Source organism: Vibrio sp. A11, assembly GCF_013048705.1.
Lineage (GTDB): Bacteria > Pseudomonadota > Gammaproteobacteria > Enterobacterales > Vibrionaceae > Vibrio > Vibrio metschnikovii.
The window spans coordinates 57,672-173,014 of sequence record NZ_VHSI01000008.1; the positions used below are offsets into that span (position 1 = coordinate 57,672).

The following is a 115,343-nucleotide window of genomic DNA, read 5'->3' on the forward strand; positions in this document are numbered from 1 at the left end:
AATGTCTTCGGATCGAGCGCTGCAGGAGACTGCTCTGCTAAGGTATTGGTTAAAATTTGGTAAGACTGCCCTTCTTTCCAAGCCAATTCCTGACCTTCTTTTGATAGTACCCAGTCAACAAAGCGCTTAGCATTGTCAAGATTACGTGCGCCTTTAATAATACTCACACCGCCAATCTCATAGCCTGTACCTTCACACGGTGCAATCAGTTCTAATGGAGCACCTTTATCTTTCTCTAGTGAATAATCATGTAAAAAGCCAATACCAATCGCAATTTCTCCACGAGCAGCATTACGAGATGGAGCAATACCAGACTTAGTATATTGCGATACGTTTTTATCCAACGCAGTGAGGTAATTAAACGCCTTATCCTCATCCCATAATTGAATAAATGTCGCTAACGCGGTGTAGGCGGTCCCCGAGCTTTGTGGATCGGCCATTTGAATTTCGCCTTTATATTCAGGTTTGGTCAGATCAGCCCAACATCGAGGGATCTCTAGCCCTTTTTGTTGTAAACGCTCCGTATTGACACCAAAGCCTAAAATTCCCATATACACAGCAGAGGAATAATTCCCTTTACGTTTAGCCGGATCTCGAAATTGCTCCATAATATTAACCAGCTCTGGTGACTGATAAGGAGTGAGGAGATCCATCTCTCCCGCCTGAGATTGAGGATCAAGCGTTCCACCGTACCAAACATCAGCACGAGGGTTGTTTTTTTCCGCTTCAATTTTAGCAAAGGTACTTCCCGAGCCGTTGCGAACCACGGAAGTGCGTACATTGTATTTTTCAGAAAACGCTTTGGTTTCAGCCTCACACATTGCATTAGTAGCGCTACAATAAACCACCAAACGACCCGCAGCACTCGCCTGTAAAGGGGAAAGTAAAGCGCCCGCTACGCACAATCCAAGCAAGCTACGTTTTATATCAACTTTCATCGTCCATTCCTTATTATTATCTTCCGTTAAGTATCCTCAACGGTAGGTTTCACGTTATCGTCAAGGTCATAATTCATCCTGACGAGGATGCTCTGAAGCAGTTCGACAAACAGATAACCGATGATTTGGATGAGCTCATCAAACTGGTAAGAGTCACTTTTATTCCATTTGCTGTGCTTTAATAAAAGGCAGTAAATGTAAGCTGATTAACGCAGCGCACACCGTGAGTAGACAAAAGAAGCCTTCCCACCCCCACGCTTCAATCAGCAATGATAATGGGTAACCCGTTAAAGCCGCACCAAGATAACTAAACAGGCCAATAAAACCCGTTGCTGTTCCTGCTAAATCTTTACGTGAACATTCAGCCGCAGCCATACCTATCATCATTTGAGGGCCAAAAACAAAAAAACCAATCGAAAAAAAACAACCTGATAAAAACCAAACATGATTAATAGGCGTTAACCATAACGCTGTTACTGAAATAAAAATTCCCAAGGCAAACAACAAATTCATTGGCGCTCGATTACCACGAAAATATTTATCGGACCCCCAGCCACCAAATAATGAACCTAGAAAACCGCCGACTTCAAATAAAGAGACAGAAAGGTTGGCTGTTAAAATATTATGTCCATGTCGTTCAACTAAATAGAGAGGCCCCCAATCATTGATTGCCATACGAACCATATAGACCAACAAATAAGATCCACATAACAACCATAAGTATCGATTGAATAATACATAACGCATCACTGCAGTTTTAAAGTTTAAAGTTTGTCCTTCTTTCTCATGAGCTAGCTCTAACTTATCTTGTCGCCATTGTCCGACGGAAGGAAGCCCTAATTCTATCGGTTTAGGTTGAATACGGTAACAAAGCCAAACCCCAACACAGACAGCAATACAGCCTGGAATAATAAAACCATAACGCCAACCAAAAGCGAGACTAATAGAACCAATGGCTATCGGAATCAACGCCCCACTTAAATTATGACAAGTATTCCAGATTGACCACCAAAAACCACGCTCACTTCTTGAATACCATGTGGTTAAAATTTTTGCACAGGCAGGCCAACCCCATCCTTGAAAAAAAGCATTACTCATCCACAACACAGAAAACAATAACAACGATGAGCTAAAACCAAATAAAATATTGATGATACCTGTTGCGATTAACCCTAACCCCATAAAATATCGAGAGCCTGAGTGATCGCTTAATAATCCTGATAAAAACTTTGAAATACCATAAGTCAGATAAAATAACGTGCCCAGAAAACCAATATCAGAATAGAGTAGGCCTAAATCATTGAGCATTTCTGGCATCGCAAAGTTCAGACTCTTGCGAGTGAGATAAAATACACCATAACCTAAATACATCGACACCATTAAATGCCAGCGCCAATAACGGTAACGTATTGCTACCTCACTATCATGAGTCTGCGCTGTACTTATCATCTGGTCGCCCATCCTCGCGCTTGACCTTGCCTCATCCTAGACAATGAAACGACAAAAAACATGAGACCTCACTTTAATTGACTAGGAATAATTCCTATTTTTGGATAACCAATGACTATTTTGTGGGCAAGTTAACAACAATATGCATGCCTTGACCGCTTCGTTGACTGGTTAACACAGAAAAATCGCCACCTAGCGCACTCACACGTTCGCGAATACCAATCAAACCATGCCCTCTTATGGACCAGTCATCAGGCAAACCAATACCGTTATCTTTGACTTCTAAAGTCAAATCACTACCAGGAAAGAGGGTAATTTGCACTTCGCTTGCTTGAGCATGCTTAGCAATGTTGTTGAGTAATTCTTGTAACATTCGAAACAGCGTCACTGACGTCATATCATCGAGTTTATGGCTGTCTAAGCCAATATTGAGCAACACGTGAATTCCATGTTCGGCAAAACGCATATCTTGAATAAGCTGTCGTATCGCAGATTCAAGTCCTAGCTCATCTAATAGATGAGGCCTTAACCGTTTTAGTAATTGACGGGTGGCTTGATGGATATTCATCGCGATGTGATGAATTTGGCTAGCGCTCTGCCTCACTGGGTCTGTCGACGCCAAACGCTCGGTTAACCTTGCTTGGATCTGAATTGCAGTAATATTTTGTCCAATATCATCATGCAGTTCACGAGCAACCGATTTACGGACTTCTTCCTCGACGGTGATCAACTGCCTCGCGAGACGCTGTTTATCCATTAGCTGAGTCGCTAAACGCTGATTGGCTTGCTGTAACGCCTTCGCCAAACTATGTTGACGGCTGATAGCGATCCCTAATCCCAACCCCACTAAGGATTGAGAGGCCATAAAGATCAAGAGCTCCTGCTCAGACGAAAATGAGCCACTCACCTGTCTCGCTGCAGCCAGTAAAATGGAATTCATGACACTGGCAAGTACACCACCCTGCCAACCAAACCGATACGCCAAGAAAATATTTGGCAAAATAATGATCAGTAGAGCTAATGGCTTCATCTGCTCAAGCAAAACCAGCTCGGCCAATAGCCCCAAGCTAAAAAATAATAGACTCCACACCAATACCCAAGGACTTAAACGAACATCTTGGTGAATGAGGCTTGGAGTGAGAGGTAGCCAAATTTGATGTTTTAAATAATCAGATAATAAATAAAGAAATGGCGTCACCACCACAGCGCCAGTTAAGGTCACCACAGAAGCGTTGATCATATCAATGAAAGAAAGAGCTAATGGTTTGGATAACAAAAAAAAGACGATACCAACGAAGAGGGCATGGCTAATCATCAATCCCATCAGTAGTAAAAGTTTCTGCCAATAATGAAGTAAAGCCGCTTTATATAAACCGAAGATAGCCGCAAGACTAAAACTCAAGATTGGAAAAATAAACATAAAATAGGTCACAGGCGTGGCAGATAATAACCATAAAATCACCCCAGCGAGTAACAAATCTGTCCCTAAGCAAACCCAACGCACGAAGTTAGGGGCTAATAATCCTACTGCAAGCCTCAAACCAGACGGAAAGAGTAAATATGCCATCAGATGATCCGTCGTCAGATAACGACTGATATTCCATAAACAAAACTGACTTATCCCATAAAGAAGAAAAGCAAAAACGCCATGAAATAAATAATGACTATTTTTCATTACGAATCTTGAGCAAGTAAACGATGTTGTATCGCGAAACGAATCAAATCGACAATATTACTTAAACCAAGTTTGTTCAAAATATTGGCTCGATGAACATGGACAGTTTTATAACTCAGAAATAGCACTTGTCCAATTTCCTTAGCATCTTTGCCTTGGATCAATAAGAAAAAAATCTCACGCTCTCGTTTGGTTAACTCCATCAGCACATTTTTTTCTTGAGGATTACTCAAATTAAACAACGCATCAGCACACAAATAACGGTGTCCACGTGCCACCATACGAATCGCATCAACTAATTCACTAGGACCACATCGCTTCGATAAATAACCACTCGCTCCACTATCGATCGCTTTACTCACAAAAGAAGCTGAGTCATAAATACTTAAAATAATCGCTTTGAAATGAGGGTGCAGCGTTTTCAGACGAGCCAAGAGACTTAAGCCACTTTCATCAGGCATCGAGATATCCATAATCACAACATCTACTGGTTTTTTTGAAAGCGCTAAAAATGCAGCTTGTGCATCACCGTATTCACCAACCACTTGAATATCATCTTCTACATTAAGCAATTGAGCAAAGCCAGAACGAACCACTGCATGGTCATCCACTAACGCAACCGTAATCATTACTGACCTCAACAGACCTCTTTTCCTGTGAGAGTTATCATTACAGTGATGCATGATAACTGCAAATAAAGTCGGTCAAGCTGTGATTTCGGTTAACTAAATACTTCTCTTATCACTTTCTCACCAAGCGTGACCTCATTCACGCTTTGTACAACACCTTGCCGTTTCTAAGACTTTTTCTTAGTTGATCTAAGACCTCCTCTCATGCTCAGCCAGCCAACAAGCCATACACTTTGCGACAACGCTTAAATACCCCTTTTATTTATACGGCAAAGAGAACGTATTATGTTGAAATTTCTAGAGCAGGTCAGAAAACCGACGTTAGATCTTCCACTCGAAGTCAGACGGAAAATGTGGTTTAAACCCTTTATCCAATCTTATTTGGTGGTCTTTATTGGCTATATGGCAATGTATTTGGTGCGTAAAAACTTCAATATTGCCCAAAATGATTTGATTTCGACTTACGGCTTATCAATGACGGAGCTGGGCTTAATTGGCCTTGGTTTCTCAATTACTTACGGCATCGGTAAAACGGTGGTGTCTTACTATGCCGATGGCAAAAATACCAAACAATTTCTGCCTTTTATGCTGATCCTCTCCGGTATCGCCATGCTGGGCTTCAGTTTCAGTCTGGGCGGCGGTAGCGTCAGTCTGTTTTTGATGATCGCCTTTTACTCTTTAAGCGGCCTATTCCAAAGTACTGGTGGACCATCGAGTTATTCAACCATCACCAAATGGACCCCGCGCAATAAACGTGGCTCTTATTTGGGCCTGTGGAATATGTCACACAACGTGGGAGGTGCTGGCGCAGCGGGGGTCGCTTTGTTTGGCGCTAACTACTTATTTGATGGCCATGTGATCGGCATGTTCGTTTTCCCTTCACTACTGGCGATTGTCATCGGTTTTATTGGCCTACGTTACGGTAGTGACTCACCAGAAGCCTATGGTTTAGGTAAAGTAGAAGAACTGTTTAATGAGGCCATCAGCGAAGAAGATACCGCCGCCGAAGAAAACCAGATGACACAATGGCAAATCTTTGTTGAATATATACTAAAAAACAAAGTCATTTGGTTGCTCTGTTTTGCCAACATCTTTCTCTACGTGGTACGTATTGGTATCGACCAATGGTCCACGGTTTATGCCTTCCAAGAGCTGGGACTATCAAAAGAAGTCGCGATTTCCGGCTTTACCATGTTTGAAGTCGGTGCGCTGGTCGGAACCTTAATGTGGGGATACTTATCCGATTTAGCGAATGGTCGCCGGGCCTTAGTTGCCTGTGTATCGCTTGCGTTGATCATCATGACCTTAGAGTTTTATCAACACGCCACCAGCGAATTGATGTACCTTTCTTCACTCTTTGCCTTAGGCTTTTTAGTGTTTGGCCCTCAGTTGTTGATCGGTGTTGCTGCGGTCGGTTTCGTGCCGAAAAAAGCCATCTCAGTGGCCGATGGCGTCAAAGGCACCTTTGCTTATCTGATTGGTGATAGCTTTGCAAAATTAGGCTTAGGGATGATCGCTGATGGCACGCCGATTTTTGGCTTAACCGGTTGGAAAGGCACCTTTGCCGCGCTCGATACCTCGGCTTTCCTCTGCATTGGTTTGCTGGCGTTTGTCGCGATTGCCGAAGAGAAGAAAATCCGTAAAGAGAAAAAACGCTTATTATCTCTCGCAAGCTCACAAGCTTAACCTCTTCACAACTCTCCCTATGACATCCATCCACGATGTGATGGGGAGAAGCTCAATAACTACCGATTGCCAGTCCGCCTATTTAGCGTTAATTTACCCTCTTGGTTACAGAGTGATTCAATTTTATGCACAACGTGGTACTCGTCGATGATCATGTCATCGTCCGCTCAGGCTTTGCCCAACTGCTCAATTTAGACCCAGATATTCAAGTTGTCGGCTCTTTTGGTTCCCTTGATGACGCTCGGCGAGGTCTACCAAGCTGCCATGCCGATGTAGTGATATTGGATATTTCAATGGCTAATGAAAGTGGCTTTAGTTTATTGGCGGACCTGCCCTCCGGACTGGCGGCGATTATGCTCAGCGTTCACGATTCTCCCGCCATGGTAGAAAAAGCGTTGGAGCTCGGTGCTAAAGGCTATCTGAGTAAACGCTGTAGCCCTGATGAATTAATCCAAGCCGTTAAGACCTGCGCGAGTGGAGGCTGTTATCTAACCGCCGATATTGCCAGCCGTTTAGTGACACCGAAACATCCCGTTTCACCGCTATCATCACTGACTCCACGCGAGCGAGAAGTGTGTCAATTGCTCGCCGATGGTATCGACGTAAAAACGATCGCCCAACAATTAGGGCTGAGTCCAAAAACCGTTCATGTCCATCGAGCGAACGGCATGGAAAAACTCGGCGTGAGTAACACCGTTGCTTTGGCGAACCTCATTCATCACAACTTAACCTAATGCGCTTACATCCTTTTACCGCCGTATGTAGCTTTTGCCTCATCGCTTGCACTTGGTTTTGCTTATGGGTGATTGGTTTTTACTTTGTCAACGATCCTGAATTAGCGATCCTATTTTTCCCTTTTGCTTTGCGATTAGGAATTGCGCTCCATTGTTCCCATCGCTATTGGCCGATTCTGTATTTCACCGAGTGGGCGCTGACCATCAGTTTAGCGCTGCTCTTGGCACAACCGCAGTGGCTAACAATTTTGATTGCCAGTGGATTGAGTATCCCGATCACCGCTTTTGCTCAGCGCTATTATCATGGCGAACAATGGCGACGCTTAACGGTGATCTGTTTGACCATTGCGCTATGCGCCACCCTCAATACCGCTTCAGTAAGCTTCCATGTCCCTTCAATCTATCTCACTTGGTTAGTCAGTTTAACCGGTGGATTAATGCTTGTGCCAACCTGCTACTTACTATGGAATTATCTGTTTCAAACACGTTGGTTACCACTTTCCGTACAACTGATCCGCCGAAAACCCAGCTTTAATGTCAAAGCGGTTTTGCTGTGTAGTCTCTTATTTACGGTCAGTATTATTCTACAAACCAGCCTACCAGAAGAGCTACGCCGCTTTGCCCCTTTTTGTCTTGCTATCCCGATCATCGTGTTGGCTTTTCGCTACGGTTGGCAAGGCGCGTTATTAGCAACCCTACTCAATAGCGTCGCTTTAATCGCGACGCGAAATGATGTCTCTAACTTAGCCACCACCGATTTACTGCTGTCGATTTCCGCACAAAGCCTGACGGGCATTTTCCTTGGCGTCGCCGTACAAAGACTGCAAGATCTCAATCGCCAACTGAGTAAAGAGTTATACCGCAATCAGTCGCTCTCTCAACAATTGGTCAGAGCTGAAGAATCGGTCAGAAAAGAAGTCGCGCGTGAATTACACGATGAAATTGGCCAAAGCATCACCGCCATTCGTACTCAAGCGAGCATTATCAAACGCACCGAACAAGCCCAGATGCGTGAAGACAGTGCCAATACTATCGAGTCTTTATCGCTTAACGTTTATGACACCACCAAACGACTGCTGAGTAAACTTAGGCCGCAATCATTGGATGATTTGCAGCTATTAGAAGCGATTGGGCAGCTCATTCGTGAAATGGAATTTGCTCACAATGGCATTGAGGTTCGTTTAACTAGCCAAGGGCCAACGGAGCAACTGAGCGATACTTTGCAAGTCACCGTATTTCGACTCTGCCAAGAAGCGCTTAATAATGCCCGCAAATACGCTCATGCGCGCCATATTGAGATTGACTTAACCATCGACAAACAGGTGTCTTTGACGATTAAAGATGATGGTGTCGGGATCAGTAAAATCGACCCACTCAAGGGAATGGGAATTAAAGGCATGCAAGAGCGCGTACAAGCGCTCGGCGGACACTTTAAGCTACAATCGCAACCAATACTTCCTAGCGGAACCCATTTGCACATTCAATTGCCTAGGGTATGACATCGCTTATGTTTCGTTTTCTTTATCACTCAACCACGCCACCAGCGCTGACTAATCCGCATACCATCAAAGCCACGTACGATCATTGGCGATTGCATATCATGATCGGCATGTATTTGGGCTACGCTGGCTTTTATTTTACTCGGCGCACACTCAATTACGCCGCGCCGAGTTTGCTGACTGATTTAGGATTGGATAAAGGCGATTTAGGACTGCTCGGGACACTTTTTTATATCACCTATGGCTGTTCAAAGTTTCTCTCTGGCACTATCTCAGATCGGGCCAATCCTCGCTACTTTATGGGGCTGGGCTTAATCGCCACCGGATTGATTAACATTGCTTTTGGTTTTTCCAGTTCGCTCAGCGCCTTTATTTTGCTCTGGGTCTTGAACGCTTGGTTTCAGGGTTGGGGATGGCCAGCTTGCTCAAAGCTGTTAACCACCTGGTATTCACGATCTGAACGAGGCTGGTATTGGGCCATTTGGAATACGGCGCATAATGTTGGCGGCGCATTGATCCCTATTTTAGTCGGATTTTTAACCCTGCATTTTGGCTGGCGACACGGCTTTATTTGGCCGGGAGTGATTGGCGTGCTGATCGGCATCGTACTGTGCTGGCGACTTAGGGATAAACCCGTCTCATTAGGCTTACCAAGTATCGGCCGCTGGCGCAAAGATACCCTTGAACTTGCGCAAGAAAATGAAGGCAAGGCCCTGAGCTATCGAGAGATTTTAGCGCAATATGTCTTTAGTAATCCCTATATCTGGTTACTTGCCGCGAGTTATATCTTGGTGTATATCGTGCGCACCGCGATCAATGATTGGGGTAATTTGTATTTAACCGAGCAGCATCATTACAGCCTGATTAATGCCAATGCCGCGTTATCACTGTTTGAAGTGGGTGGGTTTGTTGGTTCTCTTGTCGCAGGCTGGGGGTCGGACAAGCTTTTTTCTGGCAATCGTGGACCAATGAATCTATTGTTCGCCAGCGGTATTTTCCTTTCTGTGGCTGCATTATGGTTAATGCCAATGACCCATTTTATCTTTCAATCCGCCGCACTATTTTGTATTGGCTTTTTTGTGTTTGGCCCACAAATGTTGATTGGCATGGCCGCCGCAGAGTGTTCACATAAAGATTCAGCAGGTGCTGCAACCGGATTTGTCGGCTTATTTGCCTACATGGGCGCAGCCCTCGCCGGTTATCCATTAGCGATGATTCTAGAAACTTATCATTGGAACGGCTTTTTCATCGCCATTTCTCTTTGTGCCAGCGTAATTGGTTTATTGTTACTGCCTTTTTTATTAGCGCAGTTACCGAAGGCTGAGTGAAACATTGAGATTAAATACAAACAGAAAGTCGAAGTTCTGATCAATAAAGAAGATTAAAATGGTATCACCATACCGAGCTTAAGATTCAATATTGTTGCTTGTTGATAATCCAGTTGATCACTTTGAACACCAAAAGTAAACCATCGCCATTGACCTTCCACTCCAATGGCTCTGGTTTGCCAATTATAACTCAAACGGGAACGGAGATTGTCTCGCCATTGAGTTGACCATTCCAAGTCGGTTAACCAGAGTCGATCGACATAAACGTTTTTGATGCTGTAAGCATGTTGTCCAGAAAGATAACCGAATCGAGCATGATACTTAACGGGGAGAAGCTGAGTATAATCGCGAAATCCTTCGACCCCATTCACTAAAGGCTTAATCGAAACAAAACCATTTTCATCGGTCTCCGCCGTTGCCGTATTAGCGGTAGCAACCGTATAAGGCATATCACGCCAATAAATGCTACTGTAGAAATCTTGCGCTAGTAAGGAGAGGAATGCTCGCTCGTGGAACTGCCAATGAATGCCGATATCACTGGTATAACCAAAGTAACTGGAGGGCGCTTGTACCTTGCGTTTTAATAATACATCTTCACTGTAGACATAATCTAACTCGAGTAGGCCATCATAATCATTCTTTCCCGTTTGCCCTACTTGCCCATGTAACCGGCCACTCATCATGTCTTGAGCTTGTAAAAAACTTGCGGAAACATGCCAGATAAAAGACTGAGAGGGATCCGATGTCCACGCCAGTTTAATGCCTTGGCTGATTAAATGCTCAACACGTAAGTCAACATCATAACGTTTACCCGCTTGCATATCTTGTCGATTGACCGATTCGCCATACAGCAACATGGTATCGGGACTAAAGCGCAAGTACCACTCATAACGAGCGAGTAAAGAAAAAGAAAACTGCTGATAACGGACCCCCATTTCCGCTTGGTTTAAAGTAAACGCATGTTTGGCCGGTGTATAGGCCATTTTATCGCCCTTCACCAACGGATAAATACCATTCTCTTGTGAATAACCAAAAGCCTGAGCCTGGCTAAATAGCTGCCATTCGGTATTCGGTTCGGATAATGGAAACAGACTTAAGCTTGGCAATAACAAAAAAGCACTCGACATAATGACATCTCAAACGTTCAAGAGCCCTGTATAGGGCTCTTGAGTATAGCCACACCTAATTAGAATAATGATTCAAACTGGCCATTGATATAACGAACGACACTGACAGAATTACGTGGTGCATCAATACTAGCCACTTGTTTATTGCCAACTCTGATCGTTCCTACCACTTGTCCCTTATCATCTTCACGTAAATGAGCAATTGCTTGACCATTAGAGAGTTCAACGTTTAATGGCTCATCTTTCTCAGTATTGATTTGAGTTTTTAACGTCAATGATTGCTCGTTATAAACAATGGTGCCATTCAGATTCAACAAATCAAACGCTGGGCGAGAGGCTTGTAAGCTAACTTTCGCGAGTTGTGGGTTATCTGGATTAACTTTACTCTCTAAACTCACTAATAAAGAACCACGCAGGAACTGCGTTGGCGTCTCTGGCTTAATGTCATCCAAGCTTGAACCCGGTAGCGCAAGATCACTTCCTTTGCTAACGTCATAGTTATAACCCTCACCCCATTGCCATGCTTCACGCATACTGGTGAAATAAACCACACCGTTTGGATTATCGAGAGCAATACTTAAAGAAGCCTCTAATGTTTGATCTTGATAGTCTAAACGAACCCCTAAGTTAAAATCGAGGCTACGCGCGCTGAAGGTTTCTTCATCAAAGTTCTCCGACTGGCCTTGCTGTCCCGTCGATGTGTATGAAGAAGAGTGCTTACCTTTTATTTCAGGTTGGTTAGCGGTAAATGCAATACTACCAGTTAATAACAAAGGATTTTCTTCATTATCCTTGGCTTTAAGGCTGATTTCATTCAACGTAAAATGCAATTTTTCAGCTTTAAGCATCCATGTTTCGCTAAAGTCATGATCGCCCTCTGAAGCTTCGTGCTCCCAACTCTCTTGCGAGACAAACGACACCACCTCAGCTTTACCACTGGCAGCTTCCAGTTCAACCGAGCCCTCTTTTATCCACAGTTCAGAAATAGTCAGATTAATAGCAGCACTGTCATTCATCGAACCGCCTTGTTCGGTTTCTTGCTCATCCAAAACAAGGCTGGCTGAACCAGAAACGACCAGCTTCACCGTCTCTGTATTAATCGTATAGGTATCGCCTTGCTGAGTGACTTGCCAATCACCCGCCTCTTCAACCAATTGATCATCGATTTTATGGGCGATAGACATGAGCGCAGAAGTCAATGTTTCAAAAGTGGCTGTCACATCATCTTGTAATAAATCAGGGATCGGATCTAAGCTGTCACCTAAACGAATAAATCCTTCTCGCAGCGCCCCCTCCTCTTGAGTGGCGTCGTACACAGTGCGAACTTGCTGAACTAACGCTTTAGCTGTAGTAATCTCATCCGTTTCAGCAGGCGGGGTAATATTGGGTTTGGACGCTTTGGCTTCGTCAATTTTTTGTACGACATCATCTAACTTAAGATCGACACTTTCATCTTTAGAAAGTTCATTAACCACGGTATTAATGACTGAAGAAGCACCGTTTAGTAAAGCTTTACGCTCATCTTCCCAAGTGTTGGTCTCATCATCATCTACTGAGTTAATCAGATTATCAGCCAGGGTAAATAGATTATCTAAATTCGGTTTTGTATCTGCAAATGCTGCAGACAGCGCGGCAACTTTGAGAGACTCAACATCACCAGCATCCGCGGCAGCTTGTATCGCCGCCGCGTCCGTTAAATCGACAGCACCTAACGACATCACTTTTTGTGCATCAAGCCCAAATAATTGAGCCATCACACTGCGGCTACTATTAATCACGGCAAGGTTGACTTCTTCACTGCCGCGTGAGGCACGAATAGTGTGTTTAGCGATCGCATCAGTAATACTGGTCATGTGCGCAGTTATTGAGTCTGCATCAGAGGCGAGAATCGAGATGAGTTTAAAATCATCATCAACATTCATCCACTCACCGAGGGTTTTACCCTCATCAAGACAAGCCTGAAAGTCACACTTCATTTGCGTGATAATGTCAGGATCATCATGTGAGGTCAGCACAAACAGTAGCGCTCTATTTTGAGGTAAGCCACTGAAAGTATATTGACCACGCTCATCGGTTTTAGTGCTACCTAGCACTTCTCCATTCGGACACTGCTGTTCAGTAACATTTGCTGCACTAGCCACACAAACTTTCACTAAACCATCGCGAACTAAACCTTTATTCACCACACCAGATACTTTTGATTGACTCTCAGGAGTCACTTTGGAACTGCTACTTCCACCACCACAGCCAACCAAGGCAATGGAAGTAAGAATAGCCGTTGCTAATAACGTTCTGTTCATTCCATGTATTCCTATATTATGAGGTTATCCATAGAACAGACCACCCGCCTGCTCAGTCACAAACCCTTACCATTAGTTACAGGTATGCTCAATGTTAAACTATAGGCCACATGAATAAATCAGAACAATTTAATTGTGAATTTAGTATGAAATGAAAGTTGAAACGAAACATAAAGGACCGAAGGATCTAGGTTCTATGATAAACGAAAACCTAGAACCAATAATGAAGATCATTACATAGACTCAAAAAATCAGCGACCAAGATCTGAATACCGTGTACAACAGAATAGTAAACGAAATCTACGACACCTAGGCCCCTAGGATCCGGAAGCTTGTGTACCCCACACTCCAATGTTATATCTAAATTCTAACCTCTCCCCTATAACCGATAATTTCCAACGCTTTAGCAAAACCTTGCTTAGCTGAACGTTCACCGTGAATCAAATGTATTTCCTTTGGTGGCTGGTCGATGCCTTTAATAAACGCGAGTAATTCAGATTGATCCGCGTGAGCGGAATAGCCCGACATTACATGAATACTGGCTTTCACATCAATCTCTTCCCCATCAATACAAATCGATTTTTCGCCTTGGGCAATGGCTCGACCTAGGGTTCCCTCCGCTTGAAAGCCTGCAAAAATCACATCGGTACGCTCATCCCCAAGCAAGGCTTTTAAATATTCAACGATTCGTCCGCCTTGGCACATCCCCGATGCGGCAACCACAATCGCGGGCGCACCGGTTGAGGCGAGACGATTGACTAGCGCCTGATGAGTACGATAATCACTAATTTGTATGCACTGTTCGAAAGCCAGCGGATGACGATGCATCTCTAAACGCTGCTTGGCCTCTTCTCCCCATAGTGTTTTGAAGCGGCGATACGATTGGGTGACTTGTTGAGCCATCGGTGAATCAAGAATAATCGGCAGATCGGCATCAATTTTGTGCTCAAAAATCAAGCGTTCAATATCAAACAATAGCTCTTGGGTACGGCCAACACTGAAGGCGGGAATCAAAATCGTGCCGCCATTTTCTAATGAGCGTTGGATGATTTCGCGTAACTTCTCAGCGCGACCAGCCACATCGTCATGATTACGGTTACCATACGTTGTCTCAATGACAAGATAATCGGCGCGCTGTGGTGATTGGGGATCAGGTAATAACGGAGTATTGCTTGGTCCTAAATCGCCTGAAAACACCACCACTTCACCGTTAGCTAAACGAAGCTCAACATAAGCGGAACCGAGAATATGTCCAGCGGGTTGAAAGCGAAGTTGCAGTGACGCCTGAGCCTGATGACGGGCAGAAATGGTTAACCACTCGCCATAACAAAGAGGACGTAACCGTTGTTTTATGGCTTGCAAAACTTGCTGAATTTGCTCACGATTCAGGCCCAATTGCAATTTAAGCCCATCTTCTAACATTAATGGAATCAGCTCTGCACTGGCTGGCGTACAATAAATCGGCCCGGTAAAACCGGCAGCAAGCAACCACGGTATACGGCCAATATGATCAATATGAGCATGAGTCACAATCAGTGCATCGATATGCTCCACCGGAAAATCCAACTCAATGTCTGTCGCATCTTTACCTTGAAACAGCCCACAATCGATCAGTACCGCTACACCATCGACGCGCAACTCGTGACAAGAACCGGTGACAGTATGTTTACCGCCATGATGAAGTATTTGCATATCCTTTGCCTTATTCACAAACCTAATAAGCAAACACTAGCATAATGAATAAAAAAACAAGATGGAGAGAAAAAGAAAATTCGAGGCAGTTGGCAGGAAAAGATAGTAACAGAGTGGGATTTTCTAAAAACTAATTTAGCCTTCATTATTTTTGATAATAAATAAAACTCAAATGTAAAGGCATAAAAACAAAAAGCAAACGATAACTCTCTCAAAAAATAAACATCGTTAAAAATAATTACAATTAATGTTTAATTAGTGATCATCCATATATATAAACTGATTAACCATTTTTAAATATTATAAGTCCAACACTAATCACAATGATAATTTTAGTATCGTTTAAAATAGTGATATAAATTGCAGCTTATAGATATGAGTTTATGATGAATAAAGTAAATATAGTCGCACTTGCAATAATGTGCGCATTACCAGCCCATAGCCAAATAATCATTTCAGAAACAACTGAAGGTTCAGGAAACAACAAAGCGATAGAACTCACTAATATTAGTCAAGAAAATATCAATCTTGAACAATACACGCTAAGAATTGCCCATAATGGTGCACAGGACTGGAGCAGTAGTACACTCAGTCTTCCTATTACCGTTATGCAGCCTTCACAAACCTATGTAATTGCTCATTCTCAAGCAGATCCAGAATTATTAGCACTGGCCGATCTACAAGATACTCGCGTAACAACCTTTAATGGCGACGATATTGTTGGCTTATTTCATCAACAGCAACTGATTGATATTGTTGGAACACTCGGTATTCGTGAAGACTTTAATAAAGATACATCATTACGAAGAATTAACGTTCAATCCTCGACCACCTTTAACCCTGAACATTGGCACAGTACAGGAATCATCAACGATTGGAGTCATATCGGCACTCCACCGGAACTGGATAATCAAGAGATACCACCAACGATCCCACCAATCACCGCTATAGATACAACTATCATGGATCTACAAGGGGACGGTTGGGCCTCACCTTATACGGATCCTGCTAATGGTAAACTTGAATCTGATGAAGTTTTTCGAGTTAATGGCGTGATTACCCATATTCAAACTAATAGCGACCTTGGAAAGGATCTACCAATTGGATTTTTTATACAAGATGAATTTGGTGACAATAACCCGCTGACTTCTGACGCTATTTTCGTTCAGGGCCTCGTACAAGGCTATTCGATTGGCGATAAAGTGACTGTTACAGGAAAAGTGATTGAGCAATTTGGTTCAACCCAGTTAGTCCCTACTGGTAATATCACAAAAGTATCGTCCGGCCATAATATCGAACCGACAACCGTGACCAGATTACCATCTGATCGCTATTACGCCGAAACCCTTGAGCGCCACGAAGGGATGTTGGTGCGCTTTACCGATGATTCAAATATGTACGTTTCACGTAGCTTTGCTTTCGATACTGGCCCTCAGCGCTATAATATGGTGCTAGCTTATCAACAACCTAACATTCATCCTCATCAAAATCATTTACCCGGCAGTAATGAAGCGATCCGTCAAGCCGATTGTAACCTAGACCAACGATTGGTTGTCGAGGCGACCCAAACAGGAAGCAAACATCAACCGATAGTTTGGTATCCCGATTTTGCAAAAAACACTAACGGTATTGAGCAGAATTTGATCTCAATTGGCGATCGAGCCTCGAACATTGAGGGGATCATTGGTTACTCTCATTCTGATTATCGTTTATATGTCACTAAACAAGCCAATTCAGAGTCATTCACTCGACAGACAAATAGCTCTGATCCCGTCATTAATGAAGGTAATATAAAAATTGTCACCTTCAATACCGAAGGATTGTTTATTTCCCACCTTCACGGTAATAACAATCCAGCGGTCGATAATCATAGTCAAACTGGATTTGTGACTGGTGGAGCCAAAGATCAAGCCGATCTTGACTTACAAATTAAAAAATTAACGGCTGCCATTCACACTATGAATGCCGATCTAATTGCACTCTTACAAGTCGAAAATAACGGTTTTGAACAGGGCTCCGCTATTGATTATTTACTAACGGAAATCAATAAAGGCCAAGAGAACAAACAGCATTATCAAGTCGCTAAATGGAACGCCAGCAATCAAGATCACTACGTAGGGAATAATCCAACCGCAAGTTATATTCTTTATCGGCCCTCTGTTTTCAAGTTAAATGATCTTGAATTATTAACAATGCCCAGCGATGACAAGCAAAGCATCTCCATGAACGAGACTGTTATCGCAACATTAAACATTCACTCTAAAGAAAACCCCATAGAGCTAGTTGTGGCCGCTGTTGACCTAGTCAATCGCGATCAAAACTGTCATGGTGACACGACTCAACAAACGACTCCTTGTGACCAATTACGCCAACAAGCCAGCCAAGCAATTATTGAAGCGATGAGTAAGAAAACTGACCACCAGTTAATTCTGGGTAGCCTACACGCTTATCCAAAAGAAAAAGCAGCTCTCGTTTTTAGCCCAACGGAGTTAAATTCATACGTCGATGCTGTTGCGATCCGAGATAGAAACTCTGAACGGTATTCTATTGAACGCAACGCTGAATCAGGTCGAGTGGACTATATTTTCATGTCAACTTCGCTGAGAGATAAATTCGTCGATTCTGCACCTTGGTCCATTAACTCAGCTCAATCTGCACTGTTAAATTATCAATCTGGGATGACATTTGACGAAACCAATTGGTACCGCTCATCTTCCCACGATCCGATCCTTTTGACGCTAAACCTAGCGCTTAGCTCAAACAATGATCTTGGTGATGATTCAGAGACAGGTACACAACCTGATGCTGCAGAAAATAGTAGCAGTGGTGGTGGCCTTGGTTTGTTCAGTTTTTTACTGTTATTGCCATTGTTACGCCGCATACGCAATCAACAAGCCTAATGCCGTTTAAACTCCATCAGAATCAGAATAAGAGATACAAATAATGAAAAAGCTATTGTGCATCGCCTTAATGGTTAGCTTTAATGCCAGTGCCAAGTATATTGAAGCTCATCACCCTCATGTGATGCAGCCATTTTCTTCGACTTGCATCATCAATGCTACACCGACGCCTCCTGAAAATTCGGATATTTTTAATCCTAATGGCTACTATAATGCGGCCTTGGAAAAAACGGGCGATGAATTAAAGCACGCCTTGAATACAATCGTCTCCGCCGGTCATATTCGTCTGCAATATACGGATAATAGTAATCTTCAAACACCAGATGTTTGGCGAGCATTAATGATCACCGATGAAGACCCTTATAATTCAGACAATGTCATTTTACTTTATACTGGTCGTTCACAATCAAAAGAGCAACGCTCAGGCAAAGGCAATTTAGGGCGAAATAACTGGAACCGAGAACATGTCTGGCCAAGGTCAAAAGGAGGATGGAACACCAGTTCATCCTACGCTGACACTGATATTCATCACCTTCGTCCCGCAGATGAGGGAATAAACAATGAACGAGGTAATTTTGAGTTTTATGAAGGTGGTGTCGCGACCAATGAATCACCCAATGTCGGTAATAAAAAAGATACCAGTAAGAAAACTTTTGAGCCACGTGATGAGGTGAAAGGTGATATTGCGCGAATGATGTTTTATATGGCGACACGTTATCAAGGCAATGACCATGATGGTCTGACTTTAACACTCTCACCGGGTTATAACACGCCAATCGAACAACTTGGTGATTTATGCACCCTACTCAGATGGCATCAGCAAGATCCGGTTGATGAATTTGAACGTAACCGTCACGAGAAAATTTATGACATACAAAATAACCGTAACCCGTTTATCGACAACCCAAGCTGGGTCGATGAGATATTCTATCATTCAGACTGTCGTTAGAAATTTTCCAGCGGTTATTTGGTCTGATCTGAACATAACTTAAAACTTGGTTATGGAGTACAGAGACAACAACATAAGTCCCTGTATTCCATAATCGATAATCAGAACTAAAAAGCACGATGATATAACCCTTCCTAGGATCTTAGTTTAAAACCTACTCCGTTAGGCTGTGGACATCAAACAGCAAGCTGCACATTATGATTAATGCTATCAATGACTAACGTTTTAAATAATGTTTGTAAGAGTAAGTCTTCGGCTTACTGACGATCTCAGTGTATTCAAACAGCTGACCGTCCGTTAATTTTCCTACTGAAATTAACTTCAATAATGGTGTTTGTTCACTAACCGTTAAACATTGAGCCATATGTTCATTGGGTAAAATGGCTTCAAAATCTTGAATCGCACCATCAATCTTCAACCCTAAGATCTGTTCTAGATAGTAGTACTTAGAGCCTCTCAAATGATTCAGGCTAAGATCTGGAAATAAGCGCACTGGCATATAAGAATCTTCGTAAATCGACAACACCTCATTAATGTACATAAAGCGTCGAATAAAAAAGACTTTTTCATTGCGATCGATCATTAAAGCCTGAGCGACATGATCGGGTGGCGTTATCAAGGAAAACTGATCAACTTCATAACTCAGTTTTCCTCCCGATTCAGCAAGGTATTCTCGATTACTACGCAGATTAGACATCGAGCCTGTCATACTTTGACCAATTACCGTTGTTCCAGCCCCTTGGCGTTTTTCGACCATCGCCATTTTCACTAATTCATCAATGGCCTTACGCACGGTAATTCGACTAACAGCGTACTCTTCAACCAATTTGGTTTCGGTCGGTAAATTATCACCGATTTGAAACTCTCCTGAATCAATACGCTGCTTTAGCGCCAACATGACTTTTTTATATAACATCATCTATTTCTCCCACGAGCAAACATCTTACACCAAAAAGTAACAAATTAAATACCTATTGACTCATATATTTTACTTTCATAGCGTACTAATGCACAACGGCCAGAAAATACATCATATACTTGTACCTAAATCACAGCGCAAGATAACCTTTCTGCATTTTTATTACTAGGATCACAATAAATACATCTTATATTTGTACTATACATGTCATGTGGGTACATTAAATCTGTCTTAAGGCAATTTACCATTATCTCCCAAGAAGTTGGGGACACATAAATCAATACACTAGAGGGATTTTCCAATGTTAAGTGCAATACAACGCTTAGGTGGGGCAATGTTTACCCCCGTACTGCTCTTTCCTTTTGTTGGGATTATGGTTGGCCTGACGATCGTACTCAAAAACCCAATTTTTGTCGGAGATTTAGCGAATCCAGACGGACTGTATTATCAGATACTGTTTATTATTGAAGAAGGAGCTTGGACACTTTTCCGCAATATGCCACTGCTATTTGCGGTTGGTCTGCCGATAGGATTAGCAAAAACGGCTCATGCTCGTGCTGTGTTGGTGGTCATGGTCTCCTACCTTACCTTTAACTATTTCGTTCATGCCATGGGCTTACAGTGGGGGGCATTCTTCGATGTAGACTTTTCACAATCGATTGGTGGGGTATCCGGACTGACTGATATCGCCGGAATAAAAACCTTAGATACCGGTATCTTCGGAGCGATCATTATTTCAGCCATCGTCACTGGGTTACACAACCGTTTTTTTGATAAACCCTTACCGGCGTATTTAGGTATTTTCCAAGGTACTGCTTTTGTAGCAATCATTGCTTTCTGCATGATGCTACCTGCCGCATGGTTAACCTTATACATCTGGCCTTCTATTCAACACAGTATCTTAGATTTACAAGGTTTTCTTGTAAATTCAGGGGCATTTGGAGTTTGGCTATATACTTTCCTAGAACGAATTTTAATTCCGACTGGCCTACATCACTTTATTTATGCGCCTTTTGTCTTCGGTAATATCGCAACCCCTAATGGAATTTATGTCGACTGGTTTGCTGGCTTAGAAACCTTTAATCAATCTAGCCAAGCGATTAAAGACCTTTTCCCTGCTGGCGGTTTCGCCTTACATGGTAACTCTAAAGTCTTCGGTTGCAGCGGTATAGCTCTTGCCATGTACCATACCGCTAAACCAGAAAATCGTAAAAAAGTAGCCGCGCTACTGATCCCTGCCACCTTAACCGCGGTGTTTGTTGGCATCACCGAGCCCTTAGAATTCACCTTCTTATTTATCGCACCTTGGCTATTCGCTGTTCATGCGTTATTGGCTGGAACCATGGCGATGGTGATGTATATGTTCGGTGTCGTTGGCAATATGGGAGGCGGACTGATCGAAATCGTCACTGGCAATTGGATTCCACTGCTTGGCAGCCATACTTATATGATGGTAACCCAAACCGCTATCGGACTGAGCTTCACTGTTATTTATTACTTAATTTTCAAATATTTAATCATTAAATTTAATGTACTGTTACCTGGCAGAGATGGCGCTGAACTCAAACTACGCACCAAACAAGACTTCAACCAAAAACACGGTATTGTCGACAACGGCTCTTCATCAGCCACACCACTACAAGTCCAAGCCATGCAAACCATTGAAGGGCTTGGAGGCATAGACAATATCACTGACTTAAGTAATTGCGCGACTCGCCTGCGTGTGACAGTCAAAGATCCACAACAAGTTGCTAACGCCACCTATTTTATGGAAAACGGTGCTGTGAACCTAGTCAAAAACGGCTGCGCCATTCAAGTGATTATTGGCTTACACGTTCCGCAACTCAGGGAGGCTTGTGAACAAATTATGCAGCAAAGACAAGAAATCACAGATTCAGTCGTCATTGCCGCAAGTTAGCTCAAAAGAGCAACAGTGAATACACCCATATACGACATAACCAATGAATAACATGATTTAAAGGAGCGCCGCAATGTGGCGATGCTCAACACAAACACAGACTAATTTAAAAGTGAGGTTTAACATGAAAAAACAATTCTCTATCGTTATTGCAGGTGGCGGCTCAACATTTACCCCAGGCATCGTGATGATGCTATTAGAAAACCAAGAACGTTTCCCTATTCGTAAATTAAAGTTCTATGATAACTTCGCCGAGCGTCAAGAAGTAGTGGCTAAAGCTTGTCAAATCTTGCTCAAAGAACGGGCTCCGCACATTGAGTTTTCTTACACCACGGATCCAAAAGAAGCCTTTACCGATGTTGATTTTTGTATGGCACACATTCGTGCTGGCTTATATGCCATGCGTGAACAGGATGAGAAGATCCCTCTCAAGCATGGTTGTGTAGGACAAGAAACTTGTGGTGCAGGCGGAATCGCTTATGGTCTACGCTCTATTCCAGCGGTCATTGAATTAATTGACTATATGGAAAAATATTCACCGAATGCTTGGATGCTGAATTACTCTAATCCAGCAGCGATTGTCGCTGAAGCTTGTCGAGTCATGCGTCCAAACTCAAAAGTATTGAATATTTGTGATATGCCAATTGGTATCGAAACCCGTATCGCGGAAATTCTTGGTTATCAAGACCGTAAACAGTTTGATGTCATGTATTACGGCTTAAACCACTTTGGTTGGTGGAAAGAGTTTAAAGATGGCAAAACAGGGGAAGATTTACTACCACGCATTAAACAATACATTAAAGAGCACGGCTATTTACCGCCAAGTGCCCTCAATGGTGCTCAACATACGGATGAATCTTGGAAAGAGACGTTTATTAAAGTACGGGATGTTTACGCCCTAGATCCTGAGACGATTCCAAACACCTATTTAAAATACTATTTATTCCCAGACTACGTGGTGGAACATTCAAATAAAGAATACACCCGAGCCAATGAAGTGATGGATGGCAGAGAAAAAGAAGTGTTCACCGAATGCCGCCGGATTATTGCACATGGTACCGCGATTGATACTACTATCGAAGTAGAAGAGCATGCTTCTTACATCGTCGACCTTGCGACAGCCATCGCCTTTAATACTAAAGAGCGCATGTTACTGATTGTTCCCAATAATGGTGCGATCAGCAACTTTGACCCAACGGCTATGGTAGAAATACCTTGTATTGTCGACAGTACTGGGGCAAAACCGCTGCAAATTGGCGCTATTCCCGAGTTCCAGAAAGGTATGATGAATCAACAAGTTTCAGTAGAAAAACTGGCCGTACAAGCTCATGTTGAAGGCTCTTACCAAAAACTATGGCAAGCACTAACACTGTCAGCCACCATTCCTAGTGCTTCAGTGGCTAAAGCCATTTTGGATGATTTATTGGAGGCAAATAAGGACTATTGGACTGAATTAAAATAATCCGTGGTAGGTAATGATTGCTCCTCACTTCCGTGAGGGGCAAGTTAAGTGACATTCATTAAGTGATTGATTAAACGCTCCCACTCACGTTCTTCATCCCCGCGCAGGCGGGGATCCATTCCGCCGAAAACGCCAAGTGACGAGCGCAGGTGCGAGACTACCCCTTAGCGCCATATAAATTTTCATAACAGTAATTGGTCGCTTCAATGTAGCCCTCAACACTGCCGCAATCAAAACGCTGGCCCTTAAACTTATAGGCCAATACACAACCGGATTTGGCTTGCTTTAACAGCGCATCAGTAATTTGAATCTCGCCACCTTTACCCGGCTCAGTTTGCTCGATCAGCTCAAAAATATCCGGCGTTAAAATATAACGGCCAATAATCGCTAGGTTACTTGGCGCCGTGCCTGGCTCAGGTTTCTCAACCATGGTATCAACTCGATAAATATCATCTTTGATCATTTCACCAGCAATCACGCCATACTTATGAGTTTCATCTTCAGGTACTTCTTGCACGGCAATGATTGAGCAACGAAACTGGTTATATAAAGCCACCATTTGCGCTAATACCCCTTGCTCAGGATTAACACATAAATCATCCGCTAACACCACCGCAAAAGGATTATCACCAATCAAAGGCTGGCCGGTTAAAATTGCATGACCTAAACCTTTCATTTCACGTTGGCGGATATAAGTAAAGTTGGCCGCATCAATCAGTGAGCGAATACCGGTTAAGAGATTCTCTTTGTTAGTGCCACTGATCTGATGTTCTAATTCATAGTTTTTATCAAAGTGATCCATTAAGACATTTTTTCCACGCCCAGTGACCACACACATATCGGTCATCCCCGCCTGAATGGCCTCATCAACGCCGTATTCAATTAAGGGCTTGTTGACAACCGGCATCATCTCTTTAGGCATAGATTTGGTGGCAGGTAAAAAGCGGGTGCCGTAGCCAGCGGCAGGAAATAAGCATTTTTTAATCATAATAATAACTTACTGGTTAATGGTTATAGGATCCTAGGTCCTAGGTCCTAGGAAAACACAATTCTCACCTTCGGCATGCATACTCACGTTTGGCATCCGCATTCATCAACGTCATCGGAGCTCAAATACAGCATCTGCACTTACGTTCGTCATCCCCGAGTAGGCGGGGATCCATTCTGCCACATACGCCAAATGGTTGGGTGAGCGATTTCTTCACCGCCGACTTTAGTTCAGTTATTTGTGATAACCACAGCGTTAACTGACACCCCGTATGGATTCCCGCCTGCGCGGGAATGACGGTGGTGGGTGTCGGGGATAGATACGTAAGTGAAATGTAATGACGCGGGGTTTAATTCCCTCTTGAGGGGAGTTTGGATCTGGATTTTGCTTTCCCTAGGACCTGCTTTTCCCTAGGACCTCATAGTTTATAAAACTCGCGATACCAATTAATAAACTCCGCCACACCCTCTTTGACACCAATACGTGGGCGATAACCTATAGCAGTAAATAAATCTTCGGTATCGGCGTAAGTTTGATACACATCCCCTGGTTGCATACCACGGAAGTTTTTCTTGGCTTCAATCCCTAGTTGGTCTTCAATCGCTTTGACAAATTCCATCAAATTAATTGGTGAGCCATGACCGATATTATAAATCGCGTAAGGAGCAGAGCTGGTCGCTGGCGTGCCAGATTCTACCGTCCAAGCCGCATTGCGAGCCGGAAGCACATCCGTAATGCGTACTACGCCCTCAACAATATCGTCAACATGGGTAAAATCACGCCACATATCACCATGGTTATTAATATCTATGCTTTCGCCGGCTAAAATCTTCTTAGTGAAGATAAACGGAGCCATATCCGGACGTCCCCAAGAACCATATACGGTAAAGAAGCGTAAACCCGTGGTCGGAATATCGTAAAGGTGCGAATAACTGTGCGCCATTAGCTCATTGGATTTTTTAGTGGCCGCATATAACGAGACGGGGTGATCGACCGAGTCAGAAGTAGCAAAAGGCACTTTCGCATTTAAGCCATACACAGAGCTGGATGAAGCGTAGACTAAATGGCCCACTTTATTTTGTCGGCAGCCTTCAAGAATATTCAGATGACCGACTAAATTTGAATCGGCGTAAGCATGAGGGTTTTCGAGTGAATAACGTACCCCGGCTTGCGCGGCAAGGTGAATCACTCGCTCAAACTTCTCTTGTTCGAAAAGCTGCGCCATGGCAGCACGATCAGCTATGTCTAGTTGAATAAAACGAAACAGCGGGTGGTCAATACGCGCCAGTCTGGCGTGTTTTAGATTAACATCGTAATAGTCGTTGATATTATCAATGCCAACCACATGATGGCCCTGGTCGGTCAATTTTTTAATGGTGGCGCTACCAATAAAGCCCGCGGCACCAGTGACTAGATATTTCATGTTTCAGTCTCGAAAAAAATTTATGGAAAGGATATAGGTGTTAAGTTATAGGATCCTAGGTCCTAGGAAAACACAATTCTCACCTTCGGCATACATACTCAAATACGTCATCCCAGCCAACTTTCACTCAGTTAGCGGTGACAAGCACAGCGTTGACTGACACCTCGCATGGATTCCCGCCTGCGCGGGAATGACGGAAAAAGGCGGAAGTTTGATTCTGGCTTTTGCTCTTCCCTAGGACCTGCTTTTCCTAGGACCTAGGACCTGCTTTTAACCTAGGCGCTGCTTTTACCTAATCACTACCAAACAAATCACGGGTGTAGACCTTATCCGCCACATCCGCTAGCTCTTCCACCATACGGTTAGAGACAATTACATCCGCGGTTTGTTTAAACTCGTTTAAATCTTTAATCACTCGTGAGTGGAAAAACTCCGGCTCATCCAATACTGGCTCATAAACCACCACTTCAATACCCTTGGCTTTAATCCGTTTCATGATGCCTTGAATACTCGATGCGCGGAAGTTATCTGAGCCGGCTTTCATGATCAAACGGTAAACCCCCACTACCTGTGGCTGGCGCTTGATAATTGAATCGGCAATAAAATCTTTTCGAGTGCGGTTAGCGTCAACAATGGCACCAATAATGTTATTCGGCACACTGCTGTAGTTGGCAAGTAGCTGCTTGGTATCTTTCGGTAAGCAATAACCACCATAACCAAACGAGGGGTTATTGTAGTGGTTGCCAATCCGTGGGTCTAAGCCGACCCCTTCAATGATCTGCCGTGCATCTAAGCCATTCGCTTCAGCGTAGGAATCCAGCTCATTAAAATAGGCAACCCGCATGGCTAAATAAGTATTCGAGAACAGTTTCACCGCTTCTGCTTCAGTAGAGTCAGTAAACAGCACTGACACGTCTTTCTTTTCCGCCCCTTCAAGCAGTAAATTGGCAAATACTTCTGCCCTTGCGCTACGCTCACCGACAATAATTCGCGATGGGTGCAGGTTATCGTACAGCGCTTTGCCTTCACGTAAAAACTCAGGGGAGAAGAGGATATTGTCGCAGTTAAGCTCTTGTTTGATGCGTGCGGTATAACCCACAGGGACGGTAGATTTAATCACCATCACCGCGTCAGGGTTAATCGCCATCACATCGCGGATCACCGCCTCAACTGAGCTGGTATTAAAGTAGTTGGTTTGTGGGTCGTAATCAGTAGGAGTGGCGATAATCACAAACTCGGCATCTTGATAGGCGTGCTGCTTATCTAAAGTGGCCACAAAATTAAGCGGCTTATTGGCAAGGAAGTGTTCAATTTCAGCATCGACAATCGGCGATTGCTTATGATTTAACATGGTGACTTTATGTTCAACGATATCAACCGCCACCACTTGATGATGCTGGGCTAATAACATCGCATTGGAAAGGCCAACATAGCCAGTACCTGCTACTGCAATTTTCATTGTTTGTTCCTGATTTGAATATTTGAGATTCTGATTTGAGGTTCTAGGTGCTTAATGCGTAATGATGACAAAGGTTATGGGGCTGGATACTCTAGGTCTTAGGAAAAACACCACTCTCACCATCGTCATCCCCGCGAAGGCGGGGATCCATTCTGCCACATGCGCCAATTGGTGAGGTGAGCGCCTAAGTTCTAACTGTCTAGATACAGACTCAGTTTAAGCCGTCTGGGTCGTTTTTAACTCTACAATATTAGACTGAGCCTGCTCTTTTTTTTGTTTTTCATTCCACACCAAATCACCGATACCATCAGTAGGATCAAAACCTGTAGGCGCATCTAATAGAATTTGGCGAATTGCTTCATGATCAAAGTGATGACAAGCTTTATCAAGGTTGTCGAGGATAATCGCAAACTCATTCAATGGTAAGAAACGCTCATTTGCTGTCATGATACGTTCATGTTCAGTGCCCTCAACGTTATCGCCGATCAAGAGTTCTTCATAGAGCTTCTCACCTGGGCGCAAACCGGTGAATTTAATTTCAATATCACCGTTCGGGTTTTCAACACTTTTCACTTCTAAGCCCGATAAACGAATCAAGTTTTTCGCTAAATCGACAATTTTAACTGGCTCACCCATGTCCAGAACAAACACATCTCCACCTTTACCCATTGCGCCAGCCTGAATCACCAACTGTGCTGCTTCAGGAATCGTCATAAAGTAGCGGATAATATCTGGATGAGTCACAGTGATCGGCTTACCTTCAGCTATTTGACGTTTAAATAAAGGGATAACCGAGCCTGAAGAGCCCAATACATTACCAAAGCGAACCATACAAAAACGCGTGCCACGGGCTTTTTGCGCTTCTTGCTGGGCTAAAGCTTGCAATGCTAATTCTGCCATACGTTTAGTGGTGCCCATTACATTCGTTGGCCGCACCGCTTTATCGGTTGAGATAAGGACAAAAGATTCAACTTTGGCTTCAATCGCGGCTCTGGCGCAATAATAAGTGCCAAACACATTATTACGTACCCCTTCAACCACATTGTACTCAACTAAAGGAACGTGCTTATAAGCCGCAGCATGATAAACCGTTTGTACATTAAAAGCCTTCATCACTGTAGATAAACGGTTAATACGTTGCACAGAACCCAGCAGTGGGATGATCTCCACCGCCAGCTGTTCAGCTTCAACAAACAGTGATAACTCTTTATCGATTTGATATAGAGCAAACTCTGATAGTTCAAATAAGATCAAGGTGTTAGGCTTTTGCATCACAATTTGACGACAAAGCTCAGAACCTATCGAGCCGCCAGCGCCAGTGACCATCACCACTTTGCCTTGAATATTTGACTGCATTAAATCCACATCGGGAGCAACCGGATCGCGACCTAATAAGTCTTCTATCGCGACATCTTTTAATTCATCAACAGTAGCGTGCCCCTCAACAATATCGGCAAAATCAGGTACGGTCAGCACTTCTACTGGTAAATGCAGTAACTCATCAAGAATCTGTTTCCTTTCTGCACGAGAGGTGCGAGGAATAGCCAATAAAATTTTATCTACCTGATATTTATCAACTAATCTTTCAGCCATCTGTGCAGGATAAACCGTTACACCTTGAATAATCGTATTGGCCAGCGTCAGATCATTATCTAAAAATGCTTTGATTTGGTAATGAGGTGAATTACGTAGTGCAATGGCGAGTTGCCGTCCGGTGCTACCAGCACCATAAATTAGCACTTGGGCGCGATCATTATTACGGCACTGGGTTTGTACTATCATTGAACGCACTAACATGCGCGCGCCACCACAAAGCAACACGAGAAAAGTTAAATAAATAACTGGCACGGTGCGAGGTATGGCAGCGTTAAAATAATAAGCAAAGGATGTTAATGCTAATGAAGACAGCAAGGCACCAGCGAAAATCACCACCAGCGCATGGAAGGTTAAAAAGCGCAGCACCGCGCGATAAAGCCCTAAACGAGTAAAGACTACTAAGGTGACAACCACAGTACCAAGTAAAGTCAATGTGGTTAAAGATGAAGGGGGTATAACTACCTCACCTAATCTCGCCCATAGCGCAGCAAAAAAAGACACGGTGATTAACAAGGTGTCAATTGCTAAGCTAATTAAACGTTTATAAGCTCTGGGTAAGGACCAAAGGTAAGCCAACTTGTCCATAAATACTGATCACTTTTATCGTAGATTAAGATTTTTTAACAGCGTCACCCGAACCGCTACCTGTTACTGTCATGATTATATACTTAAAGTAGTTTGTTATAGTTAAAGTATCAATCATTTCACGGTCTGTTTGTGCCAGTAGCGCTGGGGTGGACATATCGATATTTTGTACTTGTGCTAAGCCAGTAATACCAGGGAGTACATCATATACCCCAAGGGCATCACGCTCTTTAATTAATTCTTGTTGGTTAAAGAGATTGGGGCGCGGGCCCACTAAGCTCATTTCACCTTTCAGCACATTAATCAATTGTGGTAGCTCATCGATCTTGGTTTTGCGCAAAAACGCACCTAATTTAGTGATTGAAGCATTACTTGCTAGGTGTGAAGCCACTGACTGAGTATCTACTGACATGGTGCGGAATTTCACCAGTTTGAATGGTTTTTTATTTCGCCCAACACGCTCTTGCACGAAAATCGGCGAGCCAGTATCAAACAACCCAATGATGGTTACGACCAGTAAAACTGGCCATAAAAATAGCAAGCCAAAGAAAGCTGCTAAGAAATCTATTAGACGAATCATGATATTATTTATCCGAATCTTTTAATGAAGCCATGGCTTGTTCCATGGTGAATGGTGGAGTCCAACCCAAAACTTGTTGGATATTTGAAGAATCCACTTCTAAATTACCAAATAACTGTTCAATCATCGCTGATTTACCCGTTACTTTACCAATTAAATGCATTAGACCAACTGGGATTGGCAGTTGAACAACTTTCTTACCCAACCCTTTAGCCATGGCATTGGTAAATTCTTTAATAGAAACCGTTTCACCATCGGAAGCTAAAAAAGTATGTCCTGCTGCATTTGGATGGGTAGCACATGTTACCAGTAAATCAGCTAGGTTTTGCACTGCAATAAAATCACGACGATTATTCGCAAGCCCAAAAGGTAAAATAGGTAACTTACTTACCAACCGAGTAAGCATACCAAAGTTACCCGGCGCATTAGGGCCATAAACCAATGTAGGCCTAACAATAACTACCTCGAGCCCTGTTTCCTCGGCAATTTTTTTTAAGCCACGTTCGGCTTCGTATTTAGATTGTGCGTAAGGATTGTGCGGCTCAACTTTCGTATTCGAGGTGAAAGGTTTATCTTTGGTTGAGATGCCATTGACACCAATTGAACTGACAAAAACAAAGCGACGAACACCAGCCTCAGCAGCTTTTAAAGCAAGCCTCAAAGTTCCATTTGTATTTATAGACCGATATTCTGCATCAGTAAACACGTTATTGTGTGCAAGACCAGCAAGATGAATCACCGAATTAATATCATGAAAGCAATGACTCCAATCCGTTGATTCATCTAAAGAAGTAATGACATAATTATCTTTGAATGGATGCTTTTCACCAAAACGTACTACACTACGAAAATCTTGTTCTAAACTAGTAAGTTCTCTACCAACAAATCCTGTAGCTCCGGTTACTAGTATTGCCATAATTAAACTCTCACCAATTTTCTAGTCAATAAAGTGAACACTTTATAAGGCAATTTAAGTGCAACCATGATCATGTTCGTGTAAATACCATTTTCTCGACAAGCCCTAACGATTTCTAAATTTTGATGTATCCTCCACATTAAACCACTGGAGCTTATTCCACCTTCTCTCATTTTTACCGTAATCTTAGGTACTCGATTGAATTTGATACCTTTCGTTACACAACGAGCTATAAATTCAAAATCTGCTGCAACTCGGTAATTTAATTTATAGAGTCCACATTTATCATAAACGGACTTTTTTGCGTAAAATGTAGGGTGAGGTAGCATTAAACCAAATCTAATTAGTGACCGTTTGAAAATTTTAGAACTATAAAGTCTTGTCACTTTATCGGTATTCTCTGCTTGAACATAAATAAGATCAGAATAAACTGCATCAACATCTAATTGACTGAATCCAGACATCAAATCCGATACACTCGATCGAGAAACGAAAAAGTCATCCGAGTTTAATATGCCAATTACATCACCACTCGCCAGTTTAATCCCTTTATTCATTGCATCATATAAGCCCTCATCCTTCTCACTTAAGTAAACATCTACATGATTAGAATTTTTTTTCACAATATCCAGAGTACTATCAGTCGAACCTCCGTCTATGATTATATATTCAATATCATCATAATCTTGAGAAGCGACCGATCTAATGGTGTCCTCTATCGTTTTTTCAGAGTTATAACAAACCGTAATTATCGAAACTTTCATATTTGATTCTTATTACCTAGTTGTAAGTTCCAGCTACCTTCTACAACTGTTGCACTTTCGCAAGCACTTGATTGACGATAGCCTGCGCCTGATCATAACTCTGAGCCTCGGCATAGCAACGCAGTTCAGGGGCGTTGCCCGATGGTCGCAAATGGAAAATCGAGTTATCCGATAAAGTAATACGCAACCCATCAGTGATATCCACTGCCTGAACCGTAAGGCCAGTAAAGCCAACTTGCTCGCTAAGTGCTTGGGCGTTTTTTGCGCCTGCTTGCACAATCGCAACGCTCTTCTCAGTGGCAAAGTTTTGAATACGGTCGCTATGAGTGTAACGTTTAGGCAGGGCTTCTACTAATGCCGTAATACCCGACTCTTTCGCTGCAGACAGCAACATAATAAAGGGTAATACCGCGTCACGTGTTGGTAGCGCTTTCAGTGCTTTGCCATTGATTTGCACATCAGAACCTAGCAGATAACCGCCATTGGCTTCAAATCCGGAGATAGAATCATAATGCTTCGCCAACTCAGCAAATTCAGCAATGACATACGGTGAGCCAATACGAGTGCGCGATACCTGACTAAATTGTGGAATCGACTCGATCACCGTATTACAGCTGACTGGCACCGCCAGCGCTTGCATATTCATGGCCTGCGCACACAGCACGCCGAGAATGTCCCCACGCAGCCATTCACCATTTTCATCAGCCACTAATGGTCGATCGCCATCACCATCAGTAGAAAAAATCGCATCCAGTTGATACTGCTGTGACCACGCCTTAGCCTTCAACTTATCCGCTTCTGATACCGCTTCAGTATCAATAGGCACAAACTCATCACTGCGCTCAAGTGAAATCACTTCAGCACCTAGTGCTGTAAATAGGGGTTGATAAAGATCACGCCCTGCGCTGGAGTGCTCATAAATACCGATACGCTTGCCAGCCAGTAAATCTTGCTCAAACAAACTGGTGTAGCGCTCAATATAAAGTTCAGCAGCTTGTGGATTGACGACTAAAGCAGGGAGCGTTTCTGGCAAAGCAAATTCCACTTGCGCAGTTAAAATGGCTTGTTCGTCGGCTTTGGTAATTTCACCATCTGGGCGGTAAAACTTCAGGCCATTACGGTCAAAAGGAATGTGGCTACCGGTGACCATAATACAAGGGGTAGCTTGCTGCATTGCCACATAAGCCAGTGCGGGTGTTGGTACCACACCATAATAGACAACATCTAAGCCTTGTGATTCAATTGCTGCAATACACGCTTGGGCCATGGCTGGGCTACTTGGGCGATTATCAATCGCAATCGCTACCTGATTGAATGCAAAATGCCCTTGCAAGCTGGCTAAAAAAGTATGAGTAAAAGCGACGCACACCTGAGAAGTGAATTGAGTTACCAAGCCGCGTGCCCCACTGGTACCAAATTGGATGCCAGATTGTTCAATCACTTGCTTTGTATTTAACATCACCATAATTTAATACCCAACTCCATACTCTTCTAAACGGACAATATCGTCTTCTTGCAGATAACTACCCGAACGAACTTCAATTAAATGCAAATCAACTTTTCCTGGGTTTTCAATCCGATGTGCAGAGCCAAGGGGAATATAAGTGGATTGATTTTCACTGACTAAATAGCTTTTCTCTCCATTAGTGACTTTGGCCGTACCTTGTACAACAACCCAATGCTCAGCTCTATGATGATGCATTTGTAAAGCCGTTTTCTCACCCGGCTTGACTTTAAGATGTTTGACATGAAAACGATCACCTTCGGCAATTTCATCATGAGACCCCCAAGGGCGGTACACTTCACGATGCTGCTCACATTCACGGCGATTTTGTGCTTTTAATTGGTTAACAATATTTTTGACATCTTGTACTTTATCTTTATTGGCGACCAATACGGCATCTTTGGTTTCAATAATGACTAAATTATCAACCCCAACGGTAGAAACCAATTTGTTCTGCGCATACACATAACTGTTACGGGTTTGTTCAAGCATTACATCACCAACAACCGCGTTGCCTGCTGAATCTTTTTCAGATACTTCCCATAAAGCGTTGAACGAACCAACATCGCTCCAACCAGCATCCATCGGAACCACAAGTGCATCTTGGGTTTTTTCCATCACCGCATAATCAATCGATTCATCGGGGCATTCAGCAAATTGATCTTCTGCGACACGGATAAAATCAAGATCGGCTCTTGCGCCTTGCATGGCCAATTCACAGGCTTTTAAAATATCAGGGCGATGGGCTTTTAGCTCGGCTAAATAACGCGACGCTTTAAATAAGAACATGCCACTGTTCCAATAATATTCACCAGAACTAAGGTATTGCTTGGCAGTGGCAAGATTGGGTTTTTCGACAAATTGAGCAACGCGATAGGCTGATTCGCCAACTGGCTCACCTTGCTTAATATAACCATAACCGGTTTCTGGTGCAGTCGGGACAATACCAAAGGTGACTAACATGCCTTGCTCGGCAGAAGCAATCGCCGCTTCAACGGCTTGTGTGAAAGCAAGAGATTGTTGAATAACATGATCAGCGGCTAAAACGAGTAAAAGCGGGTCTTGACCCTCTTTAATCGCTTGCAGAGCAGCTAAAGCAATGGCAGGGGCAGTATTTCGCCCAACGGGCTCAAGAATAATACCACCATGTTGTAGACCTTGTTGGCGCAATTGTTCTGCAACAATAAAACGATGTTCTTGATTACAAATTAATAGCGGTGCTTGGTGCGCTAATCCTTCAAGCCGAAGAAGGGTGTCTTGTAACATGGTTTTATCGCTGGCTAAGCTGATAAATTGTTTAGGGTATAAACTGCGTGAGAGCGGCCAAAGGCGACTACCTGAGCCTCCCGCCATAATGACAGGTAATAACATAACCGTTACCTACTTTTTATTTATAGTTATCTGAAAAATACGCTTTAGTATTACGATGCACCAAATCAGAATTGATCAACTCTTGCTCATCCCACCACTGATAGTTTTGATGCTGTTCTACGGGTAGCGTTTGCAAATCAAGATCTAATTTAAGTTGGTAACCTAACACCACATAATGAGTAGAGAAATCGGTACCCGAAAAATTATCACTGTAGAGATGTTGGTAAGGTCCAAGAAAACTCGCTTCGTTGAGGGGAATCGGATAACCAAGCTCTAGTTGAGTTAAACGCAAGAAAGCATGTTCAAAGGTTTCATCTTTGCCAATCCGCCCTCCGGGAACAAACCAAAACCCTTGTGCAGGGCGGTTAGTTCTTAATCCTAATAAAACCTGATTACAGCTATTACGAATAATCAGGTCGATAGAAACCAGCGGCGTAGAGGCAACGATAGTTTTAAACGTTTCTTTATCTAATCGTTGCATTGATCCCTAGCCTATTTTCGGAAGCTATCTTGATTAGCCAAAAACCACTGATAGGTTTTCGTTAGGCCTTGTTCAAGGTTAACCTGATAACGCCAACCTAAAGCAGCCAAGCGTGATACATCCATTAATTTGCGTGGCGTGCCATCAGGTTTAGTGCTATCAAAGATCACTTGACCGTTAAACCCAACAACCTTGGCCATTGTTTCGGCCATTTCACGAATCGTGCAATCGACTCCCGTACCCACATTAATATGCGATAACATCGGTTCGGTATGGGCTTGATAAGTTTCATTATCTAGCTCCATAACATGCACTGACGCGGCGGCCATATCGTCCACATACAAGAACTCACGCATTGGCGTACCCGTTCCCCAAACGACAACCTCAGCATCACCGCGAAGTTTGGCTTCATGAAAGCGACGCATTAACGCAGGAATGACATGAGAGTTTTCAGGATGGAAGTTATCGTTTTCACCATACAAATTGGTTGGCATCACACTGCGATAATCACGACCATATTGACGGTTATACGACTCACACAGTTTAATACCAGCAATTTTAGCAATCGCATAAGGTTCATTAGTCGCTTCTAACGTACCAGTAAGCAAGGCGCTTTCTGTCATCGGTTGTTTTGCTAGTTTAGGGTAAATACATGAAGAGCCTAAAAACAACAGGTGCTGAACGTTATTCTGATATGCAGCATGGATAATATTGCACTCCATGAGAAGGTTTTCGTAAATGAACTCAGCAGGGTAAACATTATTGGCATGAATACCGCCTACTTTAGCCGCTGCTAGGTAAACTTGATCAATTCGCTCAGCAGCAAAAAATTGATTCACTGCAGCTTGATCGAGTAAATCTAACTCGCTACGTGAACGAGTAATAATCTCAACATCATCACGAGCTGAGAGTTGGCGTACAATTGCTGAGCCTACCATACCATTATGGCCAGCGACAAAAATTCGTTTTTTCACAATCAATACCGCTTAGTTTTCTAAAGAAATAGCCACATCAAAACCATGCGCTTTTAAAAGGGCATGTTGCTTGGCTTTATCAATATCTGCCGCAACCATTTCGGCGCACATTTCTTCAACCGTGATTTCAGGCACCCAGCCTAACTTGGCTTTGGCTTTACTTGGGTCACCCAACAGTGTTTCGACTTCTGCTGGGCGGAAGAATTTCGGACTAACGCGGACGATCACATCGCCTACCTTAACCGATGGTGCTTTATCCGCATCAACCGCAGTTACGGTGGCAATTTCATCGACACCTTCACCAGAGAAGGCTAGTTCAATCCCCGCTTCTTTGGCAGACATACGCACAAACTCACGAACTGAAATCTGTTTCCCGGTTGCAATGACAAAATCATCGGCCACGTCTTGTTGCAGCATCATCCATTGCATACGCACATAATCTTTCGCGTGGCCCCAATCGCGCAGTGCATCCATATTACCGAGATATAAACATTGCTCTAAACCTTGAGAAATATTAGCAATAGTACGAGTAATTTTACGCGTCACAAAAGTTTCACCGCGGCGTGGCGATTCATGATTAAACAAAATGCCATTACACGCATACATGCCGTAAGATTCACGATAGTTAACCGTTATCCAATAAGCATACATTTTTGCAACCGCATAAGGAGAGCGCGGGTGGAATGGCGTGGTTTCTTTTTGCGGGATTTCTTGCACTTCACCATAAAGCTCAGAAGTTGATGCTTGATAAAAACGGGTTTTCTTCTCTAAGCCGTTGATACGTATTGCTTCTAATAGGCGAATAGTGCCCATTGCATCGACATCTGCCGCATATTCTGGAGACTCAAAAGAGACGGCTACGTGCGACATTGCGCCTAAGTTATAGATCTCATCAGGCTGAATTTCTTTCACTAAACGGATTAGGTTAGATGAATCGGTTAAGTCACCGTAGTGAAGATGGATATTACTAGAGTTGGCAATCGTAGAGTCGATACGCTCGGTATTAAAAGAAGATGCACGGCGGATAATACCGTGAACTTCATAGCCTTTTTCTAATAAAAACTCTGCTAGGTATGAACCATCTTGGCCGGTGATGCCAGTAATTAGTGCTTTTTTCATTTTATTCTCTTAACCATTAAAGCTACTGAAAAGTTGAAGTGTATGACTACGTATCGTATTTGGGTCGAAGTTATCCCAAAACAGTTTAAATGAACGGTCTCTCAATGCTAGATATTCAGCTTCAGAAAACTCTTCCAGCCACTGAAGCCTTGATGTTAATGCCTCGTCCGTTAATTCTCGTACTAACCCGGGGTAATCTTCACCCAAGTAATCAGCGATATAGCCGACATCGAAGCAAATTACAGGAGTTCCTTGAGCTAGACTTTCTAGCAAAACTAATGGCATTCCTTCATTAAGGGACGGAAGTACAAGAGCTTTGGCCCCTCGAAGCTTTCGCTCTTTCTCATTACCATGAATAACATCATCCAAAGAACACAGATGCGCTGCATCTAATTGCACTAGCTTTTTCATATAATGTTCTGATGAAGCAACCCCATTAAACTTCACAGGATATAATAATTGATTCGAGATCTTTACTAAACTGTGAATTCTTTTCGTCTCAATATAGTTGCACAGGCAATACAAATACCGTTCTTTATCACAACTATCTGTTGCTTCTTTAGGGCGGTTAATTGGCTCGATTGTATTAAACAAAACACAAACACTCTCGGCATCAAATAAATCGTTCTCAATAATTTCGCGTTTAGATTTATTAGACAGCACTAATAAACGATGCACATAGTTTGAGAATTTCGAAAATAACGCTCGATTGTTACCATTGGCGATAAAGGCAAGGAAATCACCGCGATGAAGATGAGAAATAACCTGAGTTTTAGGAGAGACAAAGAGAACCAACCGTACCGCAAGATAAATCTTCCATAAACCTAATGTCGACATTGGTGTATTGATATAAAAGTAATTGCATTTTTTGGTGGCATAAAAGGTCAACATCAAAAGAGAGACGATCAAAGAGAAAATCTTACGAACCACCCCACCAAAGCTAGCTCGATCAATCACCTTAATTACTTGGTAATCCAACGACAAACTATCCAGAATGCGCTCATTACTCAAACTAATCCCGTGAACAGCTTCTGGTGGTAGTTCACCCCAAAACAATATTTTTTTCTTGTTATTCATAAATCAACGCAAGTATTTTCCAGCGACTTTTAAAATCTCATTAACTCTATCAGTCAATTGATAAGGCCCATTGATTACCTTGGCATAACCGGCCAATGCAATCGCCTCTCGCTCTTGTGGGTGATGAACTAGAAATGCCAATTTGTCTAGCGCTTCGGTATGGCTACTGAAATACACCGCTTCTTTATCTGGCACAAACATGCGAGCTTGATCTTCTGTATATTCTGCAAGCATCACCGTTCGGGTAGCGGGAATCTCCAGAGTACGGCGAGTATAAGTATCGTTGTTCAACTTTGACAGGAACGACAAACAAACCTTTGCCGAATTGAGGGCTTCATTGTAGTCATCGTATGCTGGAACAATTTCACCCAATGCAGATTTGAGCGCGGAGTAGTGTTGTGACTCGTTCCATCTCTGCCCTTTGAGCATGACCTTGAAGCCGCTTTGGATCATCTTAAGCAGCAATTCATCTCGGCCATCATCTTCATAATGGCCAACAAACGCGACATCAAATACTGGTGTACGTGATGCAATCGGAAAAATACGCTCAACATCAAACGTTGGCATAAAGACCGACGCATCCGTGCCCAGCCGTTCGATGGCCGCAATGTCGGAAGGGCGATAAACAAAAAAGTGATCGTAATAAGGAATCGATTGTTTCAATAAACGAAACAGCCACCACGGATGATGAACACTGAACGTCTGATCATTGTTATACCCAATCACAACCGCATGCTTTTTGATGCGTTGAATGGTAGATGGGTATAAATGAACGGCCCGCCAAAGAAAAACAATATCGTAATCCCCTCGCTCAACCTCATCGATCAGATCTTGATTCAACTGGCGAACAATAAAACCAAACTTATAACGATTCGCTAGCGTAAAACGAATTTTGTCCGCAATATTTTTATATTGATAGTTTGAAAAGTAGCGAGACCACTCAAATTTGGATACTTCGACCTTATCCCCTACTTCTGAAAAAGCTCTAAATAGAGATTTATCATAATAATCAAACCTAAAGTCTCCGACTTGTAAAAGATGCATTCATTTACCTGCGAAAAGTAAATCTATATTTAAAGAAAATAAAATACATGAAGAATATAAAAATTGAACCATATAAAAATCGAGTTAACCCTCTGATATTATATTGTATTGAAAGTAACATAAAAATAATAAATAATCCAGCAACAGCATAGTAAAGAATTGTTTTACCTTTAAGTCTACTTATAACATATGAAAACACAACGCCTGAGATAAGATAAAAAAACAAAACAGCCAAGATACCAAATTGACTTAATAATGATATTGCAGAAATAGGAGCTGTCGGTAACATCTCCTGCACATCAAGCATATGAGAAATATTTAAATATCGACTGGGAATAGGATTAATTCCTATTAAAAAACCTTGTAAATCAAATTGCAAATGTTCAATTACATAGGCAGTCCCCATCAAAGAAAAGCTAAATGCGTAATTTAGGCCAATAAACAAATAATCAACATCTATACCTTTACTAAATAAAGACGCTATGTTGGGCAATAGACCTTGCTGCGGATAGTACCTAATCTGAAGAACAAAAACCAATCCTAAAACAATCAAAACCATATTAACAAAAAAAATAGAAAACTTAAAATACCCATCTCTTAAATATGAACCAACAATATAAAGAAAAGGTAGCATAACAAGAAATCTCGATGAAGATGAGAATAATATAAAAAAGAAAAAAATGTATATAACTTTATTAACTATCGATCCTTTAACAAAAGGAACAAAAAGAAAGGCAATTGGAGCAATAAAATAAAATAATATTAATCCAGTTTTATTTCTATCGTGATATTCTGAAATATAACCATCTCTATATATTAATGGCTCAACACCATAACTAAAAATAAAAACAAAAAAAGCAAAAACACACAAAATTAATAATGACTTTTGATGTTTTATTTTAATTTTTGATTGAAAAAATAATTGCACACAATGCTTATCTTTAAAAACAGAGCTGCCAGCATAAAAAGAAACCGATGCCAAAATATAAAAAAGCGATGCTTTTAAAATATACAACTCAGACACTCGACCATAAAGATCAAAAGGGGTTTCTTTGGCGTAGTTTAAAAAAAACACCCCAGTAAGAACATAACTCACAGTAAAAAGATAGTATATTGGAAGTAAAAGCAAAATGCTGTTAGTTTTAAACATCCTATATATATAAAAGAAAAAAATAAAATAAGAAAACAATACTATAAGATTAGCCATTTTGGGGGGGAAATCTCCTTATTAATCCTTAGTTCAGAAGTAAACCATTTTATTGGTGCAACAACAACACCATCTCCTGCTAACCAAGCAGCCACGGAAAAATCATGAACATTCCCGTAAATAAAGGCTTCCCAATACCTTCAAAAGGTACTCTGGATCCATCGCGCACATCGCTCTTTTGTGTTTAATACTCGCTTTTAGTGTCGTTTCACTTTTTAGCATGTTTAAACACATTTGTCTGATCCTTGCGAAATTCTCTGCTCGTTCTTCCGCTCGTTTACGGCAAGCATCTTCACCAAATTCTGTATCCAACATCCAATGCATCGACTCCACTAACCAGTGCGAGCGTGAAGCATTTAACAATTCTTTAGCGCTGAGCGCTTTCGAACTAATATAATATCGAACCGTTACATCCGATTCTTGAGCCGCTGCTGATTCTTGACGAATCGATACCACAATTCCCATCGTTTTGAGCCCTGGCCAATCAAATTCAAGATCGCCCAAAACACTTAAATCTTCATTCACTAAGGCCAATCGTGTTTCTTGTCGGCCTCGCAATTTTTCTTGAGTACTGTAAGAATCACCGTCATGTTTTTGCAGCATGCTCATATTAAAATAATTGTTAAAAGCTTGCTCAAGTCGGCCTTGGTTTCCTTTCACCGCCAACAAGTAATCAGCGTTCTTTTCAAGGATTTTTTGCGCGATTTTCTTTTGGCAACCTATCGCATCAATCGTCACTAAACAACCAGATATATCAAGTAGTTGCAGCAATTCAGGAATAGCGGTTATCTCATTGGATTTCTCGTATACTTTATGTTGTCCGAGGCACACGCCATTCTCTGTAGCAAACGCATTAACCATATGAATCGCACCAAAACCACGGGAATCATCATAAGAGCCTCGAACGGTTTTACCGTCTATCGCTATCACTTCACCGTCAGTGAGTTCACAGCATGATTTCATCCATTCGATAAAACACTTTTGTAAGCGTGTCGCATTAATCATCCCCATCACTATAGCTATGGTAATGGCAGAGGGAACGCCATGACTAAAATCACCAAAGCGTTTGAGAAAATCTAACCACCTTGTGCCGTAAAGATGAATGGCTTTCCAATCATCCTGACCGGAAAGTACCGCACAGATTGTTAACAAAATGATATCCGTTAACTTGTGTTCGACTTTGCCTTGTTGGCGGTAATCTGGGATGACATCGAAATGCATAAATGGGTGCTGGTTACTCATTATTTGACCTCCAATTTGTCTATGGAGGTATTAGAAAACATTGAAAATGATCGTCAAATTGATCATCAGTTAATTGTTTATTGTGTAATAACGTTATCCGTCGGAACAAGAAAACTGTGAGCTATCTAGACCACAAACCCTTTAAACATGGGCATGTTCATGATTTTTCCCTGGATATGTTTGATTCATTAATGAAGTAATAGATTCTTTTATATAATCCTCTCCATTGTGAACACACAATATAATACTAACTTTATCTGAGATCATAATATATACCGTAAACGAAATAATATCTCTAAGATTAAGACATAGTTATCATCTATAATTTCCATATTAGTTATATCATTTAAAAGTGAATTAAATATTTAACCACATTATTTTAAATATTGATATAACCCATGAGATAAGATCAATCAATTTCTACCATAAAAACGCTTCTGTAGTACAACACTTTCAGAATAACTAAATAACTCCCTAGCTAAATGTTTATTTTTTTCACTTTTTACATGCTTATTACTATCACATAATGAAAATTCTCCCAAAGTAAAAACTTCAAATCCTAGTTTTTTTAAATAAAGATATGTGACACTATTTTCCAAACAGTATATTATAGTTCCATTTGAAATTAATTGGCGAATGTTCCCCATGCCTTGCTGATTATTATGGCCAAATAAGGCAACATCAATATTAGATAAAAAATCATTATAATCTTCAAGACGCATAAAATCATCCAATATATTTAATCTAAAAGATGGGAAATTTCCATAGATGTAAGCCTTAAGTTTTTCAGCATACTTGAAATCCCCGTATGACAATGGAATATGAAGTGCATAATTTTTATAATCCTGTTCGGAAATAATCCTTAATAATTCGTAATGATTATTTCTTTCTGATGCGGATACTCCAACCAATATATTGATGACATTATTATCTGGGAAGCACTCCTTATTGACCTTATTGTCCTTATTGTCCTTATTGTCCTTAATTAAATTCCCAAGATAGAATCCACCAAGATCTACTTGCTTAGCCTTAGGGTTTATATTTTTAACAATATAATCAACATCTTCAGATATATATGTTATATAATTACAAACCCCAAGTAAAAATTTATTCTCGAAATAGTATTTAATTTTGGTTTTTAATTTTTTAGCTTTAGGCCTGTGATAAATTTCTCCGCCCCAAAGCACTAGATATACCCGATTAAAGAGCGATATAATATTTGACAAAAATAACATATTATATTTAGATGGCAAGCTATGGAAAACGACTATATTAGCGTTCATCATAAATAACAAAACTCTAATGGCTGAAAAAAGATTATCTTTTAAAATAATCGCTGACTTATCTATTCCACTAGAATCACCTAAATAGATGAATCTATGTTCAACATTTCCAGAAAGCTCATTTTCAACAAAATTTTGATATGGTGGGACAAATTTATTTGGATATTTTTTAGAATTATTTGCAATATGAATGACAAGCATAAGAAAACCTAAACAACTTTATTTTAATGATTAATATTACTTAATTTTTTAATGTTGATTAATGTATTTTTCCAAGATATTTATAAAACTTAAAAGTAACATATTTAAACCTATTAAAATAAACTATAAAAACCAATAAAAATAAGAAAAGCCAATATAGTATGAAAAATTCAAATTTAGATTCCATTATAATCATGATTATGGTAGCGGATATATATAAAGTAGAAACAAAATAAATTTTAACTCTAGGAAAATGCCACCAAAGCTTTGCAGTTGCTTCTGTTCTTACAACAAAATAAGTAAAAAACGCTAGTAGTGTAGCAATGGCCGCACCAGATGATCCAAAATCAGGTATTAAAATATAATTTAATATTGCATTAACTACAAATGCCGATATAGAAGCAAGCATAGAAAAGGAAGAACGGCGAGTTATACCAATACCAACACCGGTTGTTTCTGATAACATCGTAAAGAGTGGCATAGCAATACAAGCGACAATTAAGTATTCAATAGCCGAATATTCTGGTGGTAAAAAATAAACCAAAACAAATGAGAACATTCCAACTAAAGACCAGATTAAAAACACTGCAAGCAGCATGCATTCGATTACGTTTAATACTTTTTGTTTATCAACGCCGTTTTTTACCCACTTGTAGAGAATCGGATGCCAAAGATTTGAAAATATTGTTGATATCACTGATACAGCTCCAGCAAGTGATACCGACAGTGCATAGACTCCTAACTCCTCAAAGCCTGAAAAACTGCGTAAAAAGAACCTATCCATGGTTGTTAAACCCCAGTAAGCCATACCACCAGCAACCAGTGGTAAACTAAAGGTTAACATTCTATGTAAGAGTTCACGATCAAGCGGTTTTAGTATAGCGGGTAACCACGTTGATCTGGTCCACCATGCAAAAATACTGACCGAACTTCCAACAGCAAGTACATTCATTAACATCAGTGTTTGAAATTCGGCGCATAAATTAAGAAAAAATATAAAGCCAATAAAAATAAGCAACAATAGTTTAGGGAGAATTTGGGTTGCCGAAAAAACTAAGCCCCTCTCTTCCATACGTACAACATGAGCAAAAAAATTAATAAAGTAGCTGCAGTAGACACCAATTATGAGTAACCAAGTAAGTAAACTTGAATCAATATCAAATAGTAATTTAGAGATAGACCACGGTGAAAAAATTAGAAACATTAAACATACTGTTAAAATAACCATGCCTGGTAATACTGCATGTTTAAATAATGCAGCTTTATCATCCTCTTCATGATACTCACGTACATAAGCTTGATGCATGGCTAGGCTAAATAATGACACGCTTAAACCAAGCGTTACTTGTAACATGGTTAACCGGCCAACATCTTCAACACTAAAAAACCATGCTACAAAAGGTAAGGTAATTAAGCTTAATGCGGCGGCTCCAATAGGTCCTATAGAGAAATGTATAATTTTTTTAATATTCAAAATACTAAACTCTTCATATACCCTTGATTAATAGAATCGCTCATACTTATAGAGTTTTAACAAATTTTGAAATCATATTACAAACATAATCAACCTGCTCATCAGTCAGCTCATAAAACAACGGCAACCTAACTAGTGTATCGGTAAATTTGTCAGAGTTTGGCAAATCACTTCCGCTATATTTAGCTTGATAATATTCACTTTGATGTAATGACAAATAGTGGAAAACGGCATATATACCATTATCTTTCAAAGATTCAATTAATGATGTACGTTGCTCAAGGTTTTCACAAACTAAATAAAACATATGCGCATTATTAGTCGAGTAATCTGCAACTGACGGTAACTCAATACCTGAACCAGTTAACACGTTATTCAGATTATCATAATACCGTTGCCAAATCGCTTTACGTCTTGCTTGAATATCATCAATATTCTCAAGCTGAGCATAGAGATACGCGGCAATAATATCGGAGGGTAAAAATGATGAACCAATATCTACCCAACCATATTTAGCAACTTCCCCACGGAAAAATGAAGATCGGTTAGTGCCTTTCTCACGAATAATTTCCGCACGCTGAATGTATTTTTGATCATTAATCGCGAGAAGACCACCTTCCCCTGCAATTATGTTTTTAGTTTCGTGGAATGAAAATGTACCAAACGTGCCAATACTACCAAGCGGACGTCCTTTGTAGTAACTATCAATCGCTTGCGCCGCATCTTCTACTACGGGAATGTCGTATTGCTTCGCTAAAGCCATAATCGAGTCCATATCACAAGCAACACCGGCATAATGAACAACAACAATCGCTTTGGTTTTTGGTGTAATCAGCTTCTCGATATGCTGAGGATCAATATTAGGATGATCAGCATAGCTATCAGCAAAAACTATTTTTGCACCGCGCAAGGCAAAGGCATTTACGGTAGAAACAAAAGTGTAAGATGGCGCAATGACCTCATCATCAGGCTGAATATCTAGCAAAATAGCTGCCATTTCTAAAGCATCAGTACACGACGTAGTCATTAGTACTTTTTTGAAATGATAACGTTGCTCAAAAAATTCATGACATTTGCTAGTAAACGCACCATCACCAGATATTTTGCCTGTAGCGACAGATTGAGCAATATTAACTAACTCTTTACCATGCAGATATGGTTTATTAAATGGAATCATTTGAGTCATTCTCTAAATATTGTTGTTCTAACTGGAGAAGATCTTTTTTACGATCTTTAATTTTTTTTGCAGGATTTCCTAAATATATTGACCAGCTATCTGTAGACTTTCTAATTAATGACATGGCTCCAACCGAAGTACCCTCATTTAAAATAACACCAGGCATTATTATGGAACCAGCACCTACTATAACGTGCCGTGAAATTACCACTTCTCGCTTTATTTCATTTTTAAATTCAGCAGGGACTGTTGGGTTCGTCAAAGTTAAACCACTGTAATCATCTGATTGGGTAAATACCTGAACTTGATAAGCTAAACCTGAGAAATCTTCTAATGTAATACCTTTTTCTCCACCAGCTAGCAGACAAAAAGGTGCAATATGTACATTTCTTCCAATTTTAACTTTTCCAGAAATGACACAGAAATCATCAATTCTTGAGTTATCATCGATTTCAATTAGCTCAGGATTATATATGCTTGCCTTATCACTGATTTTTATATTTTTCCCAAGTGATTTAAATCCAAACTGTTTGAGTTGTATATCTGTTAAATAGGCCATTGGTGATCCTTACTTAGCACACTAAAGAGAATAAATACTGTCCATACCCATTTTTAGCCATCAACTCTGCACGCGCTGCCACTTCTTGAGTAGACAACCACTGTTGGCTATACGCAATCTCTTCTAAACAAGCGACTTTATAGCCTTGGCGTTTTTCAATGGTTTCCACAAACTGCGCGGCTTCTAATAAACTCTCATGGGTGCCGGTATCAAGCCAAGCGTAGCCACGACCGAGTAATTCCACATTAAGTTGATTACGTTTTAAGTACATCTCATTAAGGCAGGTAATTTCTAGCTCACCACGCGCTGAAGGCTGCACCTCTTTGGCCAGTTTTACTACCTGATTATCGTAAAAATACAGCCCAGTAACGGCAAAGTTGCTTTTCGGTTGGCTGGGTTTTTCTTCAATGGAAATGGCACGTTTATTATCATCAAACTCGACCACACCAAAACGCTCAGGGTCTTTAACTTGATAGCCAAACACCGTTGCCCCTTGGCCATTATTTGCATTAGCAACCGCTTGTTGCAACTTAGAACGGAAACCTTGTCCCCAAAATATATTATCGCCCAGCACTAAACAGACTGAGGAATCGCCAATAAACGCTTCACCAATAATAAAAGCTTGCGCAAGGCCATCGGGTGACTCTTGCACTGCATATTCAAGAGCAATACCAAACTGGCTGCCATCGCCCAATAAACGTTGAAAACTGGCTTGATCTTCTGGGGTGGTGATGATCAAAATCTCACGAATACCCGCGAGCATTAATACTGACAACGGATAGTAGATCATCGGTTTATCGTAAACTGGTAGCAGCTGTTTAGAAACTCCCATGGTGATGGGATAAAGGCGAGTGCCGGAGCCGCCGGCCAACACAATCCCCTTGGTATTGTGTTGAGTGTTTAATGTTGATTGTTGAATGTTTAATTCCATGATTAATGCTTAATAATTTTAATGTTACTTGGTTAATATTGAATGGAATGAAATAGCTTGGTTTACTGCTTTTGAGTTTGCTGGGCGGTTTTAACAATGCTGGTAAGCATTTTTATCAGCTCTTCACTCTGAGTGAGTAAGGTTACAACATGTTCATCTTTCTGATTTAAGTAATCGGTTTGACACAACAGCTTTAACCAATAATGGGTTTCTCTGGCTTCTTTACTAGCAATCGACATTTTTGCAATAAAGTCTGCATGACTTTGTGCGGCTTGCGCTTCATTGATATTGGCACCAATTGATGTACCCGATCGTAATAGTTGTTTAGTCAGCACATATTCTTTATGTGTTTTAACTAAATATTGGTTTAGCTTGACGATTCGAACCGCAAATTGAAACGCTTTGTCCAACACCAGATTCGAGCTCATCCACTCCCCCAACATTCAGCATTATCAGCTAACCATTACCAATTAAACATTCACCATTAATCATTAACAACTACCGAGCCGTTCACGTTGATAGCTACCATCTTGCACATTTTGGCACCATTGTTGGTTATCTAGATACCATTGCACGGTTTTTAGCAGTCCGGTTTCAAACGTTTCAAGTGGCGTCCAACCAAGTTCTTTTTGCATTTTACTTGCATCAATCGCATAGCGTCTATCATGCCCAGGACGATCTTTAACATGAGTGATTAATGATGCATGTTGAGTGTTGACTGGGTAGCCACGCTGCTCCATCGGCACCAGTTGATCCATAATCGCACAAATGGTTTTTACCACTTCAATGTTCTGCTTCTCATTATGGCCGCCGATATTGTAGGTCTCACCCACTTTGCCTTCTGTTACCACTTTGTACAGTGCACGGGCATGGTCTTCGACATACAGCCAATCACGAATTTGATTACCCTGACCATAAACCGGTAATGGCTTACCTTCTAAGGCATTTAAGATCACCAGCGGAATCAGCTTCTCAGGGAAATGGTACGGGCCATAGTTATTTGAGCAGTTGGTAACTATGGTGGGTAAACCATAAGTACGTAGCCACGCGCGAACTAAATGATCAGAGGAAGCTTTAGAGGCTGAATACGGGCTTGATGGCGCATAAGCGGTAGTTTCAGTAAACAGAGGCAGATGTGGCAATGTTGAATTGTCTTGAGTTAATTCACCATTCACCATTAAACATTCATCATTATTCTCAACTTCATCTGGATGTGGCAAGTCACCATACACTTCATCAGTCGAGATATGATGAAAACGAAACGCGGCTTTGCACTCTTCTTCTAAGCCATTCCAATAACTACGGGTGGCTTCTAATAGCGTATAAGTACCAACAATATTAGTTTCAATGAAAGCAGCAGGACCATCAATAGAACGGTCAACATGAGACTCAGCAGCTAGGTGCATGACTGCATCCGGTTGATGCAAGGCAAAGACACGATCCAGTTCAGCGCGGTTACAAATATCGACTTGTTCGAAAGCATAGCGTTCACTGTCTGCAACTAACGCTAACGATTCTAGATTACCTGCGTAGGTCAACTTATCAAGGTTAACCACACTATCTTGGGTATTTTGAATAATATGGCGAATAACCGCGGAGCCAATAAAGCCCGCGCCACCGGTGACAAGAATTTTCATTATTAATCCTATAAGACTTAAGAGCGGGCTGCGCCCTGCTAGAGCGTCGCTACGCGACTTCGAGAAGCTAGACTCTATAAAGGCGTAAACTCAGCTCTAGATTCTATAAAAGCGTAAAACCCATTCTAGACTCTAGCAGGCCTTTAGGCCGCTCTAGCTTCTCGGCTCAAGCGCCTCAACTTCATCTTCTCTTCTAAACGCAAACCTTACTAATACAATCGCTACGCCAAGCATACCGCCGAGTAGCGTGCCTAACACAAAAATCAGCGCGCGTTTCGGGCCATCTTTTAGCTCTGGCACGACTGCTGGGTCAATCAGCTTAAATACAAACTCATCTTGCGCTTCCGCCAACATCAGGGTTTTGGTTTGCTCTTCAATCAGCGAATAAAAAGTCGCTTGCATGGCGGCAATGGAGGTGCGTTGCAGCTGTTCTTGCAGATAAGCGAGGTTTCTAGTGGCCTCAGTAATGGTGCGCTGACGCATCACTTGGTTAATATCATCCACCAATAAACTCACCCACTGCTGGGCAATATAAGGGGAAAGATGAGTAATACTTACCGTATATAAACCAGTATCGCGACTGGAATTGACGCTAAACATGTCTTTAAAGGCTTGAATAGCTTCTTGAGCAGTGGGCTTAGCGCCACGCAAGCCTTGCGGTTCACGTAACCAAGTTTGAGTTTGCGAGTCGTAAACTTCTTGATTAATCACTAGCTGGTTATTATCTGCATCCCATTCTTTGCTGGCCATTAACGGCACCCAGAGATTGTGCTTATCAATAAAGTATTCTAAAAACTGACGCGATTGCATCACTTGGGCAGCTAACTCAGTTTGCGTGATTTGTCCGCTACCCAAATTAACGCCCCCTAATGCGGCTAGGCCACCCAGTTGGCCTGCCATCCGCGAGAGACCGCCCCCTTCTCCGCTGTCTGCCGGAGCCAATAAAGCATCGGCTTTATAAGTATTAGGTTGGCTAAGGGCGTAAAACACCGCACCCACGGCAAAGATAAAGGTGGTGGCGATGATGATCCATTTGCCTTTCCAGAGGGCGATGAAGAGTTCGCGTAAGTCGATTTCGTCTTCGTGCCGCGGCAGCGGCGCGAATTGCGCATCTGGTTGGTATGGTGGGTTGTTTTGGGTCATTTGTGTGTTCATAGGTTCTTCAGGTTTAGGGTCTGGTGAAGAAAGAGCGGGCTGCGCCCTGCTAGAGCGTCGCTGCGCGACTGCGAGAAGCTAGATTCTAGCAGGCCGTTAGGCCGCTCTAGTAAGTTGCGTTAGCAACGCTCTCGTGTCTATTACTTCAACGCATTTACCGCTACACCGGTTTGATACAAGATTTGCGTTGCGGCGGTCCAAACATTAAGCGCGTCGCGGTAATCGGTATCCACTGGGACGACAATCGTATCACCTGGGTTTAACGTTTCATTGCGGCGACCGAACCAGAAACTGGTGTTGGGGGTAAAGACCGAGCCGTCAGCACGGACCACAAAAATACGCCCCTCATCCGCTTGCTTCTTAATACCACCGGCGCGGTTGATGTAATCTTTCACGGTTAAACTTGGGTCGAGTAAGTAGGTGATCCCCACTTGTACTTCACCCATGATCGAAATGGTATTACGGAACTTAGGCACGTATAAAAAGTCACCATCTTCGAGCATAAAATTGGCACTTGGCTGACCAGCAATCACTTCATCGAGTTGCACTACCATACGCCCTAGGGCACGACTTTTGGTCGCTTCTTCAATAAAGGCTAAGGTTTTATCTGGATTAGATATTACACTTGAAACACGACTATCGGCATTAAAGCTTTTTTTGGCGACTTCGCGGCGCATATCTGCCGCGTATTGAGTGAGCAGTTTTTGCTCTTGCAAACGCAATGCTTCACGGGTAAACACTGCACCTTGTGGGTGAGCAAACTCGGTTAAGCCACCAGCCCGCTCAATCACTTGCGCTAAGGTATCCCCAGGCAGCACGGTATAATTGCCCGGGAAGCGAACTTCACCTTGCAAAGTGATGGTATTTTGCTGGCGGACATCTGGTCGTTCAAATACGCTTAGCCTATCTCGTGGCTTAACGACCACTTGATAATCCCCATTAAGCACGGCGGTTAAGTTAACTTGCTCAATATTGGCTCGGTTATCCGCTTGGTTAATCGCTGCGCGGGTTAGCTCAGCACGGGCACTGTAAGCATTGGCGGTTAAGCCACCAGCAGCAGTAAGTAAGCTGTTTAAATCATGCTGTTGAGTTATCGGGTAACGACCTGGGTAACGTAGTTCACCCACTAGCTCAACAATTGGTGCTGGCTCGCCGTAACGTGCTTGTTGTTGTAAGCGAAACAGTACAGGGGCTAATAGCGCACGACGTGAATTGGTGGCTTGGTTACTATCTATAACTAACTGGGCACTGATCTCTTGTTTATCTTGACGAGCTTGACGCTGAGCTTGATCTAAAGATTGAATGGTTTCTTCTGTGGTGCCGTTATCGCGATCAACACCATTACGGCTAAAAATAATCAGTTGATCGCCATTATTAAGCGAGAGATTATTTGTTCCTGCAGGATTGAGTAACGCATCCGCTAGGCTAAATTGTAAAACTTTAATGTCACGTTGATGATTAATTTCTCTAACCACCAGCGCATAATCTAAATCAGCCGTTGGATTAAAAGCGCTGTCTTGAGATTGAAAGACGTCGCTAATAGTCATGCCATCACGCCACTCGAGCAATCCTGGATGACTGACATCCCCTATCACTTGTATTACATTAGTTAAAGGATTAGTGCGGGTGGCAACCGTAAGAATATCACCGCGACGAGCAGGTTGATTGAGTACACGGATATCGGTCAAATTGAGGTCAATCAGTTCGACACTTTCTCCTGACAATAAACGTTTAACTTGACTACGCTCAGCAAACGCATTGATACGCAATCCGCCTGCCATGGCGATTAAATCTTGATAGGTTTCTCCCGACTTGATCTCATATATAGCAGGACGTTGCACTTGTCCTTCAATGGTTACCACATCGGCTACCGGAGCAATCCAAACCACATCGCCCGGCAGTAGGCGGACATCACTGCTGGTATCGCCTTTCAGTAACAGATCGTACATATCTAAAATTTGCACGACTTGACCATCACGTTTAAGCTGAACGTTACGTAATGCACCACTGTTGTTAAAACCACCACTGTGATAAATCGCTTGTGATAGGGTAGTTAAAGCACTCACGGTATAAGCACCAGGTTTATGTGCTTCACCCATTACAAAGATCTGCATACTACGTAATTGGCCTAAAGTGATATCGCTACGCACACCGATCATTTGCTCTTGAACGCGTTGCGTAATGCTAGCTCTCACATCACTAAAAGCTAACCCTGCCACAGAGATAGGGCCTAAAGTAGGAAAATTGATCACCCCTTCTCGGTTAACCAACAACCGATGAGTAACATTCACTTTACCAAACAGTTGCACGACAATTTCATCTCCAGGGCCGACAGGATAATCACTGGGTACAGGGGAGTCATTCGTCGGAGCAAAGGTAGAAGGCGAAGAGGCAAATAAACCCAAGCCAAAGCGCTTTAAACCATTCGCTTTGCCATTATTTTCTTTGTTTTTATTCAGCTCATCATCTTCTGAGTCTCTTGGTTCTTGCGTTGCAGCCTCTTCTAGCTGACTAGGTGACTCGCTATTTGTCGCTTGTGCTTGTGCCTGCGATAAATCAACACCAAATTGATCCGCTAGCGCTTGTTGCTGACTGGCTGGAAGATTTTGAAACATGTTGATCTGTGCTGGCGTTGGACCTTGAGCAATAGCTTGGCTAGCTAATAAACAAAGTAATAGCGGCGCAAAAAGGGTAAAGCGTCCTTTAAACATGGCAGTTTCCGATGGTTGAATAGGTCTTTGTTTTGAGGTCTGAGTATTGAGATTCTAGTTTTTAGAACTTAAATTGAATACCCAGCTGAAGTGCGCTTAAACGAACGTCATCACCATGCAAATAGTTAATCCACTCACTGGTGATGGCACTGGTTGAGCTCAATGCATAGTGAACCCCCAAACCAAAACTTATGCTGTCGTCATAATGTGATTGATTGCGATAATCAGCACTCACATAGCTGTAACCGCCAAGGGCATAAACTGAAGTACGAGGAGTTACGGGGATATTAGCTTTGATAAAGGCACTTGATAGGCTGTCAATGGCTAAACCTGCATCACGCTTAACACTCGCCGCGTGGCGGGCTTCAATAGCAAGATAATCATTGAAAAAATAACCAATTTGCGCTTGTGCTAAAAGGGGAGAAGCTTCTTGCCAAGTGTGGCTACGAAACTCACTACTACTATAGAGGCCGTTAAAACCGAAGTAAGTATCAGCATGAGCAGATGCGCCAGCAAAACAGGTTGCAAGTGCTAAAAGAGGGGGAATGCATCGGCCTGACGTTAGGGCGCTAATGCCTGAAATATAGGTGTTTGCCATGATATTTAAATAACTCTTATTGGTAAATGAACCTTGTGGTTCTATACTTTATTATTGCTTGGCTTTGATTGCCAAGTCTGAGTTAGCAACAAAAGATGACTGAACATCATATTGCTTCATTTTTAGGCATGCTACCGCCCTACGCTGTCACACGCATTCCGGGCAATCATTGTAATTAGTTTGAAAACCTTGTTGCCAACCTTAAACAGAAAATGAAAGCCAGATTTACTGCTGCTAATTAAAGCATTAGGTTGGAACAATTAATTCAGCGCAGGATTACATCACAAACTGGCGTTGATAAGCAAACACTTCCCAACCAACAAAACGTGACAAACCTCACACTAAAAGCAATCATCAAGCTCATGAATGGTTATTTTATCAACTAAATTATCATTAACAGGTATTGTGTTTACAAATGCTTTTTTTTGTACTTACAATGGGCGCGGAATGCCTGTCATTTCATAACATCGATGTTATTTTAACCATTAAAGATCCATGGAGAAACTTATGAAAAAAACAGCAATGGTTTTGCTGGCAACATTTGCAATGGCACAAGGTGCAATTGCAGCTGAAACAGTAGGAGCCGTAGGCGGCACAACAGGGACAACCACAACAGCAACGACAGCAACCGCAGGCGCGGGTTCTGCAGGCGCAGCAGCTGGTAGCGCAGCAGCGGCTGGCGGCGTGGCAGCAAGCACGGCAGCAGCAGTAATGGCAGCAGCAGTAGCAGTCGCCGCTGTTGCAGCAAGCGATAACGATACTGTTACGACTACGTCTTTGGTTAAACCAAAATAACGAATTTAGTTCGTATAGCATCATTCAAAGCCGCTTGACGCGGCTTTTTTATACATAAATTCATTCAACTTTACTTAGATATGTATAAGCTATATGACTTTCCCTCTGATATTGTTGATTAACTCACCATATTATCGTTATTCTCTATCAACTTGCCTGTCTTAAGGATTGTGATATGCGCTTAGCCCATCACGGCTTGCTTATTGTTACGCTTGCGCTCAGCGGCTGTGCGCCGCAAACTCAACATATTTCAGAAACACTCTCAGTAGCCCTATTTGGGGTCAGTGATGAACGAGCTACCGTGGATTACGCCCAAACGCTGCCTTATGCGTCTTTATTTGCTAGCTTAGATAACGCGCCTCATGCTTTGTTAGTGTTAGCTTGGGATGAGCCCGGTCAACATAACGCGCTGGCTTTAAAATGGATTTCTGCTCAGCAAGAGCTCATTGTTACTGAAGCTGGGCGGATTACCAAAACGGTTAATGTGGTGGTCGGTAATATTCAGCACCTCTACGCCAATCAACCCGACCCACTGAGTCAAAATCTATTGCTCGATAGCACACCGAAAACTTGGCGTTATCAATTGAGCTGGCAAGATACTCAGCGCCATCAGCAACCCGCGGTTTCGACGTTTATTATTCATCCGCAACAAGAAAAAACCTTACCTAATGGCACTCAATCACTGATTTGGGTCGAGGAGCAAATTTCATTGCCACTGACCAAGCAACGCTATACCAATCACTATTGGCTCGACCCAACGAACGGCAAAGTGATTGCCAGTGAACAGCGTTTGGGACCAAACGGGTCTCAACTGGCCTTATCCATTGCTAAACCTTTTGCAGGAGAATAAACCATGCGCTTTGCGTTATTGTTCGTGCCATTCTGGCTTCTGGTTAGTCAATCTAGTTTGGCAAGCACACCGGTTTCTCATCCTATATCAGGCTCTCGTAGCAATGATTCAACCTTTAGCGCACAAGTGGCTATCTCAACCGCTCCACCGATGCTTAATTTGGTTGCTGAAGGTCCCGTACGTTTAGAGGCGATGATGATGGAGGCGCTGCACGCCCAGCAACCCATCTTAAGTACCTTACGGGTCGATTGGCAACGCGCTGCCCTATTTACGCTCAATGCGCCTTTTACTCATCAAGCGCAAGTATTAAAACAACTAGCCCTGCAACAAGACAATATCTCGGCGGATCAAGCCCGAGCTTGGGAGCAATTGCGCAGCCAATTACAACGCCGTGAATTTGCTCAGCGTGAGTTTATCCCTCTTGATCCAGATGTGATTCGTGTTGTTGATCGACATAATCCATTATTGAAGGGACATTTTGCTCTTCACTTACCGCTGCTCAGCGACCAAGCGAGTGTCTCGGTATGGGGAGCGATTAACGAGCCAACCCGTTTTGAGTGGCAAGCCAATTTCAGTGCTAAAGATTATGCCCAGCAAGCACAGTGGATAAACCCGAGATTAAGTACTGTAGTAGTGATTCAGCCGAACGGCGATGTGCAATCTCACCCGGTTGGCTATTGGCACTCGCAGTCTCTACCCGTTCAACCTGGTGCGATTATCTACGTTCCCTTCACACGCAGCCTGCTCGCTTCTCTGTCACGCTCAGAGTTAGATCAAACCAATCAGCAAGTGGTTGAATTGCTTCGCCACCTTTTGCCCAATGAGTAACCATGATGATGTTAACTAACGGTTTCTTTAAATATTTAAGCTACACCGGTGTCTTATTGCTGGCCCTCCCTGCCACCGCACATCAGTATACACAATCGAATTTTGGTGGCACTGGATTAATGCAAATGCCCAGCGCGCGCATGCAGCCGGAAGGGGAATTTAGCGTTGGCTTTAACCATAACGATGTCTATGATTTCTATACCGTTTCTGTCCAGCTTTTTCCATGGTTAGAAACCACCGCTCGTTACGCCCAAGCGCACGACCTGTTGTATAGCGAAGACCCCTCTTTTAGCGGCAATACCAAATACACCGATAAATCGTTTGATATGAAGGTGCGCCTGCTAGAAGAGAGCTATTGGCTACCTCAAATTTCCGTTGGCTTTCAAGATTTTGCAGGTACAGGACTGTTCGATGGTGAATACCTAGCAGCCAGTAAACGCTGGGGACCACTTGATTTCACTCTTGGGGTGGGCTGGGGCTATCTTGGTAATCGAGCGAATTTACGTGGCGATAAATCGTTATCTGTAGACTGTGGCCGAGACACTAACTATAAAGCGAATGGGGGCAGTTTTGATGTAGAACGCATGTTTACCGGCTGCATGGCTCTGTTTGGTGGCATTGAATATCAGACTCCTTATCAGCCGTTGACCTTAAAAATCGAATACGATGGTAATGATTATCGCAGTGATTTTCCGGTTGAAAGGGGCAAAATCTCAATGACCCAATCAACGCCATGGAATGTTGGGCTTAATTATGCGATGACCGATTGGGCCAGTGTGCGCCTTAGTTATGAGCGCGGTAATACGCTTAATCTAGGGGTGAGACTGCACAGTAATTTCTCTTATATCAAACCATTGTGGCTTGATGAACCTAAACCCGCTTATCAACCAAATCAACCTCGCACTCAGCTCAGCAATGAAGAGTGGCAAGCCTTGACCGAAGAAGTGGCTCAAGTTGCCGGTTATCAATCGGTAAGGCTCTACCAAAGTGATAACGCGGTGACAGTGGCAGGCGAGCAAAAGCGCTATCGAGATCGCCAAGAAGCTCATGAACGAGTGGCGCGCGTTGTGCTTAATAGTGGCATTGATACCGATGAACTGCGGATCATTGAAACGCGTAATCAACAGCCATTAACTGAAGTCGTCATTAACCGTGAGCAAGCTCATCAAGTGCTGAACCAAGCCTATATTGGTAGCCATATTGGTGATGCCAGCACACTGCAAGAGCCTTCGCCGATTGTCGGCGAACAACATACGCATCAAGATAAAGCATGGGACTTTGGACTCGCGCCAGTATTGCAACAATCGTTTGGTGGCTCTGAAAATTTTTATCTGTATGCGATTGGTGTGCGCGCCGATGCCAGTTGGCGCTTAAATGATCACTGGCTACTGTCTGGCAGCTTATACGGCAATATTTACGATAACTACGACAAATTTAACTATACCGTGCCACCCGATGGTACCGATTTAAAACGCGTTCGTACACTCGGTCGAGAGTATTTAGAAGACACGATACGAGTTAACCATGCTCAGTTAACTTACTTTGATAACTTAGGTCGTGGTGTGTATAACCAGTTCTATGGTGGTTATTTAGAAAACATGTTTGCTGGTGTCGGAACCGAATGGCTCTATCGACCACTTAATGACAACTGGGCATTTGGGGTTGATATTAACTACGTCGCACAGCGGGAAGCGGGATCCGCCTTTGGGATTTACCGTGATGAAACTCATTACGATAAAACATTTGACCGAGACTATCGAGTGCAAACCGGTACTGCCACTGGCCATGCCACATTATATTGGCAGCCGCAATTTTGGTCGTTACTGGATAACAGCTTATTAAAAATCAGTACTGGACGTTATTTGGCAGAAGATATTGGCGTGACCGTCGAGTTTTCTAAGCAGTTTGCCAGTGGCGTGATTGTCGGCGCTTTCGCGGCAAAAACCGACCTCTCTGCTGATGAATTTGGTGAAGGAAGCTTTACTAAAGGCTTTTATATCTCAGTCCCACTAGAGATGATGACCGCTAAACATAATACCAACCGCGCGGCGATCAGTTGGATGCCAATTCAACGCGATGGTGGGCAAATGCTCTCTCGCCAACATGGTTTATTTGGTATGACTGACGCAAGAAGCCCGTGGTATGAAAAGCCGGTGAGTCGATAGAAGGTTCTAGGTTCTAGGTTCTAGGTTCTAGGTTCTAGGTTCTAGGCTCTAGGTTCTAGGAGGCTATAAGCTCTAGGGTTGCTTTTCCTAGGACCTGCTCTTCCTAGAGCCTAGGTCCTAGGTCCTAAGATCTTTTCATGGCCCGATTTTTGCTTTATTTTCATCAATGAGATTCAGCAACGTCAATTGGCGACATTCAGAGACTTCATACAATGCAAAAACAAATTATAACCAGCGCTATCGCCCTTACTCTATTCGGCTGCGGCGGCGGAGAGAGCGGCAACTCTGGCAACCCAACGCCACCACCGGTAAAAAATTATACGATTAGTTTTTTGGGTACTGATTTTCAAGCTACTACGGGTAACTGCCAAATTTTTGGGTATGGCCCTGAAAAAGAAAATGGATCACGCGATAAAATTATTGCCTATCCCCTTGAACCCACAAAAGACTACAGCGTGATTATTCACAATCATGACGGAAGCGTACGGAAGATATTTGAAAATACAAATTTATCATCAAATAAGTTGAGTTTTGCCCAAAATGAAATTCCTAACGATGGTTACGTAAGCTTTGCTAAATTTAATACTAACGGTATTAGTCATGTCACAACTTTTGCAAAAGTCCTACTGCCTGATTCATTTTTTGTATATACCGATCAAGCTAAAAGACCAAGCGATCCATGCTTAGGTTCCAGCAATGCTAATCCAGTAAAACGTGAAGTCGCTGGATTTATCACACCAAAATCAGCTGGTATAAAGCATCAATATTCGGGATTTAATACGGTATATCAAGATCTAAACGCAGATTTAGCGGAAAATTATTTACAAGATAAGTCTGGTGAGGACGAAATAGAGTTTGTAAGCCAGCAGCTCCCCTTACTCGCTATCACTTATAAAACAACTGAATCAGGTAACCAACTTCTTCCACCAAGAAGCTTTAAATTTATCGATTTTAATCAAAGAGGTACCAAAGGCAACTCAATACGACTCGATAATCAAGAAAATCTCATAATCGACTATAATAATGATGCAACATTGACTAGTGATTTAGTTATTAAAAATGCCTTATTATTTGTCAACGGCAAGCAGCAATTAGCACGTGCTAATTATGCTTATTTATGGCAGCCACTAATCAAAGATGGCATTGTTATAAATGATAAATTTAGTTATGCAGAGAGAGTTGGTGATGACAATTACTATCTCTATTTAGAGGGGAAACAAGATCTCCCTAACGCTTTCACCTACTGGGGGGTAACACACGTTGTTCAAGGCACAGTCAATAAGGGGGCCAGCCTTGATGCAGATAAAGTGTTCGACCGGATACCAGAAGCAAATCGGCCTACACTCAATAAGTGTACTACTGACCCTCAGCGCCAATGCTTAACCATTAATACTGGGAGTTTATCAGCAGCAGAGGGCGCTCAGCGAGTATCATTAAGCGCAACACTTACTATAGACTCAACCAGATCCCTAAGGCAGGTACTTTATACACCTATTCAATCAACACTACCGATATTGAAGTTTAATAATACGGATATTGATGAGGGTTTAGAGCAAAAAGCTACAAGCGTCTCCTTTATGGTTAGTGAATCACCTGAAGTAAAAGAAGCCTTTTTATATCAACATCAGAACTTAGCAAAACCAAGTCTGTCAGATCTCTCGGTTGATTTTATTCCACTCCTCAAAAACATCGCTGCCCAGCAAGATCAACAAGACTTGCTTAAGCGCCAACCTTATACGTGGGTATGGTTAGAAGAATAAAAGAAATAGAGATCTAGAATCTAGAATCTAGAATCTAGGATCTAGGGCCTATGAACCTAGGTCCCAGATTCCTAAACCTTCCCCACCTCCCCCTTTCCTGCTACTATTTTGTGAGACTTTTTAGCATAAGGTAGAACAGGTTATGATCATCGTCACTGGCGGTGCTGGCATGATTGGCAGCAATATTATCAAGGCCCTGAATGAACGCGGCATTAGCGATATTTTAGTGGTAGACCATTTGAAAAATGGCCGCAAGTTCAAGAACTTAGTTGACTTAAACATTGCCGACTATATGGATCGTGATGATTTTCTGACCCAGATTATGGCTGGGGATGATTTTGGTCCGATTGATGCTGTATTTCATGAAGGTGCGTGCTCTGCGACGACCGAGTGGGATGGCAAATATGTGATGCTCAATAACTATGAATACTCTAAAGAGCTACTGCATTACTGCCTCGACCGTGAAATCCCATTCCTTTATGCTTCCTCGGCGGCAACCTATGGCGATACCGATACCTTTATTGAAGAGCCACAATATGAAGGTGCATTAAACGTTTACGGTTATTCCAAGCAGCAATTTGATAACTATGTCCGCCGCCTATGGCAAGACGCTGCCGAGCATAAAGAGAAGCTCTCGCAAATTACTGGCTTTCGTTACTTTAACGTCTACGGCCCACGTGAGCAGCACAAAGGTTCAATGGCCTCGGTCGCTTTTCACTTAAATAATCAAATGAACGCTGGGAAAAATCCAAAACTGTTTGCGGGTAGCGAACACTTTAAACGTGATTTTGTTTATGTTGGCGACGTTGCAGCGGTCAATTTATGGTTTATGGACAGTGGCGTATCAGGCATTTTTAACTGCGGTACCGGTCATGCTGAATCGTTCAACGAAGTCGCCAATGCCGTCATTAAGCATCACGGTAAAGGGCAAGTAGAAACCATTCCCTTCCCTGAACATCTAAAAGGCGCTTACCAAGAATATACGCAAGCAGATTTAACCAAATTACGCGCCGCGGGTTGTGATGTGACGTTCAAAACCGTTGCTGAAGGTGTCGCTGAGTATATGGCGATCATTAATCATTAATTTGTTGAGAGAGGATGATACTGTGAAAATAGCCGTTGCAGGAACAGGCTACGTGGGCTTATCAAACGCCATGTTACTCGCTCAACACAATCAGGTGGTTGCCGTTGATATCATTAAAGAAAAAGTCGCAATGCTTAACCAAAAGCAATCGCCCATTGTTGACCACGAAATTGAGGATTTTCTGCGTAACAAAAATCTTAATTTTGTTGCCACTCTTGATAAAGTCGAAGCTTATCAAGACGCTGATTTTGTGATTATTGCCACGCCAACAGATTATGACCCAACGACCAACTACTTCAATACCGCCTCTGTTGAAGCGGTGATTCGTGATGTGATGGCGATAAATCCTAATGCGGTGATGGTCATTAAATCTACCGTTCCGGTTGGTTATACAGAACAGGCTAAACAGCAGTTCCAATGTGAGAATATTCTCTTTTCACCTGAATTTTTGCGTGAAGGAAAAGCCTTATACGATAATTTGTATCCCTCTCGCATTATTGTCGGTGAGCAGAGTGAGCGGGCGCAGGTGTTTGCCAATCTATTATTGGCAGGAGCGATCAAAGATCAGGTTCCTGTACTGTTGACCAATTCTACTGAAGCCGAAGCGGTAAAATTGTTCTCCAATACCTATCTGGCGATGCGTGTGGCTTATTTTAATGAACTCGATACTTATGCTGAAGTGCATGGCTTAGATAGCCGACAAATTATTGAAGGGGTTGGATTGGATCCGCGAATTGGTAACCACTACAACAACCCTTCGTTTGGTTATGGCGGCTATTGTCTACCCAAAGATACCAAACAGCTCTTAGCCAATTATCAAGCGGTGCCGAATAATATTATTGGCGCGATTGTCGATGCCAACCGTACTCGCAAAGACTTTATTGCCGATTCAATACTAAAACGTAATCCCAAGGTGGTTGGTATCTATCGGCTGATCATGAAAACAGGATCGGATAATTTCCGCGCTTCAAGTATTCAAGGGATCATGAAACGCTTAAAAGCCAAAGGAATTGAAGTGATTGTCTATGAGCCGGTACTCAAAGAGAGTCATTTCTTCCATTCACAAGTGATCAACGATTTAAATGCGTTTAAGCAAGCGGCTGATGTGATTGTCTCTAACCGTATGACCGATGATCTTAAAGATTGTGCTAGTAAAGTGTATACCCGTGATTTGTTCGGAAGTGATTAGTCTCTAGTGCTATTTAGCCTCTACTTCTACTCTTGCATAGTCGTGGTGTAACAATTGCGCCGCGACCATCACGGCGCCTTTTATATCGTAACGTTATAGATAGCATTGCCTATCATTTTGTTAGATTGTTTCTGTTCCGTACTGTAGGGAGCTGCTATACTTTTCTGATAATTCAAACAATATTCTCGTTTTTATACTGGGTAGTTTATGTCTTTACCGCGCAATGACTTTGATCAATACGCCTATAATCCTAAGTTTCAATGGCGTTTTTTTCACCCTCGTTACTGGGGAACATGGCTAGCGATCCTCATCGCTTGTCTGATCAGTTTTCTACCTACCAGCTTTAAACGTACCATCGCCCACGGACTTGCTCGTTTGGCCGTTAACGTGAAAAGTAAAGCCAATAACCGCGCCAGAGTGAATTTGGCGATGTGCTTTCCAGATAAAACGGAGTCTGAACGTGAAGCTATTCTGAGCAAAATGTACGTCACTTCAACGATGTTTTTGATGAGTTTTGCTTCGACAACACTCAGAAGTAAACAGTGGCTAGAAAAACAAACGACCGTGCGTGGTTTGGAGCATGTTGAACAGGTACTAGCAAAGGGTGAGAACGTGATTCTTCTCGTTCCCCACACTTGGTCAATTGATATTCCGGCCATTTTGCTTGCTTCACGTGGATTACCAGTTTCAGCAATGGCAAAAAGCCAGAGCAATCTACTCTCCGATTGGTTGATGCATAAACAGCGTGTGCAATACGGTGGGCGAGTTTACGATCGTAGCGTCGGCATTAAGCCATTTATAAAATCGGTTCGTAAAGACGGTTATTTAGGCTACTACTTACCCGATGAAGATTTAGGCCGTGAGCACAGTGTGTTTGTCGATTTTTTTGCCACTCAAAAAGCGACCATTGCTGGGCTGGGCCGCATATCAAGCCTTAGTAAAGCGAAAATTGTTCCTCTTTTCGCGATGTTTAACACTGACACCGGGAGTTATGAACTGGATTTTTATCCCCCCCTGCCATTCCCAACAGGTGATGAACAACAAGACGCACGAATGATGAATGAGTGTATTGAAGCGTATGTCACCGAACGTCCAGAGCAATATATGTGGATTTTACGTTTGTTAAAAACACGCCCTGAGAGTGACATTAACCCATATAGTAAAGTATAATTATGTCTTCGAGATTAAAAAAAATAACAGACCTACTGGTACTTCTACCTTTTATTTATATATTTTCTATCATATCGATTACAGAAAGTTCAAGTAAGATACTAGTAACCACAGTCATTATTTCATTTATTTTTTATATATCTAAAGATATCGCAAGTTTAAAAAATCAGTTTTTAGAAAACATAAAGTCTCCTTTTTTCTGGGTTATAATTTCATTTACACTTTATATTGTTATATTGTATAAAAATCATGATGTAAGCAATCGTGAAATAAGAACCTTACTCTGTCTATCCTTTCTTGTTTTTTATTTCCCCTTTCACTTAATAAATAGGAAAATATTTACAGTTCTTTGCATTGTTGGGTCATCGATAATTTTCATTAATAGTATTTACTATCTCTTTCAATCAGGCTACATTCGCTGGGCCGGAGCACTAAACCCTATCCCTTACGCGACAATATGTGCAACATTTTTGTTACTAAACACTTATTTGCTTATTAATGAAAAAAATAAATTATTAAAATATATTTTATCACTTTCTATTTTATTTAGCCTTACTTCAATCCTTCTCACACAATCAAGAGGAGTATGGATTGCTATTATTTTTTCAATATTAGTATTATTAAAAGATGAAATACCTAAAGTATCAAAGAGGGCTTTGCTTATTATCTTAGGTATTATCATTCTTCTATTTTCAGCTAACGGTAATGTAATAAAAGAAAGAATGCAGCAAAGTGCTATAGAAATTGAAAGAATAAATAATGGCGATCTAAATTCATCTTTTGGCCTTAGAATACAAATGTGGAAAGCATCACCAAAATTAATCAAAGATAACATTTTTTTTGGATTGGGAAGACATCACTCAGAAAAAATGAGTGAATTGTATGAAAACAAAGAAATTTCTCAAACTCTATATAAATATAACACTGTACATTATCATAACCAGTTTATTGACATTATAGTTAGATATGGAATATTTGGATTTTTATTTATAATAGGGTTATTAGTTACTCCTATTGTTTTATCTAAGAGATATAAACCTATAGAGAAAAAAGCCATTTATTCTATTGTTTTATTATTTATTATATCAGGTTTAACTGACGTACCTTTTTTCCACAGTCAAAGTTTGTTAATTTATATTTCTTCAATTTTCTTCCTAGATAAAATCGGCAGAAGAGAAATTGGACACTAGAAAATGACAAACACTATTATTTGACATTTTAAAAAGTAAATAAAAATATAATTATTAAACCCACTTTTAGATAAAACTGGATAATCGTTCATGATAAGAAAACTTAAAAATATAAACAGGGCATTTAGAAACCTTAGAAAAAAAATAACCCTAAACTATTACTGTCTACAATATGATAAATTACCAAACCCAGTGATAAACCTAAAAGATGCTCGTTCTATTGCTTTACTTCGTTGGGATAATAAACTTGGTGATGCTATCATGAGTGGAATATTCATTAACGCATTAAAAATGACTCGCCCTGATATCGAAGTCTCAGTTATTACCCCACAATTTTGCGGTAACTGGTATAAAAAATCGATGCAATGTCATGTGATCTCGTGCGAAAAAAGAAGTATTAAAACGGCTCGTTCCTTTCGAAAACTAAAAGGGAGGTTTGATGTTGTCATTGACTTAGGAACTAGTTTTGATTTTAAAGAGTTATTAGCTATTCATGAACTAGGAGCCCAATATAACATTGGATATAATAAAGAGTCTCATCCTATATATAATGTTTGCTTACCTAAAAATAGTATTCATTTTAGGGATCGCTACCTCACGGCAGCAAAATTATTTGCCAATGAATTCGTAGAACCGTCAATACCATTAATCCCATTTTCTAAGAAAAATATTTTGATATCAAAAGATAGAGTCAATGTGGCACTCAATTTTTTTGGTTCAAGTAAGTACCGTCAATTTTCAAAAGTAGAAGCTATAAAATTCATTGCCCGCTGGCTAGAAGATTTCCCCAATGATGTTCTATATCTTATACCTGTACCTGATAAAATTTCGTTTTTACAAGACTTACTCAAAGAGTGTAATAGTGAACGAGTCATTCTTTTAACCGAATCAGCGTCACTCGAATTTTCATTACAACTACTCAGCCAAGTGGATCTTTGCGTGACTCCAGACACCTCTGTCGTTCATATGGCTAGTGCTCTGAATACACCAGTTTTAGCAATATACGCTGATAATCATCAAAATTTTCAAGAATGGCATCCACTATCAGAGCAATCTCAAGTGCTATTTAATCATCCGACTCATAACAAAAATGATCGAATATATGTCCACGAGTTCGACTGGTCTGACTTAAAAGCAAAACGAGAAGCAATGATCTTCAAATAAATAGAAACATCTTAAAAATCTAGATTAATCCTAAAATTAGGTTAATATTTATATGCTTAATAGCTTTTTCAAAAATGAAGTGTCGCATGAAAGTTCTCATAATAGGTCCATCATGGGTGGGCGACATGGTAATGTCACAATCCTTGTACATCACCATCAAACAACAACATCCGGATGCTTTAATCAGTGTGATGGCTCCGGCTTGGTGTAAACCCATTTTAGAGCGGATGCCAGAGGTACACCGCGCATTAACACTGCCTTTTGGACATGGTGAGTTTAACTTTTTTGCACGTCGAAAACTGGGACTCTCTTTACGTGGTCAATACGATCATGCCTATGTCTTGCCCAATTCAGCAAAGTCGGCTCTGATAGCTTGGTTTGCAGGTATCCCCGTCCGTACAGGTTGGAAAGGCGAAATGCGCTATGGTTTACTAAATGATTTGCGCTCTAATAAAAAAGCATTTCAGTATATGATTGAACGCTATGTAGCGTTAGCATACCCCAAGCTTAAGATGATAGGTTCAGAAGCATTGGGCGGAATCGATCAATTACCTAAGCCCCAGTTAACCATCTCAACAGAGCAGCAACAAGCTACAGCAAAAAAGTTTTCTTTATTATTGACTGAAACGATTGGCCTGTGTCCAGGTGCTGAGTTTGGCCCTGCGAAACAGTGGCCGCCAACTCACTATGCTCAAGTAGCTATACATCTGCTGCAACAAGGTAAGCAAGTCTGGCTCTTTGGCTCAGTGAAAGATCAAGTGACAACCCAAGCGATTGTAGCGCAAATTCCAAAATCTCTAAGGGGGAGCATACGTGATTTAGCAGGTCAAACTAGCCTGATTGAGGCGGTAGACTTACTTTCTTGTTGTCAAACGGTGGTCAGTAATGATTCTGGATTAATGCATGTCGCAGCAGCCGCAGGTTGTCAGGTTGTCGGTATTTATGGCTCGACCTCTCCACACTATACCCCGCCGCTGGCAAAAAAAAGGGCTATTGTTCATACCGATATTGAATGCCGCCCCTGCTTTCAGCGTGAATGCCCTTACGGACACTTAAAATGTTTAACTGAGCTTACCCCTCAACAAATCATCAAAGCTATAGAGGCTTTTGACACAGGTTTAGAGCAATGCTGATTCGTAGCTTATATACTTTTTTTTTGCTAATCGCCGCTCCTTTTATGCTATATGGTTTGTATAAAAAACGGGCCGGAAAACCCGCCTTTGGCGCACGTTGGAAAGAGCATTTTGGTGTAACCCCTAAATTAGATGATTCAACAAGTAGGCCACTATGGATTCACGCCGTTTCTGTTGGTGAAGCTATTGCAGCTACCCCGATTATTCAAGCAATAAAAGAACGTCAACCTAATTTGCCGATTGTGATCACCACTACAACCAGTACGGGTGCACAGCAGATCAAAAAGTTATCGAATTTGGTTGAGCATCGTTATATGCCACTGGATTTTCCTTTCTGCATTAATGGCTTTCTTAATGCGATTCAGCCTAGCCAGTTGCTGATTATGGAAACGGAACTGTGGCCAAATACGCTACATTGCGTTGCCAAGCGGAACATTCCCATCACCGTGATTAATGCCCGTTTATCGGAACGCTCTTGCCGCCGTTATCAGCGTTTTCAATCGGTCTTTCGTCTGCTTTCTTGTCATATTAGTCAGTTACTTTGCCAATATCAGAGTGATGCAGACCGCTTTCTCCGGTTAGGTATCGACCCTAACAAAATATCGGTCACGGGATCGATTAAATTTGATCTCACCGTTACCGATGAGATCCGTCAACAAGGACAAGCGTTACGTGAACAATTAGGTCAAAATCGTCCAATTTGGATCGCTGCTAGCACCCATCAAGGTGAAGATGAAATTTGCCTTGAGGCACATCGTCAATTGCTAAATCACTATCCTGATGCATTATTAATTTTGGTCCCTCGCCATCCAGAGCGTTTTAATCCAGTGGCTTTATTGTGCCAAGCACAGGGCTTTACGGTTAGCCGTCGAACTAAGGCGCCGATAGAGCGAACTCAGGTCTATCTTGGAGATACAATGGGTGAGATGCTAACGTTAATGAACGCTGCTGATGTTTGTTTTATGGGCGGAAGCCTACTGGGAGACAAAGTGGGTGGACATAATTTAGTTGAACCAGCAGCATTAGGAATGCCAATATTAACTGGCCATAGTTACTATAATTTCTATGATATAGTGCACTTATTAAGAAAAAATGATGCTATTCAGCTTTGTAACGATGAAAATGATATTTATAAACACTTAGAAAATCTTTTCTCTAGCGATATTCTATTAAAAAGAAAAGGAGACAATGCCTTGAAAGTCTTTAATGATAATAGAGGTGCTATCGAAAAGACTATATACATATTAAAAATAGAGTAAGTGAATACATTATGAACATAAAATTTTTAATTAGAGATTTAAAAATTGAAGGAGTACAAGTCGTTGTAATTAGACTCGCTAGAGTACTAAAACGCCATGGTCATAATGTGGAAATTATAACTTTATACAATGAGAAAAATATAAATTCAATAGACGACTTAACGATTTTTTCGTTGGACATATCTAGTGACAATAAAAATTCAAACTCAATTTATAATACATTTAATTATTGGTATAAAGCTAATTATAATAATTTTGATGTTCTACTTGCTCCTCATAGTGAAAGTATAAATTTAATATCAAAATTTAACGATAGAAGACTCATCCCCTATATACACAATTCTGATGAAAACTCATACAACAACCGCAATTTAATTAGAAAAATAAAATACATATATAAATCAAGAAGAAAGCTAAGAGGAAAGCATGTTATTTGCGTTTCTGATGGGGTTAGGAAATTTGTAGAAAAAACGTGTGGAAATAAAATATTATCCTGTGATGTGGTATATAATCCTTTTGATATAAATGAAATCCAGCGTCTTTCTTTAGAAAAAAAAGAGAGCATAGAATTTGATTACCTATTATTCGTTGGACGATTAGAAAGTCAGAAAAGAATTGATAGACTATTAAAATCTTTTTATTTACTACAAAATAAAGAAATAAAACTTGTTATTTTAGGCGAAGGTAGCTTATTTGATGATATAAAAAACTTAATTCATCAACTCAACTTAACTGACAGAGTTATTATTAAAAACTTTGAAAGCAATCCATATCCAATTATGAAGAAAGCTAAATGTTTAATTTTAACTTCAGATTATGAGGGGTTTGGGAATGTTCTTGTTGAGGCATTATCCGTAGGAACTCCAGCAGTAAGTACGAATTGCCCATCAGGTCCTAGTGAAATTCTAACCGATAATTTATCTCACTATCTCATTGATTCTTACGATGAAAATGTTATCGCTCAACATATTGACAAAGTGTTAAACATGAAGAACCATCCTCACCTTTCCGAAGGATATCGTCGATTTGATCAAGATAATATTTATCAATCTTTTTTGGAAATAATTTCACAATTGAAAAATAGTAATCATTAATCTTTATCTTCATAGCCAGCAACTATATGCTGCCACTGTAACTCTTGCCAAAAAATACCACATCGCTGCTGCTCTTTGTGAAAAGAGCGCAGCAAACGCTGTAAATTCGCTTCTTTCCAATGTTCACCGGGTTGCTGATGGCATTTATCAAAATCGATGATCCATACCTTGTCTTGATCATCGATTAAAATATTGTGAATGTTGAGATCGGTATGATTAACTTGGGCGCGATGTAACTTGGCAATCTGTTGACCTATTAAAAAATAATGTCGCTCGTCGAGCGGGTTCTCCTGCAAAATCGCCACTAGATCACGGGCATTGGTGATTTTTTCACTCAATAAATCGGCTTGATAAACCAGTCCGCGTTTAACCGCTCGCGCGGCTATTGGGCGGGGTACATTCACACCTTGTTGACGTAAATGTGCCAACAGATGAAATTCAGCATAGCTGCGCGTTTTATGCCATCCTTGAAACCAATATTGATCGCTAACTACCTTGCCAAATAATCCACCACGACGGTAATGACGCAACGCCGCCTCTATATGCTGCATAGCAACAAACCACGTCGTTCCTCGCCCCTTAGCACTGCCAATGATTTTTTGTTCAGCGTGCCAATAAGCCACATCAAAGAGATCGTGGAGTGGTTCACTAACCCATTGATCGTCATACCAAATCATTTGCTGCTTAAGCGAGCATTGCTTAATCATCATGAGTTATCCTTCATAGACTTATAAATAATGAGTATAGAGCAGCACCGTCCATATTAGTCCGGCTAGTAATAATGTCACCATTACCGCCGCAGAGCCGATATCTTTCGCACGTCCACTCAGCTCATGACGCTCAGAACCGACTCTATCCACCACCGCCTCAATCGCTGAGTTAAGCAATTCCACGATCAGCACTAATACCACGCTAGAGAACATCAATAATCGTTCCAATGCAGGCAAATCGAGCAAGCACAGAATCGCTCCAGCAATCACCAACAGTAGCAACTCTTGGCGAATAGCCACTTCATGTTGAAAAGCTGCTTTTAACCCTTGCCATGAATAACCGGCCGCGTTGATGACGCGGCGTAATCCTGTCGCGCCAGGTTTTCCGCTAAAGGGAGGTTGCATGATGAATATCTCTCATTTTATGGTGGATTCAAAAAGGCTTATTTTACATTTATCGGCAGACTCTGCATAATTTAGGCTCATTAATGAGTGAGCTTTTTCCATGCCCCTGTTTTCTTCACCACCTCAGTCTGTCTGTTTTTTACGCCTTTCGGCGATAGGTGATGTCTGTCATGCCGTCGCCGCCGTTCAAGCTCTGCAAAAACACTGGCCAGACACCAAAGTGACTTGGATCATTGGCAAAGTTGAAGCCCAGTTATTGCAAGGCTTAAACAATATCGAGCTGATCATCTTCGATAAAAAAGCGGGCTTCGCCGGCATGAAAGCGGTTTGGCGACAGTTAAAAGGTCGACGATTTGATGCCCTTATCCATATGCAGCTTGCGCTGCGAGCCAGCTTACTGACGTTAGGGATTCACGCTCAATACAAAGTCGGCTTTCATCGCCAACGAGCGAAAGAAGGTCAGTGGTTATTTACGAACCGTAAAATTGCTGATCATCAATCTACTCACGTCTTAGACAGTTTTTTAGCCTTTGTTGAGTATCTCGGTGTACCTCGCACAGCCCCAACGTGGTCAATGCCGATTAGCGAGCCAGAACGAGCTTTTGCTCGTCAACAATTACACGATAAGCCAAGTGTGGTGATTTGTCCTGCTGCCAGTAAAGATGAACGAAATTGGTTAACCGAGCGTTATGCCCAATTTGCCGATTATGTCACCACTCAAGGTTATCAAGTGGTGCTATGCGGGTCGCCTGCACCACGAGAAGTTCAATTAGCAGCAACAATCTCAGAATTAATGACTCAGCCGGTCATCAATTTGGTAGGCAAAACCAGCTTAAAACAGTTAACTGCTGTACTGGGTGAAGCTAAGTTAGTACTTGCTCCTGATTCAGGGCCGGCTCATATTGCAACAACCCAAGGCACGCCTGTGTTAGGCTTGTATGCGCACAGTAACCCCAAACGCACAGGCCCTTATTTTAATATTGAGGATGTCGTCAGCGTCTATGAGGATAACGTGACCAAGCAACAGGCAAAACCTCTCAGTGAGCTGGCTTGGAGCACGCGGGCCAAAGGCACGGATTTGATGCAACAGATCACGGTATCTGTAGTGATTGAAAGATTTGAACATATGATGAAAGGTGTAGTACTTAATGACTAAATCCACTCCGACGTTGGCTGTCGCCTTAATCGTCAAAAATGAAGCAAAACATTTACAAGCTTGCCTCGAGACAGTCGCTGATTGGGTTGATGAGATTGTTATTCTTGATTCTGGTAGTGAGGACGCAACAGAATCGATTGCTCGTCGCTTTACTGACAAGTTCTTTGTGAACAAAGACTGGCAAGGCTTCGGACCTCAGCGCCGTTTAGCCCAATCCTACATAACTGCAGATTATGTACTATGGCTAGATGCCGATGAGCGAGTCACTCCAGAATTGAAAGCGAGTATTTTACAAGCCGTAAAACATGATAAACCCAACACTGTGTATCAGATCGATCGCTTAACTACGGCCTTTGGTAAACAAATTCATTATTCTGGCTGGTCACCTGATTGGGTTACTCGCCTTTATCGGACTCGTGAAACACAATATAACACGGCTTTAGTGCACGAAAGCGTTGAAATTCCCTCTCATCTAACACTCAAGTCTCTATCTGGTTATTTACAGCACTACACTTTTGAGTATCTACCACAATACACAGCAAAAACTCAGCATTATATGAAAGCGTGGGTTGATCAACGAGAAGGTAAAAAATCCGCAACCTTAACTGGTGCGGTATTACATGGTTTTTTCCGTTTTTTTAAAATGTATATTCTAAAACGTGGTTTTTTAGATGGGCGGCATGGACTATTACTGGCGATTTTAAGTGCTAACACCACATTTACTCGTTATGCAGACCTTTGGTTGCGTGATTATGTCCGCCAGCAAAAAAGAGAGCGCTCATGAAAATTTGTCATGTTAATCTCGCCTCTGGTTATCATGGTGGTGAGAATCAAACACTACTACTGATTCAACAGCAGATTAAGTTAGGTTACCAACTTACCGTTGTTGCTAACCCCAAAAGTCTTTTTTATTCACGAGTAAAAGAACTACCTTGTCGATTAATTGCTTGTAAACACTTTTTAACTCAGCACGGAAAAGCTATTACACAAGATTCAGATTTAATTCATGTACACGAAGGACGAGCGATTTATTGGGCTTGGTTACAATATCAGTTGTATAAAATACCCTATATCATCACTCGTCGAATTGATAATCCTCTCAGTGAACGATGGTTTGCAGCTCAAGCTTACTGCTCGGCTAGCGCATTAGTCGGGTTAAGTCAGGAAATTTGTCGACAAATTTTATTACGCTACCCGCTGAAAAAGGTGGTCACCATCCCAAGCTCACCAGTTCGTTATCCCATTAATCAGCAACAAGTCTCTCGGATTCGTGAACAATTTTCTCATCCATTCTTAGTTATTCATGCGGCGAATATGCTTCATCACAAAGGTTTTGATGTTACGCTTGCAGCCGCTCGCCTATTAATGGACTCAGAATCGGACATTCATTTCGCTTTGTTGGGAGATGGAAAAGAGCGTCCAGCATTAGAACAGCAAGCCAAAGGTTTAACAAATGTCCATTTCATGGGTAAGCAGAACAATATGGGTGATTGGTTTGCTGCTGCTGATATGCTTATCCATCCCTCTTACAGTGAAGGGTTAGGCTCTGTGATTTTAGAGGCAATGGGTAGTGGGTTACCTGTCGTGGGTAGTCGAGCCGGAGGGATCCCAGACATCATTGAAGACCGTGTTTCTGGCTTATTAATTACCCCCGGAGATGCCCAAGAATTAGTGCAGGCTATTTTGCAAGTTCGTCATGATCCAAATCTTGTTGACATATTAACCATCGGACGAGAGAAAAAGTTACGCGATTTTCAGATTGAACAAACTGCACAGCGTTATCACACGCTCTACTCAGAAATAATGAAAAGCAATGCTTGCTGTTCATAAAAACTGAAAGTTAACGAAAATAAAGCGGACACCATAAAGGTAAGATATACATGAGAATTTTAATTTTTAGCTCTTACAAAGATGCATGGAATAGCGTTCGTCCAGAAGCTGAAATGTTCATTGAAATGGTTAAATTAGGCCATCAACTTACGATAATGACTCAAGGCAATGCACCGTATGTAGCCCGTTTTCGTGACAGCGGTATCAAGGTGATTGATGCTTATCCCAGTAAAAAAATCTGCTGGAAGACCATCAAAAGGCTGCGTACAGAGTTACACGCTCATCACTATGATATTGTCTATGCCATGAATTCAAAAACCATTCCCAATGCTGCCTTTGCTTGTATCGGCTTTAAACAGACCAAATTGGTGACGTATCGAGGAACGGTCGGTGGATTATATCGTCATGACCCCAGTGCCTATTTAACCCATTTACACCCCAGAGTTGATGGTATCAGCTGTGTGGCACAAGCCGTTACTGATGACGTAAAAAAACGAGTGTGGAAGCATCAAGACTGCGTGGTCACAATTTACAAAGGGCATGATATTGCTTGGTATCAAGCTCAGCCTGCTTCATTGAAAGAATTAGGATTACCTAACGATGCATTTTGCATCATTTGTATTGCCAATGCTCGGCCGAGTAAGGGTGTCCATATCTTGCTTGAAAGTGCAAAACAACTGGCTGATTTAGTGAATCTGCATATACTGCTTGTAGGACGTGACATGCAAACTGAACAACATTTAGCCTTAGCTGAGCAAAGTGGGATGTCTGAACGTATTCATTTTCTCGGCTACCGAAGCGATGTTCCTGAGCTGTTAGCTTCTAGCTCTGTACAAATTCAACCTTCGATTAGTGGTGAAGGGCTACCTAAAACTATTATTGAAGCTATGGCGATGGGTATTCCTTCCATTGTAACCACAACGGGCGGCGGTAAAGAATTATTGGTTGATGGTGAAAGTGGTTTTATTGTTCCAGTACAAAACCCAACCGCCATTGCAGATAAAGTTCGCGTTCTCTATCAAGCACCACAACAACGTCTACAAATGGGGATGCGCGCACAACAACGCATGATTAATGATTTCTCTTGCCAAGCGAGCGCTAAACAACATCTGGCTTTTTTTCATTCATTATTAGGCAGATAACTCCACTTTCACAGATGAGAACACGACCGTGAGCCAAAAACGTATTTCTCGGGTTATTTATCCCGGCACTTTCGATCCTATCACCAATGGACACCTTGATATTGTTGAGCGTGCAGCCAGCATGTTCGATGAGGTGATCATTGCTGTCGCGGCAAGTCCAAGTAAAAATACCATGTTCACCCTTGATGAAAGAGTAACCTTTACTCAAGCAGTAACTCAGCACTTACCGAACGTAACCAGCAAAGGCTTTAGCGGCTTGATGGTCGATTTTGCTCGCGCAGAGCAAGCTAACGTGTTGATCCGCGGTCTACGAACCACAGTAGATTTTGAATACGAATTTGGCCTGACCAATATGTATCGTCGTTTAATGCCGGGATTAGAGAGCGTGTTTTTAACTCCATCTGAACAATACGCTTTTATTTCATCGACTATCGTTCGTGAAGTTGCGATTCATGGCGGCAATGTGGATGAGTTTGTTCCAGCAGTGGTAGCAAATGCACTGTCTGGTAAAAAAGCAATCTAGAAACGATAAGCGGGTTACTCAAGTATAAAAGTCATCTATATCTCCAAATCGAGCTAAATAAGTATAGTATATAGCCATGTGAGATTTTAACTTTTCAATCAATATATTATAGGGATATGATGTCTTACAGAACTCTAAAAACTTAATGTTGCTTATCAGTAATTCAGTCTCGCTTTATGTATGGCAACACCTAGATTTATACCTTATTATGAATGGCTGATGTGGCTGATTGTCCTATATTGAAGATAAACCAGCAGACGAGATCGGATATAATGATTATAATATTCTGCATTATGAGGAATACGTATGAGATACTCTTTATCACATAACGATAACTAATGCTTATATAAATAAGTACGAAAAACCACCCAATAGAGAGCCTTTCAATTCGTTTCTTTCTGTACTTTACTATCGACAAAAACAACTTTGAGTCACTATGAAAGCATATTGTATTACTTTAAAAGGCTGTGAAGACAGACAAGAAATGACATTAAACACTCTGAAAAGAATCGGTTTAAATTGTGAAGTTTTCTTTGGTGTTGATGCTCGCAAAGATGCACACCCTTTACTCAAACACTTGGATCGCCGCCAGTTCGAATTCAATATGGGTCGCCCATGCATCATTGGTGAAGCTGGCTGTTATGCAAGCCATTATCTTCTCTGGGAAAAATGTGTTGAATTGAACGAACCTATCATTATTTTCGAGGATGACCTAAAAATTGAAGATGATATGTTCCTTAACACATTAAAAATTGTCGAAGAAAATATCAGAAAGTGTGGTTATATTCGTACAGAAAATACAAGTCGCCGCGGTTTGCTCTATAACGTCAAGCAGTATGGTGATCAACAGTTGGTTAAATACCTAAAAGTCCCCCAATGTACGACTTCCTATGCAATTAGCCCAAGTGCTGCCAAAGCGTTTATTGCAGCCAGTCAAACTTTTCAATTCCCAGTGGATGTATTCCTACGTAATACTTGGCTTCATAGACAAGCTATGTTTGGAGTTCAACAAGCGGGGCTCAGTGGTGGTAGTCAACCTTCAATTATTGGAAATAGAAAGCACCAAGGTAATAAAAACTGGCTTGTAGTGACAATCAAAAGCATTAACAAAGCCAAAAGTATGCTCTTAAACTTAGCAATGAATGGCTATCATCTGATAAAGCTAGGCCGAGAATACGGCCCAAAGAAGTTTAATAACTAAAGTACCTTACTTCTGACACTCCGCACACACAAAAGTATTTCTCTGCCCTATTTTAAGACTATCAAGGATCGTACCACAAATAGGACAAGGTTTACCGCCTTTGCCATACACTTGCAGCTCTTGGGCAAAATAGCCGGGCTTGCCATCGGCTTGCGAAAAATCTTTCAGCGTAGTGCCACCTTGTTTAATCGCTGTCGCCAGTACGGCTTTTATCTCGCTGACCAAACATTGCCACTCGGTGTCCGATAAACTTTGCGCCGATCTTAAAGGGTGAATTTTGGCTTTAAACAGCGATTCATTCGCGTAGATATTGCCTACCCCAACCACGTTTTTATTATCCATAATAAACGCTTTTATCGCTAAGCGTTTATTGTTCGCACGTTTAGCAATCGTCTCGGCATTAAACGCATCGGTCAGTGGCTCTGGCCCCATATGACTGAGTACCGAGTGATGTTCTCCTGGCGCGACATACAACCAAGCACCAAAACGGCGCGGATCGTGATAACGCAGTAACGTGCCATTCGCGAGTACCAGATCAACATGATCGTGCTTACCTGCTGGGAAGTCAGCGTCTAATACTCTCAAGGCTCCCGACATACCGAGATGAATAATCGCATTGCCCGCTTCGGTTTCGATGAATAGATATTTGGCGCGTCGTGAAATGGCCGTTATCTGCTGGCCTTCCAGCCGAGTTAATTCATGGGGGATCGGCCAGCGTAGTTTTTCACAGCGCCAAGTGATCGTGGCGATGGTTTGACCAATTAAATGCGGCGAAATGCCTAAGCGACTGACTTCGACTTCGGGTAACTCAGGCATCATAGCTCCAAGATGGTTGACGAATTAAGATCTTAACGACTGGATGAAGGGAAAAGATAATCGGCTTCCACTGAGATAGCAATCCACTTATCTTGCCAGTTTTTAAATAACCAAAACTGCGGTGATTGATAATAAGTGATCCGCTGTGGCTCTTCCTGATCGCGATACCAGACTTCAATGGTTTGCGGCCCGATCAAACTTGGCTGTAATGAACGTACGGTTTGTTCATCAACCTCGGTACCGACTAAAGCTTGCCAGCGCTGGGCTAATTGCGGCGCAGAAACCTCACCAGTCGGAGTCAACTGCCATTGATCTTGCTCTAACGTCAGCTCAAACGATCGTGTATACACCGCCTGTAATGGTGCATTGGGATTAAGTAAACTAGGGTAAGCATGCGCTGCGCTCTTATCTGAGGTCAGATAAGATTTGAGTAATGGCGGTAAGTTCAACACCCCAATAAACAGCAGTACTAAGATGATCAGAATATTGTTCCATCGCCGACGACGATGAGGGGCAATGCGCATGCAGCAGTCCTTAGCTAATAAATAAGATTCGCTAAGAATAGCAAAGTAGCTAGCTAGGTTCTAGGTTCTAGGTTCTAGGTTCTAGGTTCTAGGATCGATTTTTCCACATAAAGAAAAACCCAACCAAATTGGCTGGGTTTTCGCTACTTTTACAACAGAGTGCGCAATCAATTACTTGATTTTGCCTTCTTTGTAAACAACGTGCTGGCGAACTACTGGATCAAACTTTTTGATCTCAAATTTGCCTGGCATGTTGCGTTTGTTCTTGTCAGTTGTGTAGAAGTGACCAGTACCTGCAGAAGATATTAGTCGAATTTTCTCACGAATGCCTTTAGCCATTGCTCAATTCCTCTTAAACGTTTTCGCCACGTGCACGGATATCAACAAGAACAGCATCGATGCCTTTCTTATCAATGATACGCATGCCTTTAGCAGTTAGACGTAGTTTAACAAAACGTTTTTCGCTCTCTACCCAGAAACGATGAGTTTGTAGGTTCGGCAGAAAACGACGCTTAGTAGCATTTCGTGCGTGTGAACGGTTGTTACCCGTTATTGGACGCTTACCAGTTACTTGGCATACTCGGGACATGAATGTCTTCTCCAAATCGTTTCAGCTCGATATCAACCTTGGTGGCCGAACCTCGTTCTCGATGTATTAAGAAGTTTGAGGTTAAAAACCGTTATGGAAAATCCATACAAGGCTATCAAAGGTCGCGTATTATACTAACTTGACATGCATTGCTCAAGACCCGAACAGATCCTTTTTACGGATTTGGTGATCTTTTTTAAGCAGAGCTGAGTTTAGGTTGATAATTTAGTGCGCGAATCATACCAGAATAATCTTAAGTCACAACATAAAATATCCGTCAAATCCATCCTCGTTCTGCAAAGGAAACCACCTCACCATCACCAATCACAAAGTGGTCAAGGACACGAATGTCGACTAACTGCAAAGCATCGACTAAACGCTGAGTAATTCGGCGATCAGCCTGACTGGGTTCTGCAATGCCAGAAGGATGATTATGGGCCAAAATTAATGCCGCCGCATTGAGTTGCAACGCCCTCTTGACGACTTCTCTAGGGTAAACACTGGCGGCATCAATTGTCCCCTCAAATAAGATTTCATCTTGAATAACACGATGTTGATTATCGAGAAAGAGAATATAAAAGGCTTCACGCTGGCGATCACGCAGCACACTGGTTAAGTACAATTTGGTTTGTTGAGGGCTGGTTAACGCGTCACCACGCTTTAAAGTTTCAGCCAAGTAACGCTGAGTCATTTCTAATACGGCTTGTAATTGAACAAATTTTGCTTCGCCTAGCCCCTTATGCGTGCAAAATTGATCTTTACTGGCAGAGAACAAAGCACGTAATGAACCCGCTTGACGTAATAAACAATCCGCCAGTTCTAAAACATTCATGCCTGGTGTGCCGGTGCGTAAAAAAATCGCTAGCAGTTCAGCATCGGATAACGCTTGTGGCCCTCTGGCAAGTAGCTTCTCTCGTGGCATTGATTCTACAGGGAGATCTTTGAGACCCATGACTATGCTCCAAGTCTACTAAATAGAGGATAACGACGCGGACCCCTTGCCAACAAAGCAACCCGTTTTTTCAAACTGGGTTAATGTCAGCACACGGGGCTCTCTTTTATAAGCGAAGAATGACTCAGGCCCAAATGGGCCTGAGTAAAGATGGGAATGAGATCAATCTCATTTGTAACTCGCTTGTTGATTAAAGCTTAAAGTGACTGATTGGATTCCTCATTTATTAGCCCAATTATTCAAAATTGACTGAAGCGACTCTGATTTGTATAAGAGATTTACTAGCAAAATATTGACACGACAACCACATATTTCGGGAGTTGTGCTAACATAACTCGCAGAATTTTCGAGGAATCCAAATGCAAACATTAGCAGGAAAACACATTCTGCTTGGCATTAGTGGCGGCATTGCGGCCTATAAATGTGCAGAATTAACACGCCGATTGCGTGAACGAGGCGCGGAAGTTCGCGTGGTGATGACCCATGCGGCGAAAGAATTTATTACCCCTTTAACCATGCAAGCCGTCTCGGGCTATCCGGTCGCAGACAGCTTACTTGATCCTGCTGCCGAAGCATCCATGGGGCATATCGAGCTGGCAAAATGGGCAGATTTGGTATTGTTAGCGCCGGCAACGGCGGATCTTATCGCTCGCTTGGCCGCGGGAATGGGCAATGATTTATTAACCACCGTCGTACTCGCAACGGATGCTCCTGTGGTGATTTCACCCGCGATGAATCAGCAGATGTACCGTAATCAAGCAACCCAAGATAATATCGCGACCCTTGTGCGACGCGGCGTTTCGGTATGGGGGCCTGCCGCTGGAGAACAAGCCTGTGGTGATATCGGGCCGGGACGTATGCTTGAGCCACTCGAATTGGTTGAGCGCTGCGACGCTTTTTTTGCGCCTAAACCTTTGCTTGGGAAAAAACTGTTGCTTACAGCAGGACCGACTCGCGAAGCGTTAGATCCCGTTCGCTATATTACTAATCACAGTTCAGGCAAAATGGGCTTTGCCATTGCCGACGCTGCGGCTACTCTAGGAGCCGAAGTGACGTTAATCAGTGGGCCGGTCACCTTAACAACGCCCGCCAAAGTGAAGCGGATTAATGTCCAGAGTGCACTAGAGATGCACGCAGCGGTGATGGCCCATGCTCAACAGCATGATATCTTTATTGGATGCGCTGCGGTCGCGGATTATCGACCTGATGTCATCGCTGAACAAAAAATCAAAAAAAACGAACAGAGCGATACGTTGTGTATCACCATGGTCAAGAACCCGGATATCGTTGCTTCGGTAGCGGCATTAACCGAACGCCGTCCTTTCACGGTAGGATTTGCCGCAGAAACACAGGATGTGGAAAAATACGCTCTCGGAAAACTGACCAAGAAAAAGCTGGATATGATTTGCGCCAACGATGTTTCTATCACTGGCCAAGGTTTTGATAGCAATGACAATGCACTCATGGTGTATTGGTCCAATGGTCAACACGCTTTGCCGCTGAGCAGCAAACGTGAGTTAGCCCAAGCGTTAATGTTGTTCATTCATCGCCATCTGTAGTCGATACGTCTTAGTACTCGGTTTGCCAGCAAGTGCATCATCGCATAGCCATTCGTTAGCGAGGAATCCACTCAGTTAACTCGGCAAATCTTGCTGCTTATTGCGTCGCTATCAATGGTCATCAAAGGAAGTCGGGTTATGGCTGGTAACAAAAAAATCAATCGCCGTGAAGAAATACTCCAAGCACTGGCACAAATGCTGGAATCCCACGAAGGAGCATCTCGCATCACGACGGCTAAACTCGCCAAACAAGTCGGTGTATCAGAAGCGGCTTTATATCGTCATTTTCCCAGTAAAGCGCGAATGTTTGAGGGCTTGATTGAATTTATTGAAGAATCACTCATGTCACGTATCAATCGTATTTTGGATGAAGAAAAAGATACGTTAAATCGCATTCGTCTCGTTGTGCAGCTGATTTTGGCTTTTTCTGAACGTAACCCCGGCCTGACGCGCATTTTATCGGGCCATGCGTTGATGTTTGAAAATGAACGGCTGCGGGAGCGAATTAATCAGTTGTATGAACGAATCGAAACGTCTTTGCGGCAGATTTTACGTGAGCGAAAACTGCGTGAAGGTAAATCGTTTCCGGTCGATGAGAGTATTTTAGCGGCGCAATTGCTCGGCCAAGTCGAAGGCAGTTTAAACCGTTTTGTTCGTTCTGATTTTAAATACCTGCCCACCGCTAATTTCGATGCGTATTGGGCATTACTGAGTGCACAGATTAAGTAGTAATCACCATGACAAATCCCAAAAAATACGGCAAACCAGAATTTTCAGTGGCATTACTGCACCCTAAATATTGGGGTGTATGGCTGGGCTTTGGTTTTCTCGCACTGATGGTTAATCTCCTTCCTTATTCATGGCTATTAAATATTGGTCGTGGCCTAGGTCGGTTTGCTATGCGCTTTGGCAAAAAACGGGTAAAGATTGCCGAGCGTAATCTTGAGCTGGCTTTTCCAGAGATGACCGCCACCGAGCGCCAGCAGTTTGTCGTTGAGAACTTTAAAAATACCGGCGCAGCACTGATTGAAACGGGTATCACTTGGTTTTGGCCAACGTGGCGTTTTAAAACCTTATTGGTCGAGAAAGATCTCTCCGCGCTGCGGACACATCACAAAAATAGCCGCGGTGTATTATTATGCTGCGTGCATGCGTTAAATTTAGAAATAACCGCACGAGGCTTCGCGGTATTAGGTTTACCCGGTTATGGGGCATATCGACCACATAACAATCCAGCCTATGATTTTATTCAATACCGAGGTAGAACACGTAATGGCAACCAGTTAATCGATCGTAAAGATCTTAAAGCCATGATCCGTGTTTTACGTCAAGGTGGTCGTCTCTTCTATCTACCCGATCATGATTATGGTCGTAAAAAGTCAGTATTTGTGCCGTTCTTTGCAGTGCAAGATGCCTGTACCACGACAGGTACCAGCATTTTAGCTTATACCAGCCACTGTGCGATTGTCATGGGGTCTGGTTTTCGTAACATGCAAGGTCGTTATGAACTGATGGCCGATCTGTCTGTTGAGGACGACTATCCACAAAAGGATGAAACGGCCGCAGCCGCTTATACGAATAAGTACGTGGAGCAAGTGATCTTACGTGCTCCAGAACAATGGATGTGGTTACATAAACGCTTTAAAACTTTACCGGATCCTGAACTAAGGGACAGTCGCTACGCCTGAACTATTTACTAGCGCTATTCATTTTCCGGCACGACTTACTGCGACCAAAAGCGCTTTATCAGCGTATGATCTGAATCATAGGTATTAAAAAGGGAAGTCCGTTACACTGGCTTCCCTTTTTCATTTTTCGTTCTTGCCATGATGTATAACGACCAATTTGTGATGTTACTGGCGGTGTTTGAACGCGCAGCCTTACTGCTGATGGTGCTGTTTTGGCTAACACGCTTGCACCTGATTCAAACCATAGTACAAAAGACCGAACGCCGCCCTGCTGAAACCACCTTGCTGGCAGCGCTGTTTATCGGTTTTGCCCTGTTTAGCACTTATACAGGGGTCAATGTGGATGGCTCTTTGGTCAACGTACGGATCATTGCCATTGTCGCGGGTGGTATTTTGTTTGGCCCTTGGGTTGGGGTCAGTGCCGGAGTCGTTTCTGGGCTGCACCGCTACTTAATTGATATTGATGGCCCCACTTCGCAAGCCTGTTTGATTGCTAGTATCGTCGCGGGTTTGTTATCGGCGTTGATCCATTATCGAGCCGACAAAACCCACTATGCCCGCTACGGTATTTTGGTCGGCATGGCGTGTGAAGCGCTGACCATGGGTCTGATTGTACTACTTGCCGAAGATAATCACTTGGCTTATAGCATTGTCAGCCACATCAGTTTTCCGATGATCGCGGGTACTTTATGTATCGGCTTAATTATTCAACTGGTGCAACATTTAGATGATGAAAAAGAGCGTCTAGCTGCCCAGCAAGCCAAACAAGCGTTACATATTGCCACGCAAACTTTGCCTTATTTTCGCCAAGGTGGCCGAGCGGCTTTAACGAAAGGCTGCCAAGTGATTTTGCAAAACACACAAGCCGATGCGGTTGCGATCACCGATACGCAAGATGTGCTGGCTTATGTGGGAATCGGTGAAGAAGAGTACTTTGATGCTCATCATCAAATCAGTGAACTGACCCAACAAGCGGTCAAACTCGGCCAACAAATCATTAGTAATAACTTAAATCTGCATAACTTTCGCTCCTTGTTGATCATCCCTTTGTGGGAGAATCAACAAGTCACTGGTACCTTAAAGATTTTTTATCGCCAACCGAACCGTATTCGTCGTCCACTCAAAGAGATGGCGATTGGTTTATCACAGTTGATCTCCACGCAATTAGAAGTCTCGCGGGTGGAACAATTGAAAGAAATGGCCAGCCAAGCCGAGTTTTCTGCCCTACAAAGCAAGATTAATCCCCATTTTCTGTTTAATGCGTTAAATGCGATATCCAGCTTGATTCGTCTACGCCCCGATGAGGCGCGCAGCTTAATTGGTAATTTAGCGGACTTCTTACGCTATAATCTCCAGCGCACACAAATTCTCATCCCTCTGGATGATGCGTTAAAACAAGTGCGCGACTATGTGGCCATTGAACAAGCTCGCTTTGGGCGTAAGCTGCAGGTGCATTTTGATGTTGATCCGGTGGCGATTTCGATTGCACCACTGTTGATCCAACCTTTGGTGGAAAACGCCATTCAACATGGCTTTCAACCCTCAGCACACGCCTGCGAGGTCACGATCAAAGTACGCAAAACCGCGCAAGGTGCGCAAATTACTATCACAGATACAGGGGTTGGCATTGCCCCAGAGTTGATTGATAAGCTCTATCAAGGTGACATAGACAGTCAGCACATTGGCTTGATGAACGTTCATCAGCGATTGCAGTTATTGTACGGTCAAGGGCTGCACATTGAACGGTTAAACCCTGGAACACAAATTCGCTTTGATATTCTCACTAAGGGGAAAGCATGTTACGCGCAATAGTGGTTGAGGATGAATATTTGGCTCAAGAGGAGCTACGTTATTTAATTGAAAAACATAGTGATATCAAGATTATCGCCAGCTTTGACGATGGTTTGTCAGCCCTGAAATATCTACAAAACCATCCGGTAGAGGTGCTGTTTTTAGATATTAATATGCCGGCGATGGATGGCATGTTATTAGCTCGTAGTCTGCCAGCAGCCATTCGCCCCCCTTATATTATTTTCACCACTGCTTACAAAGAGCACGCCGCAGAAGCCTTTGAGCTCGACGCTTTTGATTATTTATTAAAACCGCTCAATGAGCAGCGGGTGCAAAACGTGCTTGATAAATTACAACAGGCACAGTCGAGCAAGCAGCCGCAGCCAGGCAGTGCGCCGCTGCATCTTATGCGTGAAAATCGGATTCGGATTACCGAGCCTGAACAGGTCATTTACGCCATGGCGAAAGAGAAAATTACTCTGGTGTACTGTGAAGATGGTGAGTTTTATGTGCCGTATCCGATCAGTGAGCTTTGTGACCAGTTGCCGGCGCAACACTTTTTTCGCTGCCATCGCTCTTATTGTGTCAATCTCACTCGCGTGCAGGAGATCATCCCTTGGGTCAACAGTACTTACCTTCTGCACTTACAAGGGACGCAAACCGAGATCCCGGTCAGCCGGAGTAACTTAAAAACCTTCCGCGAGCGAATGCAATTGTAATTCATGCCAAATAATTGCATTTGATGCGCGAGTAATGCAGCTCATTTTATCTTGTTTTAACCCTATTGCAGCTGGGGGATTTAGGCTCGTATCTTAACGGTAGTTCTTACCCATTTTGTTATGGAGTACCGTTTATGTTAGGCATGATATCCCCACGATTACGGACCTTAATTGGTACCATTATTGCGCAATTTGCCCTTGGCTCTGTGTATACCTGGAGCTTATTTAATGCCCCGCTAGCGGAAAAATTATCCGCTCCCGTCAACCAGATTGCCTTCTCTTTTGGGCTATTAACCTTGGCGCTTGCCTTGGCCTCTTCCGTGTCCGGATTACTGCAAAAGCGTTTTGGTGTACGCCGGGTGACGATTGCAGCAGGGATAGTCTTAAGTTTAGGTTTACTCTGGGCAGGGCAAGTGACCCAAGTGTGGTTGCTGTATGTCAGTGCGGGGTTAATCCTTGGTTTTGCCGACGGCACTGGTTACTTAATGACCTTATCCAACTGCGTACGATTTTTCCCTGAACGTAAAGGCCTAGCTTCGGCTTGCGCGATTGGCGCTTATGGCCTCGGCAGCTTAGGGTTTAAGTACATCAATTTATATTTCCTTGAACACAGTGGCGTGAGCATGACCTTCACCATGTGGGCTCTGATTGCTGGCAGTTTGGTGGTATTGGGTGGTTTGCTGATGCATGACGCGCCAGTGCAAGCGCCAAGCTCATCAAGCAGCAGTGGCAGCCAAGATTACTCGCTACAGCAAAGTACCAAAACACCTCAGTTTTGGTTATTGGCAACGGTGTTTTTTACCATTTGTATGAGCGGATTATACGTGATTGGCGTTGCCAAAGATGTTGGTGAACTGCAAGTGCATCTCTCGACTGCGGCGGCCGCTTCTTCAGTGGCGATCCTCGCGATGGCTAACCTTGCCGGACGGTTAGTATTAGGCATTTTGTCTGATAAAATGGAGCGCCGCAAAGTGGTTGGGATGGCGTTACTGATCTGTACCTTAGGCGTGAGTACCTTACTGTTTGTTCCTCTCAATGAAATGCGCTTTTTCATGGCAATTTCTTGTGTTGCCTTTAGCTTTGGTGGCGCGATTACGGTATTTCCAACCTTGGTCAGCGATTATTTTGGGCTAAATTCTCTGACTCAAAACTATGGGGTGATTTACTTAGGCTTTGGGTTGGGGAGCTTTTTCGGTTCGATAGTCGCATCGTTATTTGGCGGCTTCCAAGCGGCGTTCAGTGTCATGCTCATACTGCTTGGCGTGTCATTGTGCATCGCCCTTTGGCTACGTGCGCCAAAAGAGAAAGCATCCGCCGCGCTGACTTGGCAGCCATCGCTTCATTCAAGCAGTCGTTAATCACGCCGCACTTAGGCTGATTAGCGTTGCCGCCAACACCACGGCATCTTTCAATAAGCAACGGCTCGGTTATCGACACTGAGCCGTTGTTTTCTCTAACAGGCTTTATCTAACAGACTTCCTGTTACGGAGTCGTTAAGCGACAACTCCATATTGAACTCGGTAAGCCTCTACTGCGGCTAACTGCACCGGATCGCCGCCTTGCTCTTTTAGATAAGTCACCAGATCGCCCAAGCTAACGATAGAAATAATCTGGCAATCAAAATCGCGCTCAACTTCTTGAATCGCCGATAATTCGCCTTGGCCTTTTTCTTGGCGGTCAATCGCCACCAAGACACCGGCCAGCTGTGCGCCATTGGCTTGAATGATTTCCATTGACTCGCGAATCGCGGTGCCCGCGGTGATGACATCATCCACCAGCATAATGCGCCCTTTTAATGCGCTACCCACTAAGTTACCGCCCTCACCGTGATCTTTGGCTTCTTTACGGTTAAAGCAATACGGCGTATCAATATCATGGTGATCGGCTAGAGCCACCGCGGTCGTGGTCGCAATTGGAATGCCTTTGTAGGCCGGTCCAAAGAGCACATCAAATTTAATCCCCGCATCCACCAAGGCGGCGGCATAAAAACGGCCTAAACGGGCCAGATCTCGACCGGTATTAAATAGCCCAGCGTTAAAAAAGTAAGGGCTTTTACGACCGGACTTCAAAGTAAACTCACCAAATTTCAATACTTCCTTTTCTAAGGCAAACTCAATAAATTCACGCTGGTAGGCTTTCATGAATACTCTCTCGATGTTGGTTTTGGGTTCAAAGTTCTGGGTCCTAGGTCCTAGGTTCTAGGTGCTAGGACCTGCTCTTCCTAGGACCTTCTTTTCCTAGTTCTAAAAACAGATAAAAAAATAGCCCCCTCAACGGGAGCTACTGACTCAATCATTCCGCTAACGCGGCTTTCTGGGTGGCGACAATATCAACAATGCCTTTTTGCGCCGAGGCAAGTAACGCCAGCAACTGATCATGGCTGAACGGTTCGCCTTCTGCGGTGCCTTGGATCTCGATCATCTTGCCTTCTTCGGTCATCACCACATTCATATCGGTATCGGCGGCAGAATCTTCCACATACTCTAAATCGCACAGGATGTTTTCACCTAAGATACCCACTGATACCGCGGCAACGTGGCTTTTCATCGGATTCGCTTTCAGTTTGCCTTTAGCGACTAAATGCGCGAAAGCATCAGCCATGGCCACACTAGCACCACTGATCGCTGCCGTGCGTGTCCCGCCATCCGCTTGAATCACATCACAATCAACGGTGATCATGATTTCACCCATGGCTTTTAAATCAACCACTGCACGTAAACTACGAGCAATCAGGCGCTGAATTTCCATCGTTCGGCCACCTTGCTTACCATTGGCCGCTTCGCGACGGGTGCGCGAATGGGTAGCTCGCGGCAACATACCATATTCAGCCGTTACCCAGCCTTTGCCTTGACCTTTCAGCCAGCGTGGTACGGTTTCTTCCACCGTTGCGTTACACAGCACTTTGGTATTACCAAATTCAACGAGTACCGAACCTTCAGCGTAAGCCGTATAGTTACGAGTGATTTTAATTGGGCGAACTTGATCTGCAGCGCGGTCATTTGGACGCATGGATAAATGCCTTTTGTGAAGGGAACAACAAGATTGGGGCGAGATTATACTGGAAGTGGCGGTAAAATCCTAGGTGCTAGGCCCATCCCCTTCCTACTTGACGCCGCAGCAGTGCTGGTTACATTCGTTCGTGCTGATCTAACCTAGGATCTCGTCAGTCTTTGCCGTATTATTGAATTATTGCGCTAAAAGCAGATCGACTAACAAAGGATACCGTAATGATTTACAGCATGACCGCTTACGCACGTAAAGAAGTCAAAGGCGACTGGGGCACGGCAGTATGGGAAATTCGCTCCGTTAACCAACGTTATTTAGAAACCTACTTTCGCCTTCCTGAGCAGTTTCGTGGTTTAGAGCCAGTGCTGCGTGAGCGTTTTCGTCAACGTCTTGCCCGCGGTAAAGTCGAATGCCATTTGCGCTATGAAGCCAATCCAGCGGCCAAAAGTGAGCTGAATATTAATGAAGCACTGGCTAATCAAGTGATCAAAGCCGCTAATCAAATCATGCATATGACCGGTGAACTCAGCCGCATCAATCCCTTCCAAATTATGCAATGGCCTGGTGTGATGGAAACTCCTGAGCAAGATATGGACAGCATTAATAAAGCGTTATTGGCCGGTTTTGATGACGCGATTGTGGAATTTATTGATGCTCGTGGTCGTGAAGGCGACAACATGAAAGCGTTAATCGAACAACGTTTGACAGCGATTAGCGAAGAAGTGGTCAAGGTTCGCGCGCGGATGCCAGAAATTCTGCAATGGCAACGTGAACGCCTATTGAACAAGTTTGAAGAAGCAAAAATTGAACTTGATGCCACCCGTGTCGAGCAGGAATTGATTTTACTGGCGCAAAAATCGGACGTGGCAGAAGAGCTTGACCGTTTAGATTCTCACATCAAAGAAGCGCGCAATGTCCTCAAAAAAGGCGGCGCTTGTGGCCGTAAGCTTGATTTCATGATGCAAGAGTTTAACCGCGAGTCCAACACACTGGCTTCAAAATCGATCTCGACCGATATCACGGCTTCAGGGGTAGAGCTGAAAGTGCTGATTGAACAAATGCGTGAGCAGATCCAAAACATCGAATAAGGTTTTTTGAGTGTCTCTAAGCTGACTTAAGTTTACCAAGCCCCTGTAAATAGGGGCTTTTTTGTTTTCAGTGGTTTTCAGGTATAGAAACCGTCGAACAACTGTTCGATGATTGGTATAAAAACGATCGTCAAGTAAGACTGCAACAAGCCGACATACGCCTGATATCAACACATTAAGAAAAATGGCAGAGGAACTAAACTAAATCAGCGCCCATTTGTGGGTCTTTTACTTTTGCTTGGGCGATGAGGTCAGTTAATCGTGACACACCTACTCCTTAGAATTATTGTTAATACTTTTATAAAGTTAATTGGAGTTAGCCTGCTTAAGCCACTCATCAAGTACAAACTCTAATTTAGTTAGCTGCTCTACATGTTTTTCTTGATTCTTAGCTAACTTAGCTATGTTTTGTAGCTTCCAGCGTATAGCTGGCAGTTCTGCTGCATCTGGGTAGTCAAACAGTGACCAATCAGGATTCCCTTGTTTGAATGACAACAAAAATGAGCGATCTTTTTCTGTGAAATGGGCTTGTAGTGCAGCTACCATCGCAGGCCTTGTAGAAATTAAGTCGTTTAACTCAACGGGTTCAAAGGTCATGCCATCGAACTCAGCTTGAAACTTATCATCAAGAGGTTGCCAGTTAGGAGCCATAACCTCATTGATCGGTCTTGGGTGGCTTAGTACGTAAGTAATGAATCCAACAAAGATATCTCGTGAAATACCTTCCTCTGCAAGCAGCATACGAACATCAAACAGGTCGCGAGGGTGCTGGCGATCCATGGCAGCACATAGTTTTCCGCCATAAAGATCGGGCAGACTAACTACAGGAACCTCTGCATAACCAAACTCCTCTTCGACTGATTCTTGGACAGCTAAGCTATCAGGTTTATGCAACGTACCTCTTGCTACCGGAGAGACTTCTATTTTAATTGTTGCATTAGGACTTGTAACAACAATTCGCAATTCATCTAACCTATGGTCCTGCAATACAGCTCGGTTCTCAGGTTCTTTGTTGATTAAATCGGTTATACGTTGCAATGCTGCTTTTACATTTGCTAGAGCTTCATTTCTGGGCTCAAGAGGAAGATAAGCAAGATCAATATCCACAGACAAGCGTGGAAAATCCCTCACAAATAAGTTGATAGCTGTACCACCTTTGAGTGCAAATGAATGCTCTGTTGCAACCACTGGTAACATTCTAATCAGCAGTGAAACCTGCTTGTAATAAGGGCTATCTCTATCCATTGTTTGCGTCTTATTGTTTTACACTTAATATTTCTGGCACAGTGATTTGGTAACGCTCATCAAATCGCCCTTGCTCTACCACCTGACGCTTTCCTGAACCTAATGCGATCTTTGTTTCATCAATGCGCTGACTCCATTGATGCCCATGATAATGACTCAAAAACAAAAACACTCTATTGGTTTGAACCGAGCTACTACGTTCAAGAAGAGATTGCACCTTTCTAGGACTCAAGTTTACAAGGCCTTGAAAAAGCTCTGCTGCATGCTCAAACGAAATTTGCTTCCCGATTGCATCAATAACTTCGTAAGCAGCAAGCTCTGGGCAACTAGCTTTTAGCTCTTTTCCTTTAACCGTAATCACTTTTAGGTCCTTGTCAGAGACAGCTTCAAGCTTATGGTTACCACAATAAAACCAATTTTGATTGGGAAATTCACGAAACCACTTAGGCAATGATTGTTTGTTCTTCACCCCTATCCAAACTTGTTCTTTACTTAGCTGTAAATAGTGACTCAGCCCTTGGTGAGTTAAGCTGCTTAACCCAGCCAGATGAACAGGATGGTGCAACTGTGTGTCCATCGCTTGTAGAGCATCCACCCAGCCAGGCTTAACATCATCTTTTACGCTTGGCCGATAATAAACACCTGAAGACAGCTTCCTAAGCCAACCACTCTGCGCATATTTTTGAGCTAAGGAATAGCTAATTCCGTTCTCAGTCAGCCATTGCTGTAACACAAGGGCTCCAGGATATGCATGGGCGACCAACCAGTTTATCTTGGATGACATTTTAACACCTAAGGTGTGAATATTATACGCAAACCGAACCAGAGGTTTACCCCAAGTGGTATTGTAACACCCTAGGTGTTAAAAAAAAACACAAAGTAAACATAAATCAAAAACACAACATTACTCCATGTCAAGCTCTCTTCAGTACCAAAATGGGCAATTACAGATGCCATTTTTCACCTCAGAAATCGGTACCATCATCACGACGTCGAAATAAATTGAAAAGATCTGAAACTATTGCACTGCAGCCAATCCAATGAGGATTTGCAATGAACGTAATAATCGAGAAACGAGATGAGGGGTTGATGTCTTTACCTGAAGGCGCACCACCAGTACTAATAGCGCAGGGCCTATCTCTGTTAAAGCTCACACGTATGACCCAGAATTTAAGAAAGGATTTGGTATCTTAATTCAATGGTGCTCAAGGGTAGGCGAGCATCACGAACGAGCCTTTAAAATGAAAGATACCCTCGCAGATGGAGGACGCTCTATGATTCAAATACTTGCTGATACTGGCTTATACATACATTACAGGCAGGGTTACTGGAAACACATCATTGACTATATTTTGTCATCATCACCAACAGACACTGTAGTTACGGTTGATCAAATAGGTTCGACCAAATCTTGGTTGCTGTCCGATCTGCTGCTGTGGATGCAACATCAGTAAGTTAACCAAAATTTTTTGGTGAATATATCGGTGAGTAACAAATATTGGTTACTCACCATAATTGATTGAAAGCATTAATTTAAAGGGCATTATCAATGCTATTCTGCGAGCAGATCCAAACGTTCGAATATATGGTATTAATATTTGCTCACGATAACCTTGCTATGTATTTATGGTGAATTGAAAAGTTTGTTTTAACAAAGGCTGTAGCTGAACCACTCTGGCGACGGATTCAGCGTTTATATAACGTCTTGGGTCCATGGTCACAAATCCCCAAAACTGCAAAAATCGCTCAATAAACCTTGATTCAATAAGCATACTTAAGTTTCTTTCTGGCGAGACGTAATCATCTGCAGGGAAGGAGTGTAGTAAATCGGGGAAAGCTATCATCACTTCGTCAATCAGCTGATCGACACTATTGTGGCTTTGAATGCGCCACAGCATAAATAGCCAAAAAGTACGTAAGTCGACATCGAACTCAAAACTGTCCAAATAACCCCAATTATATTTGCTGATGGCGGCTTCTAGCATGGGTTTGAAAAATGCTTGTAGCCCTTGGGCTTGGTATTGTTTTTGCGCCTCTTTTTTCACATGGTAGCGACCGCTGCGTCGGTAAATAATGCCACTAATTTCGGCTAGCACTCTGGTGTAGTGCAAGGCATTGAACTTGTCTTCGTTGCTGCCGGCAAACTCGCTGATGCTTATATAACGTTCGAATTGAGCAACGGCAAACTCAGGCAATAACGCACTGGCCTGTTTGACTAATTTAGTCGGTAAGTTGCCTTTACTTGTGGCTTTGAAGGAGCCTTCTTGGAGCATAGCCTCATCAAGAATGAGGGCTAAATAGCGCATTACAGGGCTGAAAGAAAGATCTTCTGGTGTGCTGATTGTCACCCACTGTAATTGATCAAAAGGCGCGTAAAGCCAATTGGCCATTTGCGTTGGCGTCACACCACAAAAATCGAGATGAGGTTGATTATTGCGATCCTGAACTTTGTGTTGTAAAGCAGTGTTGAGTTCATCAATGCTCAAATTTGGGTTCATTGCCAGCATAGCTTGAGCATCATCGAAGACTTGGGCATGTTGCTTGGAAACGCTGCTCATACAACAACGTTTAAATTTTTTACCACTGCCACAATGGCAAGGATCGTTACGACCGAGCTTCATTGTTGTCCCTTATTATTGTTGTAAAAAAAGCGCTGTGCATATGCAAGCGACCTCAACTGCGATTGCTTCTTAAATTGGTCTATTGAGTGACATAATCAAAACGCTTGAGCGCCAACCAAGCAGACGCACCGCTTGTATTCGGTGCTTTAATGAGCTGCCAAATTGGCGGTTGACACTTAGCTTGCTCAGCCATTTGCAAATACACCGCCTCACACAAACCTTCTTCATCGCCGAGCGCGAGATTTTTAGAGGTAAACTTAATCAGCCAAAAAGCAGCACTAAGATTTAGTAAAAGCCATAGGCAAGTAGTGGGCAAAGTTTAATCCCCCTCATTCTGATCAAACAGCGCACTAACCACAAGCTTTTTGGCCGGCATGCATGCGAGCCTCCCTATCGAGCGGACAATCTGCGCACATTTGAGTACAAGGCAGCTTGTGGCGCAGGCAACACACGATACGCGCGCTTTGCTGATCCTTAAGTCTTAATTTACGCCAAAAGGGATTGATTGTCGGCTGATCATTTACCCTTAATGATAACTCAGGACGAGAGAATATCTCGTTTATCCGTTGATCACGCCAGTTATCAGGGAGTGACAGCTCCCCCAGATACCAATGCACAATATAAGCTTGATGACTAAAATGAAGCTTTGCAGCCACAGGGCTAAGGCAAGTTAAACGCTCGACGATCGGGATGAGCAGTCGTTCGAGTAGCTGCTCCCAACTGGCAAGCTGACTGACGGAAGCAAGATAATTCGTCTCTGGACTAAGCAATAAATAAAAAGTTTCTACTCGACCACTTTCGTGCGCTTCAAAGTACCAATTATCCCAACTGAATGCCGCAGCAATGGCACGCTGAAGCTCACTACCGGGCGGACAACAAAACAGCCACAATAATAAAGGTGGCAGTTGCAGACCAAAAAACCACTGACTCCACATTGAATGTAATGCCCTTGCATCGACTTCTCGCGTTGCCTCTCCAACAACGCTCGCTTTTACTCGATAGCTAAGAGCAAACTGTTCCAACCATGGTCTGTAATGTGTCGCACTGAGCACCGAGTTTAAACAATGAGCATTTGGAGGTAACTGCTGCAAATTATCGATGGCTTTGAAATGCTCAGCATAAAATGCCGCTTTTTGGCTGAGCAAATGGTTGAGCTGGTTAGCTAGAGTGATTATTCCCATGATGGTAGTCCCCCATTGACTTCATTATGTTCATCACTTCGATGATAACTTTTCGCGATTCGCATCCGAGGGATAATCATTGGGCACAGCGCTTCAGGGTCGGACTAACAAGATTAATCGGGGCGTATTTATGTCCATTTTTTGGTTAATTCCTCGAGGGTTTACAAGGCTGAAGTGGCATAACGTCACGCAGGGAAAAACAATAATATCTTCTCCACAAGTGATTCTTTCTCATAGTAGCAACAACAAATTAACACAAACAATAATGCTAATACAAACAATTATCAATCAAACAAATGAGAAGTATAACTGGTCTGATTAGAAGATGGGGCGATAAAGAAGGGGGAAGTGTCACCGAGTAATGATGATATTTTGATGGTAGTACTCAGCGATAAAGCACCTTAAATGATAGTAATTACCTGTTTTTAGAAACTATTTTCCCACACAGTTTGGATTACAAAGAAGAGAAAAGCCGTTGAGCATCCGAACTTAAGTACTCCAGCGATAGCAATTATTGGCCCAATCTGTCGCCAAGGCTTCGTGAGTACAACATCACCATAACCTAGAGTACTGATTGAGGTACCAACAAAGTATAATCCCTCTGTGACCGAAGACACTAATCCAGCCCAACGCAAAAATATCCCCCACCCGACAACCTCAAGTAAATGGGCAAAAAATAGGATCATAAAACAGCATAGGATAATTATCTTTCCTGCGTAGCTCGGGCTAAAGTGCTCAATAAACCAAGGATGAGCTCGTAGAAAATCTCCAGCGACATCAAATATTAACCATGCATGCACATAGAAGAGACCAAAGACCAGCAAAACGGCTAATAAATATATTTTAGCGATAGAAAAAGGCTTAAAACTTTTAATATTGCTCATGTTATTTCTTTACCTATTGTCAAAAATTAATGCGTAAAGCCCTGAATGCTAGAAAGCGATATATTTCAGTAGTAGTTATATTGCCATCTCAATTATCTAAGCGGATGAATAATCTGACTTAAGAAAAAACAGAGATAATCCAATAACAATGGCTATCGTCTTAGAGGCTGCATTTTTAACTTCAGAGCAAGCTCTCGCGCGAAGTCAGTTTACCCATAATAAAAGCTAAGTTAACTGAGCTAATAAGTGTCGCCACATGAGCATCCCCTTGCGCTTGTCGGGCATCAAGTAATGCCGTATCTGCGACTGTGATTGCATCAATCGTACCGATATCATTACGATAAGCGGCAATGGCGGCTTCGTAAGTAATTGACGCAGCTGCAACCAGCTCGGTTGCAGCATGATAGGCTTCATGTGCCGTGCGTAAAGCGTTATGTGCAGCAATAATTTCTGCTACGGCAGCATTTTGTACCCGCTGAAACTCATCCTCAGCAGCCTCAGATCGAGACTTAGCCTCTGTAACCCGCGCACTTCTTAAACCGCCATCATAAATAGGTACGGTTATTCCCAAGAGAACACTGTTCCCAGATCCCTGCTGACTGATTGAGGGAAGACCAGAAATATCGAAATTTCCAGATCCCCAGCTAGCACTTGCACCCAAATAAACCTTGGGTAAGTAACCCGCCTGAGCCGCATCAACACCAGCTTTACTCGCCTGTAAAGCGGCATAACTTGCTGCAACATCAGGACGTTGTGATAAGGCTTGCTGTATTAGCCTATCCATAGGTGTATCAATGGGTTTAGGAAGGGGGTGTTGCGTTATATTAGCAGCATCAACGTTCAATTCGCTATTAACACCGACAATGGCAAGCAGATGATAATAAGCCGTACGCTCATCACCAATAGCCTGAATACGACGAAATTTAGCCTGAGCGACGGCCTGCCGTGCTTGAGCGACATCCATGGTCGTAGCGAGCCCTTGATCCGCTCTTGCTGCAACCGCCGCTTGAATATCTTGAGCGTTGTGTAAGGCCTCCTCAGCAAAACTTCGCCGTTGAATGGCTGCACCATAACCGTAATAAGCTTGAGAGACATCGAAAATCAATTTTTGATGTGTGCCATTGAATAAAATATTTGCTGCTACCGCAACCTGCTGACCTTCCATTGTAAGCGCTTTTCGCTGTCCAAAATCAAACAGAAGCCATTGAAGTGACAGTATTTGTGCGCTGCCTTGTTCTGTATTATCGATATGACGCTGGCCGAAAATTTCCGGTAATGGAACGGTGACTGTCTGAGATCCTCCCACAACACTTGCTGCAATGAAAGGTAAGTAAGTACTTTCGACCATGCCAACCGCAATTGCCGCTTGTCTCGCGCGTTGCCAAGCCGCTCGTGTTTCTGGATTCGTTCGTTGTGCCAAATCAATCAATTCAGGGAGCCCATAGCGTTGTTCAGAATCAATAAACTCATTTTGCCTAAATTGCGCACGAGCAGGGTTTTCGGGAATACTGAAGTCTGGAATAACATGAGTTGGAGTGGGCTGACTATCATCGGAACCAGCCAAATTCCATAATGCGGTTTTATCCTCATCACGTGGTACCCATGGCTGATCCGGAGCTGGAGACACCCTGTGATCCACATTAGATACGCAGCCAGAGACTATCAAAACCATCATTAATACGATGAATGAAGAACAAACACGACATCGCAAATAATATCGACCGTTATTTATCATGCTGCCTCCATAACGTGATCCAGTGAATCAATAAATGATGAGGAAAGATCAGAACGCTCTTTCAATTCAATATTATAAGAACCGGGCTCTCCGGACTTATCTTGAAATCGTAGTGCAAGATCATCAAGTAAATCAGCAAGTGGTCCAAGGTCCGTTTCACCACTCAACCAAATGGCTCTATTGAGCGATTCTATTTCATCCATCGCTTTTTTAAGAGCCGCTTCACGTTTTGGTGGCGGGCGTAACCATTTGGGCTCAAACGGCAATAGACACAACGCTTCATCACATTTTCCGACTAACGATTCTACGGCAGCAGTATGCCCCAAAGCCTGTATGCGTTGATGGGAAGGTAACCTAGCCATCCGAGCCAACTCCGATAGAGCACGAGAAAATAATGTACGGACCTCGCCCTCTAAAGGCGCGGGCCAAAGATGAGAAAAAATCAGATAAACCACAACATTACCGAGCAATATACCAAAAATTCGACCTTGCGCGGTTTCCAAACTCAGATTCGGACCAAAACCCTGCAATACGGTGAGTAGAAAGGCGAGCGCTACCTGAACACCAGCATAAGAACTACGCTCTGGCCCCGTTGAAATCCAAGCGCTAATTAAGCAGCCTAAAAATATCAATACCATTAACGAAGCAATATCATCGATATAAGGTATCACCCAAAAGATAGAGGCAATGCCAAGTGATGCTCCTATCAAACACCCAACAATGCGCAGCGCCAACTTGTGTAAAGTCTCTCCTGTCGTTCCTAATGCTGCTACATAGCAAGTAATCATCGCCGTATGAATGCCTTGCCAATCGATAGCGGTATAGATAAGAAAACAAATCATCGCAGCTAAGGTCGTTTTGAACGCAAAACGAGTGTAGGCAGGATTAGTGAAAGCGTCTGGGGCAACAAATGCGGGCTTGCTTGTCGACACGATTTCAGGCTCACTCGCTCCCGCAAGTAAACGGAGCGCATCCCAGGCCTGCTTCTCTGCTTCTCCCATTTCAGTGTCAAGATCTTGAGTACGAGCAATTGAACATTGGGGAGCCTTCCCCTGAGCAAATGAATCATCAATATCACGAATAGCATCCACTAGAGCGATCCGGCGATCAGCATCCATAGAGGCGGGTAAAGCGGAAACAGCAAGCATGAGTTTAAAACCTGCACGAATATCGGTAGCTATCTGTTGCGCGGCAGAAAGATTAACTAAACGAAGTGCTTTTACAGTAAGCGCTTGCGGCTCAAAGGCACTATTTCCTTCGCGTAGATATTGAAGTAACGCGGCTGAGTCACCGGTTTCTAATGCCTTAATAGTCACGGCCAATCGAGAACGCAATTTATCCCGTAATAGCTGTACTGGTGAAAATCCGAGTAGAAAATTAAAGCCGATCATTAATATCATCGGCATAGCAGCCATTAACCAAGCTTCACGCAGTGCAAAGCTCGCCGCTTCGCCAAACGGTGCCTTAACGATCAAAGTAAGTAAAAAAGCAATGATCAACGCCGCTACGCTACCTTGCTCCCCTAGCTGTGTTGCCGCGCCAAGATAAACCAGCAAAACAGAAGTGACGACAATAGCCGCCATGATATGCATCGTCGAACCATTCGTTAGGTTGATAAGCCAAACCAAAAACGCAATAAGTCCGGGCAATAAGATGAGAAAGCCAAAACCCGTGACAATATTGACCACCGCATCAGGCTTCATTAGAAAGATGACTAGGTAGCAGCTGATCGCAGCTTCAGGGATCTGAAACATCATACCGACCGCAGTTACCAAAGCGCATAACAGTGCAATTCGCCAAGCTAAACCCGCTCGCCCTGGCGCTGACTGTAAATCCTCCAGAGATTGAGACCATAAATACGACATCAACTCGCGAGTATTACTCTTTTGAACGGTCATCACAATTTTCGCTATGCTTGACTACCGCAACCGCTGAAGCCCCTACACGCATCAAAGATGCTGGAGGATTATCGATAATGATTCGTACAGGAAAGCGTTGAACAATCCGTACCCAATTTAATGATTTGGGTACGTAAGGAACATTGCGAGGTAAATTGATCAGCTCTTCAGATATCACTCCCCAACCGATACTATCAACCCGACCGTAAACGGGAATAGAACGATCTGCCAGTATATAAACCTGTGCACAGTTGCCCACAGCAATATGAGCCAGCTCTGTTTCGGGAAAAGTCGCCAAAGCGTACCATTTACGAGTATCAATAAGCGTAAACAGAGACTGCCCGGGAGCAACAATCTCTCCCGTTGAAACCGTGAGACCGACGACAAGACCTTCATGTGGGGCACGTACTTGAGTTGCCGCTAATTCATGCTCAGCAATCGCTAACGCTGCTTGCCGAGCACCAACCAATGCCTCTGACTCATCAAGACTGGTGATCAAGGCTTGAGCCGCAGCCTCTTGATGTATGGCTTGTTCGAGCGTGGTTTGAGCATCATCTCTAGCCGTTCTCGCGTCATCCACTTGCTGCACGGTAACGTACCCCTTAGCCGCTAATGGTAATAGCCGGGCAAGTGCGGTCTCTGCAAGAGAGAGATTGGTACGAGCACGATGAACCTGTTCTGAAGCGATAGCAGCATTGGATGACTCAGCCGTAATTGTTCTACGCTGAGCATCACGCAATGCTTTAGCAAGCTGTAATTCTGATCTGGCTTTATTGACTATTATTTCATAGGGTTTGGGATCAATTTCAAATAACAACTGTCCCTCGTCGACACGCTGATTATCGGTTACAGCAATAGTGATTACTCGTCCAGCAACGATAGAAGCAACGTTAACAACATTTGCACTCAGTACCGCATCCTCAGAAAGAGCTTTATCTGCGCTGTGTTGAAAGTAATACCATCCCGATACAAGTGCGCCAAGTACAACCGCTATCGCCAAGGCAGTACCCACAACACTATATCGACGTGTATAAGCAGAGTTAGACATCACTAAACTCCAAAAACAGTGATCGCTAGCGTCAAAGTAATCATACTCGCAAGCGCGATATAAACGATCGTTCGTAACGGGATGCCTTCATCAACACCAAGTCGGATTAAGACAATACGTATTAATACCGTGCTAATGATCCCAATCATGGCGCATATAAGCCAAGACGGAAAATAAGCGCCATAAAAGGGTAACAAAGGGCTCACCGATATGCCCCTTATTGACGAGATAAGAGTGTTTGCGTTCCATCCCATGTTCCACCAGAGAACTGACTGAGAGGAACGACCATTGGACTTGATTGTTTGCGTAATGCTCCTAGGTCAAAAGTGACGTAATTTAAGCTTTCATATAAACGAACACTTAATCGCAGCCGTTTAAGATCAGATAACGAAGTCCAAGTCGAATATTCTGATGTGTACATACGGTGGCCAACCACTCCAGGAGCTACCTTATCTTGAAGAGCCTCGGTCATACGACTATCAATAGTGATACCTCGAGGTCGGTCGAAATTATTCATAATATGCGCCAAGGTCGTGACGGCTTCATCGGGTGTTTTCGCTTTTTCAGTAAACTGAGCATAATAAACCGCACGAACAAAGCGGCCTACCGATGTATTTGATGCTGGCAATCCTGCCGTGGCGATCCCTGAATCCGGTTGTTTAAACGTCACACCGCCGAGTTTTATCTCTGATTGGTCGATATTACTTAAAAACGTGTAATTATTAAGATTAGTTAAGTGCCAAGTAAACTCAGGACCATTGGTCATAACACCTAAAGGATTTTCATAGATATGCTGTTTACCATTCGAAAACTCAATAACGATAGAGTGACCATTAGCATCGTGTAGAGTGTAGTGGAAAGGGGTTTTCAATAATCCCATGGGTAATAGAGCGGTGACCAATACAGGCTGTTTCTCTAACGCGGTCTTGACGTCATTCACCGTTTTAAATTGTGATAATGCCCAACTTCCTAAATCGATCGCAGATAACATTTTTTGAGTTTTGTCTGACATATCTTCTGGGCCTTCAGTACTTGCAAAAGCTAAGACACTGAAACTCAACCCTTGATCATTAATGCCCTCGACTACTTTAAGATCTTTAGTAATAGGATCTGGCATGGCAATCGATAAAAAAGCGTGTTTTGCTTCATAATTTAAAGAGGCATGCTTATCGGCATGGGAAGAAAATTTCGAGCCTTGGGGAAAGAAAGCGACCTTATAATCTAGCTGGACCGGTAATTCCATGGTCCTACCCGCATAAGGCGCACCGTTGGCATCAGTATACAAAAGTGACGTACAAGCTTGGCTAATTGCTGGAAGCATAAACGTTGCCGCAAGTACTGTTGAAATGAGTGTTCGTTTGAGTGTAGATGATGCGTGCATGACAGCTCCTTGAAATAATTCTGTACCAAGTCACATGAATCCCCATTTAATAGGAGGTGTATCGACAAAGTATTCGTAAAAAAAATATAGTTCAATCAATGGCTTTGTCAATGAATCCACCTCTCTCATTAGTTCATCTCAAAAAATAGAGTTTTTCCGCACCATCAATGTTGTCATTGCTAAGCATCAGTTGTTACGACAACTAAATAACGATAAAAAATAAATACATTTAAAAAGGAGATGGATTGTTTTAAAAATGTATTTAAAAATCGTGATCCTCGTGCTTGAAACAAAAATGCCACCCGAATTAAACGAGTAGCATTCTTATATTTACAAAGTCAGTTGGCTTTCTTTGCAACCAATATTCAGTAAATCAATCCACGGACTCCCCAAACGAGGTAATCACTTTTAAGCACTTGTCTTTACTTAAATAGCGTTGGGCACTTGCTTGTACTGACTGAATATCAGCCGCGGCAATATGATCATAAATTTGCTGCACGCGCTGATAATACTCAGGTTGAGTTCGGCCCATTGCCGTAGCCTCTAACCAAAATCCATTGCTATTACTGACATGAGCGATGGATTGTAATAAAGGCTGCTTAGCTCTCGCCAATAAATCAGCGTCTATTCGCTGCCCTGAACCCAGTTGCTCGATGAGAGTGTCAACTTTACCTTCAATAGATAAAACATGCTGTCTATCAACCAGCGCAAATAAGCCGATATAACCTAACTCTGACGGTTCTTTCGCACTAGAATGGAAAGTATAAGGTGAATAACTCATCCCAGCTTGTACTCGTAGCTCTTCAGTGATCAGCAGTTGCAAAACGCGATCTAATAACAAGATTTTCGCCGCTTGCTCAACGGAGTAACTATCAAGATTAGGCCAAATCCAAGCCAGTGCTGTTGAATCAACCGCTCCTTGATGGCTCAACTGGCGGCTCGCTGGTAACTCAGGCAGGCGAGCTACGACTGGACGCTTGGTGATTGGCAACGGATGACGCTCTATCGCACCCAATGTTTCGGCTACCGCTTGAATCGCCTGAGATTCATCAATATCGCCGACAATCGTGACCTCAAGTAAGCCACGATCGACGGCCGATGCGAGCACGGGGGCGATTTCAGAAAAATCTCGCTTCAATAGCTCTTGATCGCGGCCAAGGGCGTAGTTTATGTCCTCTGGATGTAATAGCTCAGCGAATCGCTGCCAAAATAACGTTTCAGCGTTGGTATGGCGGCTAAATGCATGCTCTCGCACTTGTTGCCGAAACTGGTGTAACGCTTCAGGTCTAAACCCTGGCGCAATCAAAAAAGCGGTATGTAACCCTAGCTGCGCTCTTAATCGCTCGGTTCGCACAGAGACGGCATCATTAAACCCTTGCTCCGATAGTTTCCATCCCACAGCTAAACCTTGCCCTGCTAATATTTGTCCCAGCTCAGCATAACTATGCTCAGCTAATCCTCCAAGAACAAAGCTACGTTGAAATAACGTGATTAGCCCTTCGCTTTTAGGCAGGGCTACATCACCAAAACCGACTTTGAGCTGCACTATCGCTTGTCCCAATTCAAATTGAGTGGGTCTCAAACTAAGTCGTACGCCATTAGCAAAAACCAGTTGGCGGATCCCTGTGTTCTCATCACGCTGATCACTAATGACTTTTCCCGGCTCACCGAAATTTGCATAAGCAAAGGGAGTCAATTTTTGCTCTTGATGAGCGCTAATCGGCTGCTGCTGGCTTTGCTGATAGACGCTCAGAAGCTGTTTTGCCACCTGTTCTTCTGGTTGAGAGTGAGTCAGATAAATCCATGGTTCCCCTTGCCAACGCTGCTTCAGGGCTTCATGCAGTGCTGATGCAGTCAAGCTAGGCTTCAATTGTTGAAACAACGCCCATTCCTGCTTAGGATCTAAAAAATATAAGCCGCGAGCGTTAAAATCGACCAATTGCTCAGCTAAACCAAAGCTATTCACACTTAGTGGTTGAGCTAGAGCATGCTGTATATCTTGTTCGATCAAGTCTAATGCTCGATTAACTTCTTGTTCAGTAAAACCACCCACCAAAGCTTGACGCATGGTCTGCTCTAGCAGGGTAAGGCTTTCTCGCCATTGTTGAGGTGCTGAATTGAGTGATAATTCAAAACGTAAGCCATGTTTAAACTCTTCAAATAAGGCCACATTGACTCGACGCCCCATATCCTCCTCTGGCAGATGGGCGGTTAAGCGGCGATACAACAGATGACGAATTAGCCAGTCGTTAAGCATTCTATGCCGTCTTGCGATACCATCAACAAGTACATCTTGAGGCTGTAACATACCCAAAGTCACCGTCGTCGGTAAACGTGGGTCAAAAAAGCTATCCGCTCTAAGCTCTTGCTGGACTGTCAAGGTTGGCAGTGGATCATCACTAACTAAAACCGCCTGTGGATGTGGTTGCCAGTTGGCAAAACCTTGCTGAATCTGACGCTCTGTGGCGGCAATATCAATATCACCGGCAACAATTATGGTCGTGCGCTCTGGTGTATAAAAACGCTGATAGAGATCACGTAATTGTGCTACTGTCGCTTGACTAACTGCGCTTTCCAAGCCGATTGGCAGACGACTCGCCAATGGGCTATCTGGGTATAAAAATGCCTGCTGATATTGATAATTATCTAGCTCTATCGATTGTTTTTCGCGTATTTCCGCCATTACGATCGGCTTTTCTTGCGCTAGAGCTTCGGGTGTTAAAGTCAGTTGATCACCAATCTCACGCATTAACATCAGCCCAGTTGTAAGCTTATCTTGAGAGCCTTCAATGATATTAAATTGATACACCGTTTGATGATGTTCAGTAATTGCATTGGTATCCGAACCAAAACTAAGGCCAAGCTTTTCTAACTGAGCAATCATATCCCCTTGTGGAACGGATCGAGAGCCCTTAAACGCCATATGCTCTAATAGATGCATCAATCCCTGCTGCTGTTCAGACTCCACCAGCGAGCCACCGGCAATTTGCATGCGCATGATGATGGCTTTTTCTGGGTATGGATTAACCATCAACTGATAAGTTAAGCCATTAGCTAAACGACCTTGGTGGATTCGTGGATCAGGGGTTAATTCATTGGCAACCGAGTGTAGAGACATGATGATGTAGCAAGCGCCAAAGAATGGCATTAACCGAGTAAAGAGAGACAAGAGACAACCTCGAATAACATCAGTAAAAAAGAATCGTTATTATTCATGTTTTATCTCGCTTTAGAATGGTTACATACAAAAGCATACAAAAACATCAAGCAACTCAACGAGTAAACCGCTGAGGTTTATTCAACAAAGTTGGCATTTTTGCTCTTAAAATCGGATAGTTTCGCCAAATATCGCTACACTTTTATCTGTTTGTGCACCAAGGTACCATGCCGCTAGTTGATTGGAGTGATAAAATGAATAAACCGCTTTGGCTACTGCTAGGTGTAAGCCTAATCGCTTGGCCTACTTTTGCCGCTCAGTATGTATTTAAAAATGTGCAAGTATTTGATGGACGACAAGCAACACTCAGCGCAGCAAAAAATGTCTATGTGCAAGATAACCTGATCAGCAAAATCGAAGATTACCAGGCTCTTAACGTCACTGACTCCAATACTATAGTGATTGATGGGCAAGGCAAAACTTTAATGCCGGGATTGATTGATGCTCATACTCATTTAATGCTCGCCGCCCTGCCTCAACAAACCTTAATGCTTGCTGATCAAGGCTTTATTAATATTGTTGCCGCTAAAACCGCTGCCGAGATGCTGCAACGGGGTTATACCAGTGTGCGCGATTTAGGTGGGCCAGTATTCGGCTTAAAAATGGCGATCGATAAGCAGATCACCACCGGACCTCGTATTTGGCCAGCCGGGGCTTTCATCTCTCAAACTGGCGGCCACGGTGATTTTCGGCTGCCCAATGAATTAATAACCCCTGATAGTAAAAAACACACCATCTCTGTTAGAACAGGCACTTCAGCGATTGCTGATAGTCCGGACGAAGTTCGCCAGCATGTACGAGAGCAGTTAGCCCTCGGGGCATCGCAGATTAAACTCATGGCAGGTGGTGGCGTCTCATCATTTTATGACCCGCTTGATGTGACTCAATACAGCCTGGCAGAAATTCGCGCCGCGACGGAAGCGGCAGAAAATTGGGGCACCTATGTGACGGTGCACGCTTATACTCCTCGCTCGATTAATCAAGCGATTGATGGTGGGGTTAAATCGATTGAACACGGTCAATTGATTGATGAAAAAACCGCAAAACGAATGGCCAAAGAAGGCATTTGGTGGAGCTTACAACCGTTTACTTCTGAGCGAAAATCCAGCTTTGCCGAAGGCTCGCCGCAACGTCTGAAACAAAAAATGGTCGAACAAGGCACAGACAGGGCCTATCGTTTAGCGAAAAAACATCAAGTAAAAGTCGCGTGGGGAACCGACGTTTTGTTCAGTGCGGAAAAACTCAAAGGGCAAACGCAACTGTTGAGTATTATGACTCGCTGGTACACCCCTGCTGAAGTACTGAAAATGGCTACCTACGACAATGCGCAGCTACTGATGCTCTCAGGAGAGCGTGCGCCTTATCAAGGTAAGTTAGGGGTTATTGAGGCCGGAGCTTTGGCCGATCTGCTGATCGTCAATGGCAATCCGCTACAAGATTTAACCATTTTAGAAGCAACGGATAACCTACAACTGATCATGAAAGACGGCCGTATTTATAAAAATACGCTCTAATCTATACGTCTGCTGGGGGGATCTTATCCCCTCAATTTTCACTACACCTTAAGTATAAAAACAAAGTAATATCAGCCTCATTCTGCCCTATTGGGCTTTGTTGATGGTTACTTTAAATGGAACGTATTATCGAAAAACTGCTCTACTCCGCTCGCTGGATCATGGCACCTATTTATCTCGGTTTGAGTTTTATCCTCCTCGCCTTAGGGATTAAATTTTTTCAAGAAGTGATTCACCTACTCCCAAATATCTTTGCTATTCAAGAAGCTGACCTGATTCTAATCGCGTTATCATTGATTGATATCACCTTAGTTGGCGGGCTGATTGTGATGGTGATGTTTTCTGGCTATGAGAATTTTGTTTCTAAAATCGACGTTGAGGAACATAACGATAAATTGGGCTGGTTGGGTAAACTCGATGCCGGTTCACTGAAAAATAAAGTTGCTGCTTCGATTGTCGCGATCTCTTCAATTCATTTGCTGAAAGTGTTTATGAATACCGAAAATATCGCCAATGAGAAAATACAATGGTATTTGATGCTGCACATTACCTTTGTCATCTCTGCTTTTATGATGGGTTATTTAGATAAAATCACCAAAAAATAATCCGCCGCTAGAGCTAAACATAAAAAAGCCCTGAACCTATCGGATCAGGGCAAAATCATTCACCAACAGGGGGAAAGTGAACTAACTTAAGTCAACATCTTTGCATCCAAACCAAAGCGTTGCAAAAAAACCAACCACATAAGAAATGAGTAGACCGCAGATAAATACCAACATCCCAGGGAAAATACCCTGCGCTGATGTCATTAACGGAATCGCAACAATACCCGATGGCCCAAATACCGTATTCAGTCCGACAGGTAAGCCAAGATAAGAGACTAAACCAATAAAGAAACCACCAGCCGCACCGCCAATACATGCCGTGACAAACGGTTTCACTCTGGGTAGGGTGACGCCATAAATCAGCGGCTCACCAATGCCTAAAATACCCGGAATGATCGCGCCCTTCACTTGGGTGCGCAGCACGGCGTCTTTTTTGGCTTTAAAGTACAGGGCTAGCGACGCGCCAACTTGGCCGCCTCCAGCCATCGCCAAAATAGGAAACAGCGAGTTAAAACCCTGCACATCCATCAAAGCAAAGTAGACCGGAACAAACCCTTGATGAATGCCAAACACCACCGAAATCAAAAATAAACCGGAGAGCAACGCAGCCCCTAGTGGATTATCATTCAGGTTGAGAAACAACCATGACATGCCTTTAAATAACTCACCACCAATCGGCATTATCACCAAAAAAGTCACCGCCCCCATGATCAATAACGTGACGCAAGAGGTTAAGATCATATCTAAATCATCAGGCATGTATTGGCGAACTTTTCTTTCGACCTGAGCTCCCAAAATCGCCGCTAACAGTACGCCGATAATATTGCCTCGAGGGTCAATCGCAAAACCGAAAAATTCACTCATGCCAGAATAAACGCCCGTTGTCGCATCTGGGTTATAACCCAACACAAACAAGGAAGCTAAAATAGCGCCATTGACCCCAGAACCGCCAAATGCCTGCTGCGCGTTATACCCAATTAAGATGCTCAGAAAGGCGAATAATCCTTTGCCAAACACCTTCATATAGGCTATCAGATCCAGCGTAAATTGACTTGGCGATTGACCAAGGACTAGCATCTGCTCTAATAAAGTGGCAAAACCAAGTAATAAACCAGCGGCAATAAAGCCCGGAATTAATGGCGTAAAAATGGTCGCAAACTTACTGAGGAAACGCTGCACGGCACTGGTTTGTTTACTCTTCATCTGCTGTTTTTGCGCCGCAGCAATTGTCGATAAATCAGGCGTATCTAACGTTGATGTAGCGGTAAGCCCAAGATTGGCGATCATCTCATTCATCATTTCAGCCGCAGTTTGCGCTTTACCAGGACCGAGAATAATCTGCAGTTGTTGATCGCTTTCTACCACCCCCATAACCCCAGCAATGGCTTTAATCCCAGCTTGATCGGCGAGGAGGTTATCATTCAATGTTAAGCGTAAGCGGGTCATACAGTTACCACACTTACTAATATTATCACTGCCACCGACCGCGCGAAGCAGTTGAGCTATCATGCTCGATGTAATTTTAGCCATTTACCTTACCTCAACACGATTGGATTATTGATCATTCAGTGCCGCACGAATAAAACCATGATGCTTTGCCAGCCGCTCCGCTGCTTGCTGTGCATTCAGATCGGCAAGGATCATCAAAATCGCCGTTTTACAATGTCGCTGACAGGCCGCGAGCGCTTGTTCCGCTTGATCTGTACTACAGCCCGTTGCTTCACGAACAATGTTCGTTTGACGCTGAATAAGCTTGGCATTAGTGGCTTCAACATCGACCATTAAATTGCCAAAGACCTTACCGCTGCGAATCATCGCTCCTGTGGTTAACATATTGAGGATCAGCTTCTGCGCCGTGCCAGCCTTCATTCTTGAAGATCCAGTGACAATTTCAGGACCAACCACAGGCGTAATAGCAATATCTGCGGCTTGTTCCATTAAACAATTAGGGTTGCAGGCCAGAGAAATCACCGTCGCACCAACGGATTTAGCGTAAGCCATACCGCCCAGTACATACGGTGTTCGGCCACTGGCGGCGATACCCACTAAAACATCTTGTTTACCAAAGTGAAAACGCTGCAAATCTTGCTCACCAAGCGCTGCATTATCTTCTGCATTTTCCACGGCTTTTAAAATCGCTTGATGACCACCAGCAATCAGGCCAATCACCAAGTCGGGTGAGGTACCATAAGTGGGAGGACATTCGCTAGCATCCAGAATACCTAATCGGCCAGAAGTTCCCGCTCCCATGTAGAACAAACGCCCCCCAGATTGCAGAGCAAAAGTAATCACATCGACCGCTTGCGCCACTTGAGGTAAGGTTTTTTCAACCGCTAAAGCGACTTTCTTATCCTCTTGGTTGATGATTTGTAACATCTCAAACGTGGATAAGGTATCAATCGCCGCACTCGCTGGATTACGGCTTTCCGTTACCCATTGGGTTAAATCTATTTTCATGCACAAGCCTATATGTCTAATAACAACTGGTGGCGATTCTATAGAATAAAAAATTCCAATCGAGTGATAAGGATCACAGCTATGGTTATTCATTGACCAGCTAAAGCATGGAATAATCGCTAAAAATAAAGCCAGACAAACCCAAAGATACGCCAAGTCACTGAATACTATTCACCGTCAAAGCAGATTTAATTCCCAGAAAGGAATAAAAAATTCCAAAAACTGCACCATAAACCGTCTTTTAAATTGCAGATTCGTGGTAAAACCGCTTTTAGCATATGGAGAAATCATCATGTCTATAGTTAATCGAATGATCAGTCGACGTACTCAGCTCTCAGCAAATGAGTTAAAAATTGCCGACTGGATCCTTGCTCATCCTCAGCAAGCGGCCTTAATGACCAGTTTACAATTGGCCGAGCAAGTGAGAGCCAGCCAATCCAGTATCATTAAGTTTGCTCAAAAAATGGGCTTTAAAGGTTACAGTGCTTTTAAGCTATTGCTGGTAGAAGAGCTCAGCCGCAAACAAGCGCTCGAATCAACGCCTGTACAGCACAATATTTTTATTAATGATCCACTGGCGGTGATTGCACAAAAGTTAGTCCAAGCAAAAACGGATGCCATGTTTCATACCACTAACGCGCTCTGTTTTGAACAATTTCACCATGCGGTGAATTGGATTAATCAAGCGCATCGAGTGCAAATCGTCGGCATTGGCGGGTCGGCACTGACCGGGAAGGATTTAGCTTTCAAGCTATTGAAATTAGGCATTACCGCACTCGCTGAGCAAGACAGTCACGTACAAATTGCTACCGCGCGAACGCTCACGCCTCAAGATGTGCAAATCGCGATTTCTTTTTCTGGGGATAGAAAAGAGGTCTTTATTGCCGCCGAAGCGGCCAAGCAACAAGGGGCCAAAGTGATTGCTCTGACTGCGCCAAAGAAAAGTAAACTGCGTCAGCTGGCGGATATCGCTTTAGATACCATCGCCGATGAAACGCAACATCGCAGCTCGTCTATCGCTTCTCGTACTGCGCAAAATGTCTTAACCGATTTACTGTTTATCAGTTTGGTTCAGCGGCGAGAAGATTCAGCGCGACAATTGATAGAGACCATTTCGTCGGACATTCAGCAAATTTTATAAGCCGAAGACTCAATCAGCGGCGGATGGGTGACCAGAGAGTAACTGGGCGATAAAGGCCAGCTCTTCTCGACCTTGCTCATCACTCAATGTTTCAAGCCAAATACTGGCGCTGTAATGTTCGGCTTTGAGTAGTAGCTGACAACCTTCAAAATCTATTAGCCAAGTATGCAAATCGGCATCAAGCTGCTTATCGATAAGCGAAGCGGATAACCACTGCAGAAAATGCTCGCCAAGAGCGGGGAAACTATCCATATCCCATTCTGGCGTGCTCAGGATAAGTCGCCCCTGATCGGCGAGATAATCGTGTAAAGCGAACTCAGCCATGACCGGTTAAATGCTCCTGAATGACATCCAAAAATGGATCGGCGTATTTCTCTAGTTTGCGCTGACCAACACCGTTAACAGCCAACATCTCACCATACGAGGTCGGTAAAATATCCGCCATATCAATTAGAGTCGCATCACTAAAGACCACATACGGTGGTAAGCCTTCTTCATCGGCCAGCGATTTACGCAGTTTGCGTAATTTCGCAAACAGTTTTTTGTCGTAGTTTTTATTCGACAATTTATCCGATTTCACCGCCCGCGCAGCGGTATCTAAACGTGGTACGGCCAATTCAACCGCTTTGTCGCCACGCAGAATCGGCCGGGCTTCTTCAGTCAACTGCAAGGTGGAATTGCGAGTAATATTTTGCTGTAGCAAGCCCTTATGAATCAACTGACGGAAAATGCTCACCCAGTAATCATGGCTGTGATCGCGCCCTAAACCATAGGTAGAGAGTTTATCGTGACCATTTTCACGAATCCGGATATTTTGCATCCCACGCAGCACTTCCACCACGTAACCAATCCCAAAACTCTGCTGAACACGATAAACACAAGACAGCGCTTTGCGCACTTGCTCCGTGGCATCGAAATGTTTCGGTGGGTCAAGGCAGACATCACAGTTACCGCAAGGCGTATCACGATACTCGCCAAAGTAGTTGAGCAATACTTGTCGGCGGCAGGTTTGCGCCTCAGCAAAATGACTCATCGCCGTCAGTTTATGGCTTTCGACTTGCTTTTGAGGCCCCTCTTCTTTTTCATCTAGCATGCGGCGCAGCCAAACGATATCCGCAGGGTCATAAAGCATGATCGCTTCAGCAGGCAAACCATCTCGTCCCGCACGTCCGGTTTCTTGGTAGTAAGATTCAATATTGCGTGGAATATCAAAATGGACCACAAAACGCACATTGGACTTATTAATCCCCATCCCAAAGGCAACGGTAGCGACAACAATTTGCACGTCATCACGCTGAAACGCCTCTTGGACATAAGCACGCTCATCAACCTCCATCCCAGCATGATAACTGGCCGCTCGAATGCCGTTATTGCACAGCTTTTCCGTCAGCATTTCGACTTTTTTACGACTGCCACAATAGATGATCCCACATTGGCCGCGTTGCGTTTCTAAATAACGGATCACTTGCGATACGGGTTTGTGCTTTTCGACTAGGGTGTAACGAATATTGGGTCGATCAAAGCTGCCCAAATAAGTGTGCGGATTAGCCAATTGCAGGCGATGTAAAATATCAATTCGCGTTGCATCATCTGCCGTTGCCGTCAGTGCCATAAAGGGAACGTGAGGGAAAACCTGTTTAAGTTGACCAAGTGAGGCGTACTCTCGGCGAAAATCATGCCCCCACTGAGAAATACAGTGCGCCTCATCCACGGCGATCATCGCTAATGGTAGCTGTTGTAAACGTTCGATAAAATCGGTCATTAACACTCGCTCTGGCGAGACATAGAGCAATTTTATCTGCCCACGATTAATTCGGTTGTAAATCGCAATCAGCGTCTCACGTGAGAGACTAGAGTTGACACACTCCGCGGCAACACCATTAGCTTTGAGCTGATCAACCTGATCTTTCATCAAAGAGATCAGCGGTGAAATCACCACCGTGAGCCCAGGCAAAACTAATGCGGGGATCTGGTAGCAAAGCGATTTACCGCCCCCTGTGGGCATAATCACCAAACTGTCTTGTCCAGCGATCGCCGCCTCTATCACCTCTTGCTGTCCAACCCGAAACGTCTGATAGCCAAACACCTCACGTAACACGTGCTGCGGCGATAAGTTAAGTTCCGGTTGTTCAACGAGTACAGTGGCGGTCATGCAAGCTCTCAATCATGAGTGGGGATGCTGATACTTCAAGCATCAGAACAGTCGGTTATTGTAGTGCCGTTTGCCGGTGAATTAAACCGCAAAGTAGTCGATGAATTCGATTTACAGGTTATACTCTCAGCGGTTAACCTTTAGTTACGTTTTTACGTATTAGTTAACACGCCCTGACCAGCATTTCTCCTCTTTATCCCTTGCGACTGCAGAGAATTCGACATCATGACATTAGAACAACAACAAGAAGCTAAAAAAGGAATTTTTTTAGCGATCAGTGCTTACACCATGTGGGGCGTAGCACCGATTTATTTTAAATTACTGGGCTACGTTTCTCCGCTAGAAATTCTCAGTCATCGGATTATTTGGTCTTTCTTCTTACTAGCAGGCTTACTTCACTTCAGTCACCAGTGGCGTCATGTAGTGGATATTTTCCAATCCAAAATCAAGCTCGGTTATTTATTAATCACCGCCCTCCTGATTGGTGGTAACTGGTTGATTTTTATTTGGGCGATTAATGCTAACCATATGCTCGATGCGAGCCTAGGCTATTATATTAACCCGATCCTGAATGTCTTTCTTGGCATGCTATTTTTAGGTGAGCGACTACGCAAATTACAATGGTTTGCCGTGCTACTGGCGATGATTGGCGTTGGTATTCAGTTGGTGGTATTTGGATCGCTGCCAGTGGTAGCGCTAGTGCTCGCCACTACATTTGGTTTATACGGTTTGCTGCGCAAAAAAGTCGGCGTGGGGGCGCAAAGTGGCCTATTTATCGAAACCTTATTTTTACTGCCTGTCGCCGCGTTATATCTGTTTATGCTGGCCGATACGCCAACCAGCCATCTATCGAACAATGACTGGTCATTGAATCTACTGCTGATCAGCGCAGGTATCATCACCACTTTACCTTTGCTCTGTTTCACTGGTGCGGCAACACGCCTTAAGTTATCGACGCTCGGTTTCTTCCAATACATCGGCCCCAGCTTGATGTTTTTGTTAGCCGTATTGGTGTATGGCGAAGCATTCAGCGCCGATAAAGCGATCACTTTCGTCTTTATTTGGGGCGCATTAATCGCCTTTAGTTATGATGGTTTAACTTATAAACGTCATACCACACGTATTGTTACCGAGTAAGGTGATCATTTTTTACAAGACAAGGCAATGGGTAACGATTAAGCTTAGTGGTATCGATTCTCATACCACTAAGCTCATATGGATACGATTCGATATTATTCAACGCCGCATCAAGCGATTAATCTGATTGAAGCTGACTATAAAAAGTTTGCCTTTCAACGCCACTATCATCTGGATTTTCATATCGGTTTGATCACCAGTGGCCAACAAAAGTTTGTTTATCGTGGCAGCCAACATCAGGTAGGACACGGCCAGATCGTCATTATGCCACCGGATGAACTTCACGATGGTCAATCTTTATTTGATTCAGGCTATCAAGTACGAGTGTTATCAATCACTCCAGAATGGTTTAGTGAACATTTAGCATTAAGCAGCTCTCACGCTATGATCAATTTTAATCGCGTAATTGTTGATGACCAATCGATTTTTCAGCAACTTGCTCAACTCCATCAACGCTTGCTATTGCCAAACCTAAGCCAACTAGAACAAGATTGCCTCCCATACGAAGGACTCGCCAATTTAATTCATCGCTATAGTATAACTAAAGAAAAAGTGGCGATTCCGCTTGGCGTACAAACTATTGCGACGCTGAAAGAATTTCTGATCGCCAATATCGATCAACCTGTACAATTGGCACAACTTGCCCAGCTTTGTCAGCTCAGTCCAACTCAGTTTCAACGTCATTTTAAAGCTCAAATGGGTATGACACCCTACGCTTGGTTTACTCGACTACGTCTAGAGCAGGGCATGAAACTGATAAAAAGTGGTCTAGCAGGAACGGAAGTCGCTCATCGAGTCGGATTTTACGATCAAGCCCATTTTACCAAAGCCTTTAAATGGACTTATGGTGTAACTCCCTCGGCCATCGATTAAACGTCAATAATTTACAATCGCACAGCGGTTTAATCTGGCATTCTTGATTCTCTCCAATTTTTTGAGCCAATAACCATGAATGAAATCAGCTTATTAATCACTTTAGCCAGTGTCCATTTCATTGCTTTGATGAGTCCGGGGCCAGATATGGCGCTGGTGATTCAAAACGCCACTCGCTATGGTCGCCACACTGGGCTTTATATTGCCCTCGGGCTCTCCTGCGGCATCTTGCTTCACTCGTTATTAAGCTTAACGGGAGTCAGCTATCTTGTTCATCAACAGCCCTTGCTGTTTGCACTTGTCCAAGTCGCTGGTGGTAGTTACTTACTCTATCTGGGCAGCAATGCATTACGCCATACCATGCAACACTGGAAAACAGACAGTGGGGTTATCTCCCAGCGCACAGAATTGCTACTGAATAATAAGCGACAAGCGTTTTCTCGTGGCTTAATTACCAATCTGTTTAATCCTAAGGCCTTGGTTTTTTTCATCAGTTTGATGTCAACGTTAGTGCCAGCCAATATGTCACTACAAGGTAAAGGGATGGCGTTACTGATTCTATGGGCTATCTCACTGCTGTGGTTTGCCGCACTAGCGTGGATGCTATCAACCGAGCGCTTGCAGCGTAAATTGCAACGAGCAAGCCGCTATATTGATTTATTATGTGGGATTATTTTCAGCCTAATTGGCTTAATGATTCTCTCTCAAGCGCTGATCGGCTTGTTTTATCAATCCTAATCGATCTTCGAGCTCAGCGAGCAAAGAGGAAGATTGGCTTGCCCTTTTGTAAGCGATCTCGCACAAATAAGTAAGCCAACATCGTTTTCTCTCTAGAGTAACGCCACTAAACAACCCATAACTATCTGAATTTAAAAACTTTAAAACAAAACATATAGCATGGAATTTATTGTGCATTTATTTTTAGTCTCTTGTTGAAGCCGCTTAAAAGCGTAATATGGGTGGTGTCGGAAGGATGCTGACACGGAACAGAAATTACTACGGACAGTAAACGTCAGGATGACGAGTGATGGTTAAGGATTAATCATCAGCAAGGACTGCACAGGGACATTGAAAGGATGCACTCGTTACTAGGATGGTAACGACAACGGAATGACAATGGACTCCTCTGGATGAGGCAAGGATTGAACATCAGGATGATGTCAAGGACACTGCTCAGGGAACAAGTAAGCGAACTAACAGGATGGTTAGTAGATCAGGATGATAAAGGACACCGCTAGGAAGGCGATGGACGGATTACGCTAAAGGATATGGCATACTGTCAAGGAATTGATGCAGGGAGCACCGATTGAGCAGCTGGATTGCTGCAAGTAAGACCCTAACCCCGCAGGCTTTGCCCGCGGGGTTTTCTTTTATCGGTAATCAGCGTTACCCACTTGTTTGGTAACGCTGAAAAACGTTAGGCTTTTTCTAGTCGAGCATAAGCGGTGACCAGCCATTTAATCCCTTCACCATTAAACGCAACTTGCACTCTGCTCTGTGGGCCACTGCCTTCAAAGTTGATGATCGTACCTTCACCGAATTTCGGATGCCGCACTCGCGCCCCTAAACTAAAGCCCGTTTCATTAAAATTCTCTTTCACCGCGCTAGTGCTA

Annotated in this window: 99 protein-coding genes and 1 pseudogene (2 of these 100 cut by a window edge); 41 read left to right on the forward strand and 59 right to left on the reverse strand. The window is 43.0% G+C overall.

Translation table 11 applies throughout. The features are described from left to right. The 4 genes from FKQ60_RS09945 to FKQ60_RS09960 all read right to left on the reverse strand — a co-directional run. Window positions 1-938, reverse strand: partial view of an ABC transporter substrate-binding protein gene (locus FKQ60_RS09945; RefSeq protein ID WP_170906416.1) — the 5' portion only. 97 nt of this gene lie to the left of the window's left edge; the window shows 938 of its 1,035 coding nt (coding positions 1-938); the start codon lies at window positions 936-938; its stop codon lies off the left edge, out of view. Window positions 939-1,097: 159 nt separating this feature from the next. Beyond that, complete coding sequence (gene uhpC / locus FKQ60_RS09950; RefSeq protein WP_170906417.1) at window positions 1,098-2,387, reverse strand: MFS transporter family glucose-6-phosphate receptor UhpC; 1,290 nt, start codon at window positions 2,385-2,387, stop codon at window positions 1,098-1,100. Between the two features lie 115 nt (window positions 2,388-2,502). After that, entirely contained in the window at window positions 2,503-4,062 is a 1,560-nt protein-coding gene (gene uhpB, locus FKQ60_RS09955; RefSeq protein ID WP_170906418.1) for a signal transduction histidine-protein kinase/phosphatase UhpB, read from the reverse strand. Further along, the gene (locus tag FKQ60_RS09960) at window positions 4,062-4,691 is read right to left on the reverse strand and encodes a response regulator transcription factor (protein WP_004397391.1); all 630 of its coding nucleotides are present in this window, start codon (window positions 4,689-4,691) and stop codon (window positions 4,062-4,064) included. The genes uhpB (FKQ60_RS09955) and FKQ60_RS09960 overlap by 1 nt, the downstream gene beginning before the upstream one ends. A 285-nt stretch (window positions 4,692-4,976) precedes the next feature. Here FKQ60_RS09960 and uhpT point away from each other — a divergent pair, with 285 nt between their 5' ends. The 4 genes from uhpT to FKQ60_RS09980 all read left to right on the forward strand — a co-directional run bounded on the left by uhpT (window position 4,977) and on the right by FKQ60_RS09980 (window position 9,938). Next, window positions 4,977-6,377 (forward strand): hexose-6-phosphate:phosphate antiporter, encoded by a 1,401-nt coding sequence (uhpT, locus tag FKQ60_RS09965; RefSeq protein WP_154169420.1) that lies wholly within the window; start codon window positions 4,977-4,979, stop codon window positions 6,375-6,377. A gap of 125 nt (window positions 6,378-6,502) precedes the next feature. After that, window positions 6,503-7,111 carry a transcriptional regulator UhpA gene (gene uhpA, locus FKQ60_RS09970; RefSeq protein WP_158144375.1) on the forward strand — a complete coding sequence of 203 codons (609 nt, stop codon included), beginning with the start codon at window positions 6,503-6,505 and terminating at the stop codon, window positions 7,109-7,111. Further along, on the forward strand, window positions 7,111-8,610 hold the full coding sequence (gene uhpB, locus FKQ60_RS09975; RefSeq protein ID WP_170906419.1) for a signal transduction histidine-protein kinase/phosphatase UhpB: 1,500 nt from the start codon (window positions 7,111-7,113) through the stop codon (window positions 8,608-8,610). The genes uhpA and uhpB (FKQ60_RS09975) overlap by 1 nt, the downstream gene beginning before the upstream one ends. 8 nt (window positions 8,611-8,618) lie before the next feature. After that, a complete protein-coding gene (locus tag FKQ60_RS09980; RefSeq protein ID WP_170906420.1) occupies window positions 8,619-9,938 on the forward strand; it encodes an MFS transporter in 1,320 nt (439 codons plus the stop codon). Window positions 9,939-9,991: 53 nt separating this feature from the next. On the opposite strand, the gene FKQ60_RS09985 is transcribed toward FKQ60_RS09980, so the two are convergent. From FKQ60_RS09985 to FKQ60_RS09995, 3 genes are all read right to left on the reverse strand, one after another. Further along, a complete protein-coding gene (locus FKQ60_RS09985; RefSeq protein ID WP_170906421.1) occupies window positions 9,992-11,065 on the reverse strand; it encodes a hypothetical protein in 1,074 nt (357 codons plus the stop codon). A 59-nt stretch (window positions 11,066-11,124) separates the two neighbouring features. After that, window positions 11,125-13,365 (reverse strand): hypothetical protein, encoded by a 2,241-nt coding sequence (locus tag FKQ60_RS09990; protein ID WP_170906422.1) that lies wholly within the window; start codon window positions 13,363-13,365, stop codon window positions 11,125-11,127. Window positions 13,366-13,725: 360 nt separating this feature from the next. Next, window positions 13,726-15,057, reverse strand: a complete 1,332-nt coding sequence (locus tag FKQ60_RS09995) for an MBL fold metallo-hydrolase (RefSeq protein ID WP_170906423.1) — start codon at window positions 15,055-15,057, stop codon at window positions 13,726-13,728. Between the two features lie 386 nt (window positions 15,058-15,443). Between FKQ60_RS09995 and FKQ60_RS10000 the strand changes: the two genes are divergently transcribed. Then, window positions 15,444-17,957 (forward strand): ExeM/NucH family extracellular endonuclease, encoded by a 2,514-nt coding sequence (locus FKQ60_RS10000; protein WP_170906424.1) that lies wholly within the window; start codon window positions 15,444-15,446, stop codon window positions 17,955-17,957. A gap of 43 nt (window positions 17,958-18,000) precedes the next feature. After that, window positions 18,001-18,906 carry an endonuclease gene (locus FKQ60_RS10005; RefSeq protein WP_170906425.1) on the forward strand — a complete coding sequence of 302 codons (906 nt, stop codon included), beginning with the start codon at window positions 18,001-18,003 and terminating at the stop codon, window positions 18,904-18,906. Between the two features lie 217 nt (window positions 18,907-19,123). On the opposite strand, the gene FKQ60_RS10010 is transcribed toward FKQ60_RS10005, so the two are convergent. Then, on the reverse strand, window positions 19,124-19,825 hold the full coding sequence (locus FKQ60_RS10010; RefSeq protein WP_224215277.1) for a GntR family transcriptional regulator: 702 nt from the start codon (window positions 19,823-19,825) through the stop codon (window positions 19,124-19,126). 301 nt (window positions 19,826-20,126) lie between these two features. On the opposite strand from FKQ60_RS10010, the gene FKQ60_RS10015 reads away from it, so the two are divergent. Beyond that, window positions 20,127-21,743, forward strand: coding sequence for an alpha-glucoside-specific PTS transporter subunit IIBC (locus FKQ60_RS10015; RefSeq protein ID WP_170906426.1), 1,617 nt, complete (start codon window positions 20,127-20,129; stop codon window positions 21,741-21,743). Window positions 21,744-21,867: 124 nt separating this feature from the next. Continuing rightward, window positions 21,868-23,205, forward strand: coding sequence for a 6-phospho-alpha-glucosidase (locus FKQ60_RS10020; protein WP_170906427.1), 1,338 nt, complete (start codon window positions 21,868-21,870; stop codon window positions 23,203-23,205). A gap of 157 nt (window positions 23,206-23,362) precedes the next feature. On the opposite strand, the gene galU is transcribed toward FKQ60_RS10020, so the two are convergent. From galU to FKQ60_RS10150, 26 genes are all read right to left on the reverse strand, one after another. Further along, complete coding sequence (galU, locus tag FKQ60_RS10025; protein ID WP_050782772.1) at window positions 23,363-24,193, reverse strand: UTP--glucose-1-phosphate uridylyltransferase GalU; 831 nt, start codon at window positions 24,191-24,193, stop codon at window positions 23,363-23,365. 418 nt (window positions 24,194-24,611) lie between these two features. After that, complete coding sequence (locus tag FKQ60_RS10030) at window positions 24,612-25,616, reverse strand: NAD-dependent epimerase (protein WP_170906428.1); 1,005 nt, start codon at window positions 25,614-25,616, stop codon at window positions 24,612-24,614. 292 nt (window positions 25,617-25,908) lie between these two features. Beyond that, window positions 25,909-27,075: a nucleotide sugar dehydrogenase gene (locus tag FKQ60_RS10035; protein WP_170906429.1), complete on the reverse strand. Its 1,167-nt coding sequence runs from the start codon at window positions 27,073-27,075 to the stop codon at window positions 25,909-25,911. A gap of 216 nt (window positions 27,076-27,291) precedes the next feature. Then, a complete protein-coding gene (locus tag FKQ60_RS10040; RefSeq protein WP_170904933.1) occupies window positions 27,292-29,256 on the reverse strand; it encodes a nucleoside-diphosphate sugar epimerase/dehydratase in 1,965 nt (654 codons plus the stop codon). 25 nt (window positions 29,257-29,281) lie between these two features. After that, the gene (locus FKQ60_RS10045) at window positions 29,282-29,836 is read right to left on the reverse strand and encodes a sugar transferase (protein ID WP_170904932.1); all 555 of its coding nucleotides are present in this window, start codon (window positions 29,834-29,836) and stop codon (window positions 29,282-29,284) included. A 4-nt stretch (window positions 29,837-29,840) separates the two neighbouring features. Continuing rightward, complete coding sequence (locus tag FKQ60_RS10050) at window positions 29,841-30,752, reverse strand: NAD-dependent epimerase/dehydratase family protein (protein ID WP_170906430.1); 912 nt, start codon at window positions 30,750-30,752, stop codon at window positions 29,841-29,843. Window positions 30,753-30,754: 2 nt separating this feature from the next. Then, the gene (locus FKQ60_RS10055; protein ID WP_170906431.1) at window positions 30,755-31,516 is read right to left on the reverse strand and encodes a glycosyltransferase family 2 protein; all 762 of its coding nucleotides are present in this window, start codon (window positions 31,514-31,516) and stop codon (window positions 30,755-30,757) included. A gap of 40 nt (window positions 31,517-31,556) precedes the next feature. Then, window positions 31,557-32,975 carry a phosphomannomutase gene (locus tag FKQ60_RS10060; protein WP_212752423.1) on the reverse strand — a complete coding sequence of 473 codons (1,419 nt, stop codon included), beginning with the start codon at window positions 32,973-32,975 and terminating at the stop codon, window positions 31,557-31,559. Window positions 32,976-32,984: 9 nt separating this feature from the next. Further along, entirely contained in the window at window positions 32,985-34,391 is a 1,407-nt protein-coding gene (locus tag FKQ60_RS10065; RefSeq protein ID WP_170906432.1) for a mannose-1-phosphate guanylyltransferase/mannose-6-phosphate isomerase, read from the reverse strand. A 16-nt stretch (window positions 34,392-34,407) separates the two neighbouring features. After that, window positions 34,408-34,872 carry a GDP-mannose mannosyl hydrolase gene (locus tag FKQ60_RS10070; protein ID WP_161426520.1) on the reverse strand — a complete coding sequence of 155 codons (465 nt, stop codon included), beginning with the start codon at window positions 34,870-34,872 and terminating at the stop codon, window positions 34,408-34,410. 11 nt (window positions 34,873-34,883) lie between these two features. Further along, on the reverse strand, window positions 34,884-35,849 hold the full coding sequence (locus FKQ60_RS10075) for a GDP-L-fucose synthase (protein WP_170906488.1): 966 nt from the start codon (window positions 35,847-35,849) through the stop codon (window positions 34,884-34,886). Window positions 35,850-35,858: 9 nt separating this feature from the next. Further along, window positions 35,859-36,965 (reverse strand): GDP-mannose 4,6-dehydratase, encoded by a 1,107-nt coding sequence (gene gmd, locus FKQ60_RS10080; RefSeq protein ID WP_170906433.1) that lies wholly within the window; start codon window positions 36,963-36,965, stop codon window positions 35,859-35,861. Between the two features lie 9 nt (window positions 36,966-36,974). Beyond that, entirely contained in the window at window positions 36,975-38,042 is a 1,068-nt protein-coding gene (locus FKQ60_RS10085; RefSeq protein WP_170906434.1) for a glycosyltransferase family 4 protein, read from the reverse strand. A 3-nt stretch (window positions 38,043-38,045) separates the two neighbouring features. Beyond that, window positions 38,046-39,086 carry a glycosyltransferase gene (locus FKQ60_RS10090; protein WP_170906435.1) on the reverse strand — a complete coding sequence of 347 codons (1,041 nt, stop codon included), beginning with the start codon at window positions 39,084-39,086 and terminating at the stop codon, window positions 38,046-38,048. Between the two features lie 4 nt (window positions 39,087-39,090). Then, a complete protein-coding gene (locus FKQ60_RS10095) occupies window positions 39,091-40,293 on the reverse strand; it encodes a hypothetical protein (RefSeq protein WP_170906436.1) in 1,203 nt (400 codons plus the stop codon). Window positions 40,294-40,395: 102 nt separating this feature from the next. After that, window positions 40,396-41,535 (reverse strand): ISAs1 family transposase, encoded by a 1,140-nt coding sequence (locus tag FKQ60_RS10100; RefSeq protein ID WP_170906437.1) that lies wholly within the window; start codon window positions 41,533-41,535, stop codon window positions 40,396-40,398. A gap of 413 nt (window positions 41,536-41,948) precedes the next feature. Beyond that, complete coding sequence (locus FKQ60_RS10105) at window positions 41,949-43,019, reverse strand: TDP-N-acetylfucosamine:lipid II N-acetylfucosaminyltransferase (protein ID WP_170906438.1); 1,071 nt, start codon at window positions 43,017-43,019, stop codon at window positions 41,949-41,951. A 58-nt stretch (window positions 43,020-43,077) separates the two neighbouring features. After that, window positions 43,078-44,493 carry an oligosaccharide flippase family protein gene (locus FKQ60_RS10110; protein ID WP_249374289.1) on the reverse strand — a complete coding sequence of 472 codons (1,416 nt, stop codon included), beginning with the start codon at window positions 44,491-44,493 and terminating at the stop codon, window positions 43,078-43,080. Between the two features lie 46 nt (window positions 44,494-44,539). Next, window positions 44,540-45,670, reverse strand: coding sequence for a dTDP-4-amino-4,6-dideoxygalactose transaminase (gene rffA, locus FKQ60_RS10115; protein WP_170906439.1), 1,131 nt, complete (start codon window positions 45,668-45,670; stop codon window positions 44,540-44,542). Continuing rightward, window positions 45,657-46,229 carry an acyltransferase gene (locus FKQ60_RS10120; RefSeq protein ID WP_170906440.1) on the reverse strand — a complete coding sequence of 191 codons (573 nt, stop codon included), beginning with the start codon at window positions 46,227-46,229 and terminating at the stop codon, window positions 45,657-45,659. Before FKQ60_RS10120 ends, rffA begins: the two co-directional genes overlap by 14 nt. A gap of 13 nt (window positions 46,230-46,242) precedes the next feature. Continuing rightward, window positions 46,243-47,160 (reverse strand): glucose-1-phosphate thymidylyltransferase RfbA, encoded by a 918-nt coding sequence (gene rfbA / locus FKQ60_RS10125; protein WP_170906441.1) that lies wholly within the window; start codon window positions 47,158-47,160, stop codon window positions 46,243-46,245. A 62-nt stretch (window positions 47,161-47,222) separates the two neighbouring features. Then, window positions 47,223-47,588, reverse strand: a complete 366-nt coding sequence (locus tag FKQ60_RS10130) for a four helix bundle protein (RefSeq protein WP_170906442.1) — start codon at window positions 47,586-47,588, stop codon at window positions 47,223-47,225. A gap of 63 nt (window positions 47,589-47,651) precedes the next feature. Then, a complete protein-coding gene (locus FKQ60_RS10135; protein ID WP_170906443.1) occupies window positions 47,652-48,797 on the reverse strand; it encodes a dTDP-glucose 4,6-dehydratase in 1,146 nt (381 codons plus the stop codon). Between the two features lie 153 nt (window positions 48,798-48,950). Continuing rightward, a complete protein-coding gene (locus FKQ60_RS10140) occupies window positions 48,951-49,940 on the reverse strand; it encodes a Wzz/FepE/Etk N-terminal domain-containing protein (protein ID WP_249374290.1) in 990 nt (329 codons plus the stop codon). A 152-nt stretch (window positions 49,941-50,092) separates the two neighbouring features. Beyond that, window positions 50,093-52,663: an SLBB domain-containing protein gene (locus FKQ60_RS10145; protein ID WP_170906445.1), complete on the reverse strand. Its 2,571-nt coding sequence runs from the start codon at window positions 52,661-52,663 to the stop codon at window positions 50,093-50,095. A gap of 61 nt (window positions 52,664-52,724) precedes the next feature. Then, the gene (locus FKQ60_RS10150; protein WP_170906446.1) at window positions 52,725-53,261 is read right to left on the reverse strand and encodes an outer membrane beta-barrel protein; all 537 of its coding nucleotides are present in this window, start codon (window positions 53,259-53,261) and stop codon (window positions 52,725-52,727) included. Window positions 53,262-53,768: 507 nt separating this feature from the next. On the opposite strand from FKQ60_RS10150, the gene FKQ60_RS10155 reads away from it, so the two are divergent. From FKQ60_RS10155 to FKQ60_RS10215, 13 genes are all read left to right on the forward strand, one after another. Beyond that, a complete protein-coding gene (locus FKQ60_RS10155; protein WP_170904916.1) occupies window positions 53,769-54,056 on the forward strand; it encodes a hypothetical protein in 288 nt (95 codons plus the stop codon). Window positions 54,057-54,231: 175 nt separating this feature from the next. Then, window positions 54,232-54,906, forward strand: a complete 675-nt coding sequence (locus FKQ60_RS10160; protein ID WP_170904915.1) for a YjbF family lipoprotein — start codon at window positions 54,232-54,234, stop codon at window positions 54,904-54,906. Between the two features lie 3 nt (window positions 54,907-54,909). Continuing rightward, entirely contained in the window at window positions 54,910-55,734 is an 825-nt protein-coding gene (locus FKQ60_RS10165) for a capsule biosynthesis GfcC D2 domain-containing protein (protein ID WP_170906447.1), read from the forward strand. 2 nt (window positions 55,735-55,736) lie between these two features. Beyond that, entirely contained in the window at window positions 55,737-57,899 is a 2,163-nt protein-coding gene (locus tag FKQ60_RS10170; protein ID WP_170906448.1) for a YjbH domain-containing protein, read from the forward strand. Window positions 57,900-58,111: 212 nt separating this feature from the next. Beyond that, window positions 58,112-59,659 carry a hypothetical protein gene (locus FKQ60_RS10175; protein WP_170906449.1) on the forward strand — a complete coding sequence of 516 codons (1,548 nt, stop codon included), beginning with the start codon at window positions 58,112-58,114 and terminating at the stop codon, window positions 59,657-59,659. A 142-nt stretch (window positions 59,660-59,801) separates the two neighbouring features. Beyond that, the gene (gene rfaD / locus FKQ60_RS10180; RefSeq protein ID WP_170906450.1) at window positions 59,802-60,743 is read left to right on the forward strand and encodes an ADP-glyceromanno-heptose 6-epimerase; all 942 of its coding nucleotides are present in this window, start codon (window positions 59,802-59,804) and stop codon (window positions 60,741-60,743) included. A gap of 22 nt (window positions 60,744-60,765) precedes the next feature. Then, window positions 60,766-61,932 carry a nucleotide sugar dehydrogenase gene (locus FKQ60_RS10185; protein WP_170906451.1) on the forward strand — a complete coding sequence of 389 codons (1,167 nt, stop codon included), beginning with the start codon at window positions 60,766-60,768 and terminating at the stop codon, window positions 61,930-61,932. 207 nt (window positions 61,933-62,139) lie between these two features. Further along, on the forward strand, window positions 62,140-63,102 hold the full coding sequence (gene lpxM / locus FKQ60_RS10190; RefSeq protein ID WP_170906452.1) for a lauroyl-Kdo(2)-lipid IV(A) myristoyltransferase: 963 nt from the start codon (window positions 62,140-62,142) through the stop codon (window positions 63,100-63,102). 470 nt (window positions 63,103-63,572) lie between these two features. Then, a complete protein-coding gene (locus tag FKQ60_RS10195) occupies window positions 63,573-64,292 on the forward strand; it encodes an O-antigen ligase family protein (RefSeq protein ID WP_170906453.1) in 720 nt (239 codons plus the stop codon). 90 nt (window positions 64,293-64,382) lie between these two features. After that, a complete protein-coding gene (locus tag FKQ60_RS10200) occupies window positions 64,383-65,456 on the forward strand; it encodes a glycosyltransferase family 9 protein (RefSeq protein ID WP_170906454.1) in 1,074 nt (357 codons plus the stop codon). An 86-nt stretch (window positions 65,457-65,542) separates the two neighbouring features. After that, window positions 65,543-66,589 (forward strand): lipopolysaccharide heptosyltransferase II, encoded by a 1,047-nt coding sequence (gene waaF, locus FKQ60_RS10205; protein ID WP_170906455.1) that lies wholly within the window; start codon window positions 65,543-65,545, stop codon window positions 66,587-66,589. Further along, window positions 66,583-67,848 (forward strand): lipid IV(A) 3-deoxy-D-manno-octulosonic acid transferase, encoded by a 1,266-nt coding sequence (gene waaA, locus FKQ60_RS10210; protein ID WP_170906456.1) that lies wholly within the window; start codon window positions 66,583-66,585, stop codon window positions 67,846-67,848. Before waaF ends, waaA begins: the two co-directional genes overlap by 7 nt. 11 nt (window positions 67,849-67,859) lie before the next feature. Beyond that, entirely contained in the window at window positions 67,860-68,942 is a 1,083-nt protein-coding gene (locus FKQ60_RS10215) for a glycosyltransferase (protein ID WP_170906457.1), read from the forward strand. Here FKQ60_RS10215 and FKQ60_RS10220 read toward each other — a convergent pair. After that, window positions 68,939-69,649, reverse strand: coding sequence for a 3-deoxy-D-manno-octulosonic acid kinase (locus FKQ60_RS10220; RefSeq protein WP_170906489.1), 711 nt, complete (start codon window positions 69,647-69,649; stop codon window positions 68,939-68,941). The genes FKQ60_RS10215 and FKQ60_RS10220 overlap by 4 nt on opposite strands. Before the next feature lie 21 nt (window positions 69,650-69,670). Then, entirely contained in the window at window positions 69,671-70,057 is a 387-nt protein-coding gene (locus tag FKQ60_RS10225) for a diacylglycerol kinase (RefSeq protein ID WP_170906458.1), read from the reverse strand. A 100-nt stretch (window positions 70,058-70,157) separates the two neighbouring features. Between FKQ60_RS10225 and FKQ60_RS10230 the strand changes: the two genes are divergently transcribed. The 6 genes from FKQ60_RS10230 (at window position 70,158) to FKQ60_RS10255 (ending at window position 75,909) form a co-directional block, all read left to right on the forward strand. Beyond that, window positions 70,158-71,213 carry a glycosyltransferase family 9 protein gene (locus tag FKQ60_RS10230; protein ID WP_170904900.1) on the forward strand — a complete coding sequence of 352 codons (1,056 nt, stop codon included), beginning with the start codon at window positions 70,158-70,160 and terminating at the stop codon, window positions 71,211-71,213. Beyond that, on the forward strand, window positions 71,206-71,997 hold the full coding sequence (locus FKQ60_RS10235; protein ID WP_170904899.1) for a glycosyltransferase family 2 protein: 792 nt from the start codon (window positions 71,206-71,208) through the stop codon (window positions 71,995-71,997). Before FKQ60_RS10230 ends, FKQ60_RS10235 begins: the two co-directional genes overlap by 8 nt. After that, window positions 71,994-73,043 carry a glycosyltransferase family 4 protein gene (locus FKQ60_RS10240; protein ID WP_170906459.1) on the forward strand — a complete coding sequence of 350 codons (1,050 nt, stop codon included), beginning with the start codon at window positions 71,994-71,996 and terminating at the stop codon, window positions 73,041-73,043. The genes FKQ60_RS10235 and FKQ60_RS10240 overlap by 4 nt, the downstream gene beginning before the upstream one ends. A 50-nt stretch (window positions 73,044-73,093) precedes the next feature. Continuing rightward, entirely contained in the window at window positions 73,094-74,185 is a 1,092-nt protein-coding gene (locus FKQ60_RS10245) for a glycosyltransferase family 4 protein (protein ID WP_170904897.1), read from the forward strand. A gap of 28 nt (window positions 74,186-74,213) precedes the next feature. Further along, window positions 74,214-74,708, forward strand: a complete 495-nt coding sequence (gene coaD, locus FKQ60_RS10250; RefSeq protein WP_154169516.1) for a pantetheine-phosphate adenylyltransferase — start codon at window positions 74,214-74,216, stop codon at window positions 74,706-74,708. Between the two features lie 436 nt (window positions 74,709-75,144). Continuing rightward, window positions 75,145-75,909 carry a glycosyltransferase family 25 protein gene (locus FKQ60_RS10255; RefSeq protein ID WP_170906460.1) on the forward strand — a complete coding sequence of 255 codons (765 nt, stop codon included), beginning with the start codon at window positions 75,145-75,147 and terminating at the stop codon, window positions 75,907-75,909. 6 nt (window positions 75,910-75,915) lie between these two features. On the opposite strand, the gene mutM is transcribed toward FKQ60_RS10255, so the two are convergent. The 5 genes from mutM to radC form a co-directional block, all read right to left on the reverse strand. Beyond that, a complete protein-coding gene (mutM, locus tag FKQ60_RS10260) occupies window positions 75,916-76,725 on the reverse strand; it encodes a bifunctional DNA-formamidopyrimidine glycosylase/DNA-(apurinic or apyrimidinic site) lyase (protein WP_170906461.1) in 810 nt (269 codons plus the stop codon). A 32-nt stretch (window positions 76,726-76,757) separates the two neighbouring features. Beyond that, entirely contained in the window at window positions 76,758-77,249 is a 492-nt protein-coding gene (locus FKQ60_RS10265) for a hypothetical protein (protein ID WP_158144455.1), read from the reverse strand. Window positions 77,250-77,420: 171 nt separating this feature from the next. Next, entirely contained in the window at window positions 77,421-77,588 is a 168-nt protein-coding gene (rpmG, locus tag FKQ60_RS10270) for a 50S ribosomal protein L33 (RefSeq protein ID WP_004397475.1), read from the reverse strand. A gap of 13 nt (window positions 77,589-77,601) precedes the next feature. Next, window positions 77,602-77,838: a 50S ribosomal protein L28 gene (gene rpmB, locus FKQ60_RS10275; RefSeq protein WP_004397476.1), complete on the reverse strand. Its 237-nt coding sequence runs from the start codon at window positions 77,836-77,838 to the stop codon at window positions 77,602-77,604. Between the two features lie 277 nt (window positions 77,839-78,115). Next, the gene (gene radC, locus FKQ60_RS10280) at window positions 78,116-78,790 is read right to left on the reverse strand and encodes a DNA repair protein RadC (RefSeq protein ID WP_170906462.1); all 675 of its coding nucleotides are present in this window, start codon (window positions 78,788-78,790) and stop codon (window positions 78,116-78,118) included. 359 nt (window positions 78,791-79,149) lie between these two features. Here radC and coaBC point away from each other — a divergent pair, with 359 nt between their 5' ends. From coaBC to FKQ60_RS10310, 6 genes are all read left to right on the forward strand, one after another. Continuing rightward, a complete protein-coding gene (gene coaBC, locus FKQ60_RS10285; protein ID WP_170906463.1) occupies window positions 79,150-80,349 on the forward strand; it encodes a bifunctional phosphopantothenoylcysteine decarboxylase/phosphopantothenate--cysteine ligase CoaBC in 1,200 nt (399 codons plus the stop codon). A 138-nt stretch (window positions 80,350-80,487) separates the two neighbouring features. Then, window positions 80,488-81,078: a nucleoid occlusion factor SlmA gene (gene slmA / locus FKQ60_RS10290; RefSeq protein WP_004397480.1), complete on the forward strand. Its 591-nt coding sequence runs from the start codon at window positions 80,488-80,490 to the stop codon at window positions 81,076-81,078. 8 nt (window positions 81,079-81,086) lie between these two features. Beyond that, window positions 81,087-82,037: a Kdo(2)-lipid IV(A) acyltransferase gene (locus FKQ60_RS10295; RefSeq protein WP_170906464.1), complete on the forward strand. Its 951-nt coding sequence runs from the start codon at window positions 81,087-81,089 to the stop codon at window positions 82,035-82,037. 141 nt (window positions 82,038-82,178) lie between these two features. Next, the gene (locus FKQ60_RS10300) at window positions 82,179-83,849 is read left to right on the forward strand and encodes a LytS/YhcK type 5TM receptor domain-containing protein (RefSeq protein ID WP_170906490.1); all 1,671 of its coding nucleotides are present in this window, start codon (window positions 82,179-82,181) and stop codon (window positions 83,847-83,849) included. Continuing rightward, entirely contained in the window at window positions 83,834-84,547 is a 714-nt protein-coding gene (locus tag FKQ60_RS10305) for a LytTR family DNA-binding domain-containing protein (RefSeq protein WP_170906465.1), read from the forward strand. The genes FKQ60_RS10300 and FKQ60_RS10305 overlap by 16 nt, the downstream gene beginning before the upstream one ends. Before the next feature lie 134 nt (window positions 84,548-84,681). Then, window positions 84,682-85,905 carry an MFS transporter gene (locus tag FKQ60_RS10310; protein WP_170906466.1) on the forward strand — a complete coding sequence of 408 codons (1,224 nt, stop codon included), beginning with the start codon at window positions 84,682-84,684 and terminating at the stop codon, window positions 85,903-85,905. Between the two features lie 135 nt (window positions 85,906-86,040). Here FKQ60_RS10310 and pyrE read toward each other — a convergent pair whose 3' ends face one another. Both pyrE and rph read right to left on the reverse strand, forming a co-directional pair. Further along, window positions 86,041-86,688 (reverse strand): orotate phosphoribosyltransferase, encoded by a 648-nt coding sequence (pyrE, locus tag FKQ60_RS10315; protein WP_170906467.1) that lies wholly within the window; start codon window positions 86,686-86,688, stop codon window positions 86,041-86,043. A 151-nt stretch (window positions 86,689-86,839) separates the two neighbouring features. Further along, window positions 86,840-87,556: a ribonuclease PH gene (gene rph, locus FKQ60_RS10320; protein ID WP_170906468.1), complete on the reverse strand. Its 717-nt coding sequence runs from the start codon at window positions 87,554-87,556 to the stop codon at window positions 86,840-86,842. Between the two features lie 218 nt (window positions 87,557-87,774). Between rph and FKQ60_RS10325 the strand changes: the two genes are divergently transcribed. Further along, window positions 87,775-88,641 carry a YicC/YloC family endoribonuclease gene (locus FKQ60_RS10325; RefSeq protein ID WP_154169528.1) on the forward strand — a complete coding sequence of 289 codons (867 nt, stop codon included), beginning with the start codon at window positions 87,775-87,777 and terminating at the stop codon, window positions 88,639-88,641. 306 nt (window positions 88,642-88,947) lie between these two features. Here FKQ60_RS10325 and FKQ60_RS10330 read toward each other — a convergent pair whose 3' ends face one another. Both FKQ60_RS10330 and FKQ60_RS10335 read right to left on the reverse strand, forming a co-directional pair. Continuing rightward, entirely contained in the window at window positions 88,948-89,886 is a 939-nt protein-coding gene (locus tag FKQ60_RS10330) for a nucleotidyl transferase AbiEii/AbiGii toxin family protein (protein WP_170904871.1), read from the reverse strand. A 10-nt stretch (window positions 89,887-89,896) separates the two neighbouring features. After that, a complete protein-coding gene (locus tag FKQ60_RS10335; protein WP_170904870.1) occupies window positions 89,897-90,670 on the reverse strand; it encodes a type IV toxin-antitoxin system AbiEi family antitoxin in 774 nt (257 codons plus the stop codon). A 352-nt stretch (window positions 90,671-91,022) separates the two neighbouring features. Here FKQ60_RS10335 and FKQ60_RS17500 point away from each other — a divergent pair, with 352 nt between their 5' ends. Next, a complete protein-coding gene (locus FKQ60_RS17500; protein ID WP_306687624.1) occupies window positions 91,023-91,340 on the forward strand; it encodes a DUF927 domain-containing protein in 318 nt (105 codons plus the stop codon). A 162-nt stretch (window positions 91,341-91,502) separates the two neighbouring features. On the opposite strand, the gene FKQ60_RS10345 is transcribed toward FKQ60_RS17500, so the two are convergent. From FKQ60_RS10345 to FKQ60_RS10390, 9 genes and pseudogenes are all read right to left on the reverse strand, one after another. Continuing rightward, the gene (locus tag FKQ60_RS10345) at window positions 91,503-92,507 is read right to left on the reverse strand and encodes an SEC-C domain-containing protein (protein WP_170906469.1); all 1,005 of its coding nucleotides are present in this window, start codon (window positions 92,505-92,507) and stop codon (window positions 91,503-91,505) included. 82 nt (window positions 92,508-92,589) lie between these two features. Further along, window positions 92,590-92,775: pseudogene (locus FKQ60_RS10350) on the reverse strand (type II toxin-antitoxin system HipA family toxin); the annotation flags it as partial. Between the two features lie 82 nt (window positions 92,776-92,857). After that, window positions 92,858-93,688 (reverse strand): siderophore-iron reductase FhuF, encoded by an 831-nt coding sequence (gene fhuF, locus FKQ60_RS10355; protein WP_170906470.1) that lies wholly within the window; start codon window positions 93,686-93,688, stop codon window positions 92,858-92,860. Window positions 93,689-94,113: 425 nt separating this feature from the next. Then, window positions 94,114-94,572, reverse strand: coding sequence for an ion channel (locus FKQ60_RS10360; protein ID WP_170906471.1), 459 nt, complete (start codon window positions 94,570-94,572; stop codon window positions 94,114-94,116). A 181-nt stretch (window positions 94,573-94,753) separates the two neighbouring features. Next, entirely contained in the window at window positions 94,754-96,199 is a 1,446-nt protein-coding gene (locus FKQ60_RS10365) for a TolC family protein (protein ID WP_212752418.1), read from the reverse strand. Window positions 96,200-96,303: 104 nt separating this feature from the next. Beyond that, window positions 96,304-98,205: an FUSC family protein gene (locus FKQ60_RS10370; RefSeq protein WP_170906472.1), complete on the reverse strand. Its 1,902-nt coding sequence runs from the start codon at window positions 98,203-98,205 to the stop codon at window positions 96,304-96,306. Next, a complete protein-coding gene (gene mdtN / locus FKQ60_RS10375; RefSeq protein WP_154169561.1) occupies window positions 98,186-99,253 on the reverse strand; it encodes a multidrug transporter subunit MdtN in 1,068 nt (355 codons plus the stop codon). The genes FKQ60_RS10370 and mdtN overlap by 20 nt, the downstream gene beginning before the upstream one ends. A gap of 217 nt (window positions 99,254-99,470) precedes the next feature. Continuing rightward, window positions 99,471-100,634, reverse strand: a complete 1,164-nt coding sequence (locus FKQ60_RS10385) for a linear amide C-N hydrolase (protein ID WP_212752419.1) — start codon at window positions 100,632-100,634, stop codon at window positions 99,471-99,473. 373 nt (window positions 100,635-101,007) lie between these two features. Beyond that, window positions 101,008-103,803, reverse strand: a complete 2,796-nt coding sequence (locus FKQ60_RS10390) for a M16 family metallopeptidase (RefSeq protein WP_170906473.1) — start codon at window positions 103,801-103,803, stop codon at window positions 101,008-101,010. A gap of 242 nt (window positions 103,804-104,045) precedes the next feature. On the opposite strand from FKQ60_RS10390, the gene FKQ60_RS10395 reads away from it, so the two are divergent. Next, window positions 104,046-105,365, forward strand: coding sequence for an amidohydrolase family protein (locus tag FKQ60_RS10395; RefSeq protein WP_170906474.1), 1,320 nt, complete (start codon window positions 104,046-104,048; stop codon window positions 105,363-105,365). Between the two features lie 116 nt (window positions 105,366-105,481). Next, window positions 105,482-105,970 (forward strand): TIGR00645 family protein, encoded by a 489-nt coding sequence (locus FKQ60_RS10400; RefSeq protein ID WP_004397492.1) that lies wholly within the window; start codon window positions 105,482-105,484, stop codon window positions 105,968-105,970. A gap of 81 nt (window positions 105,971-106,051) precedes the next feature. Here the strand turns inward: FKQ60_RS10400 and murP are convergent, their stop codons facing one another. Together murP and murQ are read right to left on the reverse strand one after the other, a co-directional pair. Further along, on the reverse strand, window positions 106,052-107,500 hold the full coding sequence (murP, locus tag FKQ60_RS10405; protein WP_158144476.1) for a PTS N-acetylmuramic acid transporter subunit IIBC: 1,449 nt from the start codon (window positions 107,498-107,500) through the stop codon (window positions 106,052-106,054). 24 nt (window positions 107,501-107,524) lie between these two features. After that, entirely contained in the window at window positions 107,525-108,427 is a 903-nt protein-coding gene (murQ, locus tag FKQ60_RS10410; RefSeq protein WP_170906475.1) for an N-acetylmuramic acid 6-phosphate etherase, read from the reverse strand. 292 nt (window positions 108,428-108,719) lie between these two features. Between murQ and FKQ60_RS10415 the strand changes: the two genes are divergently transcribed. Continuing rightward, window positions 108,720-109,568, forward strand: a complete 849-nt coding sequence (locus FKQ60_RS10415; protein ID WP_158144478.1) for an SIS domain-containing protein — start codon at window positions 108,720-108,722, stop codon at window positions 109,566-109,568. Window positions 109,569-109,577: 9 nt separating this feature from the next. On the opposite strand, the gene FKQ60_RS10420 is transcribed toward FKQ60_RS10415, so the two are convergent. Both FKQ60_RS10420 and recQ read right to left on the reverse strand, forming a co-directional pair. Further along, window positions 109,578-109,892 carry a DUF3630 family protein gene (locus tag FKQ60_RS10420; protein WP_158137586.1) on the reverse strand — a complete coding sequence of 105 codons (315 nt, stop codon included), beginning with the start codon at window positions 109,890-109,892 and terminating at the stop codon, window positions 109,578-109,580. After that, complete coding sequence (gene recQ / locus FKQ60_RS10425) at window positions 109,885-111,720, reverse strand: ATP-dependent DNA helicase RecQ (protein WP_161438799.1); 1,836 nt, start codon at window positions 111,718-111,720, stop codon at window positions 109,885-109,887. The genes FKQ60_RS10420 and recQ overlap by 8 nt, the downstream gene beginning before the upstream one ends. Before the next feature lie 225 nt (window positions 111,721-111,945). Here recQ and rarD point away from each other — a divergent pair, with 225 nt between their 5' ends. The 3 genes from rarD to FKQ60_RS10440 all read left to right on the forward strand — a co-directional run bounded on the left by rarD (window position 111,946) and on the right by FKQ60_RS10440 (window position 114,468). Next, the gene (gene rarD / locus FKQ60_RS10430; RefSeq protein ID WP_170906476.1) at window positions 111,946-112,857 is read left to right on the forward strand and encodes an EamA family transporter RarD; all 912 of its coding nucleotides are present in this window, start codon (window positions 111,946-111,948) and stop codon (window positions 112,855-112,857) included. A gap of 78 nt (window positions 112,858-112,935) precedes the next feature. Continuing rightward, complete coding sequence (locus FKQ60_RS10435) at window positions 112,936-113,730, forward strand: AraC family transcriptional regulator (protein ID WP_161438800.1); 795 nt, start codon at window positions 112,936-112,938, stop codon at window positions 113,728-113,730. A gap of 75 nt (window positions 113,731-113,805) precedes the next feature. Next, a complete protein-coding gene (locus FKQ60_RS10440) occupies window positions 113,806-114,468 on the forward strand; it encodes a LysE family translocator (protein WP_170906477.1) in 663 nt (220 codons plus the stop codon). A gap of 679 nt (window positions 114,469-115,147) precedes the next feature. Here FKQ60_RS10440 and uvrD read toward each other — a convergent pair. Beyond that, window positions 115,148-115,343, reverse strand: the 3' end of a protein-coding gene (gene uvrD / locus FKQ60_RS10445) for a DNA helicase II (protein WP_158137584.1). The gene runs 1,979 nt beyond the window's last position; 196 of the gene's 2,175 nt are visible here — the last part of the coding sequence; the start codon falls outside the window, past its right edge; it ends in the stop codon at window positions 115,148-115,150.

Bases quoted from the DNA above. Each gene is read 5' to 3' on its own strand.
- uhpA (WP_158144375.1), top strand. From the start codon at position 6,503: ATGCACAACGTGGTACTCGTCGATGATCATGTCATCGTCCGCTCAGGC.
- murQ (WP_170906475.1), bottom strand. From the start codon at position 108,427: ATGAAAATAGATTTAACCCAATGGGTAACGGAAAGCCGTAATCCAGCG.
- FKQ60_RS10305 (WP_170906465.1), top strand. From the start codon at position 83,834: ATGTTACGCGCAATAGTGGTTGAGGATGAATATTTGGCTCAAGAGGAG.
- coaBC (WP_170906463.1), top strand. From the start codon at position 79,150: ATGCAAACATTAGCAGGAAAACACATTCTGCTTGGCATTAGTGGCGGC.
- FKQ60_RS10070 (WP_161426520.1), bottom strand. From the start codon at position 34,872: ATGCAACGATTAGATAAAGAAACGTTTAAAACTATCGTTGCCTCTACG.
- FKQ60_RS10065 (WP_170906432.1), bottom strand. From the start codon at position 34,391: ATGTTATTACCTGTCATTATGGCGGGAGGCTCAGGTAGTCGCCTTTGG.
- FKQ60_RS10245 (WP_170904897.1), top strand. From the start codon at position 73,094: ATGAGAATTTTAATTTTTAGCTCTTACAAAGATGCATGGAATAGCGTT.
- pyrE (WP_170906467.1), bottom strand. From the start codon at position 86,688: ATGAAAGCCTACCAGCGTGAATTTATTGAGTTTGCCTTAGAAAAGGAA.
- FKQ60_RS10370 (WP_170906472.1), bottom strand. From the start codon at position 98,205: ATGACCGTTCAAAAGAGTAATACTCGCGAGTTGATGTCGTATTTATGG.
- FKQ60_RS10360 (WP_170906471.1), bottom strand. From the start codon at position 94,572: ATGAGCAATATTAAAAGTTTTAAGCCTTTTTCTATCGCTAAAATATAT.
- FKQ60_RS10165 (WP_170906447.1), top strand. From the start codon at position 54,910: ATGCGCTTTGCGTTATTGTTCGTGCCATTCTGGCTTCTGGTTAGTCAA.
- FKQ60_RS10235 (WP_170904899.1), top strand. From the start codon at position 71,206: ATGACTAAATCCACTCCGACGTTGGCTGTCGCCTTAATCGTCAAAAAT.
- uhpC (WP_170906417.1), bottom strand. From the start codon at position 2,387: ATGATAAGTACAGCGCAGACTCATGATAGTGAGGTAGCAATACGTTAC.
- FKQ60_RS10055 (WP_170906431.1), bottom strand. From the start codon at position 31,516: ATGAAAGTTTCGATAATTACGGTTTGTTATAACTCTGAAAAAACGATA.
- FKQ60_RS10005 (WP_170906425.1), top strand. From the start codon at position 18,001: ATGAAAAAGCTATTGTGCATCGCCTTAATGGTTAGCTTTAATGCCAGT.
- FKQ60_RS10100 (WP_170906437.1), bottom strand. From the start codon at position 41,535: ATGAGTAACCAGCACCCATTTATGCATTTCGATGTCATCCCAGATTAC.
- FKQ60_RS10200 (WP_170906454.1), top strand. From the start codon at position 64,383: ATGATAAGAAAACTTAAAAATATAAACAGGGCATTTAGAAACCTTAGA.
- FKQ60_RS10050 (WP_170906430.1), bottom strand. From the start codon at position 30,752: ATGGCAATACTAGTAACCGGAGCTACAGGATTTGTTGGTAGAGAACTT.
- FKQ60_RS09990 (WP_170906422.1), bottom strand. From the start codon at position 13,365: ATGAACAGAACGTTATTAGCAACGGCTATTCTTACTTCCATTGCCTTG.
- FKQ60_RS10045 (WP_170904932.1), bottom strand. From the start codon at position 29,836: ATGATTCGTCTAATAGATTTCTTAGCAGCTTTCTTTGGCTTGCTATTT.
- FKQ60_RS10440 (WP_170906477.1), top strand. From the start codon at position 113,806: ATGAATGAAATCAGCTTATTAATCACTTTAGCCAGTGTCCATTTCATT.
- FKQ60_RS10140 (WP_249374290.1), bottom strand. From the start codon at position 49,940: ATGACCCAAAACAACCCACCATACCAACCAGATGCGCAATTCGCGCCG.
- rfaD (WP_170906450.1), top strand. From the start codon at position 59,802: ATGATCATCGTCACTGGCGGTGCTGGCATGATTGGCAGCAATATTATC.
- uhpB (WP_170906418.1), bottom strand. From the start codon at position 4,062: ATGAAAAATAGTCATTATTTATTTCATGGCGTTTTTGCTTTTCTTCTT.
- FKQ60_RS10255 (WP_170906460.1), top strand. From the start codon at position 75,145: ATGAAAGCATATTGTATTACTTTAAAAGGCTGTGAAGACAGACAAGAA.
- murP (WP_158144476.1), bottom strand. From the start codon at position 107,500: ATGGCTAAAATTACATCGAGCATGATAGCTCAACTGCTTCGCGCGGTC.
- slmA (WP_004397480.1), top strand. From the start codon at position 80,488: ATGGCTGGTAACAAAAAAATCAATCGCCGTGAAGAAATACTCCAAGCA.
- rarD (WP_170906476.1), top strand. From the start codon at position 111,946: ATGACATTAGAACAACAACAAGAAGCTAAAAAAGGAATTTTTTTAGCG.
- waaF (WP_170906455.1), top strand. From the start codon at position 65,543: ATGAAAGTTCTCATAATAGGTCCATCATGGGTGGGCGACATGGTAATG.
- FKQ60_RS10215 (WP_170906457.1), top strand. From the start codon at position 67,860: ATGAACATAAAATTTTTAATTAGAGATTTAAAAATTGAAGGAGTACAA.
- FKQ60_RS09985 (WP_170906421.1), bottom strand. From the start codon at position 11,065: ATGTCGAGTGCTTTTTTGTTATTGCCAAGCTTAAGTCTGTTTCCATTA.
- FKQ60_RS10085 (WP_170906434.1), bottom strand. From the start codon at position 38,042: ATGAATAACAAGAAAAAAATATTGTTTTGGGGTGAACTACCACCAGAA.
- rffA (WP_170906439.1), bottom strand. From the start codon at position 45,670: ATGATTCCATTTAATAAACCATATCTGCATGGTAAAGAGTTAGTTAAT.
- lpxM (WP_170906452.1), top strand. From the start codon at position 62,140: ATGTCTTTACCGCGCAATGACTTTGATCAATACGCCTATAATCCTAAG.
- mdtN (WP_154169561.1), bottom strand. From the start codon at position 99,253: ATGTCTAACTCTGCTTATACACGTCGATATAGTGTTGTGGGTACTGCC.
- FKQ60_RS10300 (WP_170906490.1), top strand. From the start codon at position 82,179: ATGTATAACGACCAATTTGTGATGTTACTGGCGGTGTTTGAACGCGCA.
- FKQ60_RS10385 (WP_212752419.1), bottom strand. From the start codon at position 100,634: ATGCACGCATCATCTACACTCAAACGAACACTCATTTCAACAGTACTT.
- FKQ60_RS10220 (WP_170906489.1), bottom strand. From the start codon at position 69,649: ATGATTAAGCAATGCTCGCTTAAGCAGCAAATGATTTGGTATGACGAT.
- FKQ60_RS10150 (WP_170906446.1), bottom strand. From the start codon at position 53,261: ATGGCAAACACCTATATTTCAGGCATTAGCGCCCTAACGTCAGGCCGA.
- FKQ60_RS10230 (WP_170904900.1), top strand. From the start codon at position 70,158: ATGCCCCTGTTTTCTTCACCACCTCAGTCTGTCTGTTTTTTACGCCTT.
- fhuF (WP_170906470.1), bottom strand. From the start codon at position 93,688: ATGGGAATAATCACTCTAGCTAACCAGCTCAACCATTTGCTCAGCCAA.
- FKQ60_RS10135 (WP_170906443.1), bottom strand. From the start codon at position 48,797: ATGAAAATTCTTGTCACCGGTGGCGCGGGCTTTATTGGCTCCGCGGTT.
- rph (WP_170906468.1), bottom strand. From the start codon at position 87,556: ATGCGTCCAAATGACCGCGCTGCAGATCAAGTTCGCCCAATTAAAATC.
- mutM (WP_170906461.1), bottom strand. From the start codon at position 76,725: ATGCCTGAGTTACCCGAAGTCGAAGTCAGTCGCTTAGGCATTTCGCCG.
- FKQ60_RS10175 (WP_170906449.1), top strand. From the start codon at position 58,112: ATGCAAAAACAAATTATAACCAGCGCTATCGCCCTTACTCTATTCGGC.
- FKQ60_RS10020 (WP_170906427.1), top strand. From the start codon at position 21,868: ATGAAAAAACAATTCTCTATCGTTATTGCAGGTGGCGGCTCAACATTT.
- FKQ60_RS10345 (WP_170906469.1), bottom strand. From the start codon at position 92,507: ATGAAGCTCGGTCGTAACGATCCTTGCCATTGTGGCAGTGGTAAAAAA.
- FKQ60_RS10330 (WP_170904871.1), bottom strand. From the start codon at position 89,886: ATGGATAGAGATAGCCCTTATTACAAGCAGGTTTCACTGCTGATTAGA.
- uhpT (WP_154169420.1), top strand. From the start codon at position 4,977: ATGTTGAAATTTCTAGAGCAGGTCAGAAAACCGACGTTAGATCTTCCA.
- FKQ60_RS10170 (WP_170906448.1), top strand. From the start codon at position 55,737: ATGATGATGTTAACTAACGGTTTCTTTAAATATTTAAGCTACACCGGT.
- FKQ60_RS10040 (WP_170904933.1), bottom strand. From the start codon at position 29,256: ATGGACAAGTTGGCTTACCTTTGGTCCTTACCCAGAGCTTATAAACGT.
- FKQ60_RS10160 (WP_170904915.1), top strand. From the start codon at position 54,232: ATGCGCTTAGCCCATCACGGCTTGCTTATTGTTACGCTTGCGCTCAGC.
- FKQ60_RS10095 (WP_170906436.1), bottom strand. From the start codon at position 40,293: ATGGCTAATCTTATAGTATTGTTTTCTTATTTTATTTTTTTCTTTTAT.
- FKQ60_RS10395 (WP_170906474.1), top strand. From the start codon at position 104,046: ATGAATAAACCGCTTTGGCTACTGCTAGGTGTAAGCCTAATCGCTTGG.
- FKQ60_RS10030 (WP_170906428.1), bottom strand. From the start codon at position 25,616: ATGAAATATCTAGTCACTGGTGCCGCGGGCTTTATTGGTAGCGCCACC.
- uhpB (WP_170906419.1), top strand. From the start codon at position 7,111: ATGCGCTTACATCCTTTTACCGCCGTATGTAGCTTTTGCCTCATCGCT.
- FKQ60_RS10035 (WP_170906429.1), bottom strand. From the start codon at position 27,075: ATGAAAATTGCAGTAGCAGGTACTGGCTATGTTGGCCTTTCCAATGCG.
- FKQ60_RS10000 (WP_170906424.1), top strand. From the start codon at position 15,444: ATGAATAAAGTAAATATAGTCGCACTTGCAATAATGTGCGCATTACCA.
- FKQ60_RS10090 (WP_170906435.1), bottom strand. From the start codon at position 39,086: ATGCATCTTTTACAAGTCGGAGACTTTAGGTTTGATTATTATGATAAA.
- FKQ60_RS10155 (WP_170904916.1), top strand. From the start codon at position 53,769: ATGAAAAAAACAGCAATGGTTTTGCTGGCAACATTTGCAATGGCACAA.
- FKQ60_RS10400 (WP_004397492.1), top strand. From the start codon at position 105,482: ATGGAACGTATTATCGAAAAACTGCTCTACTCCGCTCGCTGGATCATG.
- FKQ60_RS10130 (WP_170906442.1), bottom strand. From the start codon at position 47,588: ATGAGCTCGAATCTGGTGTTGGACAAAGCGTTTCAATTTGCGGTTCGA.
- FKQ60_RS10145 (WP_170906445.1), bottom strand. From the start codon at position 52,663: ATGTTTAAAGGACGCTTTACCCTTTTTGCGCCGCTATTACTTTGTTTA.
- rpmG (WP_004397475.1), bottom strand. From the start codon at position 77,588: ATGGCTAAAGGCATTCGTGAGAAAATTCGACTAATATCTTCTGCAGGT.
- FKQ60_RS10415 (WP_158144478.1), top strand. From the start codon at position 108,720: ATGTCTATAGTTAATCGAATGATCAGTCGACGTACTCAGCTCTCAGCA.
- FKQ60_RS10120 (WP_170906440.1), bottom strand. From the start codon at position 46,229: ATGGCCTATTTAACAGATATACAACTCAAACAGTTTGGATTTAAATCA.
- FKQ60_RS10435 (WP_161438800.1), top strand. From the start codon at position 112,936: ATGGATACGATTCGATATTATTCAACGCCGCATCAAGCGATTAATCTG.
- radC (WP_170906462.1), bottom strand. From the start codon at position 78,790: ATGGGTCTCAAAGATCTCCCTGTAGAATCAATGCCACGAGAGAAGCTA.
- FKQ60_RS10325 (WP_154169528.1), top strand. From the start codon at position 87,775: ATGATTTACAGCATGACCGCTTACGCACGTAAAGAAGTCAAAGGCGAC.
- waaA (WP_170906456.1), top strand. From the start codon at position 66,583: ATGCTGATTCGTAGCTTATATACTTTTTTTTTGCTAATCGCCGCTCCT.
- FKQ60_RS10105 (WP_170906438.1), bottom strand. From the start codon at position 43,019: ATGCTTGTCATTCATATTGCAAATAATTCTAAAAAATATCCAAATAAA.
- FKQ60_RS10335 (WP_170904870.1), bottom strand. From the start codon at position 90,670: ATGTCATCCAAGATAAACTGGTTGGTCGCCCATGCATATCCTGGAGCC.
- gmd (WP_170906433.1), bottom strand. From the start codon at position 36,965: ATGAAAAAAGCACTAATTACTGGCATCACCGGCCAAGATGGTTCATAC.
- rpmB (WP_004397476.1), bottom strand. From the start codon at position 77,838: ATGTCCCGAGTATGCCAAGTAACTGGTAAGCGTCCAATAACGGGTAAC.
- FKQ60_RS09960 (WP_004397391.1), bottom strand. From the start codon at position 4,691: ATGATTACGGTTGCGTTAGTGGATGACCATGCAGTGGTTCGTTCTGGC.
- rfbA (WP_170906441.1), bottom strand. From the start codon at position 47,160: ATGGAATTAAACATTCAACAATCAACATTAAACACTCAACACAATACC.
- FKQ60_RS10010 (WP_224215277.1), bottom strand. From the start codon at position 19,825: ATGATGTTATATAAAAAAGTCATGTTGGCGCTAAAGCAGCGTATTGAT.
- FKQ60_RS10295 (WP_170906464.1), top strand. From the start codon at position 81,087: ATGACAAATCCCAAAAAATACGGCAAACCAGAATTTTCAGTGGCATTA.
- FKQ60_RS09980 (WP_170906420.1), top strand. From the start codon at position 8,619: ATGTTTCGTTTTCTTTATCACTCAACCACGCCACCAGCGCTGACTAAT.
- FKQ60_RS10225 (WP_170906458.1), bottom strand. From the start codon at position 70,057: ATGCAACCTCCCTTTAGCGGAAAACCTGGCGCGACAGGATTACGCCGC.
- galU (WP_050782772.1), bottom strand. From the start codon at position 24,193: ATGATTAAAAAATGCTTATTTCCTGCCGCTGGCTACGGCACCCGCTTT.
- FKQ60_RS10240 (WP_170906459.1), top strand. From the start codon at position 71,994: ATGAAAATTTGTCATGTTAATCTCGCCTCTGGTTATCATGGTGGTGAG.
- FKQ60_RS10420 (WP_158137586.1), bottom strand. From the start codon at position 109,892: ATGGCTGAGTTCGCTTTACACGATTATCTCGCCGATCAGGGGCGACTT.
- FKQ60_RS10265 (WP_158144455.1), bottom strand. From the start codon at position 77,249: ATGCGCATTGCCCCTCATCGTCGTCGGCGATGGAACAATATTCTGATC.
- FKQ60_RS09995 (WP_170906423.1), bottom strand. From the start codon at position 15,057: ATGCAAATACTTCATCATGGCGGTAAACATACTGTCACCGGTTCTTGT.
- FKQ60_RS10015 (WP_170906426.1), top strand. From the start codon at position 20,127: ATGTTAAGTGCAATACAACGCTTAGGTGGGGCAATGTTTACCCCCGTA.
- FKQ60_RS10060 (WP_212752423.1), bottom strand. From the start codon at position 32,975: ATGTTAAATACAAAGCAAGTGATTGAACAATCTGGCATCCAATTTGGT.
- recQ (WP_161438799.1), bottom strand. From the start codon at position 111,720: ATGACCGCCACTGTACTCGTTGAACAACCGGAACTTAACTTATCGCCG.
- FKQ60_RS10310 (WP_170906466.1), top strand. From the start codon at position 84,682: ATGTTAGGCATGATATCCCCACGATTACGGACCTTAATTGGTACCATT.